Raw genomic sequence first — 113,403 nt, 5'->3', positions numbered from 1 at the left:
AAGCCCTATGTGCTGTCTGTCCGCTCCGACGTCACCGCCCGCCCCGTCGACGCGGTGCCCGAGGCACCCGCCCGCGAAGCGTGGTAATCCGGTTGCGGTCCGCCAGTTCACGTGTCGGAACTCCGAGTGCCGCGCCGCACGTTCGTCGAGCAGGTACCCGACCTGGCCCGAAGGCACGGTCAGCGGACCGAGCGGCAGCGCTCGACCCTGGCCGCGATCGGGCTCGCCCTCGCCGGTCGGGCAGGTACCCGCCTGGCCGAGATCGCCGGCGTGCCGGTCAGCCGCAGCACGGTCCTGCGGCTGGTCGACGCGCTTCCAGGGCGGGAGGCGCCCGCTCCACGGGTGGTCGGGTGTCGACGAGTACGCCACGCGTCAGGGGTGCCACGGCAATGCCCTTGTGGACGTCGAAACCCGCCGGACCGTCGACCTGCCGCCTGACCGGGAATCATCGAGTCCGGCCGCGTGGCAGGCCCAGCGCAAGGGAATCGATGTGCGGGTCGAATAGGGACCCTGATCGGGTGGCCTTCCGGCTGGGTATTCACGAAGGCAGATCCTCTTGTAGCTCGGGGGCCCATCCGAGCACTCCCAGGAGGCCCTGTTGTCGTTGCGGTACACGCTTACACCCGTCGATTTCAACCCAGTCGCCCGGTCGTCCAGTGCCGACGATCCGGCGATCAACCGGGCATTTTCCGGCATAATTGCGTACGGCACGCATGAGGAGTACAATTTATCGCCAAAGGCGCATGGTCGCACACGTCGAAAACGCTTGAATTCGGCCATTCATTTTAAGCCGGGAAAGACGAACAGTCGACACGATGCGTCGCCGCCACCCGGCCGCACCTGCCCAAGGCCGTGCGACGCATCCCATCGGTCATGGATGCGGGACGGGCGGACGTACTTTTCGGCTGTCGCAACCTGCCAAAGTCTGCAGCTCAGCACCTGCACGCTCCCAGGAATTTCAGAGATGACTGATTCGCGTTGATGTTTGGTGGTCGAATCAGTGGATATTGGCTAAACCTATAATATCGAGGGAGTTTCCCTACTGCAGTTGATGTACTGCCCTGTCGGGCAAATATCGATGGGGATCGCACGTCTTATGCAGTTGTAAATATCTGCACATACGTATCGTATGGAAGCAGCGCGGAATTTCTCGGACCGCCTCCCCGCATGCGCGGAAATCCGTTCAAGGGAAATATTTACTTTCCTGGTGCCGCACCTGGCTCGATTTCGCGCTTCGGATCGGCCCTCGCTTCACCTGACAGAGGAACCCTGTGAACAGGAAACAGAACATCGCTCTCCTCGCCCTTCCCACCCTCTTTGCCGGGGTTGCACTTTCCCTCGGCGCTCCGGCCGGTGCCTCGGCCCTGGCCTGCACCGCGGGCACCGCGGGCGTCGCGGGTGCCAACGGCACCACAGCCCACCCCGCCGGCTTCCCCGGGACCGCCGGCGGCGCCGCGACCGGAACCGGGAACTGCGCCGGCGGTGCGGGTGGTCCCGGCGGTAACGGTGTGCTGGGCGGGGTCGGTGGGGCGGGCGGCAACGGCGGGCTCGGCCTGGGCGGCGGCTCCGGCGGTGCGGGTGCTGTCGGCGGTATCGGTGGCCCCAACGGAGCGGCGGGCGGTAACGGTGGCACCGGCGCCACCGGCGGGCTCAACGGTGCGGGCGGTGCGGGCGGGGCTGGCGGTGCGGGCACCCAGGTCGCTGCGGGCGGCATAGGTGGTGCCGGCGGTAATTCCGGTGCCAGCGCCGGAGCCGGCGGTATGGGCGGTCTCGGCGGTGTTGGTGGTTCCGCCGGTGGTGGGGGCGGCAACGCCGGCAAGGGCGGTATCGGGCACGGCGGCGGCACGGGCGGGAATGGCGGCGCCGGCGGCACCAATGCCTCCGGCAACGGTGGCAAGGGCGGTAACGCCGGAAGCGGCGGCAATGGCAGCGCGGGCGGTGCTTACCCGGGCGGTGCCGCAGGTATAGGCGGTGCCGGCGGTGTGAGCTTCGGAGGCATCGCCAACTCGGGCGGAAACGGTGGCATCGGCGGCAACGGCGGCGTCAAATCCGGTGCCAGCGCTGATGGCACCTGCGGTATCGGCGGTGCCGGCGGCAACGCCACCGGAGGCGTGCTCTTCCACGGCGGGACCGGCGGCGTCGGCGGAACCTTCGGGGCAGGCAGCCCCTGCGCGAGCGGAGCCAACGGAACACCGTGACCCCCCACTCCAGGTGCTCCATGTCATCACACCGCAAGGCCACCTGGTGACCATCCCGGATGGAAGAAGCCGAACATCAACCGATCTTGGCTTGTGCGGGTCGAACGGGGGCCCTGATTCGCTGGCCTTCCGGCTGCGCACGCATGAAGGCAGGGCCTCTTGGTAGCTCGGGGGGGCAAACCCATCCGAGCACGACCAGGAGGCCCTGTCGTCGTTGTTGTACGCTCTTGCGCCCGCCGAGTTCAACCCGGCAGCCCGGTCGTGGGATTGCCTCGCGCAGGTGCACGGGAACGCGGCCAATCACCGAGAACGGGGACGCCGGTATCCGTCGGACATGACGGACGCGAAACGGGCGGCCGTACGCCGGCTGTTGCCGGAACCGGGCTGGCCCGAAGACAGGACCGGGCAGCCCGAGGGATACTCCCCCGGCAGAGGCTGGACGCGGTCCGGTTACCTGGTCGCGGACGGGATCTCCTGGCGGGCGATGCCCGCGGACTCCCCTGCCTGGAGCCGGGTCCACGCCCTTTCCGCCGCTGGCGCGCGCCCGGGCAGTGCGCCTGGTGTTCCACGACAGACCGCACGGAGTCGTCGAACGATCATGCCCAGTGCGTTTTCATGCGTCCGGAGAGGTGGAGCAGCAGGTAACTGCACCACTGCCTTCACGCGCGCAGTCTGTTCGCCGGAGCGAGCGCCTTCCCATCAGACCCCGGGGCGGGCAGGGTTTCGCCATCGTTAGCCGGGCAACAGTGGAGCATCAGCCCGCCAAGGGCCCACTGGACTGCCCACCGCTTTGGTAGCGGGGGGATCCTTTGGCCCCTAGGGTGCTTTGGGTGATGTGCAGGTCGATGCCGAGTGGGGCAGCTGAGGAGACCGAACAGCTCGGCGATGCTTCGATCGCATCCAAAGCGCTCTGACTCTGGTGCCTCCGCCCAGGCCTGCTCACTGACGCGACCTACGCCGTACCGTAGGCCGCCCACCGCCCGAGGGTGAACCCACCTGCCCCTTGCCGGACTTCCACGGCACCCGCTCCGCCGAAGTGTGCAGGGACCACCAGTTCCCTCTCAGCGGCGGCTCGTTGGAGGATCCGACGGCGGCTAGCCACTGCTTGTTCCGCATCCAGACAGAAGCAACTGTTGCAGGAGGGTGTGAGGATCTGCACCGGGCTGTGCAGAAGATCGCCGACGAAGACTGCCCGGTCGCTCCCGGATGCGAGCCGCAGTACGGATGAGCCGGGCGTGTGGCCTGGCGCGGACTCCAGGGTGAGGTGTTCATCGATGCGGTGGGTGCCGTCCCACAGGACGGTCTGCCCGGCCCGGTGGACGGGCGCGATGCTGTCCTCGTAGATCAGCCGGTCATCCTCCCGGTAGCCGTTCCCGTACGCGTTGTCGGGTCCGAAGTGGAAGTCGTCCGCGGCCGGGATGAGGTACTGGGCCTTGGGGAATGTGGGCGTCCACCCTCCGTCTACACCGATGGTGTTCCAACCGACGTGATCACCGTGAACGTGGGTGTTGACGACGACGTCGACGTCCTCCGGCTGAACTCCGGCCCGCGCCAGGCCACCCAGGAAATCGCCCTGCCAGTGGTGGAACTGCGCCGAGCCGGGCCGCTCGCGCCCGTTCCCTACCCCGGTATCGACCAGGACGGTCCGCCCGCAGCTGCGCAGTACCCAGGTCTGGAGCGCCACCACCGCCCTGTCGCTGTCCGGTTCCCAGTGGTCCGGCGCCAGCCAGCCCTCGTTGCCCTTCCACACCTCGGCGCCGGACTCCGGCACCAGGCCGCGTGCGGGCGCGAACGCCCCTTGCCACTCGACGACTCGGATGACCTCGACATCGCCGAACACGATGCTCTCCATGCTTTCGCTCTTCATGCCATCGACTCTAGGAAGGACAGGTGAGCCTCTCAATGCGTGTCTGGCTCATACAGATACGTATCCGTCTCACCACTGACGCTCTTGGTATCATCAGCCGATGGATGTGGTGAGCGACGCAGTCTCGGCAGTACGCATCGGGCGTCCTTCCTCAAACCGAGTGCGGGTAAGTGGGAACTGGTGCACGCGGCTCGCCCCGTACGACGGTGCGGGCTTCCACGTGGTGCTGGAGGGCAGCTGCTGGCTGCTGCCCGACAACGCCTCCCCAGTCTCCCTGAGCACGGGTGACGTGGTGCTGCTGCCGCACGGCACGGGACACGTGATCGCCGACGCCCCCGTCGATGCGACGACCGTAAAACAGGCGGTGCCGTTCGAGCGATGGCTCGACGAGAGGGGGGCGCGCCGGCCCCGAGCCGCCTCCGGGGAGGTGCAGATGCTGTGCGGCAAGTACCGGCTCGACCGCAGTCGCATGCACCCGCTCATGGCGGAACTGCCGAAGGTCGTCCACCTGCCGAACCGAGTGGGCACCCATCCCGAACTGCGCGCCGCCGTCGACCTGCTGGGCCACGAGCTGGGCGCACAAGGACCCGGCGCCTGCATCGCGGTGCCCAGCCTGCTCGACCTCCTCCTTGTCTACATGATCCGCTCCTGGGCAGCCCAGGGCACGAGCGGCACCTGGCCGACCGTACTGGGCGACCCAGTAGCGGCCGCCGCCCTCCGGGCACTGCACTCGGACCCGGCCGCCCCGTGGACCAACGATCGCTTGGCCGCCGAGGCAAACGTGTCCCGCGCCACCCTGGCTCGCCGCTTCACCGCGCTGGTCGGCCGCCCGCCGATGGCGTACCTCACCTGGTGGCGCCTGACCTTCGCCGCCACCCTGCTCCGCGACACCCCGGACCCTCTGGCCACCATCGCTCGCCGCGTCGGCTACGGCACCCCGTACGCCCTCTCACATGCCTTCAGCCGGGAATTCGGTACTACCCCGGGGCAGTACCGGGCAGAGACAGCGGGTCGATCGGCCTCCACGTGAGAGCCCTTGGTGGACCGCCCTCATCGCGCAGACCCGCCAAGAGACGCAGAGCACGGACACTGAAGCCCAACCAACGGGTTCCACAGTCCACTTGCGGACTGACGCCGCCCCGCACCCTGGGGAGCCACCAGGTCAGCGGTTTGCACGGCGTACAGCCGGTCGCCGTCGCGGTTGTCCAGCGCCTCACCCAGTGTCTGCCACTCATGGCGCCCGAGCCGTCGCCACATTCGCTGCCCATACCATCCGCCCACACGCTGCCCACCGCCTTATTCACCCCCTTCGCGTTCGCGGCAAGGGCCGCAAGGGCTGGTTGCCCGCCTTCCGGGGGGGCCACCTCGTTTAAGATCGCGTACGCCTACGGCCTGCGCCGCAACGAATAGCTCCGAAGCCAGCAGGCAGGCGGTGTCGACAAGGTCCTCGCACTCCCACTCCCGGAGAGTCCTGTAGAGGAAACGGCGCCCCTCCCCCACACTTACCGGCTGTGCCGGTAACAGCGCGGAGACAGCGGTCAGGGGAGCGGGAGGAACCCGGGCCAGGAGCCGCGTTACGTCGTCGGCGTAGTCCAAAGGGTCGGGTAGCAGGGCGGCGAGAATGGAATCGGCAGCCTCTTCGAGGCACGGCGTGTCGACGATGGCTTTTCCCAGGGCCATCGCAAGGGCATCGATCTGCTCTTCGATGTCGCTGGTCGGGAGGTCCTCGTCCCGCTCGTCCCGCTCTTCCCCCTCTCCTACCGGGCCATTCGCGTCCGCGTATCCGATGGCGTCGTGACGTTCGGAGCCGGCCCGCGCGACGGCGACCTCATCCCTGTCACGGCCCGTCTCGCTCGGGCGGTGGAAGGTGTGGTGGGGGTCAGGCAGGAGCCGCCGACCGTAGACGACGATCGCTGAGCGGGCAGCTCCCTGACCAGGCCGCACGAGTACCCAACGATGAACCACGACCGCGCCGGGAGTACGAGCGTGATCAGGGCCCGGTCCGGGATGTCCCCGGCCATCGGCCGAGCCGGTGGTGGTGGACGCGTTACCCGCGCTTGTCGCAGCGTGTTGCGTCGGCTCTCTGATCCAGGACCGTCGGACCGAACCAGCCTTGACCTCAACCGTACTTGATGTCCTAACTTCGTGATCATGACGAACGTGAGCACCCTTCGTAATGTCACCGCAGATACTCGGCAGAACGGCACCACAACGCCCGCCCAACGGCCCGTCGCCCTCGTCGCCTGGCACGCTGTGGAAGCGATCCTCCGGCACTCCCAGACCGCTCTGGCGCACATCGACCTCACCCAGCCGCAATGGTGGGCACTCAACAACGTCGTCCGGGCCGAGCACGGCCTGACCAGGGAAGAAATCCGTGCTCTGGACGTGCCCTACGGTATGGGTTCCGAGGTGATCGCCCAAGCCTCCGACGCACTCATGCACCGGGGCTGGCTCGTCGCCGGCACGGACGGCCGACTCACTCTCACGGACCAGGGCCGCGCAGGCTTCGCAAGAGCGCAGGGGCACATGGCCCAGGTGCGCGCGGACCTCGTCGGTGACATCACGGACGAGGAGTATGCGGTGGCGGTCTCCGTGCTCCAGCGGGTCACCGACAACCTCGCCTGAGCCGTTTGCCTTGGATCAATCGACGGAGCTTTCCTCGCCCGCCGCCCAACGGGCGAGCGTGCCGGTGACAGCGCGCAGCGCCCGCCCTCCCGGACGGGCGCTGCACCGGCTGTGGAGGCGGAGGCCGGGGGGAAATGCATCGCCACCGGCACGGCTGCACGCACAGGCCGCCAGGGCTCCAAATGCCTCCCTGCTGCTCGGTGAAGAGCGCCGTCGCCATCGCGCGGGTGCCTGACTCCTATGCCGACCTGTCGCGCTTCTACGACCTTGTCATGACCTCAGAGCTACTACGGCTACGACGTCGTCGCCCGCACCCTTCCGTCCTGCATCGGTACGCGCAAGGACGCATTGGAGCGGGGGGTGGGCAGCGGGCTGGCCGTTGAACGGCCCCTGGCCCTGGGTTCCGAGAACCTGCGACGCACCGCCATCGACCACACCGACAGCATGCCGGCTCAAGTCCGCGACAGGCTGGGCGACCGGGTACGGCTGCGGCCGTCAGTGCCTCGCGCGCGGTGGCGAGGATCTCCTCGGAGAGCGGCGAGCCCTTGGTGGCCCGGGACAGGACGAGCGCGCCGAGCATGGTGCACAGCCGGATGAGGCCGTCCTGGTTGTTCGTGTCGAGCCAGTCGGCGAAGTCGCCCACGCCCCGGGTGTAGACGCGGCGGGCCTCGCTCTCTCCGCCCTCGCGGGCCATATCGGTGGCGAGTGCCGCGACGGGACACCCCTCGGCCGCACTGTCGCGGTACTCGGCGGAGAGGTAGGTGTCGATCAGCGCCCGCTGGGCGGCGTCGCGCTGCCCGGCGTACTGATCGAGCCCGTCCTGGTGGTGCTGGGCCAGTTCGCCGCACGCGCGGGCGGTGGCTTCGTCGATGAGTGCTTCCCTGGAGGCGAACTGCTTGTGGAAGCCGCCGTGGGTCATACCGGCCGCCTTCATGATGTCGGCGACGCTGACGTGGGTCCCCTGCTCCCGGAACAGCCGGGAGGCGGTTTCCACGACGCGCCGGCGGTTCTCCTCCGCTACGGTGACCAGTCCGCGGTGCGCGCCGCCGAGATGCCCGATCCGGAGCCGGGCGCCGACGACGTGCTGGTCCAGATCCATGCGGCGAGCGTCAACCCGCTGGACTTCAAGATCCGAGACCGCGACTTCAAGCTGATCCTGCCGTACCGTTTTCCGCTCGCGCTGGGCAACGACCTCGCCGGAGTGGTGGTCCGGGTCGGCTCGGCCGTCACCCGGTCCGCGGTGGGCGACGAGGTCTACGCCCGGCCCGACAAGGACCGCATCGGCACCTTCGCCGACCTCATCGTCGTCCACCAGAACGACCTGGCTCACAAGCCGGCCACGCTCACCATGGCGGAGGCCGCCTCCCTTCCCCTGGTGGCCCTCACCTCATGGCAGGCGCTGGTCGAGAGGGCACAGGTCCAGCCGGGCCAGAAGGTGCTGATCCACGCGGGCTCCGGCGGTGTGGGCACCGTCGCCTTCCAACTTGCCCGGCACCTGGGCGCACATGTGGCGACCACCCGAGCGCGGCCAACGCCGACCTCGTCAAGGAACTGGGCGCAGACGTCGTCATCGACTACCGCGCCCAGGACTTCGAGGAGCTTCTGGACGGCTACGACGTCGTCCTGGACACCCTCGGCGGCAAGACCCTGGAGAAGTCGCTTCGGGTCCTCAAGCCAGGCGGAAAGGTCATGAGCATCGCCGGGCCGCCTGATGCGGACTTCGCCCGCGAGCTCGGTGCGAACACGGTCCTGCGGCAGGTGATGAACGCGCTGAGCATCAAGATCCGACGCCACGCCAAGCGCCGTCGCGTGACCTACTCCTTCTTGTTCATGAAGGCCGGCGGCGACCAACTGCACGAACTCACCCGGCTCGTCGACGCCGGAGCAATCCGCCCCGTCGTCGACCGTGTCTTCCCCTTCACGCAGACGCGCGAAGCCATGGAGTATGCCGAGAAGGGCCGCGCCAAGGCCGGCAAGGTCGTCATTTGCGACGGCCTGAGGGCCGGCACGGTCCACACCGCCGAAAAGCCCTACCGCGCGCGGTCGAAGAGGGCCCATCGGCGGTTGCCGGGATCGTCGCGCTCCGTCGTCATCGAGGTCACCGTCACCGACCCGTCCGAGTTCGAGGCCGGGCTGACAGTCCAAGGGGGAAGTCCTGCACGATCGCTATCGGATTCTGACCGTGGAGTCCTCCTCCGTCCCCAACGCGCTGGCCGCCCTGCTCCTCCACGCCCGTGACCTCACCGGCGTCCGCCCGCACGTCTACGTCAAGTGGGCCGAGGGCAACCCCTTCGCCAACTTCCTCCGCTTCTTCCTCCTCGGCCAGGGCGAGGTCGCGCCCGTCACCCGTGAGGTCCTGCGGGAGGCGGAGCCGGACCGCGACCGCCGCCCCCGCGTCCAGGTGGGCTACACCGGAGCCGGCCCGAGCGGGCCCCGGCAGAACGGGGGGTCGTGCGGTCGCCCCGCTCGCGCCACGACCGCGTCCCTCCGATTCCGGTGGCGGCGCACCACGGAACGAGACACAGAACCCGAGCGATGACCGCACCTGGCGTGCGACGTGTATGACGACCCTGGCCGCGTGCCCGATGCGCGGCAGCCCGCCCCTTCACGCACCACCCAAGCGGTGATCGAAGGACTGGCGACCGCAAAACGTAACTCTTCAGGTGACGGTCAGGAAGCCGACCCTCAAGCTCTCACCGCTGGGCGCGGCCAGGTGTTGCCGTCGCAGCCGGAAGGCTGAAGCCGCTGAAGAGGTCGTCCAGGGCCCGTTGTGTGACGCGGGCCGGAGTGGCGCGGACGGCGAGGTCGCGTGCGGCGACCGCGAGGGGGTGGGTGAGGGCGGCGATACGGCCGGCGCGGCGGGCGCGGATGCGGATGGCGTCGGTACGCGCGTGGCGCGCTTGGCTGTAGGCGGCCAGGGCAGCCGGTATGTCGTCGCCGTCCAGCAGGTGCGCGAGCACGACGGCGTCCTCGATGGCCTGGCAGCCTCCCTGGCCGAGGTTGGGGGTCATGGCGTGGGCTGCGTCGCCGAGCCAGACGAGTCGGCCCTGGTGGTAGCAGGGAAGCGGGACGGCCAGGTCGTACAGGTCGTGTTGGAGCACGGCCGACGGGACGATCCGCTCCAGCAGCGCCGGGATCGGGGCATGCCAGGTGCCGTAGCGGTGCAGGAGTTCGGCGCGCAGGTCGGGCGGCTTGTACCCCTCCGGTACGACAGCGGTGGCGTAGACGTAGATCCGGCCGTCCGCAAGCGGGACCACGCCGAAACGCTCGCCGCGGCCCCAGGTCTCGGCGGCGACCAGATCCGGCAGGGCGTCGGCGGGCAGTACGGTGCGCCAGGCGGTCTCCCCGCTGTAGCGCAAGCCCGGGTGGTCGGGGAAGTGCTGGCGGCGGAGGACGCTGCGGATGCCGTCGGCGGCGATCACGACGTCGGCGGTGAGGTCTCCGGCCGGGGTGTGGAGGACCGGGCTGCCGTGGGCGTGGTCGACGGCGGTGACGGCGGTGCCGTACTGGATGGTGTCTTCGGGTAGCTCGGCGGTCAGACCGGCCGCGAGAGCCGGGCGGTACACGGCGAGCGGAGGCCGTCCGTACCGGAACTCCATCGCGGCCGTATCAGCGCGGTTCAGCCAGTCTCCGCCGGGGCGCCGCAGACCCATCGCGGCCGGAACAGCGTGGCCGGCGACGCCGGCGGCATCGAAGCCGACGGCGTCGAGGGCGCGCAGCGCGTTGGGGGCGAGGACGATGCCGGCACCGGCCGCAGACGGTCCGGGCGCCCGTTCGCACACAGTGACCCGCCAGCCGTGCCGGTGCAAGGCCATCGCCGCCGTCAGTCCGCCAATCCCCGCACCTACCACGACGGCATGACGCAGACGCAGAGCTTTCGACATGGCACATCCCTCCCCCTTCATGTTCTCTACATCTGTAGAGGCATTGCCCTTACTCTACAGCTGTAGAGTGAGGGCATGTCCACCCCTGCTCGCAGAACCTTGATCGCCGACACCGCGATTGCTCTCGTGGCTGCCGCGGGCCTGCGCGGGCTGACCCACCGGGCAGTCGACACCGCGGCGCAGCTGCCCCCGGGCAGCACCTCGTACTACTTCCGTACGAGGACGGCGCTGATCGGCGCCTGCTACCAGCGGCTCGCCGCACTGGACCTCGACGACTTCGACGGCAAAGGCCCCGCACCGCTGCCGGACCGGGATGCTGTGGCGGCAGCGCTCGCCGCGCTGCTGCACCGCTGGCTGACCACAGGGCGCGCCCGGCAACTGGCCCGCTTCGAGCTGAGCCTGGAGGCGGCCCGTCACCCTGAACTGGAGACTGAGTTCCACCAGGCGGGCCTTGGCGCACGGGCCCGGGTCGCCGCGATTCTCGGCGACCTGGGAGCGGATCGACCCGAGGAGTCCGCAGAGCTCCTGGTCGCCTGGACCGACGGCCTCCTCTACGACCGCCTCGTCGGCGCCCTCGCCCGGTCCCGGCCGACCCCGGACCTGGACGAGCTGACAGCCGCCACCCGCCGCATGGTGGACGCGGCCTTGGACTGAACGGTGCAGTGGGGCAGGTTCGCTCCTCGCGTGAGGGGAGAGTCCCTGGCCGCACGCCAACCGCACGCCTGATGGCGAGGAAGTGATCGCGGGCCGGTTCGGGGTGCCGCCGGCCACGGGCGAGGCGGCGGACCGCGATGGCGGTCATCGATCCGGCCTTCTTGCCTCAGACCCCCGGCCGGTTCATGTGCACCGCCGGCGTGCCGGGTCCACGCGTGTGGTCAGTCCGCCCTGGTCCATCAGTTCCACAAGCGGCACCGCCACGCGGGGGGGTCGATCTCCTCACTCACTCAGCCAGCCGTTGCCGGCTCACGGGCGGGGGCGGCGACTCCGGTCTCAGGTCCACAAGCCTGGATGATGTCCCCACGGTGCCGACACACCTCAAGTCGCCACCTGGAGCACTGCCTCCCTCACCGACATTTTGGGGCAGCCCGCCGACGACGGCCCGGCAGCGAGGTGTGGACAGACGCTGACGGGGTCGCGCGGCGCGTGCACGTCATCGGCGGCGAGCCGACGCGTTCCTCGTCGCTGCCCTCCAGAGCTGACGACCCACCCAAGGAGGGCGGGCCGTCAGCACGAACGCGCGACTGGGTCCTACGTAATGGGGCGGGTTCTCTTCGAGCACCAGTGCCGGTTCTCGCGGGTCGGCAAGGTCACCGATGGAGGCTCCCTGCCCAGTGCACGCCGTTCAGATCTTCCAGACCTGGTCGATGTACCGGGTGTCGCAGCCGACCTGGGCCAGGGGTGCGCCCACCCCCGGGGTGCGCCACGAGACGTACATGCACTTGTTGCTCAGTGAGTTGCGGATGGAGTAGCCACCGCCGGTGACCGCCTCCAGCTTCCAGACCTGGTCGGCGAACTCGGGGTGGCAGCCGTACTGCGTGACGGGCGCGCCGTCCTCGGGCGTGCGCCAGGAGACCACGAGGCAGCGGTTGTTGTAGTGGTTGCGGATCTGGTAGCCGCCCTGCACCGGCTCCAGTTTCCAGACCTGGTCGGCGTACCGCGGGTTGCAGTCGGCCTGCTGGGCCGGGGCGCCGTTGTCGGGGGTGCGCCAGCCTACGAACGCGCAGAGGTTGCTCAGGGTGTTCTGGAGGGACGCGGTGGTGAATCGGACCTCCTGCAACCAGGTGGCGAGGTCGTCGGTGCGAGCGGAGATCGCCCCCGTACGGGTCTCGGTTCCCGGGATTCCGAGGCAGCCGCCCTGCCAGGAGCGGGAGTTGACCGCGACGATCTGGCCGGACGCATTGAGGAGCGGGCCGCCGGTGTCGCCCTTGCAGATCGCGGCGGCGCCCTTGCCGGTGACGGCGAGGGTGGTGGAGGCGGCGGAGTCGAGGGTGAAGGCACCGGTGTGGAGCTTGTCCGGGACCCACTCGCTCCTCGTCCGCCCGAAGCCGAGCGCTTGCAGCTCGGCGCCGGCTGCCGGGGCCGCGCCGGCGAGGGGCGCGGGTGCGATCCCGGTGACCGGGCCGGCGAGGCGTAGCAGGGCGGCATCCCGGTCGGTGCGCGGCGCGACCTCGCTGACCTCGACCGTTGTGCCGTCGCTGAGCGTGGCTGTGGTCGCGAGGGCGGGCCTGCCGGCCGAGACCGAGCTTCCCTGGGTGGTGGCGAGGCAGCTCGCGGCGGTCAGGACCCAGAAGCGGTCGACCAGGGTGCCGGTGCAGGCACGAGAGGTGGCCTCGTTGCCGAAGTTGAGCCGGACGGTGTAGGGGTGTGCGCCGGGGGTCGGCTCGGGGCCGGAGACGGCGGCGGCGGGGTTGGCGGTGATCAGGGCCGTCGACAGTAGGGCCGAGGTGGCCAGCAGGCCGGAGATCCGCGCGGCGCGCGGACGCAGAGCAGGCATACGAGATCCTTCGAAGGCGGGCAGGAATACGCGGGCCTGGCCTCGCGTACTCCTGAGCGTGGGTCGGCCGCTGAAGCCGACGGGTTCCAGGGGAGTTCTTTGCCGGCGCGGCTGGGAGCGCGCCGGTCTTACTTGCTGGCTCTGATTTCCATGAGCGTGAAATCGCGTCCCTGCGGGTCGCCGCTCTCGCCGACCGGGGTCCAGGTGTTCTTGTTGACCGTGAAGGACTTTTCCTCGGTGCCGGTGGTCATGTCGACCTCCGTACTGTAGGTGTTGCCCTTGATGACGAAGACGGCGGGGATTTCCAGCGTGAGGTAGCCGTTGCTGCCGGTGATGCTGAAGCAGATTTTGCTGTTGATACGGGACCAGACTTCCAGCAGGTCGGTGCCGTTCGCGCAGTCGGCGAGCAGGATGTGGCCGTTGCCGTGCTTGAGGGTGATGTGCTGCTCGGCGAGGATCTTGTCAGCGTTGGGATAGCTGAAGTCCTCGACGGCATAGCCAGGGCCTTCGTCCGCGACGGCCGTCATGGCGGTGCCGTTGTGCGTGGTACCGCCGGTGATCGCCAGCGCGGCCAGGATGCCGGAACCCATGGTCGCAGCCAGCGTACGGATGATGGTTCGACGTGCGTTCATCACGGTCCTCGTCTGTGGTCGGGGAGAGTTGCCGTAGCCGATCCGCGAGAGGACTCGCGGAGGTCGCTGTGCGGTCTTCTGCGGAGCGCTTGCGTACGGTGGAGCAGCCGTTTCCCGATGCCGGGCAGGTCCGGGACGTCGGCCGCCGCGTCTTGCGGCGCAGTGGCTAGAAGCCCAGATGGTGCAGAAGTCCGGTGATCGGCGAGACGGCCTCGTGCAGGCCGCCCGTGACCGCCGTGAAGACCTTGCCCCCGCCCAGTTTCTTGATCAGTTGGACCTGCCCGAAGGTCACGACGTGCAGGGCGGCGCTGCCCAACGCATGCTGGAACTCGCTGCTCGTCCAGCCGTAACCGATGCCGGTGAGCAGCGCGTTGAGCACGGTGAAGTCCATGGCGGCGAGATTCGCCTCCATAGCCAGCCCCTCCAGGACGAGGCCCACGCCGCCCTCCGGGAGGGTCGCCGCACCGGCGATGGTCAAACCGCTGCCGGCGAGACCGGAGAAGATACTGAGCAACTCCGCGTCGTGCGCCAGGTCCCGTGCCGACTGCTGCCACCAGGGAACGCCGCCCTGGACGCTGTCATTGCCCGGCGTGTCAGCGGGGTTGCGGCCGGCGTCCCGGGCCGCCTTGGCTTCCTCGGCCGCCTTGAGCGCCGTGGCGAGGACTTCCTCTACCCGCTTCACCTTCGCGATCTTGTGAGCCTGACTCGCGGCCTCCGCCGCCTCCTTGGCGCTGTCACCGGCGTTCAGGGCAGTGCCGTAGGCGAAGGCGGCCGATGCCTGGGCACGGGTGGCGGACGTCAGGGCAGTGCGGGCCGACTCCACGGCGCGGTTGGCGCTGTGGTTCGCGGACCGCGCGGCGGCGCGGGCCGTGGCACCGGCCTGGCTCGCCTTGGCGGCCGATGCCTGGGCGTCTCTGGCGGACTTCTCGGCCGCGTCCGCGTACGAGTTCGCCTGCCGGGCGGAGGTCGCGGCCTGCGCGGCCCAGTTCTGCGCCCTGTTCGCCCATTCGACGGCCTCGGCGGCCGCCTCACGTGCGACAGCGGCGGCCTGCTGGGCACGGGCGGCGTCTTCCTGCGCCTTGTGCGCGATCTTCGCGGCCGCGAAGATCGCGCCCTGCATCGCGGCGATGTGACTGGCCGAGTCGAAGTCGAGCTGCGCCGCCGTGTGCTGGATCGTGGCGACGAAGTTGCGGCGCACCCACGCCGGTCCCTCCATCGCCGCCTGCGCAACGGCCTTGGTGTAGGGGCCCGCGGTGCTGAGGAGGGTGGCCGTGGCGACCGCGTCGTCTTCCTGCTGCGCCTTCTGGAACGACGTGCTGAAGAACCCGTACAGTGCCGCGGCGGTCCCGCTGTCCAGCGCTTCGTTCGCCGCCTTGGTCACGGCCCGTCCGGGTTCGGCGGCCAGGATGCGGGCGATGGTGACGCGGTAGTCCATCGCTGCCGCCGCGATGGCGCCCGCGGTCAGGAACTGCGTCGTGGCCTGCGGGTCGGTGCTCGTCAGCGCCGTGCAAGCGGCCGTCGCCACGTCCGCCGAACAGGTCCGCGCGAGGTGGAGGACGGTCTCCTGGTCGTCCTGGTGCTGGGCGAGTCGGCGATCGGTGTCGATCCAGATGTGGATGTCCTCGTCCGCCCCGGCCAGGGCGAACCGTGCCGCCTCGCGTGACCAGGTGCCGCGGGAGGTGTCCATGACGGCCATGGCCGCCTTGCGACCCGCGGTGGCGGCCAGCCGCGGGTCGCCGGTGCTCAGCGCCGACTCGGCCTGGGCGACGAGGTCTTTCGTCGCCTGTTCGGCCTGCTGGGCCTGCGTGCGCTTCTCGGCGTAGGCGGCCCGGTCGCGCTGCTCGACCTGCGCGAGCAGGCGCATCTCCTCCATTGCCTGCTTGGTGTCCTGGTCCAGGCGTTCCCACTCGGCCTCGCGCGCGGCCTGCTCCACGGCGACGGCCTGGGCCACAGCACTGGTGGCGGTGTCGGCGGCCTTGCTGGCCTCGTTGGCGAATTCGGTCGACTTGTTCGCGTAGTCGACCGCCTGGCCGGCGTACTGCACGGCCCAGTCGGCCGCGGCCGCCGCCTTCTCGGCATGGGCGGCCGCACCGTAGGCGGCGTCCCGGGCGGTACGCGCAGCCTGGGAGGAGGTGTTCGCGAGCCGCTGGGCGGTGTCGGCGGCGTTGGTGGCGATCTGGGCGTTGGTGCTCGCGATCCGCGCTTCGCGCTGGGCGAGCGCCGCTTCGGACTGGGCGGCGCCCGAGGCAGTGGCTGCGTCGGCGGCGGCCTGAGCGGCGGCGGACGCCTCGCGCCCCGCACCGGCTGCGGACGCGGCCGCGGTGGCGGACTGGGCTGCCGCCCTCGCGGCGTTGTCCGCGGCATCCCCGGCGGTGCGGGCCTGTGCTGCGGCGTTACGGGCGACCACAGCGGCATCCTTGGCCGCCTGGGCTTGGGAGGCGTCCTTGGCGGCCTTGGAGGCCGCGTTGTACGCCTGTGCGGCGGCGGCCCCCGCGTTGGCAGCCGCCTGGCCGGCCGCCGCGGCCGCGTACGAGGCACGGCGCGAGGCCTGCACGGCGGCCTGGGAGGCTCTGGTGGCCACCCGGGCCGAGTCCGCGGCGCCGGATGCGGCCGTGGCCGCGTTGCGTGCCGCCCGGCCGGCCTTGGCCACATCGTCCTGAGCCGCCCGGGCCTCGGCGGCGGCGTTCTGCGCCGCCTCCTTGGCCTGCGCCGCGGCTGTCACGGCACGGGCCGAGGCGTCCTCGGCCTGCTTCGTCATCGCGTCGGCCCGGCTGCCCTCGCGCTGGACGACCGCGACGAGCTCCTGGATCCGCATGGCCTCCTGGTCGCGGGCCCGCGCGATGTGCTGACCGGTCTCCAGGAACCACTCGACGTCGTCGCCGCTGCCGGACAGTGCCCGAGACGCGTACTTCTGCACCTCCGGGCCCGCCTGGACCAGCATTTTCGACACCTCGACCCTCATATCCTCCAGACGGGAGGTGAACTGGCCATCGAGGAGGAAGGACTCCAGCTCCGCCTGGGAGCCGTCATTGAGCGCGGCGTTCCCCCTTCGGTTGACCCCTCTTCCACCGCTGGCCATGGCAACGGCAGTGGCCACGCGCAGGTCCTCCATGAGCGCCGCCTTGAAACCGCCCCCGAGGAAAGCGGCGATGGCGGAGTCCCCGCCGTTGATCGCCGCAGTGGCCTCACGCCGGGTTCCCTTGCCGGCCGCGGTCAGGGAGTTGATCAGGGAGGCACGGTTGTCCGCGGCCGAGTCGGCGGGGTATCTGACGGCCAAAAAGTTCTGTATATCGGCGTCCGTGCCGGTGAGGGCCGTCGCGGCGGATGCGCGAACGGCTTTGCCGCCCAGCAGCCATGCCTTGACGACCTTGGCCCGCTCGGTGTCCGGAAGCTGGAGCGGGTCACCCTCGTCGCCCTCCGACGCGATGGCGGCTCGGGCGGAGGGGAGAGCGAAGAGGAGGTTGGAAGTCGCGGCGGCAGCCGTGGTGGCCGCGAGGGCCCCGAGCATGCGGCGCCGGCTCCAGTAGATGGTGTCCATAGCGGCCCTTCGAGATCAGTGCCCGCCGGGGCGCCTGCGTGTGACGGCGTATCAGCGGACGCAATGATGGTTTTGGTGGCCCCTGCGTGCGGTGCGACCCGGCGCTGCGGCTCCTCGGGCGTGCCGGCCCAGGCCGTCTGCCGTCGCCACCAGCGGTCACCGGCAGGGCCGAATGCCTGTTCCGTCGTACGAGCGCCGGGGTGGAGGGTGAGCAGTACGGGAGGGACGAAAGCCACTGATGGCCCGGCGGCAACTACCCTCACGAGAGCACACATTGTCCGCAACCCGTGTGCCGAAGGCGTGCAGGCCAAGTCCCGTAACACGACGGACAACAGTGGCGTTCCGCGGTCGCGGGCCTACGTCTCAGCAGCAACACCCACCTGGCGGCGCGGCTCCTGCCCATGGTCCCGAGCCGGCCCGTTCCCACGGGTCAGTGCCTCAGCTGTCCCTCCAAGTCAGCGGACAATTGCGCATTGTCCGCTCTCCCGCACCGCTGACCTGCTCAGATACCGAACGGCCTTGCGGCCAATTCACCCGACCCGCCACGGTGACGGCAGCGACACCAACGGGCTGAGCCTGACCCCCCCGACCGCCATCCGAAAGGAGTGAGATGTCCAGAAAGAGTTCATACTTCTCGTGGGCGACCGCGATGCTCGCCACTCTGGGTACCCTGGTCCTCACCTCCCCTCCCTCCTCCGCGCTCTCGGGCGGCGAGGTCTCCACCAGCACCTACGCCTTCACGGTGAAGCTCAACATGGGTGAGAAGTCGGCCTGTTCGGGTGTACTCGTCGACCCCGCAGTGGTTGCTGACCGCCGCCAGCTGCTTCACCGTGGACGGCAAGCCCGCCGCTGCAGGCAGGCCCGCGGTCAGAACCACCGCCACCGTCGGCCGAACCGACCTGACACAAACAGGCGGGGATGTGATCGAGGTCGCCAACCTCGTTCCCCACGCGGACCGTGACCTGATGATGGCGCAGCTCACCTGGCCGGCCACCGGCGTGGACCCGGTCAAACTCGCCACCAGCGCCCCCACGCCCGGTGAGCAGCTGACATCACTGGGGTTCGGGCGGACGAAGACGGACTGGGTACCCGGCAAGCTGCACTCCGGCGCGTTCGCGGTGGCCTCAGTCGACGCCGGCACTGTTCCCCTCAATTCCTCCGGCGGAGCGGTGATATGCCGCGGTGACGCAGGCGGGCCGGCGCTCCGGGTGAAGGACGGCCGGGTGGAGCTCGCGGCCATCAACTCGCTTTCCTGGCAGGGTGGCTGTCTCGGTACCAACCCGGCCGAGACGCGCACCAGCGCGGTCGACGTCCGCATCGACAACGCAGCCCCATGGATCAGCCACATACTCCTCCAGGCGGCCACCGAACACGTGGTGGACATCGAAACGGGTCACATCCCGGGCACCTACGACGGCACCACCGGATGCAGCCACACCTTCCCCGGCGCAGACACAGGCGTCTTCTTGTGCGGCTCGACCTACACCCACGCCGTCTGGAACGACGGACGCCATGAGTACACCGGCCTGGGAACCGACCACGCAGTCTGGACATCCTGGCAAGACCAACGAGACGGGACATTCGCCCCCTGGGGCAGCATGGGCGGTCACGACCTTCAGAACGGCGTGCGGTGGATCGACAAGACCCCCACGCTCCAGTCCCTGGGCGGAGACAACCGCTCATGGTGCCGCACCTACGGTGGTCAAGGATGGGGCGACTGGTACGACTGCACCACGTAACCGCCCACCACTAGCCAGGGAGACCACGCTCTACGGCTTCGACACCCCGCTTCGAGGACCCGCCCCTCTGGCCAGGTGCAAATGGCGAACCTTGCACTGGCGGCTCGCGAACCGACCGCCACGGGTCAGGACGGGGTCCGACGTCAACGGCATGGATCCGACGGTCGACCTGGTGCCGGCAGAGGTGATCGTTTCGGGTCGGTCAGCCGAGACCATGCGCGCGGCCCCCGGCATGGCCACCTGCTCGCAACCGCCGAGGAGAGGCAACTGTCCCTCCGCGTCACCGCGCCCTGTGTACCGCACAGCTCGGCCAGGGTGGCGTGGTCGTGCAGCGCCGCGACGGTGGATTCCGCTCGACCTGGCGCGAGGGCTGGGCGCCCCCGGCAGCGCCCCTCTTCGCAGTGGCCCCGCGGCGTGGGGTGGCGGAGCGGACCTTCGCCTGGCTGGGACGGCGCCGCCGCCTGTCGAAGGACTACCAGTATTTGCAACATCCGGTGTCTGTACGCCGCGGCCCACTGTGTGGCGCCTGACGGCGCGGATGAGCGCGCGTCGCGACCAGTACGTTGGTCGCGACGCGCTCGGCCATGCCCCCGTGCGTGCCCTACGGGAGGAAAGGCCGGGCTGTGCAGTGCCGGCCAGCTGTTGGCGCCGCCCTGGCCGGCGAGGGGTTTCAGGCGGTGGTGCGGTTGCTTTGGCGTGCGGCAAGCGCTGCGTCGGCGCTGGCAAAGGTGGGCAGGAAGGTGTCCATCCCGGTGACGCTGAGCAGGCGGCTCAGCCGGTCGGGGATGGCTGCCAGGGTCAGCGAGCCGTCGGCGTCCTTGGCACAGCGCCAGATGCCGACGAGGGCGCCCAGCCCCGAGGAGTCGCAGAAGGTGACGCCTGAGAGGTCAGTGACCAGGTCAGGGTGGCCGTTCGCGATGAGTTCCAGGGCGCGGGCCCGTACGGCGGGTGCGGCGGCGATGTCGAACTCGCCGGACAGGGCGATCACGGCCAGCGCGCCGTCGGTGTGCGGGACGTCGATGTGGAATGCGTCGGTCATGGGCGTGGGTTCTCCTGCCCGACGGAGACGTCGGCGGTCGGGGCTGCGGCGCTGTGGGCGGTGGTGGTGATACCGGCGGGAGCGGCATCGGTGGTGGGGACGGACAGAGCCAGCAGGGCCACGTCGTCGCGTTCGGTGTCGGGGAGGGTGTCCAGGAGCGCGACGGTGTCGTCGATCAGGGCGCCGGCACTGATCGGCGCCGCCCGCCGGGCCAGGAAGTCGGTCAGGCCCGTGTCGGCGAGCATGCGGCCATCGGCGGTGCGGGCCTCGGTCAGCCCGTCGGTGTACAGCATCAGCCCCTCGCCGGGTGCCAGGTGCAGGGTGCGTGAGGCGAAGGCGGCTTCAGCGAACGCGCCGACCAGCATGCCGCCCTGGGCGCGGACCGCCTCCACCCGTACACCGCCTTCCTCGACGGGGCTCAGGTGGTAGGCGGGCGGATGGCCGCCGGTGGCCAGCGTGACCGTGAAACCGCCGTCCCGGGCCGGGTCGAGCAGACCGAAGACGGCGGTGCAAAAGCGCGTCCCTACCGCCGCATCCAGCAGCAGCGCCGTGTTCAGGGCTTTGAGCGCAGCCGTGGGATCCGCGTCGACGAGAGCCGCGGCCCGCAGCGTGTAGCGGGTCAGTGAGGTGATCGAGGCGGCTTCGGCGCCCTTGCCGCACACATCACCCAGGAAGAACGCCCACTGGCCCCCGCCCACGGGGAAGACGTCGTAGAAGTCACCGCCCACTTCCTGCGGGGAGGCGGTCTTGTAATGGCAGGCCAGCTCCAGCCCGGGTATCGCGGGCAACGCGGGAGGCACCAGGGTGCGCTGCAGGGTGGAGGCGAACGCGGCGATGGCCGCCTTGTCCCGCTCCGCGCGCCGGCGGGCCTCTTCCTCCGCCAGGCGCTTCTCCTGCTCGACCTTGCGGCGCTCCTGCTCGGCGCGCACCACGTGCAACGCCGACAGCCGCAGCTCCAGCTGGTCACGTACGACCGCCGCCAGGTCCGCGAGCGTGGCCGAATCCGCCTCGCTGATCTCGCGGGGGCGGGTATCGAGGACGTTGACCGTGCCCAGCCGATACCCGTCGGCGGTGATGATCGGAGCGGCCGCGTAGAACCGCACCCCCATCGGGCCGGCGACCAGCGGGTTGGAACAGGCGACCGGGTCCAGCAGGGTGTCGGGGATGACAGTGGTGTCATCCGTCAGGACCGCCGAGGCGCACAGGCCCGGATCCCGGCCGATCTCGCTGACACCCTCCAGTCCGTGCGCGGCCTTGAACCAGATCCGGTCCTCGTCCACGATCGTCACCGTCGCCACCGGCACCTCGAACAACCGTGCCGCCAGCGCCGCGACTCTGTCGTAGGCACCGTCCGGCGGGGTATCGAGAATGTCGTAGCGGCGCACCGCCGCCAACCGTGCCGCCTCGGCCGACGCGGCCACAAGCCCACGCGGTGCTATCACAGGCGGACTCGCTTGCTCCGGCATAACCCTCGTCTCGCTCATCCCCCCCAGGAAGGCACCGACCAGACAGTCAGCACCCCAGCACTGTACCGAAGTACCTCAGCGCACCCGACCCGGCAACGAGCTTCGCGAAGCAGCCACAATTCGGCGCAGTGATCACGGGAAGACGGAGCGTGACGGCCTTCGTGGTCCGGCGTTCGTCGACCGCAGCCCGCTGGCGGCCCGAGCGCGGACCCGGCCGCCGACGCTGCACCCCCGGCCAGGGCGACCAGGTCTGCCGGCGCGAGGACCTGGCAGACCTGGTCGCCGCCGACACCCCGCTCGGACCCGAGCAGGCCGCCGCCCGCTCCGGGTGCGACGTGCCGACTTCGACCACATGGTGCGGCTCGGGTGGGTCCGCTCCCCGCCCGCAGTCGATCCAGGTCCGCTGCGGCTCCAGCCGGGCCGGAGCCGTCGGCATCGCGCTCTCCATCACGGCGTCCGTCGACGCGGTGCCCGCCGAACACCTCGAGGCCGACTGGGAGCAGCTGCCCACGGTGGAGAAGGGCCGACGCTCGCCGCTCGCCGCCCTGCGCCCGGATCCGGCGCCCGTACCGGCGTAAGCATCTAGCCGAACTTCACGAACAAACGCCCCTCACCGCATGGTCCGCGCTCGGGTCGAGCGTGCCTTCGCCCGGATGAAGACCTGGAAGATCCTGCGCGACTGCCGCCTCAAAAACGATGGCGTGCACCACGCGATGCTCAGCATCGCCCATCTGCACAACGTCGGGCGCCACGACTGACTCCCTGGCGAAGCACTGTCCGTTCAGGATTCGGCGGGCAGGAGCTGGACCAGGCCGACCCAGTTCCCCCCGTTCACCTTGGTCTGCGTGGCGCGGACCCTCCAGCGGCCAGCGGGCAGTGGAACCGACGCCTCAGCGGGCATCCCCCCATCGGGGTACTCGACGCCCAGGTCGGAACCCGCTTCGGCGGAGTCCATGAGCACCGCCGGACCGTCCGAGACCCAGGTGCCGCACTCCTCCCATACCGTGGCCGGGTCTGCAAGGACAGTGTCCGCCGCGGCTCTCAGTCCAGCCTCGGAGTCAGCGGCGCGCCACCGCAGGAACGCCCGGTACTGGGGCAGATAGCAGCTGGTCGCCGGCTCGTCCGCCAGCACCAGCGCCTGCGCACACTCGTCGATGGGGATCACACCGGCCAGATCGTCCACCGCGCAGGCCCGGTCGTAGTCGTCTGGAGCGGTGGCGTTTCCTGCCATAAGCCCACTCTCCGTACACCCGCCCCAGGAAGCCAGGGCGGAGACGGGGACGACGATCAGAGGGCCGCCCATCGATTCAACCCAGGCAAGGGAGAGGTCGCAGGCATCGTCTGCGGTGGATGAAGAGGTGATCATGCACGTCAGTGTGCCCTCGCCCACTGACAACGCTCCCGCGCTCTTCGGAATTCAGTACAGGGAAAGGCGCAGCGCCTCTGGCAAGCAGCAGTTACGGGACGTTCGGTTGCGCGATTACCCCCGTCAGCCACCAAGCGACGATAAGACCGCCCGGCAGGACGAGCAGCGCTGTGGTGAACATCCACGTGACCGCCGCAGTGGCGCGGGCGGCCAGCTTGCGGCAGAGGGACAGCGCCAGCACGAAATAGAGGGCGAGGGGAACAAGGAGCAGCCCAAGACCGGCACCCACGGCGCCACGTCCCTTCCATGACGCAGGAGTTGAGGCCGGACCGGGCACTTCGATACGCCGTGGCTTCCCTGATGTCGTGCCCTGACACAACCTACCCCTGTTTTGAACGCGTTCAGTTCAGGAGTGGATCATAGCTCTGGGCTTGCAAGGCGAGGAACGTGTAGCCGCCGGAGCTATCGGCATCCCCTGCCGCTGCACCCCGCGCGGGAGATCGGGACACGGACGCGAGACTGCGCAACCCGGCGAGCAGTGCGCCAAAGCAAGCTCGACGGGCCCGGCCTCATCGCCAGCTACGCCCGGCATGGGATGCAGATTCGCGCGCAACGCACCAGAGAAACCGTGGCATCTTGAGTATGAGGACCGGCCGACCCTGAGTATGCCCGCGCAGGCAGTCCGGCACAGAAGCCGATTAGCTGTACGCATGCCCGAGACAACCCCCGCCCGCAGGACCGACAGCGCCACCGAGACCCCTGCCGTCGAGAAGGCGTTGACGTGGGCCACGACCTTGGCGGTGGCCCTCATCCCCATGGCTCTCCTCTTCGGGGGTCTGGCCCAGATGGCAGCGGAGGCACACCCTCGGACCGTGGCGCTCGTCACCGCCTGCTGGTGGGCGTCTTGGACTGCCACTCCCCTGCTCATGGTGGCCTTCCGGCTGTCCCTGCGACACCCTGCCCTGACCAGACCAGGCGCTGGGCAGGATGGGCCGCACTGGTCCCACCGACAGCCACGATCCTGCTGACCCTGGGCCTGTAGACAGCGGCCGTGCAGCGGGCGCACACCGCCGCCGCCGGTCCACCAGCAGCTCGGCGGCCCCATGGTGCTGGTCTGTTTGGGACAACTGCACCCATCATGTCGGCGTCGTGATGCGCGAGCTCATCGCCGCCCGCAACTGGCTGACCGTGTTCCGCTTCCCCTCCTACACACCCGACCTCAACCCGGCCGAGGGGTTGTGGGCGCATCTGAAGAACAGCCTGGCCAATCTGGCCCCGTGCGGCATCGACGAGCTCGCCGCGCTGTCGCGCACCCGCCCGAACGGTCCTCCTGTCTCCGTCTCCGCCTTCAGGCGCTCCGCCTCCGCGAGCGTTTGCGCGGTGCGTGCGCGCTTCACCTCCGCGGTGGCGGCCTCCTGCGACAGCAGCGTCTTCTCCCCCGCCCGGGCGGCGTGCTCGGCCTGAAGACGGCGCTGCTCCGCCAGACGCGCGGCCAAGGTCGCCTCCGACTGCGCCACCGTCGTCGAAGGCACTGGTAGCCGGGGGTAGCGTCATGCGGCCGACCCTATGGCGCCGACTTCCGGCGAGCCTGGGCAGGCCGGGGAACCCGAACGCCAGCACGACCGTTCTCCGGGGCATGACTGACAAGACATTAGGCCGACGCGGCCTCCTGCGGACGGCGGCGGCAGGGGCTGCCTTCCTCCCGGTGACAGGCGCCGTACCGGCGGTGGCCGCGGCCGCCGACAGCGTGCCGCAGCAGCAGAGCGCCGGGGCGGGAACGGTGTTCACCTGGCTGGGGAACAGCGGCTGGAGGATCGAGGGCAGCGGGAAGACCGTGCTGTTCGACCCCTACCTCACCCGGTTCCTGACCCATGGATTCGACGCGAAGACCCCGCTCACCGTGGCCACCGAGGTGGTGGACCGGCACATTGGCGAACCGGACCTGATCCTGGTCAGCCACAGCCACTGGGACCACGTCAACGACGTCCCCCACATCGCCAAAACCACCAAAGCCCCCGTCGTGGGGACGGCCACCACGTGCTATCTACTCCAGGCGATGGGTGTGGACCCCGGGCAGCTGATCATGGTCAAGGGCGGCGAAGTCCTCGACTTCGGCGGATGCACTGTCCAGGTCGTGGCGAGCCTGCACAGCCGCAACGCCAAGCACCGTTACTGGGCGCCCGGCACGCTGACCGCGCCGCCCGCGAAGGCACCGGAGACCATTGGTGAACTGCCCGAGGGCGACACCCTGGCCTTCCAGGTCCGCCTGGACGACGGCCCCTCGACCCTACTGACGGGAGCCAGCGACTTCATCGAGCACACCTTCGCCGGCCTCAGGCCCGACGTCGCGATGATCGCCACAGAGAGCACCGCCCGGGCCACCTATCGGTATGTGCCCCGAATCCTGAAGACGCTGGAACACCCGCGAACGATCATCCCCGTGCACTGGGACACCTTCGAGTCACCGTTGACGGACCCAGCCGTCCAGGACCCGTCCATGGACCTCGACGCCCTCACCGCCCAGGTCCGCGCACTCGCCCCGCGCAGCCGTTTGATCCGCCCCGAGCACCTGGTCTCCTTGCGATTGCACGCCTGACCCTGCAAAACCGAGGAACGAGTCCCCGGGCCATCGCCGACGATCGGGGCTGGGAGGTTGACCACCCACCGGTTGCCGCCGTTGCCGCGGCCGCCCGCCGAGCACAGTCCGTAGGCGTTCCCCGAGGGGGCGGTCACGGGGAAGTTGGAGAAGTTGCCCCAGTCCCGCCGTTGATCCGGTGGTTCGACGGGCGGCCGAGGTTGTCGGTCATCCGGTCGTCGACGTACACGTACAGGTCGGGCATGTAGGACTGGAAGACGATGCCGCTGGACGGCGTTGCGCCCCCGCGCTGATCCGCAGAACAGCGGCAATCTCCGCGTTCTTCTGCCCGCCCTCGAAACGCAACACGGCCTGGAGCCGTCACTGCTCCCGCACGGTCCTCTCGGAGTCGGGCAGCCCGCCGCCCTGCACATACATCACACCCAACGGCAATCGGCGCCCATTCCCGCAGCCGACTGCGGGCCTTTCGTGAGGGCGAGTACTGCACTCCACCAGCTGGAAAATCGAGTGCGTCCCGGCCCGGCTGATCCTTACGCTGCAGTGATGGACCGTGTGCAGGTTAGGCCGATGCAGGAGAACGACCTCCCCTCGGCAGAGCGGGCTTCAGCAGTGACGTTCTTCGAGGCAGAGCGAAGCACCAGACGAGTCAGCGATCCGGAGGCCGCTCCGCGGTCGGCCGCCGCCTCAAAGCAGTGGATCGAGCGGATGCGCTTCTACCTGGGCGTAGACCCAGCAGGGTGCTGGGTCGCAGTGGACGAGAAAGCAAACGGCAACAGCGTTGTCGGCTTCGCCCTCTCACAGAACCGCGGCCGTCTGTGGTATCTCGCCACGTACGGAGTGCTGCCCAGTCATCAGGGACAGGGCATCGGCAAGCGACTGCTGGACGCCGCCCTCGCCCATGCCGACGGGCGCCCAGGCATCTTCTCCTCCAGCGTCCACCCCGGCGCCACACGGCGATACCGGATGGCAGGTTTCTCACTCCACCCGCAGATGCGGATGGTCGGCACCGTGGACCGCTCCACGCTTCCTGTGGTCGACGGTCTCCGAGAGGGCCAGGCTGACGACATTGCGTGGATGGACCAGTTGGACCAGAACCTGCGTGTGGCGGGCCACGGCCCGGACCACAGCTACATGCTCGACACCTTGCGACTGATCGTATGCAGGGACAAGGCCAGGCCGGGATACGCCTATCTCGACAATAGGGGTCGAGCGTCACTGCTGGCCGCCGCACACCCGCAGACCGCACAGAAACTGTTGTGGGAGGCCCTGGCCTCGTCACGAGGAACAACCCTGGTCAACTGCATCACCGCCCCCAACGAGTGGGTAGTTGATGTCGGTTTGGCCGCACGTCTCGACATCGGCCAGGAAGGCTATATCGCCGTCCGTGGCATGCCAGTCCCCGTGCCCTACCTTCCCAGCGGCCACTTTCTCTGACCCCCGCCGACCCGTCTCCCAGTTCGACGCGCCGGTGGACGGCGTAGCCGGTGCCGACAGTGGCCGCGAGCAGCCCCAGCATCCAACCCCTGCGTCCCGGACAGCGCCTAGCAGAACGCGCCACAGGGGTGGTTCAGGTGGGGCAAGCCCCGCAACCCCATTCGGAGCTGCGCGTCGTTCTGCTGTGCTGTACCTAGGGGGTCGCATGCCTGGCCCTCCAGAAGCTCCTTCACCACCCCGACCACAGACCCGACCACGGTATGCGCACCCCTCCGGAACCCCACCCACCGCAGGCCTGCCCGCAGTTCCGTGATGAGGAAGGTCCGAGCAGCCGGATTCGCGACTGCGGCATGATGTCAGCATGGAAGATCAGGCTTTCGAATGGGTGACTCTCTTCAGCTACGAGAACGTTTCCGGTTGTCCCCGGCCGGGTCGGCTGACGGCGGTTTGACTGCGGGACCGGGGTATCGATTGGCACCCCTTCACCGACGATGAGATCCGGATCGACCTGATGTGTGGTGTCCGCTCGGACGGCCACTGGCACGGCACGATCGTTGTTCGTTTCCGCGCTGACGCTCTCCAGCGGCTCGGTCTGCATCCTGACCAGCCGACGTCAGCGCCGGCAGACCCGCTGCCGCCAAAGTGGTGGGGCCCGTGGGCTCGGTGAGCTTCAGTTACCCCGACTGAGGAACCGGGTCCTCAGGAGCCGGAACGAAGCCCTGCCGTACATGTCGTCGCGCCCAGGACTTGCAGCCTGTACCTAGGTTCGGATTTACCGTCGGAGGTGTCCCCGCCCTCGGGACGTGATGACGGGAGTGAGTGCGATGAGCGATCTGGCGTGGGTGCCGCAGTCCTGCACGCTGCCCACCGAGGAGCGGCCTCTGCAGTCGCAGAATGGGACGCGCTGTTCTCCGAGCAGCTGAGCTCGCTGTTACGGCCCGAGCCGCTCAGGCTGCGCCTGGAACTGGCCGGCGAGCCGGGCGTCGAGGAGCGGGTCCGTGATCTGGTGGAGCGCGAGAGCGGCTGCTGCTCGTTCTTCACCTTCACCATCACCCCGACCGGGGACTTGATCGCTCTGGACATCTCAGTGGACCCGGCGCACGAGGCCGTCCTGGACGCCCTCGCCACGCGGACCGCTGCCTCGCAGGGGTCGCGGTGAGCTCGGGCCTGCGCAGTGGGCAGGTCGCCAAGGCGGCCGGGGTGAACGTGCAGACGCTGCGCTACTACGAGCGGCCAGGCCTGCTGGCCGAGCCGGACCGGTGAGATCTCGCTGGCACCGCCTGGAACTGGACGCCCCCAGCGACCTGATGTCGATGGCCCTTCGCTACGGCGCCCGCCTCGAAATGCGCACCGCCACCCGTTGACCGAACGTGGCCCGGCAGACCCGCTGCCGGGCCGCCACAAGCCTCGCCACCCAGCTGCTTTGTCCCCGGGACCCAGCGGGGAGCCCGGGCTCCAATGAGCCGAGTCCAACTCGAAGTTGCAGGTCACCGGGCGCTTGCGTGTACATCCTCGCCCATCCCGGCTGGCCCTTATCAACTCGCCGCCGGTGCACCCACTACTGCGGACGAGGCCGCCGGGCTGCTGGTCCATCTGGCCGCGGTCCCCGATCCACGCCGGGCCAGGGGCCGACGACAACGCCCTGGACACGGCCGTCAGCGCCTGGCTCGCCGACAACGACCGAGACGACAACCCCGACCGCGACGCCGATCAGCTATGCCCTTCGCCTGCGGTGGACGCCAAGCGGCGAGGAGGGGGGCAGCCCCCGTTGCAATACGGGCGTCAGCTGGATGGGCGGGCGGTGCGCGGCCCGGCACGCTGAGGGCAGGACGGCACAGGCAACAGAAGGCAGGAGCAATCGGTGAAGGTACGTGCAGGGGCTGCAGGCCTGTTGGCGGGGATTTGCGCCGCGACGGTCTCAGGGATCTTCCCGGTGACCGCGGCGGAGCGGGCGTCGGTCTCGCCGCCCGCCGCCTTTCAGGAAGCCCTTGAGCAGACGGTCACGGACGGATTCCCAGGCGTCGTGGCGTATGTCAGGCGGGGAGAGCGCGCATCACGGACAGCGGCCGGGCTCGCGGATACGGCGAGCGGCGAACGAGCCCGGCCGGACCAGCGGTTCCGGATTGCCAGTAACACCAAGTCATTTGTGTCAACGGTGCTTCTGCAGCTGGAGGGCGAAGGGCGCCTCTCACTTGGCGACAGCGTGGAGAAATGGCTGCCCGGCATGGTCCAGGGCAACGGCAATGCCGGTGCGTCCATCACCATCCGGCAACTGCTCAACCACACCTCGGGCATCTACGACCCCACCACCGAGCCGGAGTTCTTCGCGCCCTACCTGGAACGACACGAATGGGATCACGTATACCGGCCACGGGAGGTGATCGCCCGCGCCGTCCGGCACAAGCCGCTGTTCATGCCGGGCACGAGCTGGTCATACTCCAACACCAACTACCTGCTCGCCGGTCTGGTGATCGAGGCAGCCACCCATCACAGCGCGCCTTTTGAGATCCATCGGCGGATTCTTGCACCGCTCGGCCTGAAGGACACGTCTTTCCCTCTGACCGACGCGTCCATTCGCGGCCCTCATCTGCACGGGTACGACCTTACGGGACGTGATGTGACGCGATTCAGCCCGTCGTACGACTGGACCGCCGGCGCCATGATCTCCACGGTCAGCAACCTGGCCCGCTTCCACCGGGCCCTTTTCACCGGCGAGCTGCTGCACCCCGCCCAGCAGCGCGAACTCCTGACCACGGTGCAGTTCCCCGACGCACCGGCGTACGGACTCGGTGTGCAGCGCATGGACGTAGCCTGCGGCTCGGAACCGGGCACCAAGCTGATCAGCGTCTGGGAGACGGACGGTGGCGGGCCCGGCTTCACCAGCGTGTCCCTCACCACCGCCGACGGTGAGCGGCAGCTCGTTCTTGCAGCCAACGTCTACGACCTCGGAGCGGACCTGAAAGGTCAACCCCCCGTCCCACGAAGCAAAGGACTCACGAAGGCGCGAAGCTCAGCTCTCTGCGACTGAGGTGACGTCATCCCGACGCACGTGACTCACGCGGTTTCTTCCTGATGATCCAGCTCAGCATCCTTCTCGGCGTCGTCAAGACCCGAGTCCTCGCCCAGCGACTGCTGGCCACCCGCACCGACACCGTCAGTGCGGAAGCGCCCGCGCCCAGCGCGGCGCCGGCTCTCGGCTAAGTCAGATCCGCACCAGTGAGCCAGATCCACACCAGCGCTCGACGACCCGGGGCCGGACACGAAAATCGTGTCCGGCCCCGGCCGTACGCGTCAGGCGTTGTCGCCCACGAGATCGGCTCGGACTTCACGGGCCGCGGCGACCAGGTTCTCCAAGGAGGCACGGGTCTCGGACCAGCCACGGGTCTTCAAGCCGCAGTCGGGGTTGACCCACAGCCGCCCGGCCGGGATGGCTTCCAGACCGGTACGCAGCAGACCGGCGGCCTCCTCAGCGCTCGGGACGCGCGGGGAGTGGATGTCCCACACGCCAGGGCCGGCCTCGCGGGGATAGCCGTGGGCGGCGAGTTCGCGGGCGACCTGCATGTGGGAGCGCGCGGCTTCCAGGCTGATGACGTCGGCGTCGAGGTCGTCAATGGCCTGCACGATGTCGCCGAACTCGGCGTAGCACATATGGGTGTGGATCTGGGTGTCCGGCCGGACCCCGCTGGTGGTCAGCCGGAAGGACTCGGTGGCCCAGGCCAGGTAGTCCGCCTGGTCGGCGGCGCGCAGCGGCAGGGTCTCGCGGAGAGCCGGTTCGTCGACCTGGATGACCGACGTACCCGCGGCCTCAAGGTCGTTGACCTCGTCCCGCAGCGCGAGCGCCACCTGCCGGGCGGTCTCGCCGAGCGACTGGTCGTCCCGTACGAAGGACCAGGCCAGCATCGTGACCGGCCCGGTGAGCATGCCCTTGACCGGCTTGGCCGTCAGGGACTGCGCGTACGAGGTCCAGCGGACGGTCATGGGCTCGGGGCGCGAGATGTCCCCTGCCAGCACCGGCGGGCGCACGTAGCGGGTGCCGTAGGACTGGACCCAGCCGTGTTGCGTCGCGAGGTAGCCGGTGAGCTGCTCGGCGAAGTACTGCACCATGTCGTTGCGTTCGGGCTCACCGTGCACCAGGACGTCTAGGCCGGTCTTCTCCTGGAAGGAGATCACTTCCTCGATCTCGTCCTTGATGCGCGCCTCGTAGCCGGCGATGTCGATCCGGCCGGCCCGAAGGGCGCCGCGGGCCGCGCGCAGCTCGTCGGTCTGCGGGAACGACCCGATGGTGGTCGTGGGGATCAGCGGCAGCCCCAGAAGGGCTTTCTGGGCAGCGGTCCGCTCCGCGTAGGGCTGGGAGCGCCGTCCATCGGCATCGGTGATCGCTGCGGTCCGGGCCCGGACCGCGGGGTCGTGGGTGAGGGCAGAGCTCGCCCGTGAGGCGAGATCGGCCCGGTTGGCCGCGAGTTGTGCCTCGATCGCGCCCGTGCCCTGGGCGAGTCCGCGTGCAAGGGTGGCGATCTCGGTGGTCTTCTGACGGGCGAAGGCCAGCCAGCGTCGGATCTGCGGGTCGATGTCGCGCTCGGCCGAAGCGTCCAAGGGAACGTGCAGGAGGGAGCAGGACGCCGCGACGTCCACCCGGCCGGCGAGGCCGAGGAGAGTACCGAGGGTGGTCAGAGACTTCTGGTAGTCGTTGATCCAGATGTTGCGGCCGTTGACCACGCCTGCCACCAGGCGCTTGCCGGGCAGTCCGCCGACGGCGGCGAGGTCGTCGAGGTTGGCCGCGCCGGTGTCGGTGAAGTCGAGTCCGAGGCCCTCGACGGGCGCGGCGGCGAGGATCTGGAGGGCCTCGCCGAGGCGGCCGAAGTAGGAGGCGATGAGCAGTTTGGGCCGGTCGGTGAGGGCGCCGAGGTCGCGGTAGGCGCGGGACGCGGCGTTCAGCTCGGCCGGGGTGCGGTCCTGCACCAGGGCGGGCTCGTCCAGCTGCACCCACTCCGCTCCGGCGGCCCGCAGTTCCGCGAACACTTCGGCGTACACCGGGAGCAGCCGGTCCAGCAGCGTCAGCGGTTCGAAGTCCACGTCCACGCCCGGAGCGGGCTTGGCCAGCAGTAGGTAGGTGATCGGACCGAGCAGGACGGGGCGGGCTGTGTGTCCGAGCGCGACCGCTTCCCCGAGTTCGGCGACCTGCTGGGCGGGGTTCGCGGCAAACACGGTGTCGGGGCCGAGTTCGGGCACCAGGTAGTGGTAGTTGGTGTCGAACCACTTGGTCATCTCCAGCGGCGCCACGTCCTGGGTACCACGCGCCATGGCGAAGTAGCCGTCGAGCGCGTCCGCGTCGACCGCCTCCCGGTGACGGGCGGGGACAGCGCCCACCATGACGCTGGTGTCCAGGACGTGGTCGTAGTACGAGAAGTCGCCGGTCGGTACTTCGTGGATGCCGGCCTCGGCGAGTTGCTGCCAGTTCGCACGGCGCAGTTCGGCGGCGGCGGCCCGGAGGGCGTCGGCGGTGACGCGGCCCTTCCAGTAGCCCTCGACGGCCTTCTTCAGTTCGCGGTTCCGCCCCTGACGGGGATAGCCGTACACGGTAGCTCGTACTGCCGCGGCTGCGGGCTTCGCTGTCACGGATCTCTCCTTCGCGAGATGTCTCCAGAAACATCCCGGCGACGGGACGCGGACGCGAAGGGAACGACAGAACGGGCGGGCCACGCCACGGGACCAGTGCCCGCACCTGCCGCTCGCTGTGTACGCCGACCCGCCCACGAGGTCACCGGGATATCCGCACACGGAACCGTCCGGGTGCGGGCAACGGGCAGGTCTTCGGACTCGCGGGCACGCCGGCCGGGTGGTGGACCCGGCGGCACCTACTGGCCGTCGCTTCCCAGGACCGTTGTCCGGTCCCAGTGCGTATGACGGCGGTCGTTCCCGCTCACCGCTGCGGGGCAGTCCCGGATTCCCACCGGGTTCCCTCTTACGACGCATCCCGCCTGGCGGACGGGGCGAACCAGCTGCACCGGCCAGACTAGGCCGAGCACCCGCTGCCCGACGACCCCCGTCCATCATTCGGACGTCCACACGAGACGTGGCCCTCGGACCGCAGCGGGTTGCCGAGCGGCTACGGCAGGCTCGACCGGTAGGCCATGCCCGGCTGATCCCCTTCCCACCGCACCCGCGTCCGGCGCCGGGCTCTTGCCCTGTGCTCGCGCACATCTCCACGCTGCGACTGCACATGTTTTCGACATATTCGAAAAGGCGATAATGCTCCCAATGTTGTACGTGTGCCCCAGACCGCCCTGGGCACGCCCAGGGCCTTGGCGGCGTCCCGCAGGATGCGTTGTCAGTGTGGGTGGCCAGTCGGATCGCCCCGCTCCCGGTATCCTGACCAGCAGTCAATTGGCTGCGGATTAATGACTGTTCGTGACTAGGTTCAGGCTGTCGCTTCCTGCCCAGACGCGTCACGCACCCCGTTCGGCGGTTCCCGTAACTGCTGGGCCGAGCCCGGTGGGTAGGTGGGACACGGCCGACGCGACCGCCTCCTCCGCCGTGGCAGCCTCGCCGATCACGACGGAGTGGGGATGCTTCATCACGCGGTACGGGCTGTCGTTGTGCGACGGCGCGATGGCCACCTCCACGTGGAACGGGAACCCGATGCAGGAACTGAAGCCGAGCGTCCAGTGACTGGAGAACACGTAGAGCTGTCGTAGCCTCGGCTCGGAATGTGCCGCTTCCACAAGTTCTCCGAACGCCGGGAAACTCGGCGCCTCGGCAGCCTGTTCCCGCATCGTGCGCCACTGCAGCTCCACAACCGCGGCCGGTCCGCGTTCGTGCGCCTCGGCGCGCTCACTGACGTGCAGAAACGGCAGCCCGACCCGCAGCTCCCGCAGGCTCCTTACCTGATCCCATGCCGCACCAGCCCTGACGACATCATCCAGGTTGGGCGTGGCTCCAGTAATGAGCTCGACACCCTGGCTCCAGCCGGAAACGCTGAACCAGCGGCCATCTGCCCCGAGGTAGACGGACAGTGGCCTGCGCTCCGCGACCGACGAGGCGATGCCCGCCGAAACGGGGGACCCCCCGTCTTGGGGAACCACAGTGAGATCGACGCCGAGTTCAGCGGCCAGTTGCTCCAGCGCGGCAGCCAGGCTGCCGGCAGCAGCCAGGTCGGGATAGAGAGCAGAGTTCACCTCCACAGTCTGCCGCCCCCACGCCGCGCGTCGCGACCTACCTACATCAACGCCGCACGCGCCCACCTCGACCCCAGTAACCGCGACAACGCACTCACCCACCCCAGCACCGCCAGGACCATCGCCCCCCAGCTCGCCCGCATCCATCCCAGGGGCCACGAACTCTTCTGGGTCCTCTCCTCACTCCACCAACCCAGCAACACCTGTCTAAGGCACCTGTCCAAACTCTCCGGAACCCCCCTGTGACCAGCCCGGAATCCCGCCCAGGCAGCTTCGGATGATTCGAAGCGCTTGAACTTGAGTTAGAACGGCGGGTCTTCGCTGTAGCCGCCTTCCGAAGAAACGCGCGCGGCTCTGAGCAGGGCGTAGTGCCCGCGGGCTGCAATGTCGGACGCGTTCTCCAGGTAGCGACGCCCAGTTTGTACTGTCCAGCAGTGTCTGAAAGGGAGGGAGCTCGGTGGGGTGAGGCTGCTCGGCCTGGCTGCGGCTGTGGGTCACAGGCCGAGGCTATGGCGTCGACGAGCCAGAGTTGTACCCGAGGCACGTGTAAAGCAGGACGCGCTTGCGGAGGAGTTCGAAGCCTGCCCTGCCGAACACCTGGCGCTTCAGCAACTTGGTCCAGTCGACACCGGATTCGACTACTACCCCCGAGTTCCACGGCTGCGAGAGTCCGGCAGTAACGGCGTCCAGGTCACGCTCCACGTGCCGGGCGAATCGCTGGAGGCTGGGCAGGTCGGAGGTGGTCTCGCTCCTTCGCCCACACGCTGACCCAGCTGCAAGGCCACCAACTGCCGGCATGGATCGGGGGCGGCCGGAGGCCGACCGGCTGGGGCTTGCGCGTAGGTTCCAGCTGACGCAGGCGCGAACATTGCCGCAGCCGTCCGAGGGTAACCCTGCTGCTTGATCTCCCCCCCCAGTTCCAGCCGTTTGTGCAGCCTTCCCGCCATCGACCCGATCGGCAGCTCATCCAGCTGCGGCCTCACCGCGTTAGCAACGCAGCACTGTCGACCTACCCCCACCCCTCTGGGGCTTTTTCCGGGCGACCTCGGCTGACATCGGACGACGATCGGCAGCCACGCTGCGTACGCGACCACAAGAAATGGACCGGAGCCACGCCAGGACAACACGGCCGCAGGACCCGGTGCGTTCGCAGCCGACGTTGCTGAGATGTGGAGTGCCCCGAACCCGCCCTCGCCGCCCGGATCTGCACGTGGTGATGTGCTGTGCGCTGTGCACCATTACCTGTACGCCGTGTTGAGCTGCACTGTTGATGGGGAGTCGAACCCCCGCGTTGCTCTTCACGCACCACAGGTGGGCCGGAAAACCGCCGGCCCTCGGTGTGTGCACGCCTCCGGAGCTGCTACCTGCTCCACATCGTCCTGGTCTGCCGGACTGGTCAGTCCAGCAGGTCGACCTCCCAGTTCGTGCGCTGGATACGCACGTCGACCTCGCGGATGTCCCTGGCGAGCGCATCGGCCTGGGCGCGCAGTTCCGCGACCGGAAGCGCGGGGAGCACCATCAGTTCGGACCGCAGCTGCCTGCCGTATCCGCGATCACCCGTCCCCGCGGCCGCGTCTGCCGCGGCAGTGACCACCGAGTGCCGCAACCGCAGGACGTCCCGCCGCGCGAGTGCATCGGTGAGGGTGCCGTCCTGGCCCATGTCCACGGTGGCATTGGTCCGGTTGATCCGCCGGATGAGCCCCTCGAGGGTCACCAGCACCTCATCGGCCTCGGCCAGAAGCTGGGTCGCGTCCTCGGCGGGCGTCTCGCCCTCCTGGTACCGCGCGTTGCTGACGACACGCGCACGCAACTGCTCTACGCGACGCGTCGCCGCCGCACGTTCTGCCAGCGCCTCGGCAAGCTTCACTGCCGTCACTCCCCCGTCTCCATTCAGTTCGCATGAGTATACGAGCGCACCCTGGCGCAGGTGCATCTGGATTTCGCGCGGCACGTCATCCGGTGGCACTCACGAGCCCGGCGGGTTTCCGACACCTGCGAGCGAGAGGCCACGGATACCGCCGTCCTGCGGACCGACCAGCACGTCGTCGGTCACGGCTTTCGTCGTTGGAGGCGGAAGTCGGGGCAGACGTCCGGGTCGAAGTCCTCGTAGAGCACTGTCCGGGAGGTGTCGATGCCGACGGTGAGTTTGTCGAGGGTGTCACCCTTGAGGAACAGGGTGGGCTTGGTGAAGTGCAGACGCAGCAGCGCGCGGTCATCGGTTCCTGTGGCCCGCTCGACCTCCCAGGTGCCGGAGCCGTTGAAGGTGTCGCCCAGCGTGGCACGGTGGTAGTCACCGGTGGGCCACTTCTCCGCGCGCATGGCACCGTCCGGGGACAGCGTGAGACGGACGCCGTCCGCCTCGTGCGCACCCTCGTAACTGCCGATGAGCTCGCCGGGGGTGGCGGAGTCGGCGGCGGCCGGGACGCAGCGCTCGAGGGCGTCGGAACCGCACGCGGTGAGTGGAGCGGCGAGGAGCACGAGGGCGGCGACGGCGCCCAGGGCGCGCCGGGAGTGTGGGGGCACGGGGTTACTTTCCTGCTGCGGGGATGCGTTCGGTCCAGGTCATGTGCTGTCCGACGGTGGAGAAGACACCGTCGTCGCGGTTCACCTTCTTCAGCCAGTCGTAGTAGCCGACGAAGTGGAGGAAGGATTCGTTGCTCGTCTTGTTCTTGAGGGTGTACTCGACGACGAGGGAGCCGTCGGGGTCCTGGCCCTTGACCGCGTAGTCGAGGGAGTACGAGCCGACGAACGCCTCACCCAGGTGGTCCTCGTCGCCGGTGGCGATCGCCGGCAGATCGGTGAGGACGAGCTTTTCCAGGGCGCCTATCTTCCCGCCCTTGGAGATGGAGTAGCTGACGGTTCCCTCGTCGTTTCCGTCCTTGCGCCAGTTGGCGAGGGTGTCCGCGCGCAGCTGCTCCATGCTGACGCTGGATTTGATCAGCTCGGTCATCCGGTCGCCGTCGTGGTACTCGCGCTCGCGCGCCCCGCTGCCGGTGACCCAGTCGAAGCCGAGGGAGTACGGGTCGTCGCCCTGTGTGCTCGGGTACGGGTTCTTGCCCTGCATCGCCAGGCCCAGGGCGTTGTAGTCGGCCTGGCTGATGGTGTTGGTCGTGTCGATGTTCTTGTGCTGCGGCGCGGTGTTGAACCAGTCACCGAGCCCGATGTCGGACATGAGGGAGAATGCCAGGTTCCGGTCGGCGACGGCCCCCCGCTTCACCAGGTCGACGATCTCCCGCTGGGCGTCCTCGATGGCCTTGGCGTCCGCCGACCCCTTCTCGACCACTGTGCAGACGCCGTTGACCACGTCGGTGGAGACTGTGCCGCTGGGATCGATGTACAGGCCCTTGTCCTGGGCGCGCCGAACGGCGTCCTTCAAGTCCTTCTGTACGGCCTTGAGCTCGCCCAGAGCGTCGTCGAGAACGCCGACGGCCGCCTCCGCGACCTTGACCGCCGCCTCGATCTGCCGCTCGATGTCATCGATCATCCGCCAGGCGTACGGAGCGGCCGCGCCCTCCCAGTAACCCTTGTCGCGCAGCGGTGTGAGCACCTCGTCGTGGACACGCTTGGGCAGCCCTGTCAGGTCCTTGTGCGTGGTGCGCCACTGGTCGGCGAGCTTCTGCAGGGGGCCGAGGTCGGTGTCCAGGATCTCCCGGTAGAACGACGGCACTACAGCCCCTCCAGCTTCGAGCGGCGCGGCGCGATGCCACGGAGTGACTCGTCCACGGCGTGATCCGTCGTGTGGTATTCCCGGGCGCCCACCCGCAGGCTCTCCGCGATCCGCGCCAGCCAGCCCGCCACGGTGCCGGCCTGTTTCTCCCACTGCGTGCCGGCCGTACGGATGGCCTTGGCCGACTCCCAGCCGTCCATCGCCGCCGACGCCTTCTGCGCGGGGTCCTCCAGCGCCGCGGCGGGCTTGGTGAAGGCCGTGTGGATCTCGTCCGCCCGGCCCGCCGCCGCGGTGAGGACGCCGGGCGCGATACGGAGCATGTCCTGCGGCGGCCCGGACGGCGACAGGGGCGGGTACGGCCCGAGCCGGAAGTCGGGAGTAGTGGCGAGCGGAGGGCCCTGGAGAGAGGGGCCCTGGAGCGGCGGCTTCAGCAGGGGCGAGCCACCGAGCGGCGGAGCCGGGCGCAGCGGGATCGGTGTGAGTGGGTCCACGTAGCTGTCGGCGGGCGGCGCCTTGACGGTGCCGGCGGCCCACTCCGAGTGGTGCCGCTTCAGCTCGTCCGGCGACAGCGGCAACTGGGACGGTTCGGGCAGCTTGTCGTCGCTCATGCAAAATCCCCCGTGTGGTACGCCTGCGCCCAGCAGCCTACCCGCTGGCCAGGGCGGAGATCGCGGCCAGCCCTGCCGGTGGTCCCGCGCCGACGGGACGGCCGGTCTCTGCCGCAACTGTGAATCACGGGCGGCCTGGGCCAGTCGTCGGCGTACCTGTCGGTCGCACGGTCGCGAATTGTCCAAAGGGGTGCCGACGGTGCCACCAGGGATGCGATCGTGGAGGTGCCTCGCACGGGATGCCCCAAGGAGGGTCCGCGATGACACGCCCGCTCCGCTGGACCGTGACGGCCGTCGCGACGATCGCGATGTTCCTGTTGGCCCTGTGGCTCGGCCACACCGTTTCGTTCGGCTGGCTGCCGCACGCCGACTCCGACCGCTGGGCCCTCGCGGCGGCCTTCGCCGCGGTCTGCGCAGGCGCCGTTGGCGCGCCGATGGGATGGAGGGCCGGGCAGCCGCAACCCGCTCGTTCGGGTCCTGGCCCGGCCGGAAGCGCGGGCTTTCTGGGTGACGCGGCTCCCGAGGCGGCCGACCGCCCAAGTTCGACAAGACCGACTACAAAGAGCGCCACGCGGTGGAGTGCGGGATCAACCGGCTGAAGCGCCACCGAGCCGTGGCCACGAGATATGACAAACTTGCCGTCCGCTATGAGGCAACAGTGCTGGTCGCAGCCATCAACGAGTGGCTATGACCAACAGCCTTCCCGCCTCCTCTCAAAGCTTGCCCAGCTGATCCTTCCGGACTCTCGTCGTGTCGGATGCCGGCCACCGATCACACGGGCTTGACCACTCGGAAGCGTTCGGCGACGACGAGAGTGTCATCGGTAATGTCGGGGGTGCGACCCAGGAACTCGCTCACGCCATCGCTCTGGAAGAACTCTTCGTGGGCTGCTCGCCACTGTGCAACGTCGGAGTAGCCGCGCCCCTCGGCTCGCGCGAAGTCATCGTCGATTTCCTTCATGGGAACGACCCGCACGTCGACGAGTTCGATCGTGACGGCCGGACGACCCTCGGAATCGAGCACTGAGAACCGCTGGCCGCTCTGCGGCACTGCCTCTCCGGCGTGCTCATAGATCTCCAGGAGGCCTGTGAGCGCGGTCTTCTGACCGCTCAGGATCGCCGCCACGCCACGGTCACGTTCTGGTCCGGGAAAAGCGAGTTCAAGAGTCGGAAGATCGTCATGTCCCATCGGGAGATGGTACGAACCCGGGTCGCGTTGATCAATGGCCGCTTGTCCCGACACCCACAGCAAGCACTTTCGCAACACGCCCTAGTTGTCGTCGAACGGGTTGTCCATCACCTCCGAGGACTGGCAGAAGGCGATGTCACCGGTGCTCGCCTTGATCTTGCAGACCTCGATGTAGGCGTTGTTGATGTAGCCGCCCGGTTCGGCGTACGTGGTCCACGTCGCCGTGTCCTGGCCCGACGGGATGGTCCGCATCCGCCACACGATGTGGCCGTTCTGGCCGTTGGTGATCAGACGGGCGCCGATGGCGTACCCGTCGACCCTGTCGTCCTCGATGCTGATCGTGACCGGGTCCAGGCGGTAAGGCTGGAGCCGCCACCCGATGCTCACGCTGCCCGCGAAGGTGTGGTCCGACCCGCTCACGGAGGCCGAGGTGGTCGGCGGGGCCGCGGCGGCGGGCGTGGCAGCGGCCGGGACGATCACGGCGGCCAGGGCCACGGCGGCAGAGGCGGCAAAAGTGTGCTTGAAACGCAAGGGTCCCCCAGAGAACAGCCTCAGTCGAACTGAGGCGCGAGATGATCACTTTACTGACAGCTGGCTGAATCCCGGCACCCTCAACTGGTCCGCTCCCGGGGCGGTTTCACTTGGACCGGGTGGCCTGGCCTGGCCTGGCCAAATCTGTCAGGCTTTCCGGCAGCCGCCGCCCTGAGCCGCCCCGGAAGGTGGCACAGGAAATCACACCACAGCCATTGCGTCGAGATGAATCTCGGTGATCAGACCGCCACGGGAGCGTCAGAGGCCCTCGTCGGCCGGTCCGCTGGCCGGGGCCCCTTTTGACGGGCCCCGGTGGCGTGCTGGAGGGCTTGGACGAGCGTGAAGTCGGTCGCGAAGACCAGTCGAGAGCGCCCTTGGCGTCGACCTGGGCGGTTGTGAGCGCCCTCCCACGACCTGAAATGTTCCGGCAGGTCCATCCCCGGTGTCCCGGTGCGGTACTTGGACGCGATCGCGTGGATCATCCAACTGGTGATTCCGCCACCCCCACCCTGCTTCGTCGTCCGGTCCGGCAGCAACGGCTCGACCCGGGCCCACTGCGCGTCAGCCAACGGCACACCCGGACCAATGCCCTGATGATCCAGACGAAAGTCCCTAACCCGTCGACCTTGTGCGGGCGGAGTACGTCACCCGCGCAAGGTGCTTGCGGCCGCAGGTATGGGCCACCGCCGAACGGGCGTCGCGGTTGTGGTGCCGGGCCTGAAGGGGGCCCTCTGTCCGGGACGGAACAGCACCAAGTGAAGTCGTACGGAGCAGTAGATCCTGGATGGCGTCCAGCACCGTGCCCCCCTCGGCACGGCGCAATCGAACTGGCCCAGCGCCTCCAACTGCAACCGGGTAAGCGGACGCGCAGATCATCGGTTGCACCTCCCGGGCTGCCGCTCAGCCCAGGAGGATCCGTACCGCAGACGTTGCAGCGGCGGAGGGGGAGCGCTGCGACAGCACCGGCCGATTGGACGCGAACTGTGAAATCAGGCGCTCGCGACAGCAGCCAGGCCTTTCCATAAGCCCCGGTTATCGGAGATTGCAGATCTTTGCGTTGATGGGGCGGAGCGGGGAGCCGCAGGATCTGTCGCGGGCCATCAGCGCCACCACACCAACGTCATCGGACACAGGAGGACCCCGCATGCCTACCCCACCCCGACACCGCTGGCCAGATCCGGTTCGGCGCCGGCGGCGACTACTGTGTCGCAACCGCCCGAGCGGCACTGTGAGCAGTGGCGGGTGGCTCCGGGCCGCATATAGCTGCAGCATCTCGCGGTCACCGCCCGCCCCGTGCAGGTGACGGCTCGCCCCGTCGACACCCTTCACAGCCGCGCCGCGTCCTGCTCCGTCACCGAAAGGATCGGCCACACCAGACGGCTAGAGGTCATCAACGACGTCAGCGCGTCGCTGTCGGCGCCTGCTCAGTTGGGTGTGCCTACTGGGCGAGTCCCAACCCCCTGACGCGGATGCACGCTGTGCAGCAGCCAACCCGGTAGTCGCCGAAGTCTCGCTCGGCGTTCGCCCTGACGACCAGGTTCCACGGCACCCACACGCGGGCGACGGCGTTGACGGCAGTGGACGGCATCGCTCCTCACGTCGGCCGCGCCGCCGCCTCAAGCGAACGAGCGGCGGACTGTTCGTCTGCCATCCCACCGTTTCTGCTCTTCCATCCGGAAAGAAGATCGATCGTGAAGGTACTCGCGCTGGGTTCCACCGCCTACATCGGATCAGTCGTGGTCCGGCAGCTCACTGCGCACGGCCACCAGGTGGCCCACTCCGTGAAGGAGGACAGTCGGCTGCCGACCGGTGAGCCGGTGCGGATCGGCGACTTGGCCGACCCGGACTCGCTGCGGGCGGTCGTCACCGAGGACATCGATGGCGTAACCAGCCTTGCCTCCGCGATCGGAGACGGTCGTGGACACCGCGGCCGTTGACGCGCCGGTCGCCCGGCTGCGCGGCTCCGGACGCACCTTCATCTACAGCAGCGGCGTCTGGGTGCTGGGAGCCTACTGATGTCGTCGCCCTGGACGAGGTCGCCCTGGCGAACGCCATCGCCATGGTCGGCTATCGCCCGTGTATCGAGCAGCGTGTGCTGGCCGACGACGACGTACGCGCGGTCGTCGTGAGGCCCGGCTTCGCGTACGGCCAAGGCGGTGGTATCTCCGGTCTGATGGTCGGCTGAGCCGGGTGAGCGCGGCATCGGCCGGTACGAAGGCCCCCCGGCGACCAGGTAGCCGATAGTGCACCTGGATGACCCATCCAACCTGTTCGTGCTAACCGTGACCAAAGCCGACACGGCCACCGCGCTGCACGGGGTGGCGCACGAGGTGATGCCGGTCGCGGCACTGGCCGCCGACGTGGCCGCCGGCGGCAGCGGGCGGGCCGAGCCCTGGCAGACGGAACACACCGCCGAGCCCTCGGAGCCCCGTTCGCCGAGGCCCTGGGCCTGAACCAGGTATCCCGGAAGCGCGCCGTCACCCACCTCGGTTGGCAGCCCACCCGTCCGTACGTCCCCACGGTCGGCCGGAGGCGATCGTGGCTGACTCCACCAACTCTCGCGATACCCGCTCCCGCCGACTCGAACAGGCGAGAACCCGCCCCCGGCAGAAAACACGTTAACCCCGCGGTCGGCCGCCCGACCCAGGGCCTGCGGACCGCCGCGCGCCCGGACGTCGGCATCACAGCGGTCCGATCATCAAGACCGGCGGCCACACCGACACCACGGGCTTCGCCCGTCCGCGCCAGGCCCCGATCCATAGACAGCACAGTCGACTTGAGGAGAGCGAGAATGCAAGCGAAGGACCACCGGTTGCCCGGTGAGCGAAACCTGATCGCCGGGATGCTGGTGGACGCGGTGGGCACCGGCATGTACGTGCCGTTCAGCCTGGTCTTCTTCCAGCGCATCACCGGACTGCCACTGGCGATGATCGGCACCGTTCTGACGGTCGCCGGACTGCTGGCGATGGGGGCCATGCCGGTCGGCGGCTGGGCCGTCGACCGGTTCGGCGCCCGGGGGGTGCGGCTGGCCCTCTACCTGATCCGCGGTCTCGGCTTCCTGGCCTTCCCGCTCGGCACTAGTCTGCCGGTCTTCGCCCTGGTCGCCACCCTCACTGCGGCCGGCGCTCAGGCGTTCCCCGCCACTCAGCAGGCCCTGATCGGCGACCTCGCCCAAGGGGAGCACCGGGACCGGCTGATGGCGCTCGCCCGCAGCGTGAACAACGCCGGTCTCGGCGCCGGTGGTCTACTTGCCGCGGGACTGGTCCAACTCGGCGGTGATGGCGGCTTCCTGGCCGTCGCCTGGCTGAACGCGGCGACCTTCTTCATCGCGGCATTGTTCGCGCTACGGATCAGGACACCGCACCCGGCCAACCTGACGAGCGGCCGACAGCGGGCCGGCTACCGCGCGGTGCTGCGCGACCGTCCATACACCGGGCTCACCGTGGCCAACTTCCTCATCGCCCTGGGGTATTCGGCGCTCAGTGTGCTGTTGCCGGTGTACGCCGTGACCCAGTTCGATCTGCCTGCCTCGGTGGCCGGTCCGCTGTTCGCCGTCAACACCGCGCTCTGCGCCTTCGCCGGCGTGCCGGTCGGCAGGCTTGGCAGGCGCTTCACCCGACGCACCCGAGTGGCCGCGGTCGGCGCCCTGATCTTCGCCGCCGCCTTCCTCGGCTACGCCCTGCTGGGCGCCATGCCCCGCGAGGGCGTGATGACCGGCCTGGTCGGGCTGCTGGTCCTCTACACGGTCGGCGAGTTGGTGCACAGCCCGAGCGCGGGCGCGCTTTCGGTGAGCGCCGCTCCCAGCGAGGCGCGCGGCCGCTACCTGGCGACCTATCAACTGTCCTGGGCCCTGTCCCAGACCCTGGCCCCATCCCTGTTCACCGGGCTGCTGACGCTCGACGGCCGGCTGCCCTGGCTGGTGCTGGCCGCGAGCTCGACGGCCGGGGCAGCCATGCTGTTCGCCCTGGAGCGGCGCCTGCCAGCCGAGGCCGTGTTCACTACGGCGGTCGATGCCCTGCCGCCCACCCGCACCGAGACCGCCGAGCCGAGGTCGCTCAGCCCAGGACGCGCCGGATAGCACCCTGGCAGTGTCCTTGTACCAATGCGGAGCAGGTTCTCTGCCGCTGCCGAAACCGACACGAACATGGTCGACTTCGGCAGGCCATGGCGTTTCGCCCCGGTGCCAGCGACGGCGGCCGCTGACATGCTGGAGGTCGCTGGTGCCGGATGGCGACGAGGAGGTCGCCGGGAGGACAGGAAGCCACAGGTGCCCTCAGCACACAAAATGAGGGCGGACGGTCGTCCGCCTGAGGCCAGGTGGACGGTGACCTGTCCGGTGGTGGTGTCCGAGTTCGATGGTGCCGAAGATGGCGGTGCAGTACCGGGGGTCGCCGCTGGTGTAGCGCTCGTGGAGCATCTTGCTGAGGGTGGCGAGTGTGTCGACGGCTTCTGGGCCATGCAGGGCGGCCGTGCTCAGTGTCTAGAGGGGCAGTGACATGACGGGCTGTTTCCTGCGGACCCTTGCCGCACACATCTCCGAGGACGAACGCGGAACGGTTTCCGCCATGGGGGACGCCGTGGGAGTCGTCACCGGCTCAAGAAACGCGCTCGCCCCACGCCAGTAGGCCCCACTCCCCCTCCACGCTTCCGCCCGTGCCTGGCATGGGAGACACGACCGCCTCCTACACAACACGGCCCCCGGACCGGCTCGCTCGTGCCGGGCATGACCCGAACGCACCGACGCGCTGCCACTCCCCTTCGGGGCGCCGGGCGAGGCGGTGCATGGCGAGCACGATGGACGTGTTTCAGCCATCGGGAAGGGGGGCCATATACTTCCCGGGCTCAACGACCATGGGGGATGTTGGGCGGGACACGGGGGCGTCATGGAGCTGCGTGACATCGAGATCTTTCTGGTGCTGTCCGAGGAGTTGCACTTCGGCCGGACGGCCGAGCGGCTGCGGGTTTCCCAGGCCCGCGTCAGTCAGGTCATTCGGAAGCAGGAACGTCGCATAGGTGCCGCGCTCTTCGAGCGCACCAGCCGCACCGTGCGCCTGACCGCGGTGGGGCGCCAACTGCGCGACGATCTGCAGCCGGTCTACGCGGGCCTGCACGCGTCCATGGAACGCGCCCGGCTGGCCGCCCGCGGGGTCACCGACCGGATCCGTATCGGCATGATGCCGTTCAACGTCGCTGACCTGCACTTCTACTGGAAGACTTTCCGGTCGCGTTATCCCCGGTGGGAACTGGAGATCCATCAGTTGACGTATCTCGACCCGTTCGGCCGACTGCGCAACGGCGAGTTCGACGTGCTGGTTGCCTGGCTGCCCGTCGAGGAACCCGATTTTACGGTCGGACCGGTCCTGATGACGGACCCCCGAATACTCGCCGTCACCGCCGACCACCCACTCGCGCAACGCACCTCGGTACGGCTGGAAATGTTCGCCGACTTCCAGCACGCCATGCCGTCCGGCATCCCCGACTACTGGGAGGACGGCTACCTTCCCTTCAACACTCCGCGGGGCCGGCTGATCGAGCGCGGCCGGCCCACGACCAACGCCGAAGACATGATCAACCAGGTAGGCATGGGCGAAACCATCCACGGCTTCCCCAGCCACGTCATCCGGCACTGGGGCATGCCGAACATCCGTTGGGTACCCGTCCCTGACCTGGCGACCCTGTCCTATGTCCTGATCTGGCGGACCGAATCAGAGAACGAGGCAATCCGCGCCCTCGCCGACACGGTCCGCGAACTCGGAGCTTTCCAGTTCTGACGCGCCACTCGGGTGCTCAGTGGTGCCTACTGCGGAATCCAAGTCTGGACGCCCACTGGGACTCCGCCGGCGGCCAGCCCCCCTCAGCCGACCAACAGCACGATCCCATCCGAAGGGCTTGTCCCAACGAGCGGGAAGGGCGCCAGGACCAGGGCGAGCGAACCGGCGACGATCGTAAGCACCCGCCGTTCATCGCGCCCCACGACCGCACCGGCGAGGAAGTTGCCCAGGGAGCCGTCGACGCCGCACACGAGTAGAAACTGCCTGACCATGCTCTGACTGATGCCGGAGATGTCCCGCAAGGCGGGGCTACGAAGGTGAACGCCGCGAAGTCTCCTCCCACCAGCAGGAATGTGGTGAGCACTCCGGTGCGGACGGCCGGCTTGCGGATCTATGCCGCCAGCGTGCGCAGTCGGACGAGGTCGCAGGCGGGCACGGACGGCATGAGGGGCAGCAAGACGACGACAACGCGCAAGCCGAGGCCGCCGACGGTGCCGAACGCGGTCCACCAACTGCCGTACTCCCCCGATCAGCGTCCCGGCCGGGAAACCCAGCACATGGCGACCCTGGCACGGCCGAAGACGAGGGCGGTGGCCCGACCGACGTAAGCGCCGGGCACCATGCTCACAGCCATGCCGGCCGCGAGCGTTCAGAACCCGCCATGCCGTTGCCGGTGAGGAACCACGAGACGAGCAGCTCGGCGAAGTCGGAGGTCAGGACGGACAGCACGTTGGCGACGGGCATCAGACCCAGCAAGGCGATCAAGACTGTGCATCGGTCGAGCCGCCGGATGAGGACGGGCAACAGCGGCGCGGTGGCGAAGGCGGGGATGACGCGGAACGATGATCAGCAGTCCGGCGTCCCCTCCGAGACGTCCACGATCCGCCTAGCGGAGAAGCCAGGCTCCGACGTCGGTGCGGAGCCAGCGGATCTTCGAGCGGATTCGGCCCTGGACAAGACGAACTCCTCGAGGGTGGGGTGGGAAAGGAGAAGGTCCGGGCAAGGGGCGTGGATAGCGCGGACCTCACGGCCGGGTCACGGCGGCGGGGCCACGCGTCCCCCACAGGTCGAGCGCCTCGTACTGGGGCCGCCACCTGCGCGCGTACACGTGGTGCGCGTGCTTCGGCAGGAGCTGATCCAGGACCGAGGCAACGGTCCGCTCGTCGGCACCGTCCAGGAGCCAGGGCAGGAACCCCGCCACGCACGGTTCGATCTTCCGGGCATGGGCACGCCCGAAGAGATCCCACTGCTGCTGACTCAAGGCCGTCTGCACCAGCGGGAGGACGGTCTCCTCCTCATGAGCGAGGTGCTTGTCGAGGCCGGTGACCAGGCCGTCGACGAGCTCTTCAAAAAGGTCCGGCCCGATGTGGACGTCGGTCAATCCGTCGTCGACTGTTTCGATGAGAAAAGCGAGAGCGGCGTGCTCGGCCTCGATCGCCTCAAGCCGCGTCAGGTCGAAGGGCCGACCGGCCAGCGCCCGCCGCAACGAAGGCCACAGCGCCTCGTCCTCAGCGGCTTGGTGGGCATGCAGGGCGCTGTGGAACATCCCCCAGCCCGGGGCTACGCGCAGCACATGCCGGAGACCGGCACGATGGACGGCGACGGCTCGGGCGACGTGTCCCAACTCCCTGCGCAGCGCGTCATGCACCGCGTAGGTCACGGTCATGTCGAGCCTCTCGCTCACGTCGTCCCACTCCCGTGTGCCAATTACTGATGGATTGTCGGGAGCCGACAGCACGACTCGTCCTGACACGAACCAGCCTCTCCCGGGGATACCAAAGGATCAACGCAGACTTCGGGAGCGATCGATAACTCAGCGGTTATCAATGCCCGTTCTCCAGCTCCCGCAAGGCACCCCGGGCAAGAGGTGCACATGGGCGAGCAGCCACTGGGTGTGTCCCCGATGGACTGGACGGTCGAGCCGCCGTCCGGGGCCGAGGCGCCGCGCGAGGAGTTCCGGGTGCAAACTGAGCGCCTGGCAGGCGAGCGCGCGCTGAGCGCACCAGCTCGGTGGCCAGGCGGTCCATCAGGAGGCTGTCCTGCCAGGTACCGTCCGGGCCACGTTCGTATCGCCACATGATGCCGGCCGGCTTGCATGTGCTGGCCCTCTGCTACTCGCCGCTACGGCGCCCAACCGCCCTCTTCCTTCGCCGAAGTGTTCCCTGGCCCGGAGGTCCGGGCTTACCTTCATGACGCGCACGATCACGCATGAGGGGCTCGCATGCCCGCCCCAGCCAACCTGCCCGGTCCTCCCCCGGAGATCCGGGCAGACACGGACGGCCCGACAACGCGTCAGCGCGCCGTTCTGCACTGCGACGGCGCATCAGTCCACAACCGCGGATACTCCCCTTCGATGCACGAGATCGCCGAGGCAGTGGGGCTCTCGCCAGCAAGAGCTCGGTATCCCTCAGGGCCACACTCCCGCACCAGGGCCTGCTGTACCAAGCTCCCCAGGGCCCCGGGCCCACGGCCTCACGTCCAGGGACCCGTCGCTGCTCCCCCGGCGGTCTGAGCCGACACCCTCCTCCCCCCCACGACTCTGGCCGCACGGGCGCACGAGGCCGAGCAGGCGGGCATCATCCACGTGCCCCCTGTCGGCCAGATCACCACCGGCATCCCTACCACCACCCAGCAGGACCTCCAGACCGTGCTGGCCATGCGACGCGCGGTGGTCGGTCACGGCGACCTCGTCGCGTTGACCGTGATCGCCCAGAGCGTGTTCGACGCGGGCATCCGTGACGTCGACATCGCCACGATCAGGCGCCAGCCCGCAGCCGGACACGGCGACATCGTGGCGCTCTCGTCGAAGGTGACGACGCCGGTGCCCGTCATCGTAGGTCTGTTCGTCAGTGGTAGAACGGGTGGAGCCCAGACACGCGAGGGGTCATCGAAGAACTGGTGGAGGAGGCGGAACGGCAAATCCGCGGCTGGCCTCGGGGATCGAGGAGATGCCGCAGTTCACGACGAACGGGTACGCCGCTGTCCGCAGCGCCGGAGGCCTCTTCGTCTTCGCCATCCAGCCCGTCTGACGGACAGGCGCACTCCGCCGCCCGCCCCCCGGCACAGGGCTCGGCGGGTCCCGGCGGGCCGTCGACCCCCGGTGGGGGGTGTCGGGGGGGAGTGAGCCAAAGCCGGGCAGCCGGTTCAACTGGCTGATCCCGTCCCGTCTGACCCCACGTTCGGACACCCCGTGATCCCCGCTGGACATACCCGGTGGCATGCACGTTCGCGTTCGCGAGCGGTGAGCCAGCTCTGAGCCAGTGTCCGCCCATCGACGTCCTGCCGACCGGGCGGCCGTGACGGTCTCTGGTGACTACAACCTGGCCAAGGCCATAGGCCCGGCCCGGCGATGCCTCACACTCTCCGGGTATGCCCAGCACCAGCATGTCGCAGAGTCCTTGATTCCCGCACCACAGGGCCCCTCGAACTGCTCGTGTATCTCGCCCGTGAGGACCGCCTCAATTAGGTCCGCCTGCGCCGCGAGCGGCCGGTCACCGTGGAGCGTCCCAGCCCTGGAGGACCGAGAGCGAGTCGTCAACTGTGAGTGCCCGAACGTGCATTGACCAGTTCCGGAGGGTCTCTGTCATGCCTGCTCACAGCGAGCGAGACAACCGTGACGAAAAATCCGAGGTCCCGTCCTCTCACGGCGCTGTCATGGCCTCGCAGTGCTTTTTGATGAGTTCGTAGGAGCGGACGCGGGCGTCGAGATCGTAAACAGGCGTGGTCAGCATGAGTTCGTCCGCTCCGGTCTCGGCAGCCAGTTGCGCGAGCCGGCGCACGACGGTCTCGGGTGTTCCGCACGCCTGCTGTGCACGGAATCCGGCGAGCGCCTGTCGTTCCTCCGGCGTGAAGGGATGGGCTGCGGCGTCCGCAGGGGTGGGGAAGGGAATGTCGCTCAGCCCCTTGATGAGCCCGGCCTTCACCACGTCCATGGGCCCGGCTCGCCAGGCCGCTTCCTGTTCCGTCTCAGCGCATATGACTTCCACGCACACCAGGACCCGGGGCCGCTCACACCAACGGGACGGCACGAACTCGGCCCGGTAGCGCTCCAGTACGGCGAAGGTGCTGTCGGGCCGGATGTGGTGGGCGACGGCGATCGGCAGGCCGAGTCGCGCGGCGAGGGCGGCACCCGCAGTACTGGAGCACAGCAGCCAGGGCTCCGGCAGGAAACCGAGTGACACTTCGTCCACCAGGAATGACAGGATCGCCGCGACGTCGTCGTGGTACTGCTCGTCCGTCGCCGGCCCGGCTCCGCGGCGCAGTGCGCGCGCGGTGGCCTCGTCAAAAGTTCCGGGGCCGCGGCCGATACCCAGGTCGATGCGGTCCTCGTGCAACGCGGCCAGTGTTCCGAACTGCTCCGCGAGCGTGATGGGCGCATGGTTGGGCGCCAGTACTCCGCCCGACCCGAGCCGGATCGATGAGGTCGAGGCCGCCGCGTGAGCAATCAGGACCACGGGCGGGAACGCACCGATCGCGGGCGAATGGTGGTGCTCGGCGTACCAGATCCTCTGGTACCCCAGGAGTTCGAGCTTACGAGCGAAGACGGCGGTATCCCGCAGGGTCTCCACGCCACGGGTCCCTGACTCGACCACCGCGACTTCCAGCACTGATATCGGCACATCGATCATCCCGCCAGCATAGGGAAGGAAGCGGCTACTGAGGTTTACGGCTCAGGGTGACGGTGATCTCGCTGGTGGGTGCATGCGCGTGTGATGCGGTATCCCGACGGGGGGTCTGACCACGAACAAGTTGGCTCAGGGCAAGAATGTGCGGTTCGAGGCCGACGAATTGTACGAGCAACGGGTGACGCCGACGCGGGTTGCACGGCGATCGCAGGTCTCCCGCAAGTCCGTCTATGCCTGGCACGCCCGCTGGCGGGGGGCCGGTGTGGAGGCGCTGCGGCCCAAAGGGCCGTCCTGGCTGCCGTCCCGAATGAAGCCCGACTGGCGCGACTGGCTGGCCGCCGGACTGGAGGGGGGCGGGCCGCGCAGGGCTGAGTGGAGGACCGGCCGTGGAAGTTGAAAGGCTCAGTGCGTCAACTGAGCGTCCTGGTGAAGTTGATCAGATTCGTTGCGGCCGATGGCTCATCGGCTCGGGGTCGATCACCAGCGTTGGCAGCACTGGCGGGTCAACTGCCTTGAACCTGCCTGACCCGCTGGTGGTCACGCCCCTGCGGCCCCACGAAACCAGCCGCTGCGGGCGGCCTTGACGCCTGCCCCGCGGTGCGGTGCCATGGCCCTATCGAAGGAGGGGCCGTGGCACCCGATGGGTACAGTGAAGCCGGGGACCATGCTGGTGAGGGGGATGGTGACCCGCCGGACAGCTCTCTGGATCCACACATTCCCGGACCTGCGGACAGTTTCTGGGTGGGCGTGCTCGTCCTGATCGTGGTGGTACTCCTCCTGACCGTCCTCGTGACCCACATCGACTGGAGCTCTGGAGACCCGACCAACAACATGCCGCCCTACAAGTGACAATTTTGCCGCCAGCCTGGACCGATGTCGCGACGGTGCCGCCGCAACTGCCGGCAGCTGCAAGCCATCCCAGCTGCGCGCCGGACTCCTCCACCGTCTCCAGCACCCCGGCCTCTAGCGCACCGCCGGATTACACATCGCGGCGCTGCGGATCTGTACCCCTGGCCCCCACCCCGGCGGCGCACCCACGGCAGGCTCTTCACTCCGCGCGATCCTGCGGCGGAGCGGCAATGCTGACACTGTTGCGATCATCGGCCAGTTCGAGGAGGCCTTCACCCTCTGTTTGCCCGTGGGGCCAGGCATCCGAAGGAACTACTGGAGGCGACAGGGAAGCCCGCCACTGCCCACGTCCTGGTCGTCGAACGCGCCCTCACCACCCGGCTGATCGACGAGTCGCGCCGAGCCGGGTGGACTGCCGCTGACGTCCCATGGCCTGTCCGGCGTGGATCGTCTCACCCGAGATCGCCCATGCCGTCACGGACGTCAACTCCGCTTCCACCTAACCGTGTTCGCTGCGGCGAAGGGCCTCCCGTATCTCGCTGAGCTTCGCGGTCGTTGCCGGGGTCCGCTCCTGTGCTTGTTCAGCAAGTCGGAAGGCATCGTCGATCTCACTGAGCTTCCTGGAGGACAGGACGGCCGCCCGCTCTATCAGGTCGTCCCGGGACACGGCGGTCAGCCACGTGCACGGGGTGAAGCCTGGACGCGGAAGCGCGAGCCGCAGCACGCCTTCGAGCGGCAGCCCTTCACCGGCGCCGACCGCCACTTCGATGCCCAGACCGCTGATGTCGAGTCCCGCCGGAGCGACCACCTGCATCACCTGGAAGCCGGACGCGTCGTCTCCTGACAGCAGTACGACCAACCTCCGCTCGTCGAACTGGACCCACCAGACTTCGCCACGTTGCACAAGCCCTCCGATACACAGGACGACAGGCAGACGCTGCGCGACCTGACGCGGTGTGGAGACGGGTGCGGCCGCCGTTAATCATCGGCGTGTGAAGACACACGATCATGCGGTGACCGCAAGTCACAGCGTAGACCCTGCCTGCTGCCAGGAGGCGTTCGAGGGCCCGTTGAGCCGGATACGGGACGCTTCACACGGCTCGAATCTCGATGCCGGCCGGAAGTTGGTACTCGGCCTGTTGTCGGTCCTGTTCGCGCAAGAACTGCTGGACCATCGCCGAGTGGGCCGGATCAAGGATGGTTTGCAGCCCTCCGCGTCATGCCTTGGGGATTCATCGTTGACTCAGGAGGACGCATGGGCAGACGAACCGTCGGCACCGGACTGTTAGAGGGGTGGTGTTCACTTCAGGGGGGCTGGGGTGTGCGGGCTGCGTACCCGTTACTCGACGGACCTGTCCCGTGCGGAATGGGAGATCTCCGTCCGTTGGTGCCAGCGGTCAAGTCCGGCGGCCGACCGGCGAAACACACGACGTGTTTGGAGACTGTTGCCGCCTGACCTCCGCCGTGGCAGACGGTCTGCCGACTGCTGGCCCGGATGGCAGCAAGAAGGCCTGACGACCGCATCGCACGACGGCCTGGCCGATGCTGCTGGTGCGTGGGCTGAGACGGATGAATCGCAGGCGTACGGGCTCACCGACGGTACCGCTTGCGAGGTGGTGGTCCTGCTGTCCAGACTGGCAGACCGTGCCAGCCTGGGCGTCGACGCCTGTACTGCTGGTGGGATCTGTAAACGAGATGAGCATGATGGGATTGAGCAGGGCAGAAGCCGTTGCTCTCGTGCAGCGGATCACGAATGCCGACTTCGACTCAGAGGCGGAGGTCGACGGCTGGCTGGAGAAGCTGGACCGAGCCTTGGCCGGATGTGGCAAGTCGTAGCCGTCCGCCCAGGCCCAGAACCGTAGGAGCCAGCCCTCGTAGGCGGCACTCGCGGGCTCGCCGCAGGCCCGGGCAGGCCTGGCTGCGAGTCAGCTGGGTGCCGCTCACGAACGATGAGGGCGGCACGTGTGGACCCCAGGTGCTCCCGCGGTTGTACCTACCTGAACTGGACCTGGACTTCGTGCGCGACGAACTCCCTTCACTGAGCTACCGGTTCGCCTTGACGGTTGTCCCGTAACTGATCTTTGGCAGCACGAGAGTGGCTGGCCGGTATCGCATCCCAGGTTCCCCTTGAGGAGGCACTGACTTCCGTTCGCCCTTGCGACCGCACGCCACAACAGCGGGTAGTAGACGCGTCCTCCCAACAACGTGTGGACCTCCCGACCTGGGGAGATGAGCAGGGCCCTGTTATCGTGCGCCGATGGCAACGATCAAGCAGTTCCAAGTGACCTTCGACTGCGCGGAGCCTGCGCGCCTCGCCGCCTTCTGGTGCGAGGTGCTGGGGTACGTCGTGCCGACGGTCCCGGAGGGCTTCGCCACGTGGGAGGAGTACCACCTCTCGCTGCCGCCCGATGACGAGATCTACTTCGCGTGCATCGATCCCTCGGGTCTGGCCCCGCGCTTGCTCTTCCAGCGAGTTCCCGAGGGCAAGGTCGTCAAGAACCGGCTGCATCTTGATGTGCGGGTCGGCACCGGGCTCGTGGGTGAGGAGCGCCTTGCCACGCTCGAGGCCGAATGCGCACGACTGATAGCACTCGGCGCGAAACACGTGCTGACGCAGCGCGCCGATGGCGTCAACGAGTCGTGCATCACGATGCAGGACATTGAGGGCAACGAGTTCTGCCTCGACTAATTCTCCTCCGAGATTGCGACGTGGGGAGCCATCTCCAACCTTGGGGAACATATGGGCTGCCGATATCGCTTGCCCGATGTTCCCCAAGGCCAGTCTCCCGTGGACCTCTCAGGTCCCGCATGCGGCGGGAGTCATCCCGTGAGAGCCAGGTTGTGTAAGCGGGCAACGCCGTGCATCGCGTGGCGCACACCGTCGCGTCTCAGGCGGCAGTCGCGCAGGACCTTCCAGGTCTTCATACGGGCGGCATCAGGCAACGTTCGCGTGGCCGTGACATTGGCGGGGACCGTCCTGCAGCCCGGAGATCTTTCGCCGGGGCACGGGGTCCGTGGTGACCTGGCAGCGGCCACAGACGGTGCTGCTCTGCGCGCAGGGCGGCCTCGCGCAAGCGGCAGTGGAGTCTTATGTGCAGCACCTATACGCACGGATCATTATCAGCTTTCCAGGGCTCGGAACACTCACCGGCGCCAGGAATGCTTGCCGGGATCGATGACGACTGACCCGGCAAAGACCTCAATACACCTGCGGACGCGTCTACGGCACCGCCTCCGTCCACGAGCACGCGTGCGTCCGGCTGTTCAATGCTTCGTCGTCCGGACCCCTCCCAGAGGTCCCGCCCGGCCGAGATCTGCGACAACTTCATCGCTCGCGTCGAAGAAGCCGAGCGTGAAGGTTGGGCCGGGGAAGTTGCTGGCCTCCAAGTCAGCCTCGCCAGGGCGGAAGCCAAGCTCTCCCAGCTCGACGGCCGCTCCGCCCTCCAGCTCGCTCACGAACGGATCTGCGCGTTCCTCACAACGGTGCCGCGGCCGAGCAGCCGGAGGCTGCATCGGGGCAGGGCGTGCCGGTCGACCTGGTCCGCCCGCAGCCGTTGCCATCGGCCGAGGGGCTGTCCGATGAGTCGTTTGAGCTGATCAGGGCCGTGGCCAAGTGGTCATCACGCAACCCGACGAGCCGGATGTCGTAGGCGTTGACCACCTGGATCGGATGCCACCACCCCGCGGTCGATGGCATCCGACTGGCCGGGTGCCGGAACCAGCTACGCGCTCCGGGTCATCAGGCCGGCGTCGATGGCCTCAGCGATAAGGGTGGCGCCGCGGCTGTTCTGATGGATGTGGTCGGTCGTGAGCACAAGACCTCGCCGCCGCGAGATCGTGTCAAGGCTACGGCGCAGCAAGGTGTGCTGGGCGAGGACGCCGACGACCGCTGCCGGCGTCACCTCCCGGTATGGAATCGGCGGCGGGTCCGCCTGGCGCAGTTCCTCGATCTGGCGTTCGTGGAGCGGAAGGTAGGCCACCTCGTTGCTGTCGGCGACCTCGGCGATCATCCGGCTGTACGCCTGCGATGCCTGTGCCGCTGCTCCGTCGAGTTGTTGGCCGAGTACCGGCAGGGACAGCAGACCGATCGTAGCGTCGGTCTCCGCTCGCAGCCGTGCGACGACGGCTCCCAGGCACTGTTGGAACCAGTCGGCCGACGGGCGTTCAGGAAGCTGTTTGCGCTTCATGGCCTGCTCGACGGGGTAGCCGGCAATGCTTGCTCGGGCGTCGTTGGTCCCGATCAACACGGTGATCACATCGGGTGGGTTCGTGACGACAGCATCGAGACGCTGCAAGAGGTTGTAGGCGAAGTCGCCGTTGGCGCCGAAACGGGCAAGCTGTACGTCACCGGAAGAGTGGCGTCGTCCGAGAAGATCCAGGTAGTCGACGCTGAACTGCGCGCGGGTGAGGCTGTCGCCGAGGCACGCGATGCGTGTCGTCACGGCGCTTCCTCCGGGCTGGGCGTGCCGACGTGTTCGGTCGGGCGGGGCGTGCCGGCGTGTTCGGTCGGGCGGGTGTCGGTCCGAGGACGGTGGTCAGTGCCGAGGGTCGCGGTGATGGCCAGGATGGACGTCGGCCCCTGCATGTCGACCGCGTGCCATACCCCGGCCGGGTTGATGGTGGCCTGGCCCGGTCCGAGCAGAACGCGGTCGAGGACCCCGTCCACGTCGCGGGTGACCGTCACGGACCCGCTGAGGCAAACGACCAGTTCGTCGCCTGCGGGGTGGCTCTCCCAATGGTCACCGAGACCGTCGCCGTCGAAGATCATCACCAACCGGCCCTCGGCGCCGTCTGCCGCGACCGCGGCGCTGTAAGCCTGGAGCACCTCCGGGTCCCAGGTGAGACCCTCGACGGTTTTCGCTGTCGATCCCAGTCCGAGATGCACGGGGGTGGTCCGCAGGTCCGCCGCATTGCTTTCGTGGTGTACGAGTCTCATGCCGATGATCGTCCACGACAGTGATCGGGCGGTCTTGAAGAAAAGGGAAGAGATGCCGATGCGCCGGGCAGACGGTTGGCGGCTACCCGGCTCCGAGGAGGACTTCGCTGCGACGCCAGGCCGTCGGTGTTCGGCCCGTGAACTCGCGCCAGTCCCGGACGAGATGGGCCTGGTCGGCGTAGCCAGAGACGCTGGCCACATCGCCCCACGGGAGCGGGTCCCGCGCCGCCGCCAGTTCGTGCGCGTGCTCGAAGCGCAAGACGCGGGCGAAGGCCTTCGGCGACAGGCCCATCTCGCCGCGAAACCGCTCGGTGAGGTACCGACGGCTCCAGCCGAGTTCCGTGGCGACCGCGCCAACCTGGACGCAACCCCGCGCTGCGACGAGGCGGCGCCACGCCTCGGCTACCTCGGGGCGCACCCGGCGGACATGATCGCCGCAGGCGCCTCGGTCGACAGCTCGGAGGAGCAATTCGTCCAGCGCGGTGAACCGTGCCGCCCATGTTGTCGCCGATCGGAGCCGGTCGACCAGCTCGACGGCAAGCGCCCCGAGAACCTCGTCAAGCGGGACCAGTCGGTGGGCGAGCTCGGCGGCGGGCATGCCGTAGATGGCCCGGGCCCCGAGCGGTGTCAGCGCTACCTGAACACCTTGCTGACGTCCGTCGTGATGAATCGCGACGGACCGGCACATCAGACCCCCGGCCACGCTGTCGAACCGGGTGACCGGTGACCCGTCGTCAACGCCCGCCGCCACCTCCAAAGGATCTGACAGGCTGATCACCGCAGTGAGCGCGCGGCTCGGCGGCCCGCAGTGCACCCCCGTCGGGAGCCCGCGGAGGTCGAAGCCGACATACGAGTCGACGTACTGCCGCAAGACGGGCGCCGGACGTGCCCCGATCCCGGTGGCCGCGTGGTCCTCCATTTTCGACAGTGTACGAGCCGCCCGACCCAGGAAGATCACCATCCAGCGACTGATCGCAGCCATGGCACGTACGCCGTCGCCGCCCGGCCCCATGAGCTCGCCGCGGCGCTGCTGCCGTCAGCGGCGGACGCCTCGCACTGCCGGTGGTGCTCAGCGCACCTTCGTGCAACTGCTCAACGTCCCTGTCCCCCAGGCGGCTGCGCCTGCGATACAGGTCGGCCTCGGCGCTACTCCCAGGGCGCCCTGCGACTGGTCCTCGCCGGATACACCGTGACGTACGCCCGCCTGCTCACCCTGCCACACGGAAGCGGGCCAACCGCCAACGAGGGGCGGCGAGGCCGTTGTGGCGGGCCCCGGGGTTGTCTGTCAGAGCAGGTCGGTCACCGCGGGGCAGGATGGCCACGGTCCCGTGGAAGGGGCGGATGTCGTCGGCGATCCAAGGGGTCGGGTTGCCATGGGTCATGTTGGTCCTGCGGCGGACACCCCCGCGTGGGTCCGGTGCAGAGTCGTCACCTCGACCTCGTCCAGCAGTGCGCGGGCGAAGTCCGCGGTGGTGATCCGGCTCCCGGCGGCAGCTGGGGCGAGCGCGTAACCGCCGGAGGGCTCGCCCTCGTGGTCAAAGTCCCCGGCCGGGCTCAGCACCACCCAGTCCAGCGAATCCGGCGCGGCCGCGCGCAGCGCCTCGGTCCCGGCGCCGTGGCCGACGTAGAACTCCCGCCATTCCTGCGGGTATCCGGGGGTGTCCATCAACAGGTCGCCGGTCGCGGTGGGCAGCACGGATGCCAGCCCGACGGACACCAGTCGCGTCACCCCGGCAGTCGGGAGCCCTTGAGCGAGGGCACGGGCGACTGCGGGGAAGAACTCGCCGGGGCTTGTCGCGGGGTCGTACACGGCGACGATCGCCGCATCGTGCCCGGCGGCGAGCCGGGCCACATCTGCTGGGTCCGTCACCTGCCCGTCGGCCCGCCCGACTGCTGTGACTTCGTGGCCCCGCCGCCGGGCCTCCGCCTCGGCCGCCCGGCCGACCCGGCCGCCAGCCCCAAAGATGATGATCTTGCTGCTGTTCCTTTCCATGAAAGAGAGCGTAGGCCGAGAGCTGGTTTCCGATCGGATACCGCCTGCGGTGTGGATCATGAAAGCCGCGGGCCGACCGGACGTCCCTGGATCCTGAGATGCTCGACACCGTCTGCCCGTCCCCGCTGGTGCCGTTCCGGGCAGGCTGGGCACGCCGATCCTGCGGTGCCTCCAGGACGACTCGCCGAGGCGTGAGGCCGGCTTGGCCTCGGTCTCGGTCTCCGACTCGTCTGGCGCGGTGATCCGTTCAACAGCCTGTCGCGGGAGCTCGGAAGGGGTCCCTCGTGGGCGTGGAACTGCCGTGCCGTGCCAGCCTCTTACGCATATCCCGGCTCGTCTCTACATTTGACCTATGGCCATACGCAACACGGATCCGTTGGCGGGAGTTGTGTCGGCGACGGCAGAGGGCGGGCGGCTGGTGTTCGTGCCAAGCCGTGTCCGGGAGTTCAGTGTCGCGATCGGCGGGAGCGTCTTGGTCCCGCTGTGGATCGCGTCCCCCCTCCTGCTGCCGGCTCTGGTGATCGCCGTACTCACAGAGTCCGGACTGGTCTGGGCCATGCTCTGGGTTGGTCTCGGGCTAACAGCCCTGGCCATCATCGGTCTCGCCCTGGGGTTGATACTCACGGTGTCAACCACCATGGTGCGGTGGGTCGAGTTTCGCCCCCAGGGGAATGCGAAACAACTCGTGATCGGGTCCTTACTGCGTTCGTCGACCGCTTCTGTGGCTGAACTGCAGCGCGTCGTCATTGTCGAGCGGCTCAGGCTGGGCCAACGAAAGTCACTCAAAGTGGTGTTGCACACGCGTGCAGGAATGAAAGAGTGTGAGGCGGGCTTTCAGGCCCCAATATCCCGGGTCGACCCAAAGGCATTGCTCGACTGGTTGACCAGCCAGCTCGGCTCGACTCACGTAGCGGTGGAGTACCAGACGGAGGTTGATCGGAACTTCGTTTGCCCGGACGAGTGGTGGACTCCATCGTCCCTGGCAGCCCTGTGGCAGGTGCCAGTCGGCTCGGTCGACGCGCTGGCTGTCAGCCACGGCGTCCGCAGCTATCAGTACACGCCCCGGGCCGCCGCGATGTATTCACCGGACAAGACGATCACGGTCTACGACCCGGCTCGGGCCCACGAAGTCGCGGAGAAACTCCTCAAGAAGCGCACCAGGCGGCTGAAGTCCGGCGGCTCGAAAGAGGTTCCGCGACCGTAGCCGACGTCGGCGACCACGACCGGTATCTTGCGGCCGGTTGGTGGTTTCAGTAACCGCAGGACGGATTCTTACGCGTACCTGTACTTCAGCGAGTCCGCCTCTGCCTGCTCAATGTCAGCGATCGTCAACTCCGGCATCCGCAACTGAGCCAGTGTCACCTCAGCTGAGGTCGGCTGCGCATCAGTCAGCAACCACTGCTCCGGCTTCCAGGCCCCGCTGCGCATAAGCGACTTGGGGCAGTGCGGGTAGACCTCCTCGATCCCCACCACCAGCGCACTGGCCGGCGGCTTGCCCACGGCGGTCAACTGCGACAGCAGCTCGGGACGGGTGGAGACGCAGGCCCGGCCGTTCACCCTGAGCGTCGTGGTGCGACCCGGGATGACGAAGAGTAGTCCCGCCCGTTCGGTCGCGATGACGTTCTGCAGGGTGTCCAGGCGTTTGTTCCCGGTCGCGTCCGGTATCGCAACCGTTCGCGCGTCCAGGACGGAGACGAACCCGGCGGGGCCGCCGCGCGGGGATACGTCACAGTTGCCCTCGGCGTCCGCGCTGGCGACCAGCACCAGCGATGAGCAGCCGATCAGCCGCCGGGTCTGGTCGGTGAGTTCGGGCATCTGCTTGCGCAAAGCCGCATCCTTGGGCAATCCGTAGGCCCGGCGCAGCGCCTCGTGGTCGCGCACGGCGTCGAGGCGGAGTGAATCGAATGCACTACTGGCAGGGGATGTTGTCATGGCCCGACCCTAGTGGGCTGACCTGCGATCGAGCGCAGCTGGTGGAGTACGGGGCATGGTGCGCGCTGTCAAGGCCGCCTGGCGCCACCGGCATGTAGCTGGTCCACGTGCGCACCTTGGTCTGCTGAACCACCGGCCAGCCGAACCCGCAGGCCGCCTGGGGTCCCTCACGGGTCGGCCTGCAAGCGGTAGCCTCGGCAGTATCCGGTCGCGGTGTCCGTTGACTCAACTACGAGCAGCGGCGCCACCTCCGGACGTTTGAAGATTTCGGACGAGAGAGCGCCCGGCTGAAGTCTTACAGCCGGGCGCTCTGTCGTGAATCGTTCACCACATCTCAGGTGTCTCGTACCGCGCACGTGACACCTGAGTGTGTCCTTGTTCTTCTGTCACGGTCGGCTGGTACCCCGGTCCTGACAGCAGCTGGATCACAGGTGTGTTGCTTGCCCGAGGGTCCGTTCAGCAGGGGAGGGTGGTCTTGCCGGCTGCTCCTGTGGCACCGGTGGTGCCGTCGGCTGTGAGAGTGGCCGCGGTGCCGTTACCGCCCGGCTGGCCGGGGCACACCGGGCTGGCCGCGCCGCCGGCGCCGCCCTTGCCACCGGTGTGGCCGCCACCGACGATGGACGCGCCGCCGTTGCCGCCCTTGCCGCCTGCGATACCGGCACCGGCATCGCCTACGCCGCCCACTCCGCCCTTGCCGCCTGTACCGCCGAGCTTGGCCGCTCCACCGAAGCCGCCCGCGCCGCCGTTGCCATTGGCGCCACCGGCCCCGCCGGTGCCCCCTGCGCCTCCGGTGCTCGCGCTGCCGTCGCCGTTGCCGCCAGCGCCTCCGGTACCGCCGTTGCCGTTGGCGCCGGCCGCGCCCCCGGTGCCGCCAAGACCGCCGACACCGCCGTTGCTGCCTACGCCGTTGGCGCCGTTGGCGCCGGGGAACCCTAGGATGCCGAAGCCGGTGGCTGTGCTGGTGCTGCTCGTCTCGGCCCGGGCCGTCGCGGAGGCGAGGGTGGGGGTGAAGGCCAGGCCGGCCACGGCGATCGCAGCGATCAAGACCGTACGGGGAACGAGGGTGGTGCGCGTGGAGCGCATGATGTACGCCTTCCCTTTGCTCAGTCAGAGAAATTCTCCGGCTGGCATTCATCAACCTAGCCGAGAAGACACCCGCTTCGTCATATTGAATGATCCAATGACTTAAATGGCCTGATTGCTCAAATTCTGGCCTGAAGTTCTTCTTGTGCAAGTATGGAACTTCCAAGCACAGTCGTAGGTCTTGTCGCACGGAGCGGCAGCCATATCACTGGTACACGGCCACCACGCGCCGCCGACAACGCCCCACCGGTCATGCCTGACCTGTAGCCGTACGTACGACACTCGTCCCCTGCTTCACCGCCTGGTGGACGGCGTCCGGCAGGAGCCTGGTCACACGCGGGGAGCCGGAGTCGGACATGGCACTCGCCTGTCTGCGAGGAATACGGAGTGCCTCGTTTCTCGGTACTGCGCGACCCGCAGCAGTCGGAAAGCTCGCTGGTCACACGGGCCGGAGTAGGGTGAAGATCCAGTCCACGGATCCATGCCCATGCGCGAACAACGAGGTCGTCATGCAGCCCAAGGAAACGCCCCCCGACGGACACGCCGACGTACGTATCGTCTCTGCCTCCCCCGAGGTCGCCCGTCGGGTCGCGGAGGTTCTCCGTCACTGCTTCGCCACCACTGAACAGCGCAGCTATCCAGCGGACGCCGAGGGAGGGACCCGCCTCGAGCTCACTGTGGACGCCACCAGCGCGGCAGAACCGGCGCGGTCCTGGTTGGAGACCAGCCGTTCCTCGGGCAAGGACGGTCGCCGGTAGTGAGAGGACCTCCGGGTGCGGCCCGTTCGTCCTCTTCGGGGAGTAGCGTGAACCTATTGGGAGCACTTCGCGCACCGGCGCCGATACCGGTGTCGTTCCTGGTGAGCAACGACACCGGACAACTGCTCACGCGCAGGGGTTCGGAGACGGGTTCCCACGATGTCGATCACCGACTGTCCCTCGCCGCGCGCCTTGCCCTCCCACCCGTGGTCCCCTCCCCGGGACAGGTCGAGCTGGTCGGCAACCGGTGGCCCCGCTCCCGTGACCTGAGCCACGAGCTGACCGCGCCGGCCGACGTACTGGATCCGTTGCGGGGGCGCATCATCTGTTGCGGGATGATCAGCCGGTAGCGGGGGTTGACGCTAACCGCGTCGATGCGGCCATATGCGCCTCCACCTCGGCCGTAACAAGGCGGCCCTGATCGCGAGCCGCCGCGTGACACGGACCATCGGCGGAGGCTGAAAGGCCCTATGACGCCGAGCCATGCAACTCCGGCACACGCGGCGAAGCCCTCCGCCATACCGCCTCGCCCGGTCAATGGGCGACTGCAAGGCCGAGGCAGCAACGACCTCGTCTCCGAAAACCTGCAACAGGCCGCGGAGAAGACCAAGAACGCCTTTAACCGGAACGGAAGTGTCCCCCGATGATGTACGACCAAGCACGCGCCCAGCAGTCCGCCGGCCAGACTCCGAGCACGGCCGGACGCCGCAGCCCGAGCCCGGAGCCGCTGCTCCGGCCGGACGAACAGGGCAAGATCATCCAGCGTCTCCGGCACGCCCTCAACACCTTCGCCGACACCCCGCTCGATGCACTGGCAGAGGCGGAGAGCGCCTACGACGAAGCCACCGCGCAGCTCGTGAACGCCTTCGCGGAACGACGGCGTCTCCTGCGCGCCGGCTGGCAGGGACAGAACCCCGACGCACAACCCGATGAACTTCGGCACGCGCTGAGGCAGTACCGGGAGATCACCCAGCGACTGGTCCACATCTAGGCGACCACTGCTCCGCATCACGGCCGGGCGCGGAGGAGTGTCGACAGCACCGAGGGCATTTCGCACACCGGTCAGCGTCGGGTGTGCGAAATGCCCGTCTGATTCGCCTGGGTGACGTGGTCGGCCCGAACGGGCCGGAACCCATCCCAGGGCGCCGGCGTCCAGCCCGATGCGACGCGTGATGGGGCCGAGGTGCCCGGTCACCACGTGGACGACGTCGGGCAGCTCGACGCCGAATCGGCGGGAACGCGGCCACCACGCACCGGCGAGACGGTCTTCCCCGGTTTGAGTCGTATCCAGCCGCAGAAGGACCGTCCAGGGTTTCGCGGCCCGGTGAAAGGCCTCCGGCGGAAACCCCGCAGCGCGAGGGGTGTCGGACTCCTTCATCGTGTGTCCGCCATCTGCGGGCAACGATACCGCCGCCGAACGCGCGCCCTCCCACGACAAGTCGTGCCCCCGCCGCACCAGCTGCGCCGACGGTTCCGGGCCTCGTTTCCCGCCGATGAAATACCTGCTCACGCCTACGTCCGGTGGCGCCATCCGGGAGTCGACCTGCATCCCGACCCTGTCGAGAGCACCGGAAACCACGACGGCGCGACGCTCGGCCAAGGCTGTCCACCTCGGCACGATCACCGCCCACGCGGCCCCCGGGAGCGTATGCACGCATCCGCGTGAACGCACCGGATAATCGGAAATATGGATTCCTCAATAATTATCCCGCATCCGAGGGATAAATTCCCGGAAACCATAAATCCCCGTCACTTTCCGTGAACTCACGAATATTCCTCCGTAATATGCTTCAGCAGATCAAGGCTCTCCGGGCGTTCGGTTACAGCCCGGCACGCCACGGCCCCCACAGGAAATGGCCTCTTGATGAAGCTGAAAATCCCTGAGATGGCTCGCCGGCGCACCCTGCCGAGCTTGCTGGCCTCGACCCTCGCCGCCGCGGTCGCCACCGCGATGGTCGTCCTGTCCCCCACCCAGGCAGTCGCCATCGCCACACCGGTGCCACTGGCCACGGCGGCGAGTTTCTCCGTGCTGGCGGGCGCGGGAGTCACCAACACAGGCCCCACGGTGATCAGTCACGACCTCGGGACGCACCCGAACCCGTCCATCACCGGTTTCCCGCCCGGCGAGGTGCTCGGCGCCGTGCACGCCGCCGACGCCGTGGCACTTCAGGCCAAGTCCGACCTGGTCACGGCGTACAACAACGCAGCGGGCCAGGCGAAGGACTTCGCACTCGCGGCCGGCATCGGCAACGGCACCACGCTGCTCCCGGGCGTCTACACCGCGTCCTCGGGTGTCGGTCTCACCGGCGATCTGATCCTGGACGCCGGAGGAAACCCGAACTCCGTGTGGGTGTTCCAGATTCCGGAGGCCCTGACGACAGCCTCCTCCAGCCGCGTGCTGCTGACGAACGGCGCTTCGCCGTGCAACGTGTACTGGCAAATCGGGAGTTCGGCCACCCTCGGCACAAACTCCACGTTCGTGGGCACCATCATGGCTCTGACGGACATCCATGTCACCACGGGGACCAACATCGAGGGCCGGGCGCTGGCTCGCAATGGCGCCGTGACGCTCGACACCAACCGGATCTTCCTCAACCCCTGCTCGACCGGAACAACCAGCGGCACGACGAGTGGCACCACCAGCGGAACAACGACCGGAACCACGCCAAGCACCACGCCAAGCACCACGCCAGGCACCACGATCGGATCGACGACCGGCAGCACCGCCGGTCTGATCGGGGGAGGCTTGGTCAACGGCGGCCTCCTCGGTGGGCCGCTCGTCAACGTGACGGGCGGCGCGGCTGCCGGGAACACCTCGGGCAACACCGCCGGCAACAACGTCACCACAGGAAACACATCGGGCAACACGGCCGGAAACACCGCAGGTCAGCACGGCGGCGACCAACCCGGTGACCACCATGGCAAGCCGAGCGATCACGCCGGACCGGACCACAGCGGCAGGCATGACCACAACGGCAAACCGGGCGAGGACCACCAGGGCGCGCCGGGCAAGTCGAACCACGGTTATGGCGACCGGCCCCATAGCAACCACGGTTATGGCGACCGGCCCAACAACAACCACGGTTATGGCTACGGCAACTACGGCTACGGCAATGCACCGAAGTCCGAGAGCCAAGAAGGCCACGAAAGCTAGTCGGCAGATGGTGAGTCCGTACACCGGATGACCGCGTGCGGCGGGATCCCTCGATCCCGCCGCGCGCCGCCAATGCCGGTCCACGGAAAACCTTTGAGGCCGGGCAGCGAACAGGAGAAAGCAAGGTGGGCGGTGTCGAGCGGAACTGATTCAGCAGTCGTAAGGGAACACCGACAGACCGACGGCGGCTCACTGCCGGGGGAACGGCGAAAGGACGCCGACCCGCCCCCCACGCGGTTCCGGGGTGCCAGGGCGCCGAGAGCGGCGCTGCGCGGTGCCGTCCTCCTGTGCGTGGTGACGACCCTGGTTCATCTCGGTGCCATCTTTCTCCACGTGGCGCCTGCCAACCCCGTCTCACAGCGATACAGCCGACACGTCGATGCGTGGGTGTACCCCTTTTTCGAACAGAACTGGCGGCTTTTCGCCCCCAATCCCGATTCCCTCAACCGCAGGGTGTGGGCAAGGACCGCACACAGCGGACCCGACGGCTCGACGCGGGTCAGCCCCTGGACCGACCTGACCGCTCTGGACCGTGCCGCCGTCGAACACGACCCGTTTCCCAGCCACACCGCCCAGAACCTCCTGCGCCGTGCCTGGACCTCCTATGTCGACACACACGGCGTGGACGACACGGCACGCTCACCGCGGGCCGTGATGATGCAGAAATACCTGAGCAACATCGCCGCGGACCGCGTCGCCGGCCACCGCGGAGGCACATTCGAGTTCATCCAACTTCGGGTCGTCACAGTACCCGTCGCCGCGACCGGCACGGCGGCCGGGCGCCGGCCGCCCACGCCGGTGGAGAATCGGCTCCTGCCGTGGTGGAAGGTGACCCCTCATGGAAAGTGAGAAAGTCCGCGAAATCCCGGCCACTACGGCCGTACCCGGCGGGTCCGTGGGCGGGGCGTGGACCGCCGCCACAGTCCACCATCTGCTCCTCGCACGGACCGAGGGCGTCTGGGACCTTCTCACCGGGCGACCGGTGTCCCTGTACGCCACGTCGGTTCTGCGGATCGGTTACGGGCTGCTCTACCTGGTCTTTCTCCTGCGGGAGTTTCCCCACCGGTACGAAATCTGGAGTCCCGGCTCCCCGTGGACACCCTCACTGGCGGCACAGCTCTTCGACCAGACAGGCTGGTGGAGCTTCCTGCTCCTGTCGGACCGCCGTGCCTACTTCGAGCTCTGCTATGTGCTGGCCCTTTTGGTGTCCGCGCTCTTCATGCTGGGCTGGCGGACCCGGGCCACGTCCATGCTGTTCGCCGCCGTGGTGGTCTCCTTTCATGCCAGGGCGATCTTCATGACGGACGGGGGCGACAATCTCCTGCTCCTGATGGCCCTCTACCTCACGCTCACCGCGTGCGGTCGGCGCTGGTCACTGGACGCACGCCGAGAGCGGATCAAGGCGGCGCGTACGGACGTTGCGCGGTCGCGGAGCCTTGTGGCGCAGGACCTGCGTGCGGCCCGCCGGACGTTGGTCACCGTGGTGCACAACTGCGGGGTCCTCGTGATCGCGGCGCAGGTCTGCTTCCTGTACGGATCGGCCGGTCTGTACAAGGTTCAGGGCTCACTCTGGGACGACGGCACTGCCCTGCACTATGTGCTGAACCTGGAGCTCTTCCAGCCGTGGCCCGCGCTCTCCCACGCCATGGACCAGTATCCACTTGCCATGGCGATCCTCGGTTACCTGACCGTTCTCACCCAGGTCGCCTTTCCGTTCGTGCTCTTCGGCAGGCTCAAGTACCCCGTCCTGGCCGTGCTGCTGGGCATGCACGTCGCCATCGCCGTGGTCCTCGGACTGCCGCTCTTCTCGGGCACGATGATCGTTGCGGACGCGGTGTTCCTTCCCGACCGCTTCTACACGTTCCTGCCTCACCTCCTTCGCCGCGGTACGGGTCGACGCAACGTGCCGGCACCGGGGCAGGGAACGGGGCTCGGATCCGTCCCCCAGCAGGGTGGCCACGCGGACATCCGGGAGGAGTACGGGCCGGTGTCCCGCCCGGCGAGCGGTCACGCCGGTCCGCCACCGTCCGGCCCGTCGGTGGCGCAGTGAAAGCCGCGCGGACTCGTGGATGTCCGAACGGACAGCCGTTCCTTGCCTACGGATCGGGGCACCACCGAGGACCCGCCGCTCAGGAGTTGAGCCGTCGAAATACCTCTCGCAACGGCACAGGAGCCTCGTGCATCGTCGGAGGCCACCCCCCTCACCCGACCGGTGGCCGGCCTGAGTGCGGCGTGTACCGGGGGGTGCCTGGTGCACCGGGGCGCGTGTTCTCAACTCGGTCCGACCGGTGGGTTTCTGGATGAGACAGGAGCTCTTGCCAAGAAGTCGGCCCATTACCGTTCGCCGGTTGCCGCAGAAGCGGCGTTTCCGGCGCATCACTTCGCTGTGCGCCAGAGTCGGTTGCCAAAATTCACCATGCACTATCCGATACCAGCATCAAACACACTGAGCGTTTTCAGCTTCGCCACTCCAAGGTGACGTCATGGTCCTCGCTTGAGTCCTGGAAGCTCCTCGGCTGGGCCCGTCGGCACGGTGGGTTTTCTGTGAAAAGTCGCGGGCGGTCACTTCGCTGAGGGGCTGGCTCCGTATGTCGGGGCGGAAGGCGATCGCGCGAGAGATAGAACGTATGCTCGAAGTATCATCCCTGCAAGGTTCTCCGGCCGGTACTTCCCGACCTCCGCAGTGGCTTAGTCGGACGGAGGCATCCCTGTGGAGAGGACAGAGGGCGATGAGTGTGGCTGAGAGTTGGTCGCGTGTGATGAGTCTGCTTCGGGAGCACGCGCCGGCCGATCACGCGGATCTGCCCGGGCCCGCTACGGAGCAGATGCTTGCCGCAGCCGAGGAACGGATGGGGATCTCCCTGCACGGGGACCTGCGGACGTGGCTGTTGCAGAACAGTCTGGATCTGCCGGAGGCAGATTTCGACGACGAAGTGCAATGTTGCGGTTTCGACGGGTTCCCCGACGAGGGAAGCTTCTTTCTGGGCATCCGGGCGATGGAGAGGCTCTACGCGAACCGCTCCACGTCCTGCGGATTCGACCCGCCCGACCAGCCGGACTACCCGTTCTGGCGTAACGAGTGGATCCCGTTCCTGTCGGACCAGGACGGCTGGATGGGAAAGTTCATCGACGCGAGGGACGGACGTATCGGCAGATGGTTCGTGGGTGAGCCCACGGTCACCGGCGCGTACGAATCGATGGCTCACTACTTCGACTCAGTGGCGGAGATGCTGACGAGGATCGGCGCGGGGGACTATCCGGTCTGTTCCGTTGCCGAAGGGCGACTTGTCTGGTCATGAGACGTTCCCAACTGGACGACGGCCATGGCCCATCCGTGCTCCCCCCTGGAACGGCAATGAGATTCACCAGCGTTGACGTTCCAGGGTGAGGATGGCTGCAGCGATGACGGTCATGCGGTTGGGGCTGCAGCGGGCCCGGCGGAAGATCTGCCAGGACCTCAGCCTTGAGATGCATCGTTCGACCGGTGCCCGTGCTGCCGACAGGGCCCGGTTGATCGTTCGTTGGGTCGTGGTGATGTCCCGGGTCGGGAGCCCTCTGATCGGTGTGGTCACCCAGGGGCCGGCGCCGATGTAGGCGCGGTCTGCGAGCACGGGGACGCCCTGGCCCTGCCGGTAGACGGGGAAATCCAGAGGAGCGGACGGCCGCGCGCTGTTACGGTCGGGCGCTATGAGCTGGCTCCCCGATAACTTCGTCCATCCCGTCCTGGTACCGCTGCCAGGCAGTGGTCATCACCTGCGGCCGATCCGGGAGGCGGACACCCCGCTCGACTATCCGGCTGTGATGGGTTCGCGCGAGCGGCTGTGGACCATCTACGGCTCAGCCTGGGGCTGGCCCGCGGCCACCATGACCTACGAGGCCGACCAGGCCGACCTGTTGCGGCACGAGAGAGAGATCGCCGCACACCAGTCTTTCAACTACGCGCTGTTCGACGCGACGGAGACAGCGCTACTCGGCTGCGTCTACATCGACCCACCGGAGAGGGTAGGAGCGGACGGCGAAATCTCCTGGTGGGTGGTGGACGAGCTGGTGGGCAGCAGGGTTGAGCAGGCTCTCGACGAGCTGGTGCCGCAGTGGATCGCCACCGACTGGCCGTTCGAGCAGCCGCGTTTCCTCGGCCGAGAGATCTCCTGGTCGGACTGGCTCGCCCTGCCGGAGCACTCCGGCGCGTAAGTAGTTTTTATCGCAATGCTCGGGGGCTGGTGTTCGAAAAGCAGGCTCGGTCGGGTGGTCGTCGGGTGCATGACGCATGCGAGGACGGCCTCCTGGGGTACGAGCCCGCGGCCAGCGCGGGCGGTCGTGATGCGGGTCCGCATCGGCAGGTCACCGGGCCGTGGGCACACTCGCCGTAGGTCCGTACCCATACCCGGCTCTACTCCCCCGGCTTTGAGGTTGCGGTCCCCTCCTTCGAAACTTCGGTACGGGGTGACTGTCTTGGTCTGCCACGTCGTTGCGGACGATGTCGCCGCGCTTCAGCGTGCAGCGCGGCTGTCACGCGTCTTCGAGGCGATGGAGGATTTGCGTGAACTCGCCGTTCTCGATCAGGCCGACGAGTACCTGCGTCATGTTGCTGATGCCGGGATCGCGGACGATGAGCCCGTCCGAACACCAGAAGTAGCGCCCTCCCTGGGCCTCTTCGGTCGTGGCCCACCGGTTCATCAGGATCTCGACCTGCGCGAGGGTAATGACGGTCGCGCTCCACCGGGAGCCGTCCTTGAGGTCCACGAAGACGTCGACATTGTCCACCGCCTCCAGATCCTCGTCCACACTCGGCAGGAACGCGGCCTCGAACTGTTCCGTATGGACGCGGTACCAGGGACCGTCCCAGTTGCCCAGCTCTGTGCTGTTACTCATCGGGCGAGTGTGCAGGGGCTGAACCACTCACCTCAACCGCGTTGTTCTGGGACGCCTCCGCGCGCGAACACTGATCTTGCGCCCGATGGGGAATCGTCACGCGCGCGACCCTTGCGCAGGCCATCTCGGCAAGCACCGCGGCCAGGTCTGCGCGGAGTGATCCGAGGTCGGGCGGCATGGCCAGGAACTGTCCTGACGTAAGGACGTCAGAGATCCTTTCCTGTTTCGTGGCGCGGCGCCGGTAGATCGCCGCCTTGCCTACGGCGGCGCGTGCGGCCACGCCGTCCATCGTGCGCCGCGCGTAACCCACCTCAGTCAGCAACTCCACCACGGCGAAGACGATGGCGTCATCGACACGGCTGTCCCGGAGACGGCCCCCCTGATTCAGGGCTTGCTTCAAGGAATGACCGATGCGAATCCCGAAAGCCAGCCACACTGCCCGACCGTGGCAGATCCACGCGTTCAGCCGCGACTTCCGGATCGAGGACGTGTGGTCCTTCCGTGCCCCCGGCGCCGGGCCCGACGACTTCCCGGTGATGCTCGACGCGCTGAAGGCGGCCTACGACACCAGCAAGGAACCTCCCGTGATCCGGTTCCTCCTCGCGGTGCGGTGGTCGACGGCCGGAGCGCCGAAACCAGACCCTCCGTACTCCGCCGCCCGACGCGTGCTCGCCCGGCACACCCGGGCCGTATCCCCGCCGCCACCGCCGCTTTCCCTCACGCGCGGAGAAATCGCGCCCGTGGCCGACCTGTGAGCCCACCTGGAGCGCCGGGACATCGCCGAGTGACCACCGGACCGTTGACGTGACGGAGGGGCTGTACAAGGAGTTCGCGCACCGCGGGCGCCGGCCAACGCGTCCGGGCACGGGGGCCTCGGCGACCGCGCTATACGAAGGCCGGCGCCCCGATCCCCTCGCTGCCCGCGCACCTCCCCGTCCCCGCCCCTGGCCACTGCCGCCAGGCAGTGCGCCTGCCCGGTATCAGTTCTCCATGGGCAATGGATCGGCGAGCTGGCACTGGTACAGACGAAAGTCCAGCCACTGGCCGTGCTGGTAGGCCATGCTGCGCAGCAGTCCGCATTCCTTGAACCCGTACCGGCGAGCGTAAGCGTCCGTACGCGGTGCCGCGGTGGTCTGAGCCACGGCTCCGATGAGCTGACGCAGGCCGGCTTTCCGGCTGGCTTCGATCAATGGCCGCATCAGCTCATCCCCCAGCCGGCGGCCGGTGTGACCAGGGGCCAGGTAGGCCGAGACCTCACCGGCGTACCTGTAGGACGGCCCGGGCTTCCACGGATACACGCATGCGTAGCCCACCACCTCAGCTTCCAGCGCTACGAAAAACGGCAGACCCCGCGTGCGCAGATCGTCAGCGAACTCCTCCCACTGCGCCATAGTGCGCTCCGTCTCGGGTACGCAGACGAGGGTGTTCTCGATGTAGTGGCGGTGGATGGCGGCCACAGCCGCCAGGTCCTCGTCATCGACGGGACGCACACGTACCTGGCTATCCCTCACAGAGACCATGATCTCCCTCACGGCGCTCCCGCAGCCCGACACCCACCGTGATTCACCCGTTTACTACAAGGGCTCCCAGCGCGTGTTTCCGTGGCCGTGAGCCAGGTGTCCTTCAGCGGCGGCCCAGTGCTCGGGTCAACCAGCCGACTTCGCGCCCCCGGGCCGGTGTTGATCGTGCCGCAGGCGTCGTTGACCTTGGGACTGTTACGGTCGGTGGTAAGCCACGTCTGTATGACGACCTGGCAAATAGGGCCCGTGGCCCCATCACCGATACCTGGTGGGACGCCCTCGCACCCAGCACGACGGGACCGGTTGGCGAGACGACTATGCGATGCGCCCCCTCGTGAGGCGAAGGCACGTCGTGGGAGCCTACTGCCTCCCCCCCCCCCCATGGTGGGAGGCGTAGTGCCCGGGACGGGCGTGCGGGAACAAAGACCTCACGTCCTTGTTCCCGCACGCCCGAGGCGCTCACGGCATGCTTGGTCACGTCACCGGTCGGACGGCCCACACGGGTCAGAGGACACACCTGAGGCGGAAGGCCCTCGGAGAGGTCCGTCCGCGCGCCGCCGTCCTCGGGGGCCGTCGTGCGCGGACCGCCCCGCGGCTGCTGTGGTACCGGGGGGTGAACTCCTGGAAGGGATATGCACGGCGGCCGTACATCAGGCGGCGCGGCCATCACCGCCCCGGTGACACCCGGCATCCTGGGGATGACCTCGACCGTCCACGAGTCGATGCCGACGAGACAGCGTCTGCCTCGTAGTCCTCAGAAGCCGAGCGAAGTCCGGTGAGTCGGCGAGTCGGCGAGTCGGTGAGTCGGCGATGTACAGCAACGTACGATCCGCGGCTGAGGGAAGACCGGGCGTCTGACCGACGGCGTACCCGGCACGGGCACGCCGTCGACAACCCGGCGCCGGTTCAGAGCACCGCGTGCGGATACCGCTCGGCGCGGTGCTGGAAGGCCAGGACCGCGGGATTCTGGACGGTGCCGCCGCGAATCTCGATCGCTCGCTGGATCGTGCGATCACCGTCCCAGCCGGCCGGGCCTTCCAGGACCGGCCGCAGGAACGGGATCAGCGCCTCACTGTTCTCCCAGGTGGCCGCGTCCCACAGATAGGAGGGGCTGTGGTCCACCGCGTAATAGTGGACCTGGTCCCCGACGGTGAACATCGGCTCGTTGAAGGTGGTGGGCCGGGCCCAGGCGAATCCCATGCCCTCGTCACAGGAGACGTCGATGACGAGGGTGCCGGGTGCGAGCTTCGGCAGGTCCTCCTCTATCAGGAACATAAGCGGCGCCGCGGTGTCCTGGAGCACGCAGTTGACGATGATGTCGTGCCCGGCGAGGAACTGCGACAGCGGCTCCGGGCCGTCCTTCGTGAGTACGACGCTGCGCCGCGGGTCGAGGGTGTCGTCTGCCTCGTCGTGGTCGAAGTGCACAATCCGTGCCGAGTGGATCGGGGAGCTGACGGCGGCGACTCCGCGGGCGGTCAGCACGTCCACGTCGTGAACGCCCAGCGCGCTGAGCGCGGTCACCGCGCCGCGGGCGGTGGCACCGAAGCCGATCACTACCGCACGCCGCCGACGCCCGTAGTCACCTGTCGCGCCCGTCAGCTGCATGGCATGGAGAACCGACGAGTAGCCGGCCAGCTCGTTGTTCTTGTGGAAGACGTGCAGGCTGAAGCCGCCCTCCCGGGTCCAGTGGTTCATCGCCTCGAACGCGATCACCGTGAGCCTGCGGTCGATGGCGGCCTGCGTGACCTTCTCGTCCTGCACGCAGTGCGGCCAGCCCCACAGGACCTGCCCGTCGCGCAGTTCCGCCAGATCCTCGTGCAACGGTTTGGCCAGCAGGATGACGTCACACTCCGCGATCAGCTCCTCGCGCGAGCGGAAACCCGCGACCCACGGGGCGAGCTGACGGTCCGACACACCGAAGTGCTCGCCGTAACCGGTCTGCAGGTAGATGCTGGATTGAAGATCGACGTCGATGCGTTCGAAGTGCGCTGGGTGGATCGGCAGACGGTGCTCGTTCTCTTTGCGGGTCTGCGACATGATTCCGAGCTTGAGCTGCGGCAAAGTACCCCTTTGATTGCTACCTGTCTAACACACATCGGACCGGAGCGGACACCACCGGCGTACTGGGCACTGCCTTCTACCTTGATCAGGTGACGGGGCGATGGCGGTTCCGTTGCAGGCGTTGCGCCAGTCCGGCGCCGCGCCGGGTGTTACGTCATACCTGCCGGTAAATAGTAGCCATGGACATAGTAGCCATGTACTCTATTTGGCATGAGCAAGAACCCCCCGGGCCCCACGCCCGGATTCCTGGTGTGGCGGCTCGCCAACAAGTGGCGCGTCGCAGTCGACCGCGCGGTGGCCCCGCTGGGTCTCACCCACGCGCAGTACTCCCTGGTCGCATCGCTGCACGGCATGCAGCGCGCCGGCGAACGGCCCAGTCAGCGCCGCCTCGCCGACCACACCGGCCTGGAGGCGCTGTATGTCTCGAAACTGGCACGCGCCCTGGAGTCGGCCGGCCTGATCGAGCGCACCCGCGATCCCCGCGACCCGCGCGCCGTACAGCTCGCCCTCACCGAGCAGGGCCGGGCCGTCACCCGGCGGGCCATCGACGTGGTCCAGGAACTGCACCAGCAGTTGCTTGAGCCGCTCGGCGGCCCCGACGCCTCGCGGACGCGCGCCTTCACCGACGAACTGGCGGCCCTGCTCGACGCGCCTCTCACTCCGCCCTTGCCGAACGACCAGAGGAGAACACCATGACGGCCAACGCGTCCACCACCGCACCCCTCGCCGGCTCTCGCGCCCTCGGGCTGGCTCACTACGCCGCCCGCGGCGTACTGGAACGCGTCCTGGCCCGGCACGGCGCCACGTTCCACCAGCAGGTCGCCCTGCGCGCCGCGATCACCACCGACGCCCCACGGACACCGGATGATCTCATCGCCCAGGTCCAGGACTCCCTCAAAGCGGAACCGGCCGACATTCGTGCCACCCTCGACGAGTTGCTGGCCGAACACCTGCTCATCATGGACGGCGCGCACTTTCGCCCCACGGACGCGGGGCGCGAGCTGTTCGCCGCCGTCGGCGCGGAGACCGCCTCCATCACCGCCCGGGTCTGGGGCGGGATACCTGCCGAGGACCTGGCCGCCACCGGTCGCGTCCTCGCCCTGGTCACCGAGCGCGCCAACGCGGAGCTTGCGGCGCTGACCGCCTGACCTCCCGGCCGGCCCCTTGCGCGGGCCGAGGCGGCGGCCTCCTGAGTGCCGACGGCGGAGCTCGAATGCGCAGCGCGCCTGCCGAGTCCTCCCCCCTTCCCCCTTCCCCGAGACGATCTCCCCCCGTACGGACCGGGCTTCATCGCGTTGTTGGGGCCGCGGCTGCCGCTAAGTAGCTGTCACCTCCCGCTTACCGCAGGTACTTTGACCTTCGGCTGCGGACCTACGAAAGGGACGGGGAGCTTGGGGACGAAGCGATCAGCGCCGGTCGACGGTTTCTCATCGGCGACCGCCGCACGCGCGCGACAGACAGTTGTGAACGTTCTTGGCATTCGCGTCGATCTACGCGCAAGCTCCAAGCCGGCCGACCCGAAGGGGCGGGAACCGAAGGCGCTGAGCGGTCACTGCTCGCGGGTGCCCCCACACACAGCGGCAGGTTCAGCGCGGGAGGCACAGCTCTCTCCGGCCTCCTCCAGCACCCGAGGGACGGACACAGGGGGCTGCGTCCGGCAGGCATGTGTCAGCGAGTTCGGCGGTTCCCGGCACAAGAGGTAGCAAGAATCCGCCGGGCAAGCCTCGGCGACGAGTCCGAAGAGGAGCCAGTACATGACCGAAGCAGCGAAGGGGATGCCGCGTCAATTGGTGCCCGGCTCCCTGCCCCGCGAGGTGAGCGAGGCCGTCACCGAACTCGGTCTTGGTCGGGTCATCGCCTACGCCAGGGGTGGCGGCCGCCCCAAACGCGGACGGCTGGCCCTCTACGCCTTCGACGACGGCGCGGTCTTCACCGACCACCGCGACCGTGTCGTCGCCGCACCCTACTGGGACGATGTGCACTCGCTGCGGTTCGACGTCCATGTTCTCATCAAGCCTCAGCTGGACATCGGCAGTGTCCTCCACCAGTTCGTCCGCTTCCTGACATTCGACATCGAGGGCAGTGTCACTCTCAGTCTGGAACTGTGGGACCCAGCCGACCGCACGCTGGCCTCCGACTACGCCGCATACGGCATGCGCGAGGATCTACGCCACGAGTTCGCACCCTTCGTCAGCGCCGTACGAGACAGAGTCGCCGCCGCCCAGCTGCCCCGCCTGTGCCGGCAGATCTCGGAGGGCGCCCAGGCCCGGTTCGGACCCTTCACGGTTTCCCGCAACGGGCTGCGCGGCGACGGCGAACTCATACCGTGGTCCGCCAAGCCGCTCGTCTTCTACGGCTACGAATGGAACGATACGCCGCCCACGGGCAACCGCGGCCTGGTGACTGTTCGCTGCGGCCCCGCGGACGGCGGTCCGCTCACCCACGGTCCGGAACTGATGCGAGCCTGGTCGGCCCAGGTGCCGAATCTGCGCACACTGGAGCGTCTGTGTGACGGGATGCAGGCCGACCCGCCTCTTATTCCGAGCGAGCGGTGATCCAGGGAAGGCTTTGGCCTCTCACCTTTCCAAGGTGAAGCGGACCCGGCCGGTGACGATGTCCTCGGCTTCCGCCGTCACCGCCGCAGGACCCTCACCGTCTGTGACAGGGGCCTGCTCCCCCGCGGTGCGATCGCTGTGCGATGTCTGGACGGCGCGGGTGAGGGGCCGGTAGCCGGTGCAGCGGCACAGGTTTCCCTTGAGGGCTTCGCCAAGATCAGCGGCTGGGAGGCGTCCAGGGCAGCGGCGGTCATGACGAAGCCCGGGGTGCAAACGCCGCGCTGGAAGGCCCGGGCGGCGGCGAAAGCCTGCTGCACGGGGTGCAAGACGCTGGTGCCGGACAGGCCCTCCCCGGTTGTCACCGCTCGTCCCTGGGCACGGATGGCGGGGTAGAGGCAGCTGTGCACGGGCAGGCCGTCCACATGCACAGTGCAGGCGCCGCAGTCACCGCTGTCGCACCCCTTCTTCACTCCGAAGCAGCCCCGCTCCCGCACATACGTGCGCAAGCACTGCCTACTCGTACGCCTCCGCCGGCCGCCGCACCGATGACTCCCCGCACCTGCGCCTGAGCCCACGCCCGGCCCACCCTCAGCGTCACGGCGCGTGCGGGTGAGGACCCGGCGAGGTGTACACGGACACCGCGTCGTACTGCGCGCTCTCAGTGCGGCGCACCGGTTCGCTGTCACGCGCTTTCCCGCATCGAAGACGCTGATGCGGTGGCAGTAACCGTTCCGTGACGTGGAGGGGACGGGTCCGCTGTGTGTGTCCCTCTAGATTCACTTATACACCGCTTCTTCCCCTGCTTTCCCTCGGCACCGGCCGGGACAGAAGGCGGCCGCTGCCCCGTGTGGCGCACGCGGTGTGCCAAGTGTTGTCTCTATCGGTACTTCCACGCACAGGAGTTGTCTTGCGTTACGCCCTTCGTGCCGGCCTCGCTGTCACCGCACTCGCCGGTTCCGCTCTCCTTCCGACGGCGGCGTTCGCGGCCACGTCCCACGGCACCCGCACCGCCTCCGCTGCCCCGTCCGCCGCCCAGTGCTCCGTGACGACGACCGACTCGATCGGCGCGGGCACGAACGTCCGGCTGACGATGAGTCCGCAGGGCCCCTCGGTCACCTTCCACGACGCGGGCGACGGCACGCAGATCACCCGGTTCGGCACCCTCAACCGGGCCCGTCCCGCGCTCCCGCAGTCAGCGGGAATCGAGGAGGAGATACTTAACCCCTACGGCTCGACGCCCCAGCTGCTCACCAAGACCCAGGGCGGCAGGGACGGCGATTACGGGCTGCTGAGCTTCCCCAGGCTCCCCAAGGGCTGTTCCCTCGACGAGGCCCTCGTCGTCAAGCAGTGCACCGTCTTGCAGCACGAGGACATCGGCGCGGGCACCGAGGCGCGGATGACGATGAGCCCCAAGGGCCCCTCGGTCACCTTCCACGACGCGGGCGACGGCACGCAGATCACCCGGTTCGGCACCCTGAACCGTGCCCGTCCCGCGCTGCCGCAGTCGGCCGGTATTTACGCCGAGATCCTCCAGCCGTCCGACTGGGCTCCCCAGCTCAAGACCAAGACGCAGGGCGGCGACACGGGGTACGCGTTCACCGACTTCGCCAAGATGCCGAAGGGCTGCCCGCTGTACTGACCCACCCCCACGGCCAGACAAGGGCCGTTCCGCTCCAGCCGCACTATTGCGACAACCAACTCCGACCCGCCCCGCAACCCTCGGGGCCACTCGGATACCGCCACACGGCCCGGCACCGCGGCAGCAGACGCGGCCGGCGGTGGGGGCGTGTGCCCGGTCCGGCAAATGCCCGGCCGGGCACACGCCTTGAACACAGCGGATAAATGAATTTGCGGGTGGAGTACCCGCCGAAGTGGCAGGTACTCCACCGGGCCCACCGCTCAAAGGCGCCCAGGACTTCCGGGGCGCCTGTGAACCCAGAGGACCTACTGGGTGATTCCGTACTTCCTCAGGATGCCTTCCGCGATTGCCACGAGCTCGCTGAGGCCGGGTCCGACGGGGCCGTCAGCACGAGCGACCGAGCTGACCGGGCCGCCCTGGGGGGACATGGGTGCGGCGTGGGCGGCCGGGGTGGTCAGGGCGATTGCGGCGGCGGCGAGCGCGGCGGCCGGAATGATCTTCTTCATGTTCTGCAAACGAGCCCTGCGGGTGCAGGGCACGGGTGATAGCGCCCATCGGCCTTCAGAGGTGGTTCTCTCGCGATGTTGACGAAGTGCAGGCGCCGACCGCCGACCACCCGGATTCTGCGGGCCACGATCTTCTCGCCTCAGCCGGTGCGGCGGCGGCTCCGCCTGGTGATCCGAGGCTGCGGGTCCAGGTACGCACCGGCGGCGGGGCTTGCCGCGCCCTCGCCGGACTGCCCCTTGGCCTGCGCCCCCCATTTTGCAACTACTAGCGGGTAGTTCTGCGTTGCGCGCTCGCACCTGCTGGGCGGTGCCTTACGGACGACCGTGGAGTCGACCGACACGACCGCGTCGATGTTCCCGGCCGCGGCCCCCTTGGCCTCGGCGGCCCGGTTCCTGCGCATCGCCCACGCTCGTCCCGTGCCGCCCTGCTGGTTGCCTCACTAAGAACATGGGCAACCCATACAACCCCTGTGCCAGGTCACAGGTCTGATCGAACGGCACGTGCCGTGTGCGTGCCAGTCGACTGATCAGAGGGGACCCCCTTGTCTTCCGTACGTACCACCCGGCGCCGTCTCGGCGCGTGTGCTGCCACCGTTCTCGCTGTGACGGTCGGCGCGGGCGTTCTTGCCTCCCCCGGGGCCGCGGCCGCTCCCACCGCTGCGGCCGGAGAAGTGGCCGCTTCACCGGCCGACGAGAGGAAACTCCCGGTCGACGCGGAGATCGTCAGCACAGGTGACACCGGGTACCTCACCTCCCGCAAGGACGACCTCGGCAACACGGTCCTCGAATGGCACAAATACGCCGACAGCTCGGTGATGCCGATCAACACCGGCACCGTGGGTCACGACAGCAACTCCGACATCGTCGTGACCAGCGACGGCGGCAGCTCGGTCTTCCTGCGGGACATGAAGAGCGGGAACAGTTGGTCCACCTCCTTCGAGCTCGGAGCGGTCTTCAAGCCCGGCTCCAAGCTCGTCGGTGTGGTCGGCGAAAACCTCTTCGTGAGCGTTCCGAGCACCGGGGACTACCGCGAGCTGTGGCAGCTCGCGAAGGTCAACGGCGTCGACCAGAAGACGAAACTCACCTCCGGTGCCTACGGCGTGGACTACAAGGTCGTCGCCTCCACCGGTCACGACCTGCTCATCCTGGGCAGCCGCCGGGTGTTCTCGGGACCGACCTACCGGACCGAGTACTGGAAGGCACTCACGAACGTCAACAACCACGCGGTCGTCGACTGGGGCGGCAGCGAGAGCGTCGGTCCCTGGAGCCAGGACTCCACCGGCGCCTACACCGCCGACTACAAGGCGTGGACCGAATACCCCTCCAGGGGCACCGAGCTCGTCGTGGCCGGAAAGGGGTCGCGCAGGACATTCACCCTGGACAGCTCCCTCAGCCGCGCGGTCATCGCGGGCGTGGCCGGGAACACGCTGCTCTACGGGGTGCCGGGCAAGGCCGCCGACGAGTCGACGAGCCCCCTGTACGCGCGCGGCGTCACCACTGACGAGGCTCCGTACAAGCTGCTGGAGCACTTCTCCAGTGTCGCCCACGCGCCGGACGGCAGCCTGCTCGTCCGCGGCTCAACGGCCGAGGCGGACGGACTCTTCCGGATCGCGGACGGAGGCAGCGGTCGTCCCGCCGTCACCCTCGTCACGGACACCGGCCGCTCCCGCGCCCTGACGGTGACCGCCTCCAACGTGCCGACGGCGGTGAACCTGGAGCAAGTGGGCCGTACGGTGGCGATGGAGTGGACGCTGTCACGCGCGAACGCCACCGTGGACCTCACTCTCACGCACGTGAGCACGGGCGAGAAGCTCACCGCGCGGCTTGCGCAGCCTGCCGGCGACAACCGCTTCACCTTCGTCTGGGACGGAATACTCAACGGCATCAGCGCCCCGAACGGCGGCTACGACTGGCGGATCACGGCCACCCCCGCGGACGGCGCCGGCGGCACGGCGACCGCTTCCGGAAGCCTGCGGGTCTCCCGCGAGGCCAACCCGCACGACTACAACGACAACGGCTCGACCGACGTCCTGGCACGGGACGCCTCGGGTGTGCTGTGGCGCGACGATCTGTTCGACTGGCCGTCGGGCGGCCAGGTCACCACCGCGAAGCGGACGAAGATCGGCGGAGGTTGGCAGGTCTTCAACCAGATCGAGGCTGCGGGAAACCTCGCAGGATCTCCGACGGGCGATCTCGTCGCCCGTGACGCCTCGGGTGTCCTCTGGCTCTACCTGGGCAACGGCGACGGCAACTTCTTGTCCCGTACCAAGGTGGGTGCCGGCTGGCAGGTCTACAACAAGATCACCGGCGGCAGCGACCTCACGGGCGACGGCCGCCCGGACCTGCTGGCCACCGACACCTCCGGCGTCCTGTGGCTGTACAAGGGCACCGGCACTGCTTCCGCCCCGTTCGCCACGCGTACCAAGGTCGGCGGAGGCTGGCAGATCTACAACCACATCACGGCGGTCGGCAACATCGCCGGCGGCGCCGCGGGCGACCTCGTCGCCCGGGACGCCTCCGGCGTGCTGTGGCTCTACCAGGGCGACGGCAACGGCAACTTCGCCTCCCGCGTGCGCATCGGCGGCGGCTGGAACGCCTTCTCCCACATCGTCGGCTCGGGCGACGTCACCGGCGACGGCCGCCCGGACATGGTCGCGTACGGCCCCAACGGCACGTATGTCTACCAGTCGACGGGCTCGGCGACGGCCCCGTTCACCCGGCAGACGACCACGCTGTACGCCGGAGAGGGCGGCAAGTTCACCAACGTGATCTGACGGACCGGACCACCTGACGCAACCGTCCCGGCACGGGCGCGGCCGTGCCGCGTCAGTAACCGCGTCTCGCCGGCGAGACGCGGTACGGCGATGCCGGTTCCGGTGCCGGGCAGCGCAAGAGGAAAGGGCAGCGGGACAGCGAGCGGCAAATGGCTGCCGCTCGCTTCGCGGCCGGGGGGCGAGGCACCGGGAGGTGGCTTCTCCATCCCGGACGCGACCGCGTGGCGGTCCCGCCTCGACCTTCTGCGGGCTTCGCACCCACCAGCTGACCTGCCCACGTGCGAGTGGGCCTGTTGTGCGAAAACGGCCGTGGGCCAGGGACGGGTGCAAGGCCTGGCTGGGCTTGGGCCCGTCTCTCCAGGCGGCTTGCTGACACGCCACGCCCGCAGGCCACGGACCACGCCGCCGCATGCCCGACGTCCGGCCGGGCGAGTGCCTCCCCTACCTCGCCCTATAGCGTTGCCCCGGCCTCGCGATGAGGCCATAGAGCAGCCGAAGGGTACGAAGTGAGACGAAACTCGGTGCGGCGGCAGGGCATACGCCGGCTCATGTCCGGCGGGGCGGTCGCCCTCGCCACCGCGCTCCTCGGGACGGTGCCAGTGGTCACCGCAGCCGCTGACACGCCCCCGCAGACATCCGACAGCGGGTCCACCGGGGCCGCGACCACCGCAACCACCGCAACCACCCCGAACGAAACCACTGCGCAGGACAACTACACCGTCACGCCCGCGGTCTCGCCCGTGGTGCAGAGCGGGCCGCGCAACATCATCAAGCGGGTGCAGGACACCTACGTCAGCAGTACCGACGCCCGCGACCACTCCACGGGCAGCGTTCTGCACATCGGCTCGCCCGACAATGGGACGACCCGCTACCGCAGTTATGTACAGTTCGACGTCGCGCGGCTCAAGGGCGCGGCCATCAAGAGCGCCAAGCTGCGCCTGTACAACTCGTACACCGGCTCCTGCGACGGCTGGTGGATGTACGCCGACCCGGTCGCCGCCGCGTGGAACGAGAAGACCGTCACCTGGGCCACCCGGCCCGCCGTCACCCCCGGCTACCAGGCCTCCGCCAGCTTCGGCCTGGGCAGCTCCGGCTGCCCCGACGTGACACGCCCGTACGACCCGGAGTCCTCCAACGGCATCCACCGCCTGGACGTCACCGCGATGGTGCGCGCCTGGACCAGTGCCACCGCCCCGTTGCCCAACTACGGCATCCAGCTCTCGGCGGGAGAGCTCGACAGCAAGGCGTACAAGGACTTCTGCTCCATGAACCCGAGCGCGTCCGTCTACGCCTGCGACGCCGCGTACAACGCCCCCACCCTGGAAGTCGAGTTCGACGAGGGCTCGCCGGTCGTGAGCGCGGGCAACAGCAAGGCGGTGCCCAACGGCGGCTATCCGGCCGACGTTCCGGCGATCGAGCTGTTCGGCTCGGGCAAAGTCTCCGACGGGCCGTACCAGCGCTGGGTCCCCGACGCCTACCACTCCGTCCCCGACCCGGACAAGAAGCTCTTCCCCACCGTCCGCGCCTGGGGCGGCGGCACGGACCACCGGCTGCGGCCCGCAGGCGCGTATGCCGAGGGCGACCCGGCGAAGCAGGTCATGGTGGTCGCGGACGGCAACAGCGGCTTCGTCGGGGTGATCCCCTACCCGTCGCTGTCGGGCTACAAGTGGGCCTACAACGTGGGCAACGCCGACGTCACCAACGTGCACGGCGCAGAGCTGCTGCCCGACGGGAACATCGCCACCGCGTCCAGCGGGTCGGACACCGTCCAGGTGTACGCGCGGGCCACGGGCGACCCCACCAGCCCGGCCCCCGGCCCCGCGAAGGCCCTCTCCACCAAACCCCTCGAAGAGGCCCACGAGGTGCTGTACGACCCCGCCACCCAGTCGCTCTGGGCGGTGGGAGGCCGCGCGCTGGTCCGCTATGGCTACGACACGGCGACCGGCACGCTCGACGACGGCGAGTCCTTCCCGCTGCCCCAGCAGATCTCCCAGGGCAAGCCCGCCGAGGCCTGGGGCCACGACCTGGAGCCCGTGTACGGCAACCCCGACCGCCTGTGGGTGGGAGCGAACGCCGGGATCGTGCAGTTCTCCAAGTCGGGCCTGACAGAGTGCTACAAGGGCTCCAACCGCTGGCCTCTGGAGGCACAGGTGAGCGACAAGAACCGCTGGTGCACGGACTACGCCGCCGAAGCGGCCCTCAACGTACAGCCGCTGGTGAAGAGCATCGGCAACGACCCGGTCTCCGGGGAACGGTTGACGACCTGCGCGGACGGCTGCGAGGGGTCGAACACCAACCCGAGCTACACCACGTCCTGGCTGCGGTTCGTCACCACCGACGGCATCACGCGGAAGGCACGCTGGTGGGACCAGAGCCAGCACTACCGCGCCCGCTGGATGGTACCGAGCTACCAGTGACCGGCCCCCGCCGACCGGTCCTCAAAAGGACCGGTGTGACCGTGATCGCGGGCGGCGGGAGGCCGGAGGCACGATGTCATGCGTGTTGCGAGGCGGTCATGAACCGCTCTCTGTCGGCAGTGCCTGTTCGAAGCGCAGGTAGCGCTCGATGGACCGGGCCAGGACCTCGTTGCCCTCGGCGGCCACGACGCGGTCCCACCAGGCACCGTAGATCCGGTCGAAGCGGTAACCGGCGAGCAGTTTGCCGGCGGCGCGGACGGCGTCGGGGCGCTCGGGAACGTGGTTGGCGTAGCTGTACATGATGCTGACCCAGCGCGGATCGGGGCCGACGTTGACGATGTCGCCGGTGAAAAGGGCGCCCTGGTCGGTGTTCAGATGCATGACGGTGCTGCCCGGGAAGTGGACGCCCGGGTTGATCAGCGTCAGTTCCTCGGTCAGCCGGTGGGTCTGTCCACTCCAGAAGCGCAGGGCGGGATCGGGGCGGCCGACCCAGTCGCGGTCCGCCTCGTGCAGGTAGACGGGGGCGTCGAAGGCGTGCGCCCAGTCGACCATGGCGGAGTAGAAGTGGGGGTGGCTGATGGCGATCGCGCTGATGCCGCCGAGCTTCCGCACCTCCTGGATCATCGCGTCGTCGAGGTAGGGCACGCAGTCCCACAGAACGTTGCCCGCGGCCGTGCGCAGCAGCAGGGCCCGCTGGCCGATGGCGAACTCCGGCGTGCAGCCGATGCCGACGATGTCCGGGCCCTGCTCCTCGAAACGGCCCTGGTGACCTTCGGCGCGCAACTCGGCGAGGCTGGTCCACTGCTGGCCGTCGCGTCCCACGTACTGGCGCTCGTCCAGGCAGACCGGGCAGTCGGGGCGCGGGGCGGCGTACTGCGTGCCACAGGTGCGGCAGATGGGCAGCGTCGAACCGGTGAGGTCAGCCACGGTCGCCCCCGGCCAGCTCGGTCAGGACGTACGGGCGGCTGGGCTGCCAGCCGAGTTCGGTGACGGCACGCTGCCCGGACACCACCTGGTTCAGGCCCAGCGCCTCGGCGAACGGAGCGCCCACGGCCTCGGCCGCCTGCTCCAGCGGCCAGGGCTCGGCCCGGCCGGTACCTCCCGCGGCGGCATCGGCGGCCGCGGCCAGCGCCGCGACCGGCACCGCCTCGTGTGCCACGCCGTGCAGCACGCTGCCCGAAGCGGCCTTGGTCACCGCCAGCACGAACAGGTCGGCGAGGTCGTCCACGTGCACCATCGGCCAGCGGGTCGCGGCCGGCCCCACGTACCGGCCGGTGCCGTGCTCACGCGCCCAGCCGGTCATCAGCCCGGGAATGCCGCCGCCCCGGCCGTACACGATGCCGGGCCGCACAACGACGGCTCGTAGGTCGTCCCCGCCCGCGGCCAGTACCCGCTGCTCGATCCGCGGGCGGTAGCCGACGATGGCGATGGCGTTCGTGGGCGCGTCCTCGTCGACGGGCGCGTCGCCGGTGGCGCCGAGCACCCACACGCCGCTGGTGTAGACGAGGGCTCGTCCGGAGCCGCGCAGCCGCTCGGTCAGCGCGTCCACGGCCGCCGCGTCCACTGCCTCGTCGCCTGTCGGCGTGGCAAGGTTGATGACGGCGTCGATGTCATCGGTGACGGCGGCCCGCAGCGAGGCCGGGTCGCTCAGGTCGCCCACCACCACCGGGGCGTCGGCCGGCGGCCGGCTGGCGTCCTTCGCGAAGTGGACCACCTGGTGGCCCTCCGCCGCGAGCCGCCGCACCACGGCCGACCCGATGTATCCGGTGGAACCCAGGACGAGTACCTTCACGTCCAATCCCCTTTGTTCGTTGTCCAGTGCACGTGGTGCTCTCCGCCTCACCTGCGGAAACAGAATCTAGGCGCGCTCAAGGAGCGATGGTCGACGCAGCGTGCAGAATCGTTCGACTACGCGTGCAGAGCCGGAGCCGAGCGCAAGGCGGCGGTACTCGCCGGGGGTCAGGCCGTAGGCCTGGCGGAAGGCGCGGCCGAAGACGGTGGCGTTGGAAAGACCCCAGCGAGCGGCGATCGCCTGGATGGGCAGCGCGCGCAGCTCCGGCCGGGCGAGATCGGCGCGGCAGCGCTCGAGGCGGCGGGTCCGGATGAGGGCGGCGACGCCCTCGGGCTCGTCCCCGAACAGCGCGTAGAGGCCGCGCAAGGAGATGTGGTGGTGGTCGGCGACCGCCTGGGGGGTGAGGTCGGGGTCATCCAGGTTGCGTTCGATGAAGACCTTGGCCCGCTCCAGGAGAGCACGGGCACGGACCTCGGGCCCAGTCCCCTCAAGGACGCCGAGCTGCTCGGCCAGGTAGGCCGTGGCCATGTCGAGGGCTGCCCGCCCGAGAGCCGGCAGCTCCTCGCTCCGGCAGTCCGGACCGTTGTCGCACAGGCTCGTCAGGAAGTCGGCCATCACCGCGCCGAGACCGGTGCGGGGAAGCCGACGGGCGACGAGGTGGTCGGCGCGCTCAGCGCGCAGGGGAAGCTCCGATCGCGGGATATGAAGGACGATCGCGCGGACCGGTCCACCGGTGCGGTCGGTGTCACACGCCAACGGGGCCGAGGTATGGGTGACGAGGAAGCCGTCGACGACCGGACCGGAGTCCCGGCCGAGCTGGCAGGCCTTCATCGCATTGCCCCGAACCAGTGCGAGTTGGTACTGCTCGGGGTCACCCTGTCTGATGTGCGCCGGAGTACGGCGCGACCACACGGGCGAGAACTCCAGCGTCGACACCGTGAGCGCGCCCAGCTCGACCGACCCGATCTCGGCGTGGAAGTCCCTCGCCCGATCGGTTCTGATCTCCACGGGCAACAGGTCCGTGGACACCGTCTCGGTGAACCAGTCGAACCTCTCGGCCGCCGGTACCTCACGGCCGGACGCCCGTGTCCACATCCGATGTGCCGCCTCCACAGGCATTGACGTCTCCCCCGATGTGATCTGCGTGAACATTGATGTGACGGATCCGTACGTCTGCGGCCTGCCAGAGATCCGTCCCTGCTTCGTCCTTGGTGTGGGCGCGCCTGGACGCCCGCTTCGCCGGGGGCAGTGAGTTGCCCCGCGCGGCACCGCAAAAACGCGCGTGACGCAGGCCCCGTTGTCCCGGTCCAGGCGCCATCCGGTCGTGCCACGGCCGTATCCGCCGTTCCGAAGCCCCGGCGCCTCCGGCACCACCTGCGATGCCCGGCGCGGCGGACCTTCTCGGGTGGACGCCCCTGTGCGTTTCATGCCGCCACGAGAGGTCTTCCTCGGCCGACGATCTCGCGTAGCAACCTCCCGGCCACCGTCGCCCCGTCCGTACGGATCGCGACCGCCATGGCGTCCGCTCGCGCCCGGGTCCCGGGGTTCAGGACGGTCCTCAGCGCGACCGACAAGGACGCGTACGTCAGCCTCGGTCCGTCGTGCGCTGCGCCGATGCCCAGGTCGGCCACCCGGCTCGCCCAATACGCCTGGTCCGCCGTCTGCGGTACCACCACCTGCGGCACCCCGGCCAGGGCTGCCGTCGTCGTGGTGCCCGCGGCCCCTTGGTGCACGACGACGGCGGACCGCGTGAAAAGTGCCTGCAAGTTGGCTTCGTCGACAGCGAAGCAGTCGCCCTGGCCGTCGGTCACCGCCAGGTCGGGCCAGCCGTGGCCGATGACGACGCGCCGACCCTGCGCGCGGATCGCCTGGACAGCGGCCCGAGCAGTGCCCCGGGCGTCACCGTCACGGGTCGGCATGGTCCCGAAGTCCACGTACACCGGTGGTGTGCCGGCCTTCAAGAACGCGTCCACGCCGGCCGGGAGCGGGCGGTTGTCCGGCCGAATCCACGCACCGGTCTGCACCACGTCGAGACCGGCCGGCCGCGGCCCCGGACTCAGGGTCGCATCCGCCGCCAGCAACGGGCGCCCGCTGAGGACGTGGTCGCGGACGTCGTCCACCGGCGACAGGCCGATCGCCGCCCGCTGGGTGTTGATCCCCTCACCGAACAAGGCGTTCACCTGCTCACCGTTCAGGTCCCACAGCACCCGGTCGTCCGTCGCCTCCGGAGGGAGCGGCCACCCCGGCCACGCGAGGGGCCGATGGCGCGGCCACGGCAGGTGGGCCGGGGAGTAGGTGACGAACACATACGGGACGCCGAGTTTTTCGGCGACCGCCCGCGCGGCGGCTGCCACCGGGATCGGCCCGGCCGCCACCACGACGTCGCATCCGTCCATCGCCGTCGCGACCGCGACCGAGTCGTATGTCGCGGCGACCATCCCGGCCACGCACCCGGACAGCTCCTGCGCCTGCCGGTCCCCCGCCGTCCGCGTCACCACGTCGGCCGCCATCGCGCGCAACGACTGGCCGAACGCCACCACGGGGGTGCCACCCCCCTCCCGCGGCTCCACGAACTCCGGCGGGGCGCACACCTGCACCTGCACACCGCACGCGCGCAGAGCCGCCCCCAGCGCGAGCATCGGCTCCACATCTCCGCGCGAACCGTACGCGACCAGCAACACGCGCATGTCAGGACGTCCTTTGCTCTTCGTTGATTCCGGTCCCGGCCAGTGGGATGTCGCCGGTGGTCTTGCCGTAACCGAGGGACTCGACGATCAGCCCGTCGCGTACGAGCACGAGAGTGACGCCCCGGACCGAGTCGGCCGGTCCGTCACCGAAGCGGTACCGCCAGCGGACGGTAGCCCGTTCACCGGTGACGATCACGGCCTCCGGGTCGAACCGGCCCGTGCGGTCCTCGGCGAGTGCCCGGCAGAACTCCAGGCACGCGGCGCGGCCTTCGTAGCGGGCCCCCTCCGGGGCCGGCTCCTTCGCCTCCATCACACAGTCGTCGGCGATCAGGTCCGCGAGTGAGGAAGCGTCATGGTCGATGAAGGCACGGTTGAAGCGGTGGACGACCTCCGCCGTGGTACGGAACGACGACATGCCGCGAGCCCCTCGGAAGTGGAGTGATCCGTCTGCTGCGCTCGGTGCGGGCCCCGCCGCGCAGCCGGCCTACCCACCGGTGCACGTGCCGTCCTGATGCCGGCACCCGACAGTTCCGACGGCCGGCAGGACCTGGCTCGGCCCGGGCCCAGGGGCAGCCGGTTCCTCGTGTTCTCGCTGCGAGCCGGGCCCGGCATCCGCGACGGCGGGCGCGGGAATCGCGTGTTCGGCGGCGCGGCTGACGTGCTCCCATGCCGCCCAGGTGTCCATGCGGGCGCGGGCGATGTCGAACGCCAGGTCGTAGACCATGCTCCCCAGCAACAGACGCAGCGGCGGATCATCGCTGTCGACCAGCTTGAGCAGCGCTTCCGCCGCGAGCTGCGGATCGCTGTCGACCGATCCCCCGGCGAACTGCCGGGCCAGCTCCTCCCGCAGCGGCGCGTACGCCTCCATAGGGCTGGTGCTGCGCATGGCGGTGTAGAGGTCCGTCCAGTAGCCGCCGGGCTGGATGATGCTCACCTTCACTCCGAAGCGGGCCGCCTCCGCGGCGAGGGCTTCGCTGAGACCTTCCAGGGCGAACTTGCTGGCGCTGTACAGGCCTGTACTGGGAAAGCCGCCCAGCGCGGCGATGCTGGAAACCTGCACGAGGTGGCCGGAGCCCTGCTTGCGCAGGACCGGCATGACGGCCTGGGCAACCCACAGCGCGCCGAAGAAGTTGAGGTCCAGTTGGGCCCGGGCCTCCGCTTCGGTGAACTCCTCGACCATGCCCATCGCCAGCATTCCGGCGTTGTTGACGACGATGTCGAGCCGACCGAAGTGGTCGACCGCCTCGGCGACGGCGGCGAACACCGCTTCGCGATCGGTCACGTCCACCCCGAGAGTCAGGACCTGCCCGGGGTGGGCGGCCGCAAGCGCCTCCAACGGGGCTGTGGTGCGGGCCGCGACCGCGACGCGGTCGCCGCTCATCAGCGCTGCTTCGGCGAAGGCGTGGCCGAGGCCCCGGCTGGCGCCGGTGATGAACCAGACGCGGCCCGCGGTGTCGGCTGGGGTGTGCATGTGCGCTACTCCTGTCTGGGAGCTGGGGTGCCCTGATCTGAGAGGTGAGGCCGGATCTGAGAGGTGAGGTGCCCGGGCGCAATCCGCCGGGCGTGGTGTGTCGATCCTTCAACGTCTCGCCCCACTCATCAACGTCGAAGATCAGTAAGATCCGATAACTCAGGCTTATGACGGGGGTCGGCTACACGTGGAAGTACGTGACATCGAGATATTCCTGACGCTGGCGGAGGAACTGCACTTCGGCCGTGCGGCCGCACGGCTGCACCTCACGCAGGCACGCGTCAGTCAGGCGATCGGCCGTCAGGAACGCAAACTCGGTGGCCTGTTGTTCGACCGGTCCAACCGCCGTCACATCCACCTGACCGCGCTCGGCCGCCAGCTGCGTACTGACCTGTTGCCGGTCTACGCCAATCTGCGCGACAGTCTCGAACGCGCCCGGATGACCGCCCGCGGCAAGACCGAGCGTCTGCGCGTCGGCATGATGCCCTTCAACGTGCCCGATCTGCACCACTTCTGGAAGACGTTCCAGGCTCGTCACTCTCAGTGGGAGCTGCAGATCCGCAGGGCCCCCTACGTCGACCCGTTCGGGCGGCTCCGCGACGGCGACATGGACGTGTTCATCACCTGGCTACCGGTGGACGACCCCGATATCACCGTCGGCCCGGTGCTCTTCCACGACCGTCGTGTCCTGGCCGTCTCCGCGGTCCACGAACTCGCCGACAGAACCGTCGTGCCGGTCGAGGCCCTGGCCGACTTCGCCCATACCATGCCCCCCGAGATGCCCGACTACTGGGAGGACGGCTACCTGCCGTTCTACACGCCCCGGGGCCAGACGCTGGAGCGTGTCGAGCAGGTCACCAATGCCGACGAACTGATCCACCTGGTGATCACCGGCGAGATCGTCCACCCCTTCCCCTCACACGTCACCCGCTACTGGTCCGCGCTGTCCCACGTGCGCTTCGTACCCGTCCCCGACATGGGAACCATCCCCTACGCACTGGTGTGGCGCAGGGACGCCGAAAACGAAGCCATCCGTGCCCTGGCCCAGACCGTCCGCGATATCGGCGCCGTGCGGTTCTGACGACGCCGGCGGGTAACCCCCGTGCCCGGCTTGCGAACGGCGACGGCACCGCCGACGAGGACCGTGAGCGGGCCGCTCCAATCCCCCGGCTTCCACTCCCCCACCGCGAGGCCCACACCAACACCACGGCCCCTGAGCCGGATTCCACGAACGGCATACGAGCTTGCACGAACGGCATACGAGCCGTGGCCCTGGATGCCCTGCCAGGCGGAACCCGTCCGCCCTCATGGGTCCCACCGGCCCAGCGGGCAGGGCCGCACATGGGCGGGGCCCGTATGCAGCCAGGCGGCCCTGTTCTGGGCTGGGGGCTCACCGCCTCGTCAGGAAGCTGCGCCGACCGGGCGGCACCCGACCACGGGTCAGTGGTCGCAGGGCGCGTAGGGATCGGAATCGGGAGACCCGCACCAGATCCATTGCCCATAGGGCCGCACGGTCATCCCGAAGTCGTACACCGAGGGCTCGCCGTGCCGTGCCCACAGGTGGAGGGCGCGCATGGCTTCCTCGGCCAGGCGGCGCGGACCTTGCTGAGCAGCGTCGGCCACGCCGGATCCCGCCTGGCTGAGGGTGGCCCACGAGGAGCGGCCGTCGTAGAGATATCCGTCGACGGTGCCGTCGTCGCGGGGCGTTGAGCCCCTAGCCGGTACCGAGTTTCAAGGACGCGCTGGCCAGGCTCCAGCATGAGGGAGTCGAGCATGTCCGCGATGATCGCCGGACACGACAGGCTGGAACTGGGCACGCCGCCGTCGATCTGTGTCATGCTCGGCGCGTCCACACTCGCGTACACCTCGGACAGCCACCTCTGCGGCTCGCTCTCCCGGTCGATGGGGAGGTAGGCGTAGCCGTCCCAGTGCCACAGCCGGTCCGGCGCGAACTCATGCCGCGGCCGCGCCGCAAAGGCGTCGCGGATCCACGGTGAGTCCGCGCGCCAGGCCCCAGCGCTTCTCCATCGCGACCGCCATCAGGTGGGCGCCCCGTTCCTCACCAGTCACAGGTCTACTTCCTGCGGGTCCCGGACGGAGGGGACGGCGGTTTGCCTGGATGCCGGATCTGTATCAGGCGGCCGGGTCGCGGTGGCGGGTCACGGCCATGCGCGACAGGGCCAGCGTGGCGGCAGTGATCCCGGGCCACAGCGCTCCCATGACGACGTGGAGGAGACCGAGCCAGGCAACCTCCGCACGGCTGTACAGGGCGGCCTGCGCACCCAGACTCGCCAGGCACACCAGACCGATGCACACCGTCATCCACCGATAGAAACGGTGCAGGGACGGTTGCGACCGCCAGCTCGGTGGGCCCCCCACGACCCGGTTCGCGACCAAGCCGGCCAGGGGACGCCCTGCCAGCACCGACAGCAGGCAGGCCGCCGAGGATACCGCAGGCAACAGCATGGGCAACAGGAAGAAACCCCGTGCCTGCCCGGTACCGGCCGCCACGACCGCACAGACCACCGCCAGCAGAGCACCCACCGCCGCATGCCGGAGGTACCGACGGGACCACAGACCACAGGCAAGGACCAGTACACCGGTCACTGTGGCCGCCACGAGCGCGGTCCGCGGCCCCTCGGTACCGTAGGCGACCACGAACGCCAGGGCCGGCGCCGCCGTAGCCGCGAACTCAGGAACGCGGTCGTTCATCGTGCCCCCAAGCCGCATAGCCAGGCGACCCCGTGCACGGGCCCGAACAGCGCGGCGATCTCCCGAGCGTTCCCGGTTGCGATGTTGGCCAACAGAACGGCGAAGCTGACCAGTTCGATGGTTGCCGAGGCGCGCAGCGGCCTGCGTACGCCCCGTGACGCGGGCACGGATCCTGAGTTGGCGGTCATGGGTCACACTTCCGTGGTGGGGCGACGATCGCCGCGAGCACGTACGGCATGAGCAGGAGCTTGGGTCAGCGCGGCTACCGCGCGCCGACAGCGGGGAACATCGGCGCAATCCCCTGGTCGCGCCAGACGACACCGCGACGCTCGTAGGCGAACAGGTGCTCCACCGCGAGCGCGACTTTCGGGCCGACCTCCCGTTCCAGCAGGTACAGGCCCAGATCGAGGCCGGAGGTGACGCCGCCGGCGGTGACCAGGTCGCCGTCGTCGACGACCCGGCCCGGGACCACGTGCACACCGCCCGCGCCCAGCAGGTCCAGACCCTGGTGGTGGGTGGTGGCGTGGCGGCCGTGCACAAGCCCTGCCATCGACAGCACCAGCGACCCGCCGCAGACCGTGGCCACCGTGGTGCCCTGTGCGGCCAGCGCGTCAGCCAGCAGTGTCGGGAGCTTGGTGGTCAGCGCGTGGCCGAGGGTCACGGGAATCTGATCCTCGGCAGAGTCGTCCGCGCCCTGCCCCGGGAGCCTGCCGGCCGCGCCCGGCACCACGACCAGGTCCGCGCGATCCGGGGCCAGAGGAGCGGCGGCCGTCAGCGCGACGCCGGGTATGCCACTCGGTACCTGCCTGGCCCCTTCCGCACAGGCCAGTTCGACGGTCACCCGATCGGTGAAGGCCTGGGCGGCGCTGAAGACCTCGAACGGAGCGATGACATCCAACGGGTCGAACCCGTCGAAGAGGACGAACTGTGCCAGCATCAGCGACTCTCTTTTCCCTCGGTTCCTGACTGCCCGGCTCACGCTAGGCGGCACGACACACCCCGACCATGGGCTCGAATGACACACCTCAACGAGTTCTCGCCACTTCGCCGACCAGCGCCTTCCTGACCCTCAACTTCATGACCTGCAGGGTGTGTTACGGCGGCAAGCGGGCGTAGCCTGCAGGGATGCACACCGTGGCGATTCTTGCGCTGGACCAGACGGTGGCCTTCGACATGGCCATCCCGGTCGAGGTGTTCGGACGCGTACGCCTGCCGGACGGGCGTCGCCCCTACCGGGTGCGCGTCTGCGGAACCGGTGCGGAGGTGCCGACCGAGACGTTCACCATCCGCGCGCCCTGGGGGCTGGACGGCCTGGCCGGTGCCGACACCATCATCGTGCCCGGCCGGGAACAGCACGCGGAGCCGCCCCCGGCCGAGGCTCTCCAGGCACTGCGTGACGCCGCCGCCGACGGCGCGCGCATCGCGTCGATCTGCGGCGGCGCCTTCACCCTGGCCGCCACCGGCCTGCTGGACGGCCTGGCGGCGACCACCCACTGGATCGCCGCCGACCAACTCACCCAGCAGTACCCGAACATCGACGTGCGCCCGGACGTCCTCTACGTCGACAACGGCCAACTGCTCACCTCCGCGGGGGCCTCCGCCGGCATGGACCTGTGCCTGCACCTGGTCCGCCGCGACCTGGGCTCGGCCGTCGCGGCGGACGCCGCCCGACTGGCCGTCACCCCCCTCGAACGAGAAGGCGGCCAGGCCCAGTACATCGTCCACGAACCCCCGCCGCTGCCTCGCGGCTCACTTCTGGAACCGACGCTGACCTGGATCCAGGACCACCTCGGCGAGGATCTCACTCTGGAGGCCATGGCCGCGCACTGCGCCATGAGCACCCGCACCTTCAGCCGCCGCTTCCGTGAACAGACCGGTACGACCCCCCTGCAGTGGCTGCTCCGTGCACGCGTCCGACACGCCCAGTACCTCCTGGAGCACAGCGACCATCCCGTCGAACGCATCGCCGTGCAGGCAGGTTTTGGATCCGCGACCGCCTTCCGCGAACGGTTCAAACGCGTCACCGGCACCACACCGCAGACCTACCGGACCGCCTTCCGCCGCCCTCGCTGAAACCCGGGGCACGCGCACCAGGGTGGTTTCGCCAACGGCCGGTCCCTCAATGGTGTCGGCAACCGTGCGGTCCAACGTCCACGCCGTACGTGCCCCAGCCTAGGGCGCGGCGGGCGGTGCCGGGGTAGGGCGGTTCCACTCGCGGGTGACCCAGGCGTCCACCCGCGACCACTGGTCGGTCAGCCACCACTGACGGGCCTGCGCTCCGGCCGGTATCGCACGGGCGGGCACGCTCCACCAAGTGGCGCGGACCGCCCGCCGCAGGGGGATCGACTGCCACAGTCGGGCCGGCGAGTCGATCCGATCGAGACCGGTGTGCGCGACGAAGGCGACCACCGCTCCGGCATCGCCCGCCCCCGACAGGGCCGCGAGCGATCCCTCCATCCTGGGCGGCAGGACGTGCTGCTCATGGCGGGCGCGAGCCGCTCGCCGGAGCTGGCCGGTGCGGTTGAGCCAGCCGATGGCCCGCCGCCTGCGACGCTCTGTGAAGTTGCCGCCCTCAGGGAACATCACCAGCGCCTCCCCCGGGCGCAGTCCGGCCGCCAACAAGCTGATGGCCGCCGAGGTCCCGGCTTCGGTCCGGTGGGGGACGAAGCAGTGCGGCAGGCGGCTGAGCACGATGTCCAGACACGGGTCCCAGCGGAGGAACTGCTTGAGGACGACCTGGGGGCGCAGGCCCGCGCGGCAGAGGAGGCCGTGTACCAGCAGGATGGAGTCTCCGGGGCCGGCATGGCGGGCAAAGACCACTATGCCCTCGCCCGGTCGTTCCGTACTCGACGGGATCGGCGGGATCGGCGGGTCGACCTCGACTCGTAGCGAGAAGATCCATCCCGAGCACGTGACCAGGAAGTCCAGCAGCCGCGCCAGCACTTGGTAGTTGAGCGTCACCAGACGCTCTTCGCGGTCTCGGCCGCCGCCCAGGCAGCGCAGTCGCACGCCACCTGCCGCGAGCACCCCGCACAGGTCGGCGATGAGGTATACGAGGACGTAGAGAGCCAGCCGTTGGGGCTGCCAGGCCCGCCCGGACCGTCCGGCGAACAACGACAGCGGCGCCAGCACCAGCGTCACGAGCAGCAGAGCCCCGGCGACGGGGATCAGGACGACGAGTGCGGGCACGCTGACGCATCGCCTGGCCACATCACGAGCGCCGACCGCGCGACTCATGACGCTTCGTCCCTGCGGGGTTTACCTGCGGCCGCCAGGTAGGCGGCCGACGCCTCGTACGCCAAGTCCATCCGCCGCGCGGAGAGGCCGAAGTCGCGGTGGCGGAACTTCCGGCCCGCGAGGTCTTCTCCCTTGCCGGACGCCGCACCCGTGGGCAGCAGGTGTACCTCGACTTCCGGAGGCAGATCGGTCATGTCCCGGGTGAAGCGATGGCGACGGGCGATCTCGAAGGCCACGGCAGCCACCTCCCAGGGCGCCCGGGGAACTTGCAGTGGCCGCTCAACGCGTCCGACTTGGAGTACGTAGACGGTGCGGGCTCCGGCAGCGACCGCGCGGCCCACCGGGATGCTGTTGATCAGGCCTCCGTCGACGAAGTGCTCGCCGTCGATTTCGAGCGGCGGCAGGAGCCCCGGGACCGCGCACGAGGCCATGACCGCCGGGACGAGGGGCCCCTGGGTGAACCAGTGCTCGGCGGCACTTTCGATGCTCGCCGCGACGCACTGGAAGGGCACCGCGAGATCTTCGATGTGCCGTGCGGGGAGCCAGGTTTCGAGTAGTTCGCGCAGCGGTGCGGAGGAATAGACGTGGGTCCGGTTTCGGGCGGCGAGCCGAAGGCTCTGGAGAACCGAGCCGGAGAACACGCCCGAGCGGCCCAGGCTCCCCCACAGCTCACCCAGTTGCGCCACGGCCTTCGCCGTCGGCTCGGCCGCGATCGCCGCGCCGTTGATCGCGCCCACGGATGTTCCGACCACCAGGTCCGGGCGGATTCCGTTCTCGATCAGGGCTCTCAGCATCCCGACCTCGTAGGCGCCCAGTGCCCCGCCTCCGCCCAGCACGAACGCACAGCGGTAATCCGTGCTCTTCCCCTCGGGTTGCCTTGTCATGGCATCGTCGCCCATACCCTGCGCTTGCCCCGCCCCGGCCGTCCCATCCACTCCCTCGGGTGGGCCCGCCGCCGTGGGCTGCTTCGCTGGGTCCCGCGCGCTCGGCGCCGGTCGGGCTTCGGGTGGGGCGCCTGCGGTGTTCGAGGTCGTCGTACGGGGTCAGTCGGGCGTCGAGGCCGGCGCAGCCTGCCGTGTCGAGGCCGACAAGGTCGACGGTGGTCAGCTGCGCCACTCCCCCGCCGCACACGCGAACTTCTGGGCCCCGTGCATCAACCAGCGCTCCGCGAGGGCAGTCTGGACCACCACCGCGACCAGCCGCGCCCCGTCGGCGGTGGACGGCCTGTGGTCGCTCACTCCGCGCCGACCTGGAGCAGCCCGCAGGGCGCGCGGATCGTCCCGGCCGTTCCCGTCCCCCACCCGGTCAGGGCCCGGCCAGGGCCCGGTCAGGGCCCGGTCAGGGCCCGGCCAGGGCCCGAGCCAGGCGCCGGACTCCTGGGTCGCGGCTGCCTCCTCGATCATCACCCCGTCTGCTTCCCTCACTTGTCCCGAGCGCGTCTTGCTAGACTTCCATACCAAACCTTTTGGTATGGCGCGAGGAGAGTCAGAGTGAGCGCAGGGAGTTCGGCATGGCTGGAGCAGGGCCTGGTGGTGCTGGCGGAGCAGGGCGCGCCGGCGGTGACGCTGGAGCGACTGTGTGAGCGCATGAGCATGTCGAAGGGCGCCTTCTACCACCACTTCGGATCGATGCCGAAGTATCGGACCCGGCTGCTCGACCACTTCGAGGCCAGTTTCACCACATCGATCATCGACCGGCTGGAAGCGATCGAATCCCTCCCGGCGCGGGAGAGGTTGAGCAGGCTCCTGGCAGAAGCGACCAAGGACGCCGGCCTGCCACTGGGGGTAGCGATGCGGGCCTGGGCGAAACAGGATCCGGAAGCGGCGCGGGTGCAGGAGCGGGTGGACGCCACACGTATCGGATACCTGCGGGGGCTGTGCGACCAGGCCGGCTACAGCAAGCCGGATCAGACGGCCAGGATGCTCTACCTGATGCTGGTCGGCGCGGAGCACCTGACGCCCCCGCTACCGAAAGCAGAGCTGCGTGACATGTACGAGCTTCTGCTTCCGCTGCTGGAGCAGTCGGCGTCCTGACTCCCCCGCTCTCCCCGTATCAAGGAGGACACACCTTATGAACATCATCGACGCCACTCCCGAACTGGCCTCCATACTCTCCGGCGCGGACCACGTGGACGTGAAGAGGGCCGAATCCGAAGCGACCCTGCGGGAGTTCGTCGCGGGAGCCTTGAGCTGGCAGCCCGGCTGGATGAAGGTGTTGTTCCGCGCCAGGACGGTCCTGGCCAGACTCCTGCGGCTGCGCGATCCCCACGTCCCGGTCGGCCGGCCGCTACGGCCCGAGGAGATCTCCTTCATCCCCGGCGCCAAAGTCGCCTTCTTCACCGTCACTGACGCCGCTGTCGACCGGTACATCGTCCTGGAAGCAGCCGACACCCATCTGACCGCCTCTCTCGCGATCGTCACCGCACCCTCGGCAGACGGTCGCGCCAGGTTCGAGGTGGCCACCATCGTGAAATACCACCGGTGGACCGGTCCGCTCTACTTCAACGTCATCCGGCCCTTCCACCACCTGATGATCCGCGGCATGACACGCGCAGGCACACACTCATCAGCCAGTGCGGCGCAAACGAACCCCGCACCGTGAACTTGCAAACGCAAGCCCGGAATCCCGTCGGTCGAACGCCTCGACCAGCTCAATGACCCCGACAGGATTCTCGCGGGGTAGGTGCTCCGCCTCCCCTTCAGTTCCGGGCAGGCCGAGAAGGCGCCCCGTCCAGCCGAGAAGTTGTCCCCTCCATCAGCAGGCGTTCCGGCCCCGGCACTGCCGTGCGGTGCGGTGCGCGAAGGCATACGTACGGGACCCGCCACCGCCAGGGGCGCGGAGGCGGGCCCATACAGGTATGACGACACGGTCGCTCAGCGCCGGTCCGTGCACCCGCAGGTGACGTCTCCGCGCCCCGCCGGACGGAGCCGGAGCGCCGGTCGCGGTCAGCGCGAACGCTGCCCGGTGATGAGGCGGTACAGCAGGAGCACGATCACCGAGCCGACGATCGCGGCGATCCACGTCGAGAGGTGGAAGAAGCCATTGATGGAGTGCACACCGAAGATCACCTTGCCGAGCCAGCCGCCGAGCAGACCGCCGACGATGCCGAGGAGCATCGTCACAAGGCAGCCGCCCGGGTCCTTGCCGGGCGTGAGTGCCTTGGCGATGGCGCCCGCGATGAGGCCGATGAGAATCCAGGCGATGATGCCCACGGTGTGCGTCCTTTGCTGTAGGTGGTTCTGTGGAGAGCCCGACGGGGGTACCCCAGGGCTGTCCGCCGGTCGCTCCGACGCGGACGACCGGCGACATACGCATATCCGTTCGTGATCGCTCCACACGGGACCAAAGTCCTATTCCCTCCGACTGGCCCACCCGGCACCCACCCTGTCGACCGATCCGGTCGACGGCCGATTCGGTGACTGCTCCACCGGCGATGGCCATCGGGCAACGGAGCAACCGGGCAACCGGGCAACCGGGCAACCGGGCAACCGGGCAACCGGGCAACCGGGCAACCGGGCAACCGGGCAACCGGTCCAGGCTCGCAGACACAGGTCAGCCTCGATCCCCCCTTGGCGGCCGCCGCTGTGATTGACACAGTCGGCGGGTGAGGCTAGCCCCCGGGCCGATCGGGGGGTGCAGCGGATGGTAGGGAGCGGACCCGCGCGGCGAGAGTTGGGCCCATGAAAACGCCCAAGGCCTTACTCGCTGCCCTGCTCATCCCGCTCGGTGCCATCCTGGCCGTCACCCCGGCCGCCTCCGCCGCCATACCACCCGCCCCGGCCGCCGCATCGGCCGCCGCCGACGCCGCCGCGCCCGCCGGCCCCAAGGAGGTCGCGGCCGCCGTATCCCGCTCCCCCGAGGCGGCCCTCGGCCGGGTGGCCCACCCGCTGCGCACTGCCCAGCCCCTCGGCGGCCTGGCCGACCTCCGCCCGTTCGGTCGGATGGTGGGGGACGCCCGGGTGGTGGGCCTGGGCGAGGCCACCCACGGCTCCCACGAGTTCTTCACCCTCAAGCACCGGGTCTTCCGGTACCTGGTCGAGGAGAAGGGCTTCCGGGCTTTCGCCCTCGAAGCCCCCTGGAGCACCGGGCTGCGGCTCGACGCCTACCTCCTGCGGGGCGAGGGCGACTTGCAGCAGATCATGGACGAGGAGTTCCAGGGCACCTACCGGTGGTGGAACCAGACCGAGTACCGCGATCTGCTCCAGTGGATGCGCGCGTACAACGTCAAGCACCCGAAGGACCCGGTCCGCTTCGTCGGCGATGACGGCGGGTTCGCCGGTGCCGAGCTGTACGACAAGGTGAACGCCTACGCGGCCGCGGCCCGCCCCGAACTCGTACCGCAGCTCACCGAGCTGTACCGGGGCCTGCGGCCCACCACCGACGCCGAGACGTACGTCAACGACTACCTGTCGAAGCCGATGGCCGAACGGAAGGAACTCGCCGAGCGGACCGGCCGGACGGTGGACCTGCTCAAGCAGCGGCCCGGCACGGGCGCCGACGCCGACGCGCATGCCTGGGCCGTCCAGCACGCCACGGCGATCCACCAGATGACCACGCTGTTCGCCTTCGACCTTGACGACCCGCAGGGCGTCACCGGCGCCATGCTCCACCGCGACCGGATCATGGCGGAGAACATCGCCTGGTGGCAGCACCGAACCGGAGACAAGATCCTGCTCGCCGCCCACAACGGCCACGTCGCCCTCCGGTCGTACACCCCCGCCACCTATCCGCGGGTCCAGGGCGAATTCCTTCGCGAGCAGCTGGGCGGCGGCTACCTGAGTGTCGGCCTCACCTTCGGCCAGGGCTCCTTCAACGCCTTCGGCCAGGACGGCGGCGTCCACCGCTTCACCGTCGGCCCGGCCGCGCCCGGCACCGCCGAGCACACCCTGGACCGGGTTCGGTACCGCGACTTCGTGGTGGACCTGCGCAACGCCCCGGCGGCGGCCCGCACCTGGCTCGCCGCGCCGCACCCCGTCAAGAACATCGGCGCCGCCTACCCCGGGACCGCGGACGCCCCGCAGATCCGGCTCGCGCAAGCGCACGACGTCGTGATCCACCTCCAGCGGGTGGAGGCGGCCCGGACGCGCAAGTAACCTGCGATCCGTGGCCACCCTGGGGCCCAGTACTTTCACGACCGGCCGGGCCGTCCATCGCAATCGGCGGCCCGGCGGATGACGACCACGAGGACCAAAACCACGACGAGGCAGAGAGCGGAGAGGAGACATGCACGTTCCATCCGCCCGGCCGGGGCGGGCAGCTTCGTCCTCCCATGACTCGCTCGTGACCCGGCGGACAGTACCCAGCCACTGAGTGGTCGCGGGGATGTCAGAGCACGAAGACGCTCCTGCTGCAAGTGCTTCGGGAGAGCAGCGTATGGGCAGGCCCCCGCTTCGGCCGGGAAGGGGGGTGGGAGACTGGCCGGTATGGATATCCGCAGCAGGAACAACGTCACCGTCACTGGCCGTACGGACGGGCGGGTGCTCTTGCTGGCGCACGGGTTCGGCTGCGACCAGAACATGTGGCGTCTGGTGCTCCCCGCTCTGGCCGCGGAGTACCGGGTGGTGCTCTTCGACTATGTGGGCTCGGGCCGGGCGGACGCCTCGGCCTGGGATGAGCGGCGCTACAGCTCGCTGGAGGGCTACGCACGGGATGTACTGGAGGTCTGCGAGGAGCTGGACCTGCGGGATGTGACCTTTGTGGGGCATTCGGTCAGTGCGATGGTCGGAGTCCTCGCGGCGGCGAAGGCACCGCAGCGGTTCTCCCATCTGGTGATGGTGGCACCCTCTCCCTGCTATATCGACGACGACGGATACCGGGGCGGCTTCAGCGCGGACGATATCGACGAACTGCTGGAGTCTCTGGAGTCGAATTACCTGGGTTGGTCGGCGGCCATGGCCCCGGTCATCATGGGGAACGCGGACCGGCCGGAACTCGGCGAGGAGCTGACCACCTCGTTCTGCGCTACGGATCCGGACATGGCGCAGGTCTTCGCCCGCACCACTTTCCTGTCCGACAGCCGTGAGGATTTGAAGACGGTAACGGTGCCGACGCTGGTCCTGGAGTGCACGCAGGACATGATCGCTCCCCGTGAAGTGGGCGCCTTCGTCCACGCCGCAATCCCCGGAAGCCGACTGGTGACGCTGGAGGCGACCGGGCACTGTCCGCAGCTGAGCGCACCCGAGGCTACCGCCGCTGCGATCACCAGCTTCCTCGGATCGACTCGATGATGTGCCCCACCCATCAGGACCCGGACGGGGAGCCCGGCGTGGATGCCACCGACGCGGTATTCACCTCCCTGCTGGAGGACAGCGCTGAGGAGCTGTACGAACAGGCTCCCTGCGGCTACCTGTCGACGTTGATGGACGGCACCATCGCGAAGATCAACACCACGTTGCTCGAGTGGCTGGGCCTGGAGCGGCGGCAGGTGGTGGGCCGGATGCGGTTCACCGATCTCCTCACGGTGGGAGGCAAGCTCTACCACGAAACGCACTTCGCCCCGACCCTGCAGATGGAAGGCGAGATCAGCGGCATCGCCTTGGAGATCAAAGGCGCCGGCAGACAGCGGATGCCCGTGCTGGTCACCTCGAAGGTGAAGACCAGCGAAGGGGGCGAGCCGATGCTGATCCGCACCACTGTCTTCGACGCACGCGACCGCCGCGCCTACGAGAAGGAACTGCTGCGCAGCCGCAAGGCCGCCGAACAAGCACGCCAGCAGGCCGAGGCCGACCGCGACCGGCTCCAGGAAGCCCTCGCCGTCCTTCAGCAAAGCCTGCTGCCCGCCCAACTGCCCGCCATCCCGGGCCTGGAGGCCGCCTCCTACTACCACACGGCCTCCCCGGACCTGCTCGGTGGAGACTTCTACGATCTTTTCCCCCTCGGCGCCGGCCGATGGGCGTTCTTCCTCGGCGACGTGTGCGGCAAGGGCCCCCAGGCCGCGGCGGTCACCTCGCTGACCCGCTACACCCTGCGCGCAGCTGCCCTGCACGACCCCGACCCCGTCACGGTACTGACCACGCTCAACACCGTGCTGCACGAGCGGTACACCAGCGGCGACACCCGCTACTGCACCGCCATATTCGGCACCTTGCACCCCGGCGACGGCCAGGTCGAGGTGAACCTTGCCTCCGGCGGACACCCCTCCACGCTGATCCAGCGCGCGGACGGCAGCGCCCACTACCTGCCCACACCCGGCGGGATGCTCATCGGCGTCCTGCCCAAGGTCCAGTTCACCGCCGCCCGCACGCAGCTGTACGCCGGCGACACCCTGCTCGTCTACACCGACGGACTCACCGAGGCCCGCACCGGGCCCGAACGCGAACTGTACGGCGACGACGCCTTGCGCAACTTCGCCGCGGGCCGGCCACCCGCAGGCCCCCAAGCTCTGGTCAGCGCCCTGAGGGGCCTGATCAACGGTTTCGGCGCGGGCCTCGACGATGACACCGCGCTCCTCGCCTTCGGTATGACCGCCTCCCCTCCCATTCCCGCGAGCGAAGAACTGAAATGAGCCCGCTGACCATCACCAGCCGCGACGCGGCCACCGGTCCCGTACTGGAGATCACCGGTGACCTCGACCACGCGACGGCACCCCAACTCCGCTCAGCCGTAGATCAGCTCACCGTTACCAGCGGGCAGGTCCTGGTCATGGACCTCGGCGGCCTGGAATTCTGCGACTCCAGCGGCATCACCGCCCTGCTGGCCGCCCGAAACCTGGCCATCGAACAGGGCGGCGACATCGCCCTGGCCGCCGTCCCGGCCAACACCGCCCGCATCCTGACCCTCGTGGGTCTGGACCGGGTCTTCACCATCCACCCCGACACCGCTGCGGCCACAGTCCCCCGCTCCGCAGCCCGCTGATCCGCCCCAGACTCCCCTACACCGTTTGCAGGGAGCAGCCGTCCGAAGGGGTCGGTGAGGACCCGGACGTTCATGCCATGGCGCTGGTGTCAGCGCGGCCGACCTCGAAGAGGCTCGGAGCCCGTGCACAGCACCCGGGCCCGCGCTGCGAGCAAGCCAATTACGCCGTCATCACCCATAGCGGTCCCATCGGCCGTTCCGGCCTGCCACCCTGGTGTGATGGCCAGTGAACTGCCAACGGGGCATCCGCCGCACGTCCTCAACCCCCTATGGATCATCGCGCTGTTCCTGGGGCTCTCAGAAACGACGGTAGGTATCGCTGCTGCTCAATCAAGCGGCTGGGTTCAAGGGCTGCTCGCAGTGTTCGCCGTATCGTTTCCCGTCCTGGTCTCCACCGTGTTCTTCATCATCCTGTGGCAGCGGCCGGAAGTGCTCTACGCGCCCGGGGACTTCCCCGAACACGTACCGATCAACACCTATGTGGACGGCATGCGCCGAAGGTCTGTGCATGATCCCGAGACCATCCAGGCGGTAGTCAACGACACCCTGCGGACCGTGTTGCCGACTGCTTTGGCCAATCCTTCAGAGATCTCCGACGTGCTGGAGGAGGCGATGGCCACTGCCGAACAGACACTCGCCGAGCGCACGCTGAGCGTCGACATCAGCCCCATCACCGGGGCTCCAGGAGATGTGTTCCGCTGCACACTCTTCAGCACACAGACGGTGAGTGATTTCCTCGACGCACTGTGGGCCGACGCCCTCCACGGCTTCGTCCCACCTCTCCGGTACGGCAGGGACTGGGTTCTGATCGACCAGCGCAGCAATCAGCAACTCAGGCGCCTGGGATCCGCATGGGCGCGAGGAAACAGTACGGAGAGCGACGAAAGGCCGCTCAGTGACGTGGGTATCACCCCCGCATCACAACTGGTCGCCGTGCGCTTGGACAGCAATGCCCGCGGTCGTTTTCCCCACCCTTACGAAGCTGATGCGGTTGTTCCCCGTTGAGGACGGCCCCCGGAGGCAGGTCCGCGATCACTCCAACGACCGCATGGTCAGGACTCCTTGGGCCAGTCCCTCACCGAGGCGACTTGGGTTCCTCCCCTCGCGAGTGAAGTACGTTCGCCTTCCGTGCCAACAGCCTGCGACAAGATCACCGCCAAGAGCCGGAAAATGAGTCGGAACGCTAGCCCGGGCGCGCAGTAGCGGACTACCCTGCGATGATGACGGCGTGCCAGAGCCAGGGACCACTGCCGTCGTGATTGTCTTGCCGGATGCCACCCCGCTCCTCGACGCGGCGTGGCGTACCGACCCGGCTCTGGTGCGTCGTGGGGTGCCGGCCCACGTCTCGCTTCTCTACCCGTTTGTGCCGGAATCGGCGCTGACAGGTCAGGACGAGAAGGGCGTGCGCTGTCTGGCGGCGAGTTTCCCGGCAGCCGATCTGCTCTTGGAGGAGGTCGTGACAGAGTCCGGCTTCGTCGCCGTCCCCGTTCCGGGACTGCAGCCTATTGTCGATGCGTTCCGCGCCCAGTGGCCCGGGTTGCGCCCGTACGGGGGCCGCTTCGGGACGCAGCCCGCCGCCCATGTCACGGTCGCTATGGGTGCGGACGACCCGACAGCTGCCGCCCATGTCCGCACTGCGATCGGCAGCCTGCTGCCGCTGCGCACCCGTGCGACGGCGGTCCAGCTGGTGGTGCTGACGGAGGACGGCTGGCAGCCGCGGTTCGCCGTGCCGCTCGGCGTCCCGGACGGTCCGTAGACGCCGCCCGCCAGTCCCTCGCCACAGCCCGAGACAGGCACCCCCATTCTCGGCCGCCCCCTGCCCTGCGCGACTTCCTGAAGTTCCTGCGGCGGGCAGGACCGGACCCGGAAAACCTCCGCCTGGACGGCCCCTGGACGACCCGCTGCTCATCGAGTGGCGTGGGCGTCGTCGGCCGTCCTCGGCTGAGGGGGTGATCCCCGATCAGCGGCGGCCGGTGGCCAGGCTGACGAGGAACTGGCTGCCGCCTGCCTCGATGCCGGCGGTCACCTGCAGCCCCGGCAGCAGTCGGGAGAACCGGTCCACCAGCCAATCCGCCGCCTCTTGGGCATCCTTCCTCGTCGGACAGCGGCCCACCACCTCGCGGCCCCCCTTGCGCTCCAGCCTGTCGCCAACGGCGATCAGCGGCGCGGGTTCGACTACGTACAGGTGATCCGGCCAGGCGATGACCACCTTGACCGCGCCCTTGCGGCTGTTGCACCCGCGGTGCGCGAGCCGCTCGGCGACCTTGGCCTTACGGTCGACGGTGCGGCTGTCGACGCTGGGGCCCCGCGGGTCGTTCACTGACTTGTCGGGGTCGACCGCTTCGTCGCACACCCAGCAGCGCCAGCCGTCGCGCTCACCCACATCATCAAGAAGACTCATCCGAGCAAACTAACCTGTCCGGCCGCCACGCACGCACCAGGGCTCCGGTCAGCCAGCAGCTGCCCGCGCTCGGGTGCGGGTGGGCCTGCTCGCTCCTCACCGGTCTCATGCTTCGGACGATCCATGGGCGGCAGTTGGTCGTACGTGATCACGACCGTCGCGTTTGCCTTTGCCCGTGCACGGTCCGACCCCGACGCGGTCTCCTCGCGGATCCATGGAAACTTTGATTGTCATTCGCCTACTCGTAAACTACAGTTGTCGCATGATGGTCTCTGAGATCACACCGGAAGAGCAGGCAGAACTCGACAAGGCGCTGTACGAGGCCTTGAATCCGCTGGCCTCGGCGATTCGCTCCCGGCAGACCGGGTTGCCCGCGGACCGTATGTGGGACGCGGATCCCATCGAAGTGGCGCTGTCCGTCCTGGCCGCTTGGAAGGTGATCGATGCCGAGGTCAGGCGGTTGACCGCGTACGCGGCAGCAACCGCGGGCTCCTACGGTGCCAGTTACGAGCAGATGGGGGCTGTCTGGGGCATCACCCGGCAGGGCGCCCGTAAGAAATGGCCCGACGCCGTCAGCCGCTCGGCGCCCGTGACAGCGGGCAGGAGCGCGCTCGCGCTCTTCGGGGGGACTGCCGAACTGGTGCAGACGCCTTCCGGCGACTGGAGTTGGACAGGCAGGGGCGCTGATGGGGCACCCGCCGCGGCGCCCGACGGGACGCGTTATGCGACTGCGGAAGAAGCAGCAGCCCATGCGGGTGTTTTCCTCAAAGAACACGCCCTCGACGCCGTCGATCGTTCCTAGCGTCAGGCAACGTTCGCCCTGTTCGCGACCGCGCGCTGGCGTTCGTCGGGGGCGTGATTGTTCCGCCAGATGATGTAGCGGCCGATCATGCTGCCTGGGTGCTTGCGGCTGGCTTCGTCGGTGCCGGTGCCGTCGAGGGGGCAGTGACAGAACTCCAGGAACTTCGAACGGTTCTCGGTCCTCTTCATGGGGCCGGTCACGTTGGACCGCCTACGTGATGACCTCGGCGGTGCGCCGTGTGCGTGCAGGCTGGCGCCTGCCGTCTTGTAGAGGCTGACGAGGTCCGGGGCCTGGGCCCATATTTTGGTCAGGTTGATCGCCGGAGCGGCGTCGTGTGCTTCGGTCATGGTCGCCGTTTCTGTAGCGGGTGCGGTCGTTGTAGTGTGCGGTTCCTGTCGCGATCCGGGGCTTGCCGCGGGGACGTACACGCCGCAAGCCCCAACGTCTGTCGCCCGGCCGGGGCTACGATCTCGACAAGTACCGCCGCGCCGCCTGTACATCGCGTTCAACACTTCGCCGCCGGGCACCGCGCTCGGTGGCCGGCCGGTCGCTCACCCCGCCGGTTCGGCACTGAGCAAGGCAGGCTGCTCATGCAGGCGGGACGCTGCCAGACATTCATGATTTCTGCTGCCCCTCGTCGTGGGAGGCGAAGCGTACGGGTAGCCGGTCCAGGCAGATGTGGCGTCCGTTCTCGAAGTAGCGGGTCGGCTGCTCGGTGAGGGTGAACGCGGGGTGCCGGAAGAGTTCGTGCAGGACCTGGGCGAATTCGGCGCGGGCGAGGTGGGCCCCCAGGCAGAAGTGGATGCCGTGCCCGAAGGTGAGGTGCCGGTTGTTGCCGCGGTCGAGGCGGAAGGTGTCCGGAGCCGGGAACACCTCGGGGTCGCGGTTGGCCGCGCCGGTCAGCAGTACCACTCTGGCACCGGCCGGGATCTCGTGGCCGCCCAGGACGGTCGGCCGGGTGGTGAGACGGGTGCCGTGGTCAACGGGTGTCCACAACCGCAGCGTCTCCTCGACAGCGGCCGGAATGAGGCTCGGGTCCCCTCTGAGCGCCGACTGGAGATCTGGCCGGGACCCCAACTGCCACAGGAGGTGCGCCAGGGTGTTCATGGAGGTCTCGTGGCCGGCGATGGCATACGCGACAAGCATGACGTGCAGTTCCTCGTCGCCGGCGGGCCGCCGCCCGTCGAAGGATGAGCGGACGAGGAGGCTGAGGTGGTCGTCGCCGGGTTGTTCGCGTGCCCTGCGGATCTCGCTGTCGAACAGCGCGGTGAACGCCGGCCAGAAGCCCCCGGGTCCGTCGTCCTTGGGCATACGGGCCCAGGTATTACTGGTCAGCTCCCGGATGCTGCGCTGGGCGTGCTCGGTGAAGCCCACCGCGAGTCCCACCACGGCCAGCGGCAGCGGCACAGCCAGCTCGGCGATCAGGTCTCCGTGGCCGCGTGCGGCGATCGGGGTGACGTGCGCGCGGACCAGGTCCGCCAGGGCATCGTGCAGATCACGGACCCGGGGCAGCAGGAACGGCGGCTTCATCGCGGTGCGGAAGCGGGTCTGCTCGGGCGGGTCGTATTCCAGCGGGGCGAATCGGGGCGTGCCCGCGGCGCGCGGATAGAAGACGCCGGAGGCCGAACTGAACGTCTCGTGGTCGGCCAGCGCGGCGCGGACGTCGTGGTAACGGGAGACGATCCAGGTGCCGCCGTGTGCTCGGGAGTAGCTGACGGGTGCGGAGGTACGGATCGCGCGGTGTACGTCGACGGCGAGGTCCGGGCTCAGGTACGGGTCGTGGGCGTCGAAGTCGGCGGTGAGGCGGGCCAGGTGGGGGCAGCCGGGCAGGGAACCGGTGGGGGTGGTGTCCTCGGTGGCCGGTGCCGTGTGCCTCATCGTTGCCCTCCGGTCGGTTCGGTCGGTTCGGTCGGTCCGGTCAGTCCGGTCGGTCCGGTCAGTCCGGTCGGTCCGGTCAGTCCGGTCGGTCCGGTTGGCTCGGTCGGGTCGTACCCCTCGTCTGTGATCCAGCGGACCATGCGCCGCAGCGGTTCGGTCGCGTCCTGTGGAAGGTCGGGCCGGTAGTCGGTGGCCCGGCCGAGCGGCACAAGGCGTTGCACGCCGTGGAAGGGTGCCACGTCGCGCAGTCGCTCTTTGAGGGTGTCGGGGTAGACGCCGAGGGTCTGGGTGGAGGAGTCCATGACGGACAGCGCTTGCTCGACGGTGTCGACCGGGACCACGTTGGCGACGCGCCCGGACAGTGCGCTGTGGAAGGAGACGGTGTCCGCGGTGCGGGAGAGGATCACGGCGCCTTCGTCGGCTCGGCCGCCAATCACCCGGTACCAGTGGCCTCCCGTGGCGCGCAGGGCGCGCAGCTGCTCGCGCAGTGCCGGGTCGAAGTGACGGGCCGCGGTGCTGCGGTGGGCGGGCAGGGCCTGGATCTCCTCATGCAGCAGTTCCGCCCACTCCTCGGCGCGTCTGAGTCCCGCCGCGTCGGTCCCGGTCACCACATGCACGACCCGGGCGTTGAAACAGGCCAGCTGGTTCAACTCGCCGACGTCGGCGGCGGTGAGCTTGGCGGTACGGGCCATGGCCGCGCGGTGGGCGAACCCCTCCGGGCCGATCACCGTGCCACTGGACTTGGGGTCGAGGGCGACGACTTCGAGGCCGGGACGGATGTAGCGGCTGATGTGCCGCATCGCGGCCATACCGCCCCAAGCGATGATCTTGTCGAGCGCACGGGGCTGGTAGAGGGCCCCCTCGACGCTTTCGGTGCCGCCCTTCCAGTAGGCCACCGCCAGGTGTCGGGCCAGAGGGTGGGAGGGTGCGACTTCGGCCAGCGTGCGGGCGATCGCGACTGCTGTGAGCGGGTCGTTGGACGGTGTCTTGATGATGGCGTCGGACCGGGTGAGCGCGTTGCGGATGACGGTGAGCGCGGCGATCATCGGGTGATTGCCGGCGATGACGTGGAGCGTCCGTGCCCCGACGGCGCGGACCGCCGCACGGCGTCCGTCGCGTCCGGGCACAGGCGTCCAGCCGTCGAGGAACCGCGTGCCGATGGTGTGCTCCGCCACGTCGTGCAGTGCCTCACGGGTGAAGAGGGCGGGCAGGCCTTCGTAGGCGGCACGCAGGACCGGTTCGGTCATGTCGGACCAGGCGGCGGCAGTGCACAACGCCTCACGCAGCAACGGGTTGGCGTCCAGCGCCAGCAGCGGGCCGAGTGCCGCGAGTTGATCGATGATCTCGGCGGTGCTCAGACGGTGCAGCTCTTGCAGACTGCCCGGGTCACGCAGGACCAGATGCGGCAACAGAGCGACCGGGTCGGGAGCGTGGAAGGCGGGGCGACCGGGCCGGCCGCCGAAGGGGACGAGTCGGTCGGTGACCGTGGTGCCCCGTACGTACGCCGGAACGGTCAGCGTCCCGGTGGCGGTGTCAGGGGGAACCGGGGGTGCGGCCATGAGGGCGGATCCTTGGGGTCGACGGGGTCACAGGGTGGCGTCCGCGAGGTATTCCAGGGCGTCGTCGAGAGCCTCCGGCGTGGCCGCGCACGTGATCTTGTCGTCGTCCTCGAACCGGGAGATGCCGGGTTCCACGCGGGCTGTGGTGCGCCCGCAGGGACAGGTCCCGTAGTCCACCGCGACGTGGTCGCCGGTGACGAAACCGCCCCAGTAGACGTCCGCGGTGAGATCGAAGAAGGCCGCCCTGCCGCGCACGGTGCCGTGACGGGGAAGGGGCCTGCCGGTGCCCGGGTCCAGTACATAGGGGACGATCCACGGTTCGACGTGGTAGGCGCCCGCCGGACAGACCAGGCTCAGCATGATCAGTTCCACCATGGCGTAACACAGCCGTACGGACGGCACTCCGGCGAACCGGGCCACGTCCGCTGCCCAGTCCCGTGGCAGCGCCGAGCCCTTGGTGCCCCCGCCGGGCATGAGGACGGAGTCGGGGGCGAAGGCACCGTCGATGCCCTGGTCCAGCCCCGCGCGGGCCCACTGGTAGTAGGTCTCCCACAGGCTGAGCGAGACGATGCGCTCGCCCCGCAGCCGTTCGGCGAGATCGGCGGTGAAGCGGCGCATGTCCTGGGGCGCCGACCGGCGGCGAGCCAGGTAGTGGTCGCGCTGTTGCCGCAGCGCCACGGGGATCTCCACCTGGCCCGGGCGTCCGCTCGCCGCCTTGACGCGGGCGGCGAGCAGCATCAGGTCGGCACTGAGGTGGCCGGGGTCGAGGGTGTGGAAGTGGTCGGCGCTGTGGCGTGCGAGTTGCTCGAACATCGCGGTGGCGTGCCGGGCGATGCCGCTGCGCCCGCTGCGGTAGGAGGGCCACACGACGTGCACCGGCTCGTCCGGCGGCGTGCCCGGCGGGACGGTGTCCTGCCGCACGATCTCGTACAGCAGGGAGTACTGCTCCGCCGTGTGCGGTACGAAGGACATGGTGCCCGAGGTTCCGGAGGAGTGGGCCAGGCGCAGCCGGGTGCGGTCGTCGATCAGGGCCAGCCAGGCGTCGACGCTGTCGCAGCCGTCCGTGTCGAGGCCACCGAGGTCGACGGTGGTGAGCTGCGAGATCCAGCGGGTGAGCTGGTCGAACCGGCCCTGGGACAGCAGTGACGCGGGGTAGGACTTGTAGACGGTGTGGGGCAGGAGCAGCGGGGCCGCGTCGTCGAGCGCGCTGATGCCGTCGATGTGCTGCTCGTGGGCGAGCGCGCCGACCACCGGCAGCCGGTCCGCCAGTTCGGTGAAGCGCAGACGCAGCGCCGCGAGCTGGAGGGCGGCCAGCTCGGGCGCCGGCAGCCGGTGCATGCCCTCGCGGTCACCGCCGAACCAGCGCAGCGGGTCGTCGGCGAACTGCCGCACGTCCTGGCCTGGGTGGCGAGGGGGCCGGGCGCGCACGGGGGTGGTCGTCATCGGCGGATCACTCCTTCATACGGGCGGGAACGTGGCGGACGGGTCGGCCTGCTCCGCGAGTTCCGTCAGGTACGTCGCGATGTCGGCGGCGGTGGGACGGTTCCACAGCAGGGTGGGCGGCAGTGGGACTGCCAGACGGTGTGCGAGGTCGGTACGGAAGGCAACGGCGCGCAGGGAGTCCAGCCCCAGGTCGGACAGGGCGTGATGGGCGGCGACGCCGGCGGCCCCGCTGCCCAGGACGCGGGCGGCCGATGCCCTGATCTCCTCAAGCAGAGCGTCGTAGCGGCGTTCAGCGGGAAGCTGCCGCCAGGCCGGGCTGGACGCGGGTGCCTCCGCAGGGGCTGCCCCGGGCCGGGTGCGGGCCCGCAGCTCGCGCAGGAGCGGGGGCGTGGTCGGGCCGGCCGGGCCCTGTCCGGGGCCCGGTTCGGCCAGGCGGAACACCGCCAGCTCGCCGTGTCGGCCGGCATCCGCGCCCGCCCATGCTTCCAGGGCCTCTTCGCCGTCGAGGGCGTCCGTGCCCCGGGCCCGCAGCTCGGCGGTCACGGTTTCCGCTTCCGTGCCGGCGGCCATGCCGAGACCGCGCCAGCTCGTCCACGCCAGCGACAGGGTGTCGTGGTGCCCGGCGGCCCTGCGATGGCGGGCGAGCCCGTCGAGGAAGGCGTTGGCCCCGGCGTAGGGGCCCTGTCCCGGCAGGTGCAGCAGTTGCCCGGCGGACGAGTACAGGACGAAGAAGTCCACACTCCCGGGAGGGAAGAGGCGGTGCAGGGCGAGCGTGCCGGTTGTCTTGGCGCGCATCACGGTGTCCCACACGGGCGCGTCGGCGTCCGGCAGTAGCCCGCCGGCGGTGGCTCCTGCCGCGTGGACGACCCCGCGGATGGGCGGCAGGCCGAGCGCGTCGGGGTCCAGGGCCCGGCGCAGGCCCGTCTCGTCGCACACGTCGGCGGCCACGACTCGTACGGTGGCGCCGGTCTGCTCCAGCGCCCGTACAGCGGTGACGCGGTCGGCGTGTGCGCCGCGCGGCAGATCGCCCCAGTCCCGCCGGGCCGGCAGCCCGGTGCGGCCGAGGAGGACCAGTCGGCGCGCGCCGCGTGCGGCGAGCCAGGCGGCGGTACGCAGGCCCAACGCGCCGAGGCCGCCGGTGATGAGGTAGGTGCCGTCCGGGCGGCAGCGCGGCCCGCCGTCCGGGACGGGCGGGACCGGCACAAGCCGGTCGGCCCAGGCGGTGCCCGCCTCGATGGAGATGACGTCCTCGACGCCGGTCCGGCCGATGAGCCCGGTGAGGGCTGCCAGGTCGTCCGGGCCCGGGCGGGAGGGCAGGTCGATCACGCCGCGCCACAGGTGCGGCAGTTCACCGGCCAGCGTGCGGCCCAGGCCCCACAGGGCGCTCTGGGCCACCGCGTGCACGTCACGGGGTATCCGCGCCCCGCGCGTCACCGCCCACAGGGCCGCCGGGGTGCCGTGCTCGGCGACCGTAGCGGCGGTGCGCGCCAGGAGCCGTACCTGCTCAAGGGCGGCCCGGTCGGGACGGAGGGGGCTACGGGGCGGCGGCGCGACCAGAAGCACGTCGCCGGGCCTGATGCGGAGCCCTTCGGGACCGGGCAGGTGGTCGGCGCCCAGGGCCCGGGCGAAGCCGGGTTCGGACCCCACCGCCAGCACGCGCCCCGGAGGCCGCGCCGTGGGCTGGGACGGGAGGGGGCGGCGCTCGGTGGCGAACAGGGTGCCGCCGGTGCCGGCCCGGCCGGGTGTCGGGGAGGCGTAACGCAGGCCGCGCGTGCGGATACGGATCCGTCCGTCGGGGCCCACGAGGTCGAGATCGACGGTGTCGTCCACCTCGGACCGCAACCGGATCACGAGCACGGCCTCCTCCGGCACCTCACCGCACTCCCCCAGACAGGCAGTTGCCAACGCCGTCGGCATCCGCAGGCGCGGCGGGTCCGGCAGACACACCGAGGCAGTGGAGAAGGCCGCGTCCAGCAGCGCAGCCCACGTGCGCGGCCGTCCGGTGGGCGCGGTGACCACGGCGTACGCCGCGCCCTGCGCACGGACCAGTTCCTTGACCGTCCAGGCGAATCCCA

At 69.0% G+C, this 113,403-nt stretch carries 104 protein-coding genes, 14 pseudogenes and 1 riboswitch (1 of these 119 only partly in view); of the genes and pseudogenes, 55 read left to right on the top strand and 63 right to left on the bottom strand.

The genetic code is table 11. From position 1 onward, the window contains the following. Positions 1–1,271 precede the first annotated feature (1,271 nt). Complete coding sequence (locus AC069K_RS04295) at positions 1,272–2,198, top strand: hypothetical protein (protein ID WP_478611969.1); 927 nt, start codon at positions 1,272–1,274, stop codon at positions 2,196–2,198. A gap of 952 nt (positions 2,199–3,150) precedes the next feature. Here AC069K_RS04295 and AC069K_RS04290 read toward each other — a convergent pair. Further along, the gene (locus AC069K_RS04290) at positions 3,151–4,065 is read right to left on the bottom strand and encodes an MBL fold metallo-hydrolase (RefSeq protein WP_478611967.1); all 915 of its coding nucleotides are present in this window, start codon (positions 4,063–4,065) and stop codon (positions 3,151–3,153) included. 100 nt (positions 4,066–4,165) lie between these two features. Between AC069K_RS04290 and AC069K_RS04285 the strand changes: the two genes are divergently transcribed. After that, on the top strand, positions 4,166–5,095 hold the full coding sequence (locus AC069K_RS04285; RefSeq protein WP_478611965.1) for an AraC family transcriptional regulator: 930 nt from the start codon (positions 4,166–4,168) through the stop codon (positions 5,093–5,095). A gap of 266 nt (positions 5,096–5,361) precedes the next feature. On the opposite strand, the gene AC069K_RS04280 is transcribed toward AC069K_RS04285, so the two are convergent. Beyond that, the gene (locus tag AC069K_RS04280) at positions 5,362–6,009 is read right to left on the bottom strand and encodes a hypothetical protein (protein ID WP_478611963.1); all 648 of its coding nucleotides are present in this window, start codon (positions 6,007–6,009) and stop codon (positions 5,362–5,364) included. Positions 6,010–6,216: 207 nt separating this feature from the next. Here AC069K_RS04280 and AC069K_RS04275 point away from each other — a divergent pair, with 207 nt between their 5' ends. Next, positions 6,217–6,690: a MarR family winged helix-turn-helix transcriptional regulator gene (locus AC069K_RS04275; protein ID WP_478611961.1), complete on the top strand. Its 474-nt coding sequence runs from the start codon at positions 6,217–6,219 to the stop codon at positions 6,688–6,690. A 487-nt stretch (positions 6,691–7,177) separates the two neighbouring features. Here the strand turns inward: AC069K_RS04275 and AC069K_RS04270 are convergent. Then, positions 7,178–7,720: pseudogene (locus AC069K_RS04270) on the bottom strand (TetR/AcrR family transcriptional regulator); the annotation flags it as partial. Positions 7,721–7,741: 21 nt separating this feature from the next. Between AC069K_RS04270 and AC069K_RS04265 the strand changes: the two are divergent. Further along, positions 7,742–8,676 (top strand): annotated as a pseudogene (locus AC069K_RS04265) (NADP-dependent oxidoreductase); the annotation flags it as partial. 99 nt (positions 8,677–8,775) lie between these two features. Then, positions 8,776–9,097, top strand: a pseudogene (locus AC069K_RS04260) (amino acid transporter); the annotation flags it as partial. 286 nt (positions 9,098–9,383) lie between these two features. On the opposite strand, the gene AC069K_RS04255 reads toward AC069K_RS04260, so the two are convergent. Further along, a complete protein-coding gene (locus AC069K_RS04255) occupies positions 9,384–10,574 on the bottom strand; it encodes an FAD-dependent oxidoreductase (protein ID WP_478611959.1) in 1,191 nt (396 codons plus the stop codon). Positions 10,575–10,649: 75 nt separating this feature from the next. Here AC069K_RS04255 and AC069K_RS04250 point away from each other — a divergent pair, with 75 nt between their 5' ends. Beyond that, positions 10,650–11,228 carry a TetR/AcrR family transcriptional regulator gene (locus AC069K_RS04250; protein ID WP_478611957.1) on the top strand — a complete coding sequence of 193 codons (579 nt, stop codon included), beginning with the start codon at positions 10,650–10,652 and terminating at the stop codon, positions 11,226–11,228. A 688-nt stretch (positions 11,229–11,916) separates the two neighbouring features. On the opposite strand, the gene AC069K_RS04245 is transcribed toward AC069K_RS04250, so the two are convergent. The 3 genes from AC069K_RS04245 to AC069K_RS04235 form a co-directional block, all read right to left on the bottom strand. Continuing rightward, a complete protein-coding gene (locus tag AC069K_RS04245; RefSeq protein ID WP_478611955.1) occupies positions 11,917–13,068 on the bottom strand; it encodes a trypsin-like serine protease in 1,152 nt (383 codons plus the stop codon). A 128-nt stretch (positions 13,069–13,196) separates the two neighbouring features. Further along, the gene (locus tag AC069K_RS04240) at positions 13,197–13,700 is read right to left on the bottom strand and encodes a hypothetical protein (protein WP_365104866.1); all 504 of its coding nucleotides are present in this window, start codon (positions 13,698–13,700) and stop codon (positions 13,197–13,199) included. Positions 13,701–13,866: 166 nt separating this feature from the next. Further along, on the bottom strand, positions 13,867–17,238 hold the full coding sequence (locus AC069K_RS04235; RefSeq protein WP_478611953.1) for an ALF repeat-containing protein: 3,372 nt from the start codon (positions 17,236–17,238) through the stop codon (positions 13,867–13,869). Between the two features lie 758 nt (positions 17,239–17,996). Between AC069K_RS04235 and AC069K_RS04230 the strand changes: the two genes are divergently transcribed. Further along, positions 17,997–18,977 carry a trypsin-like serine protease gene (locus tag AC069K_RS04230; protein ID WP_478611951.1) on the top strand — a complete coding sequence of 327 codons (981 nt, stop codon included), beginning with the start codon at positions 17,997–17,999 and terminating at the stop codon, positions 18,975–18,977. Positions 18,978–19,372: 395 nt separating this feature from the next. Beyond that, positions 19,373–19,456, top strand: a pseudogene (locus AC069K_RS04225) (IS5/IS1182 family transposase); the annotation flags it as partial. A gap of 191 nt (positions 19,457–19,647) precedes the next feature. On the opposite strand, the gene AC069K_RS04220 reads toward AC069K_RS04225, so the two are convergent. Both AC069K_RS04220 and AC069K_RS04215 read right to left on the bottom strand, forming a co-directional pair. Next, on the bottom strand, positions 19,648–20,016 hold the full coding sequence (locus tag AC069K_RS04220; RefSeq protein WP_365104874.1) for an STAS domain-containing protein: 369 nt from the start codon (positions 20,014–20,016) through the stop codon (positions 19,648–19,650). Then, positions 20,013–21,458, bottom strand: coding sequence for a PP2C family protein-serine/threonine phosphatase (locus AC069K_RS04215; protein ID WP_478611948.1), 1,446 nt, complete (start codon positions 21,456–21,458; stop codon positions 20,013–20,015). The genes AC069K_RS04220 and AC069K_RS04215 overlap by 4 nt, the downstream gene beginning before the upstream one ends. 173 nt (positions 21,459–21,631) lie before the next feature. On the opposite strand from AC069K_RS04215, the gene AC069K_RS04210 reads away from it, so the two are divergent. Further along, the gene (locus tag AC069K_RS04210) at positions 21,632–22,060 is read left to right on the top strand and encodes a hypothetical protein (RefSeq protein WP_478611946.1); all 429 of its coding nucleotides are present in this window, start codon (positions 21,632–21,634) and stop codon (positions 22,058–22,060) included. 24 nt (positions 22,061–22,084) lie between these two features. Further along, positions 22,085–22,240 (top strand): annotated as a pseudogene (locus AC069K_RS04205) (transposase); the annotation flags it as partial. Between the two features lie 23 nt (positions 22,241–22,263). On the opposite strand, the gene AC069K_RS04200 reads toward AC069K_RS04205, so the two are convergent. Both AC069K_RS04200 and AC069K_RS04195 read right to left on the bottom strand, forming a co-directional pair. Continuing rightward, on the bottom strand, positions 22,264–22,785 hold the full coding sequence (locus tag AC069K_RS04200; RefSeq protein ID WP_478612027.1) for an Imm21 family immunity protein: 522 nt from the start codon (positions 22,783–22,785) through the stop codon (positions 22,264–22,266). 154 nt (positions 22,786–22,939) lie between these two features. Beyond that, complete coding sequence (locus AC069K_RS04195; protein WP_478611944.1) at positions 22,940–23,137, bottom strand: hypothetical protein; 198 nt, start codon at positions 23,135–23,137, stop codon at positions 22,940–22,942. A 793-nt stretch (positions 23,138–23,930) separates the two neighbouring features. On the opposite strand from AC069K_RS04195, the pseudogene AC069K_RS04190 reads away from it, so the two are divergent. The 8 genes and pseudogenes from AC069K_RS04190 to AC069K_RS04155 form a co-directional block, all read left to right on the top strand. Further along, a pseudogene (locus tag AC069K_RS04190) lies at positions 23,931–24,165 on the top strand (transposase); the annotation flags it as partial. A 388-nt stretch (positions 24,166–24,553) separates the two neighbouring features. Beyond that, on the top strand, positions 24,554–25,444 hold the full coding sequence (locus AC069K_RS04185) for an MBL fold metallo-hydrolase (protein ID WP_478611942.1): 891 nt from the start codon (positions 24,554–24,556) through the stop codon (positions 25,442–25,444). 543 nt (positions 25,445–25,987) lie between these two features. Then, positions 25,988–26,878 carry a GNAT family N-acetyltransferase gene (locus tag AC069K_RS04180; protein WP_478611940.1) on the top strand — a complete coding sequence of 297 codons (891 nt, stop codon included), beginning with the start codon at positions 25,988–25,990 and terminating at the stop codon, positions 26,876–26,878. Positions 26,879–27,716: 838 nt separating this feature from the next. Continuing rightward, positions 27,717–28,037 carry a hypothetical protein gene (locus AC069K_RS04175; RefSeq protein WP_478611938.1) on the top strand — a complete coding sequence of 107 codons (321 nt, stop codon included), beginning with the start codon at positions 27,717–27,719 and terminating at the stop codon, positions 28,035–28,037. After that, complete coding sequence (locus AC069K_RS04170) at positions 28,034–28,141, top strand: MerR family DNA-binding transcriptional regulator (protein WP_478611936.1); 108 nt, start codon at positions 28,034–28,036, stop codon at positions 28,139–28,141. The genes AC069K_RS04175 and AC069K_RS04170 overlap by 4 nt, the downstream gene beginning before the upstream one ends. Beyond that, positions 28,141–28,242, top strand: a pseudogene (locus AC069K_RS04165) (cupin); the annotation flags it as partial. The gene AC069K_RS04170 and the pseudogene AC069K_RS04165, both read left to right, overlap by 1 nt. Positions 28,243–28,739: 497 nt before the next feature. Further along, entirely contained in the window at positions 28,740–29,906 is a 1,167-nt protein-coding gene (locus tag AC069K_RS04160; protein ID WP_478611934.1) for a serine hydrolase domain-containing protein, read from the top strand. Between the two features lie 44 nt (positions 29,907–29,950). Then, positions 29,951–30,079 (top strand): hypothetical protein, encoded by a 129-nt coding sequence (locus AC069K_RS04155; protein WP_478611932.1) that lies wholly within the window; start codon positions 29,951–29,953, stop codon positions 30,077–30,079. A gap of 90 nt (positions 30,080–30,169) precedes the next feature. Here AC069K_RS04155 and metE read toward each other — a convergent pair whose 3' ends face one another. The 7 genes and pseudogenes from metE to AC069K_RS04120 all read right to left on the bottom strand — a co-directional run bounded on the left by metE (position 30,170) and on the right by AC069K_RS04120 (position 38,328). Next, positions 30,170–32,494, bottom strand: coding sequence for a 5-methyltetrahydropteroyltriglutamate--homocysteine S-methyltransferase (metE, locus tag AC069K_RS04150; RefSeq protein ID WP_478611930.1), 2,325 nt, complete (start codon positions 32,492–32,494; stop codon positions 30,170–30,172). A 169-nt stretch (positions 32,495–32,663) separates the two neighbouring features. Then, a riboswitch (cobalamin riboswitch) is annotated at positions 32,664–32,893 on the bottom strand. Between the two features lie 431 nt (positions 32,894–33,324). Then, a complete protein-coding gene (locus tag AC069K_RS04145) occupies positions 33,325–34,053 on the bottom strand; it encodes a DUF6193 family natural product biosynthesis protein (RefSeq protein ID WP_478611928.1) in 729 nt (242 codons plus the stop codon). Between the two features lie 507 nt (positions 34,054–34,560). Continuing rightward, a pseudogene (locus AC069K_RS04140) lies at positions 34,561–34,788 on the bottom strand (hypothetical protein); the annotation flags it as partial. Between the two features lie 661 nt (positions 34,789–35,449). Further along, entirely contained in the window at positions 35,450–35,920 is a 471-nt protein-coding gene (locus AC069K_RS04135) for a DIP1984 family protein (RefSeq protein ID WP_358835347.1), read from the bottom strand. A gap of 182 nt (positions 35,921–36,102) precedes the next feature. After that, on the bottom strand, positions 36,103–36,576 hold the full coding sequence (locus AC069K_RS04130) for a hypothetical protein (protein ID WP_478611926.1): 474 nt from the start codon (positions 36,574–36,576) through the stop codon (positions 36,103–36,105). 4 nt (positions 36,577–36,580) lie between these two features. Continuing rightward, a complete protein-coding gene (locus AC069K_RS04125) occupies positions 36,581–37,720 on the bottom strand; it encodes a hypothetical protein (RefSeq protein WP_358835336.1) in 1,140 nt (379 codons plus the stop codon). After that, complete coding sequence (locus AC069K_RS04120) at positions 37,720–38,328, bottom strand: WXG100 family type VII secretion target (RefSeq protein WP_365104900.1); 609 nt, start codon at positions 38,326–38,328, stop codon at positions 37,720–37,722. Before AC069K_RS04120 ends, AC069K_RS04125 begins: the two co-directional genes overlap by 1 nt. Positions 38,329–38,839: 511 nt before the next feature. Here AC069K_RS04120 and AC069K_RS04115 point away from each other — a divergent pair. Further along, positions 38,840–39,019, top strand: a pseudogene (locus AC069K_RS04115) (IS5 family transposase); the annotation flags it as partial. 80 nt (positions 39,020–39,099) lie between these two features. Here AC069K_RS04115 and AC069K_RS04110 read toward each other — a convergent pair. The 4 genes from AC069K_RS04110 to AC069K_RS04095 form a co-directional block, all read right to left on the bottom strand. Continuing rightward, positions 39,100–39,516 carry an ASCH domain-containing protein gene (locus tag AC069K_RS04110; RefSeq protein ID WP_307530672.1) on the bottom strand — a complete coding sequence of 139 codons (417 nt, stop codon included), beginning with the start codon at positions 39,514–39,516 and terminating at the stop codon, positions 39,100–39,102. 81 nt (positions 39,517–39,597) lie between these two features. Continuing rightward, a complete protein-coding gene (locus tag AC069K_RS04105) occupies positions 39,598–40,047 on the bottom strand; it encodes a hypothetical protein (protein WP_478611922.1) in 450 nt (149 codons plus the stop codon). A gap of 239 nt (positions 40,048–40,286) precedes the next feature. Then, on the bottom strand, positions 40,287–40,622 hold the full coding sequence (locus tag AC069K_RS04100; RefSeq protein WP_478611920.1) for a transposase: 336 nt from the start codon (positions 40,620–40,622) through the stop codon (positions 40,287–40,289). A gap of 863 nt (positions 40,623–41,485) precedes the next feature. Further along, positions 41,486–41,635 (bottom strand): hypothetical protein, encoded by a 150-nt coding sequence (locus AC069K_RS04095; protein ID WP_478611918.1) that lies wholly within the window; start codon positions 41,633–41,635, stop codon positions 41,486–41,488. Positions 41,636–41,738: 103 nt separating this feature from the next. Between AC069K_RS04095 and AC069K_RS04090 the strand changes: the two genes are divergently transcribed. The 4 genes from AC069K_RS04090 to AC069K_RS04075 all read left to right on the top strand — a co-directional run bounded on the left by AC069K_RS04090 (position 41,739) and on the right by AC069K_RS04075 (position 45,818). Beyond that, positions 41,739–41,984, top strand: a complete 246-nt coding sequence (locus AC069K_RS04090; RefSeq protein ID WP_478611916.1) for an NAD-dependent epimerase/dehydratase family protein — start codon at positions 41,739–41,741, stop codon at positions 41,982–41,984. Between the two features lie 345 nt (positions 41,985–42,329). Next, entirely contained in the window at positions 42,330–42,500 is a 171-nt protein-coding gene (locus tag AC069K_RS04085; protein WP_478611914.1) for a hypothetical protein, read from the top strand. Between the two features lie 338 nt (positions 42,501–42,838). Further along, the gene (locus AC069K_RS04080; RefSeq protein WP_478611912.1) at positions 42,839–44,125 is read left to right on the top strand and encodes an MFS transporter; all 1,287 of its coding nucleotides are present in this window, start codon (positions 42,839–42,841) and stop codon (positions 44,123–44,125) included. 805 nt (positions 44,126–44,930) lie between these two features. Beyond that, positions 44,931–45,818 carry a LysR family transcriptional regulator gene (locus AC069K_RS04075; protein WP_478611910.1) on the top strand — a complete coding sequence of 296 codons (888 nt, stop codon included), beginning with the start codon at positions 44,931–44,933 and terminating at the stop codon, positions 45,816–45,818. 83 nt (positions 45,819–45,901) lie between these two features. Here the strand turns inward: AC069K_RS04075 and AC069K_RS04070 are convergent, their stop codons facing one another. The 3 genes from AC069K_RS04070 to AC069K_RS04060 form a co-directional block, all read right to left on the bottom strand. Next, complete coding sequence (locus tag AC069K_RS04070; protein WP_478611908.1) at positions 45,902–46,120, bottom strand: hypothetical protein; 219 nt, start codon at positions 46,118–46,120, stop codon at positions 45,902–45,904. Positions 46,121–46,442: 322 nt separating this feature from the next. After that, entirely contained in the window at positions 46,443–46,583 is a 141-nt protein-coding gene (locus AC069K_RS04065; RefSeq protein WP_365104921.1) for a hypothetical protein, read from the bottom strand. A 259-nt stretch (positions 46,584–46,842) separates the two neighbouring features. Then, complete coding sequence (locus AC069K_RS04060) at positions 46,843–47,502, bottom strand: hemerythrin domain-containing protein (RefSeq protein ID WP_478611906.1); 660 nt, start codon at positions 47,500–47,502, stop codon at positions 46,843–46,845. A gap of 537 nt (positions 47,503–48,039) precedes the next feature. Between AC069K_RS04060 and AC069K_RS04055 the strand changes: the two genes are divergently transcribed. Continuing rightward, positions 48,040–48,330 (top strand): LexA family protein, encoded by a 291-nt coding sequence (locus tag AC069K_RS04055; RefSeq protein ID WP_478611904.1) that lies wholly within the window; start codon positions 48,040–48,042, stop codon positions 48,328–48,330. Between the two features lie 72 nt (positions 48,331–48,402). Beyond that, positions 48,403–48,942 carry a LexA family protein gene (locus AC069K_RS04050; RefSeq protein WP_478611902.1) on the top strand — a complete coding sequence of 180 codons (540 nt, stop codon included), beginning with the start codon at positions 48,403–48,405 and terminating at the stop codon, positions 48,940–48,942. A 517-nt stretch (positions 48,943–49,459) separates the two neighbouring features. Here AC069K_RS04050 and AC069K_RS04045 read toward each other — a convergent pair. Further along, positions 49,460–50,446: an LLM class flavin-dependent oxidoreductase gene (locus AC069K_RS04045; protein WP_478611900.1), complete on the bottom strand. Its 987-nt coding sequence runs from the start codon at positions 50,444–50,446 to the stop codon at positions 49,460–49,462. 139 nt (positions 50,447–50,585) lie between these two features. Here AC069K_RS04045 and AC069K_RS04040 point away from each other — a divergent pair, with 139 nt between their 5' ends. After that, positions 50,586–50,840 carry a helix-turn-helix domain-containing protein gene (locus tag AC069K_RS04040; protein WP_478612025.1) on the top strand — a complete coding sequence of 85 codons (255 nt, stop codon included), beginning with the start codon at positions 50,586–50,588 and terminating at the stop codon, positions 50,838–50,840. Between the two features lie 951 nt (positions 50,841–51,791). Here AC069K_RS04040 and AC069K_RS04035 read toward each other — a convergent pair. Continuing rightward, positions 51,792–52,196: a type II toxin-antitoxin system PemK/MazF family toxin gene (locus AC069K_RS04035; protein WP_478611898.1), complete on the bottom strand. Its 405-nt coding sequence runs from the start codon at positions 52,194–52,196 to the stop codon at positions 51,792–51,794. A gap of 109 nt (positions 52,197–52,305) precedes the next feature. Between AC069K_RS04035 and AC069K_RS04030 the strand changes: the two are divergent. Together AC069K_RS04030 and AC069K_RS04025 are read left to right on the top strand one after the other, a co-directional pair. Beyond that, positions 52,306–52,489: pseudogene (locus AC069K_RS04030) on the top strand (IS701 family transposase); the annotation flags it as partial. Between the two features lie 1,060 nt (positions 52,490–53,549). Next, entirely contained in the window at positions 53,550–53,981 is a 432-nt protein-coding gene (locus AC069K_RS04025; RefSeq protein ID WP_478611896.1) for a VOC family protein, read from the top strand. Between the two features lie 131 nt (positions 53,982–54,112). Here the strand turns inward: AC069K_RS04025 and AC069K_RS04020 are convergent. The 6 genes and pseudogenes from AC069K_RS04020 to AC069K_RS03995 form a co-directional block, all read right to left on the bottom strand. Further along, positions 54,113–54,223 (bottom strand): annotated as a pseudogene (locus tag AC069K_RS04020) (IS5/IS1182 family transposase); the annotation flags it as partial. Between the two features lie 333 nt (positions 54,224–54,556). Beyond that, on the bottom strand, positions 54,557–54,748 hold the full coding sequence (locus tag AC069K_RS04015) for a hypothetical protein (RefSeq protein WP_478611894.1): 192 nt from the start codon (positions 54,746–54,748) through the stop codon (positions 54,557–54,559). Positions 54,749–55,014: 266 nt separating this feature from the next. Then, entirely contained in the window at positions 55,015–55,734 is a 720-nt protein-coding gene (locus AC069K_RS04010; protein ID WP_478611892.1) for an SGNH/GDSL hydrolase family protein, read from the bottom strand. Then, the gene (locus tag AC069K_RS04005; protein WP_478611890.1) at positions 55,731–56,228 is read right to left on the bottom strand and encodes a cupin domain-containing protein; all 498 of its coding nucleotides are present in this window, start codon (positions 56,226–56,228) and stop codon (positions 55,731–55,733) included. The genes AC069K_RS04010 and AC069K_RS04005 overlap by 4 nt, the downstream gene beginning before the upstream one ends. 82 nt (positions 56,229–56,310) lie before the next feature. After that, entirely contained in the window at positions 56,311–57,147 is an 837-nt protein-coding gene (locus AC069K_RS04000; protein WP_478611888.1) for a helix-turn-helix domain-containing protein, read from the bottom strand. Between the two features lie 459 nt (positions 57,148–57,606). Next, a complete protein-coding gene (locus tag AC069K_RS03995) occupies positions 57,607–58,221 on the bottom strand; it encodes an NAD(P)-dependent oxidoreductase (protein WP_478611886.1) in 615 nt (204 codons plus the stop codon). Between the two features lie 352 nt (positions 58,222–58,573). Here AC069K_RS03995 and AC069K_RS03990 point away from each other — a divergent pair, with 352 nt between their 5' ends. Beyond that, positions 58,574–59,425: a hypothetical protein gene (locus AC069K_RS03990; RefSeq protein ID WP_478611884.1), complete on the top strand. Its 852-nt coding sequence runs from the start codon at positions 58,574–58,576 to the stop codon at positions 59,423–59,425. Between the two features lie 68 nt (positions 59,426–59,493). On the opposite strand, the gene AC069K_RS03985 is transcribed toward AC069K_RS03990, so the two are convergent. Next, a complete protein-coding gene (locus AC069K_RS03985; RefSeq protein ID WP_478611882.1) occupies positions 59,494–60,153 on the bottom strand; it encodes an MSMEG_1061 family FMN-dependent PPOX-type flavoprotein in 660 nt (219 codons plus the stop codon). A 456-nt stretch (positions 60,154–60,609) separates the two neighbouring features. Continuing rightward, entirely contained in the window at positions 60,610–61,236 is a 627-nt protein-coding gene (locus tag AC069K_RS03980) for a hypothetical protein (RefSeq protein ID WP_365104965.1), read from the bottom strand. A gap of 509 nt (positions 61,237–61,745) precedes the next feature. Between AC069K_RS03980 and AC069K_RS03975 the strand changes: the two genes are divergently transcribed. Continuing rightward, positions 61,746–61,994, top strand: a complete 249-nt coding sequence (locus AC069K_RS03975; protein ID WP_478611880.1) for a hypothetical protein — start codon at positions 61,746–61,748, stop codon at positions 61,992–61,994. A gap of 643 nt (positions 61,995–62,637) precedes the next feature. Then, the gene (locus AC069K_RS03970) at positions 62,638–62,985 is read left to right on the top strand and encodes a hypothetical protein (protein WP_478611878.1); all 348 of its coding nucleotides are present in this window, start codon (positions 62,638–62,640) and stop codon (positions 62,983–62,985) included. Positions 62,986–63,126: 141 nt separating this feature from the next. On the opposite strand, the pseudogene AC069K_RS03965 reads toward AC069K_RS03970, so the two are convergent. Then, positions 63,127–63,372: pseudogene (locus AC069K_RS03965) on the bottom strand (DUF5994 family protein); the annotation flags it as partial. Between the two features lie 486 nt (positions 63,373–63,858). On the opposite strand from AC069K_RS03965, the gene AC069K_RS03960 reads away from it, so the two are divergent. From AC069K_RS03960 to AC069K_RS03945, 4 genes are all read left to right on the top strand, one after another. Next, positions 63,859–65,148 carry an ice-binding family protein gene (locus AC069K_RS03960; RefSeq protein ID WP_478611876.1) on the top strand — a complete coding sequence of 430 codons (1,290 nt, stop codon included), beginning with the start codon at positions 63,859–63,861 and terminating at the stop codon, positions 65,146–65,148. Positions 65,149–65,439: 291 nt separating this feature from the next. After that, positions 65,440–65,997: a DUF5819 family protein gene (locus AC069K_RS03955; RefSeq protein WP_478611874.1), complete on the top strand. Its 558-nt coding sequence runs from the start codon at positions 65,440–65,442 to the stop codon at positions 65,995–65,997. After that, positions 65,987–67,198, top strand: coding sequence for an HTTM domain-containing protein (locus AC069K_RS03950; protein WP_478611872.1), 1,212 nt, complete (start codon positions 65,987–65,989; stop codon positions 67,196–67,198). The genes AC069K_RS03955 and AC069K_RS03950 overlap by 11 nt, the downstream gene beginning before the upstream one ends. Before the next feature lie 679 nt (positions 67,199–67,877). Beyond that, complete coding sequence (locus tag AC069K_RS03945; RefSeq protein WP_478611870.1) at positions 67,878–68,447, top strand: SMI1/KNR4 family protein; 570 nt, start codon at positions 67,878–67,880, stop codon at positions 68,445–68,447. A gap of 63 nt (positions 68,448–68,510) precedes the next feature. Here AC069K_RS03945 and AC069K_RS03940 read toward each other — a convergent pair. Next, a pseudogene (locus tag AC069K_RS03940) lies at positions 68,511–68,771 on the bottom strand (transposase family protein); the annotation flags it as partial. Positions 68,772–68,835: 64 nt separating this feature from the next. Between AC069K_RS03940 and AC069K_RS03935 the strand changes: the two are divergent. Further along, a complete protein-coding gene (locus AC069K_RS03935; protein WP_478611868.1) occupies positions 68,836–69,339 on the top strand; it encodes a GNAT family N-acetyltransferase in 504 nt (167 codons plus the stop codon). A gap of 318 nt (positions 69,340–69,657) precedes the next feature. On the opposite strand, the gene AC069K_RS03930 is transcribed toward AC069K_RS03935, so the two are convergent. Together AC069K_RS03930 and AC069K_RS03925 are read right to left on the bottom strand one after the other, a co-directional pair. Beyond that, on the bottom strand, positions 69,658–70,020 hold the full coding sequence (locus AC069K_RS03930; RefSeq protein ID WP_478611866.1) for a hypothetical protein: 363 nt from the start codon (positions 70,018–70,020) through the stop codon (positions 69,658–69,660). Further along, entirely contained in the window at positions 70,013–70,420 is a 408-nt protein-coding gene (locus tag AC069K_RS03925; protein WP_478611864.1) for a TetR family transcriptional regulator, read from the bottom strand. Before AC069K_RS03925 ends, AC069K_RS03930 begins: the two co-directional genes overlap by 8 nt. Positions 70,421–70,430: 10 nt before the next feature. On the opposite strand from AC069K_RS03925, the gene AC069K_RS03920 reads away from it, so the two are divergent. Continuing rightward, the gene (locus AC069K_RS03920; RefSeq protein ID WP_478611862.1) at positions 70,431–70,775 is read left to right on the top strand and encodes a hypothetical protein; all 345 of its coding nucleotides are present in this window, start codon (positions 70,431–70,433) and stop codon (positions 70,773–70,775) included. A 225-nt stretch (positions 70,776–71,000) separates the two neighbouring features. On the opposite strand, the gene AC069K_RS03915 is transcribed toward AC069K_RS03920, so the two are convergent. Then, the gene (locus AC069K_RS03915) at positions 71,001–71,552 is read right to left on the bottom strand and encodes an N-acetyltransferase family protein (protein ID WP_478611860.1); all 552 of its coding nucleotides are present in this window, start codon (positions 71,550–71,552) and stop codon (positions 71,001–71,003) included. Between the two features lie 894 nt (positions 71,553–72,446). Then, entirely contained in the window at positions 72,447–73,601 is a 1,155-nt protein-coding gene (locus AC069K_RS03910; protein ID WP_478611858.1) for a N(5)-(carboxyethyl)ornithine synthase, read from the bottom strand. A gap of 210 nt (positions 73,602–73,811) precedes the next feature. Here AC069K_RS03910 and AC069K_RS03905 point away from each other — a divergent pair, with 210 nt between their 5' ends. From AC069K_RS03905 to AC069K_RS03895, 3 genes are all read left to right on the top strand, one after another. Further along, a complete protein-coding gene (locus AC069K_RS03905; RefSeq protein ID WP_478611856.1) occupies positions 73,812–74,297 on the top strand; it encodes a MarR family winged helix-turn-helix transcriptional regulator in 486 nt (161 codons plus the stop codon). Next, positions 74,294–74,749 carry a MarR family transcriptional regulator gene (locus tag AC069K_RS03900; RefSeq protein ID WP_478611854.1) on the top strand — a complete coding sequence of 152 codons (456 nt, stop codon included), beginning with the start codon at positions 74,294–74,296 and terminating at the stop codon, positions 74,747–74,749. Before AC069K_RS03905 ends, AC069K_RS03900 begins: the two co-directional genes overlap by 4 nt. Before the next feature lie 606 nt (positions 74,750–75,355). Further along, the gene (locus AC069K_RS03895) at positions 75,356–76,156 is read left to right on the top strand and encodes a hypothetical protein (protein WP_478611852.1); all 801 of its coding nucleotides are present in this window, start codon (positions 75,356–75,358) and stop codon (positions 76,154–76,156) included. 77 nt (positions 76,157–76,233) lie between these two features. Here the strand turns inward: AC069K_RS03895 and AC069K_RS03890 are convergent, their stop codons facing one another. Next, the gene (locus AC069K_RS03890) at positions 76,234–76,473 is read right to left on the bottom strand and encodes a 2Fe-2S iron-sulfur cluster-binding protein (protein WP_478612023.1); all 240 of its coding nucleotides are present in this window, start codon (positions 76,471–76,473) and stop codon (positions 76,234–76,236) included. 590 nt (positions 76,474–77,063) lie between these two features. On the opposite strand from AC069K_RS03890, the gene AC069K_RS03885 reads away from it, so the two are divergent. Then, on the top strand, positions 77,064–77,795 hold the full coding sequence (locus AC069K_RS03885) for a hypothetical protein (protein ID WP_365105008.1): 732 nt from the start codon (positions 77,064–77,066) through the stop codon (positions 77,793–77,795). A gap of 305 nt (positions 77,796–78,100) precedes the next feature. On the opposite strand, the gene AC069K_RS03880 is transcribed toward AC069K_RS03885, so the two are convergent. Further along, entirely contained in the window at positions 78,101–78,301 is a 201-nt protein-coding gene (locus AC069K_RS03880) for a hypothetical protein (RefSeq protein WP_365105011.1), read from the bottom strand. A gap of 140 nt (positions 78,302–78,441) precedes the next feature. Beyond that, the gene (locus AC069K_RS03875) at positions 78,442–78,702 is read right to left on the bottom strand and encodes a hypothetical protein (RefSeq protein ID WP_478611850.1); all 261 of its coding nucleotides are present in this window, start codon (positions 78,700–78,702) and stop codon (positions 78,442–78,444) included. A gap of 141 nt (positions 78,703–78,843) precedes the next feature. Here AC069K_RS03875 and AC069K_RS03870 point away from each other — a divergent pair, with 141 nt between their 5' ends. Next, positions 78,844–81,075: an FG-GAP repeat domain-containing protein gene (locus AC069K_RS03870; RefSeq protein ID WP_478611848.1), complete on the top strand. Its 2,232-nt coding sequence runs from the start codon at positions 78,844–78,846 to the stop codon at positions 81,073–81,075. A 506-nt stretch (positions 81,076–81,581) separates the two neighbouring features. Next, positions 81,582–83,492 carry a DUF6528 family protein gene (locus AC069K_RS03865; RefSeq protein ID WP_478611846.1) on the top strand — a complete coding sequence of 637 codons (1,911 nt, stop codon included), beginning with the start codon at positions 81,582–81,584 and terminating at the stop codon, positions 83,490–83,492. A 96-nt stretch (positions 83,493–83,588) separates the two neighbouring features. Here AC069K_RS03865 and AC069K_RS03860 read toward each other — a convergent pair whose 3' ends face one another. The 6 genes from AC069K_RS03860 to AC069K_RS03835 all read right to left on the bottom strand — a co-directional run bounded on the left by AC069K_RS03860 (position 83,589) and on the right by AC069K_RS03835 (position 89,442). Continuing rightward, positions 83,589–84,419, bottom strand: coding sequence for an MBL fold metallo-hydrolase (locus tag AC069K_RS03860; protein ID WP_478611844.1), 831 nt, complete (start codon positions 84,417–84,419; stop codon positions 83,589–83,591). Further along, entirely contained in the window at positions 84,412–85,284 is an 873-nt protein-coding gene (locus AC069K_RS03855; RefSeq protein WP_478611842.1) for an NAD-dependent epimerase/dehydratase family protein, read from the bottom strand. The genes AC069K_RS03860 and AC069K_RS03855 overlap by 8 nt, the downstream gene beginning before the upstream one ends. A gap of 66 nt (positions 85,285–85,350) precedes the next feature. After that, positions 85,351–86,403: an AraC-like ligand-binding domain-containing protein gene (locus tag AC069K_RS03850; protein ID WP_478611840.1), complete on the bottom strand. Its 1,053-nt coding sequence runs from the start codon at positions 86,401–86,403 to the stop codon at positions 85,351–85,353. 305 nt (positions 86,404–86,708) lie between these two features. Then, positions 86,709–87,971: a glycosyltransferase gene (locus AC069K_RS03845; protein ID WP_478611838.1), complete on the bottom strand. Its 1,263-nt coding sequence runs from the start codon at positions 87,969–87,971 to the stop codon at positions 86,709–86,711. Between the two features lies 1 nt (position 87,972). Beyond that, positions 87,973–88,386 carry a nuclear transport factor 2 family protein gene (locus AC069K_RS03840; protein ID WP_478611836.1) on the bottom strand — a complete coding sequence of 138 codons (414 nt, stop codon included), beginning with the start codon at positions 88,384–88,386 and terminating at the stop codon, positions 87,973–87,975. Between the two features lie 69 nt (positions 88,387–88,455). After that, positions 88,456–89,442 carry an SDR family NAD(P)-dependent oxidoreductase gene (locus AC069K_RS03835; protein WP_478611834.1) on the bottom strand — a complete coding sequence of 329 codons (987 nt, stop codon included), beginning with the start codon at positions 89,440–89,442 and terminating at the stop codon, positions 88,456–88,458. A gap of 187 nt (positions 89,443–89,629) precedes the next feature. Here AC069K_RS03835 and AC069K_RS03830 point away from each other — a divergent pair, with 187 nt between their 5' ends. Beyond that, positions 89,630–90,523, top strand: a complete 894-nt coding sequence (locus AC069K_RS03830; protein ID WP_478611832.1) for a LysR family transcriptional regulator — start codon at positions 89,630–89,632, stop codon at positions 90,521–90,523. Between the two features lie 359 nt (positions 90,524–90,882). Here AC069K_RS03830 and AC069K_RS03825 read toward each other — a convergent pair whose 3' ends face one another. Then, positions 90,883–91,065, bottom strand: coding sequence for a hypothetical protein (locus AC069K_RS03825; RefSeq protein ID WP_478611830.1), 183 nt, complete (start codon positions 91,063–91,065; stop codon positions 90,883–90,885). Between the two features lie 150 nt (positions 91,066–91,215). On the opposite strand from AC069K_RS03825, the gene AC069K_RS03820 reads away from it, so the two are divergent. After that, positions 91,216–91,356 carry a hypothetical protein gene (locus AC069K_RS03820; RefSeq protein ID WP_478611828.1) on the top strand — a complete coding sequence of 47 codons (141 nt, stop codon included), beginning with the start codon at positions 91,216–91,218 and terminating at the stop codon, positions 91,354–91,356. 219 nt (positions 91,357–91,575) lie between these two features. On the opposite strand, the gene AC069K_RS03815 is transcribed toward AC069K_RS03820, so the two are convergent. Both AC069K_RS03815 and AC069K_RS03810 read right to left on the bottom strand, forming a co-directional pair. Continuing rightward, the gene (locus AC069K_RS03815; protein ID WP_478611826.1) at positions 91,576–92,154 is read right to left on the bottom strand and encodes a DUF3159 domain-containing protein; all 579 of its coding nucleotides are present in this window, start codon (positions 92,152–92,154) and stop codon (positions 91,576–91,578) included. A gap of 262 nt (positions 92,155–92,416) precedes the next feature. Further along, the gene (locus AC069K_RS03810) at positions 92,417–93,091 is read right to left on the bottom strand and encodes a DJ-1/PfpI family protein (protein ID WP_478611824.1); all 675 of its coding nucleotides are present in this window, start codon (positions 93,089–93,091) and stop codon (positions 92,417–92,419) included. Between the two features lie 188 nt (positions 93,092–93,279). Between AC069K_RS03810 and AC069K_RS03805 the strand changes: the two genes are divergently transcribed. Beyond that, positions 93,280–94,227, top strand: coding sequence for a GlxA family transcriptional regulator (locus AC069K_RS03805; protein ID WP_478611822.1), 948 nt, complete (start codon positions 93,280–93,282; stop codon positions 94,225–94,227). 99 nt (positions 94,228–94,326) lie between these two features. On the opposite strand, the gene AC069K_RS03800 is transcribed toward AC069K_RS03805, so the two are convergent. From AC069K_RS03800 to AC069K_RS03790, 3 genes are all read right to left on the bottom strand, one after another. Continuing rightward, the gene (locus AC069K_RS03800) at positions 94,327–95,343 is read right to left on the bottom strand and encodes a 1-acyl-sn-glycerol-3-phosphate acyltransferase (protein ID WP_478611820.1); all 1,017 of its coding nucleotides are present in this window, start codon (positions 95,341–95,343) and stop codon (positions 94,327–94,329) included. Between the two features lie 44 nt (positions 95,344–95,387). After that, the gene (locus tag AC069K_RS03795; RefSeq protein ID WP_478611818.1) at positions 95,388–96,290 is read right to left on the bottom strand and encodes a patatin-like phospholipase family protein; all 903 of its coding nucleotides are present in this window, start codon (positions 96,288–96,290) and stop codon (positions 95,388–95,390) included. Positions 96,291–96,494: 204 nt separating this feature from the next. Then, positions 96,495–96,794 (bottom strand): hypothetical protein, encoded by a 300-nt coding sequence (locus AC069K_RS03790; RefSeq protein ID WP_478611816.1) that lies wholly within the window; start codon positions 96,792–96,794, stop codon positions 96,495–96,497. An 87-nt stretch (positions 96,795–96,881) separates the two neighbouring features. Between AC069K_RS03790 and AC069K_RS03785 the strand changes: the two genes are divergently transcribed. Further along, positions 96,882–97,424 carry a TetR/AcrR family transcriptional regulator gene (locus tag AC069K_RS03785; protein WP_478611814.1) on the top strand — a complete coding sequence of 181 codons (543 nt, stop codon included), beginning with the start codon at positions 96,882–96,884 and terminating at the stop codon, positions 97,422–97,424. Between the two features lie 37 nt (positions 97,425–97,461). After that, complete coding sequence (locus AC069K_RS03780; protein ID WP_478611812.1) at positions 97,462–97,992, top strand: DUF2867 domain-containing protein; 531 nt, start codon at positions 97,462–97,464, stop codon at positions 97,990–97,992. Positions 97,993–98,336: 344 nt separating this feature from the next. On the opposite strand, the gene AC069K_RS03775 is transcribed toward AC069K_RS03780, so the two are convergent. Continuing rightward, entirely contained in the window at positions 98,337–98,603 is a 267-nt protein-coding gene (locus AC069K_RS03775) for a GlsB/YeaQ/YmgE family stress response membrane protein (RefSeq protein WP_365105068.1), read from the bottom strand. A 468-nt stretch (positions 98,604–99,071) separates the two neighbouring features. Between AC069K_RS03775 and AC069K_RS03770 the strand changes: the two genes are divergently transcribed. From AC069K_RS03770 to AC069K_RS03745, 6 genes are all read left to right on the top strand, one after another. Then, the gene (locus tag AC069K_RS03770) at positions 99,072–100,484 is read left to right on the top strand and encodes an erythromycin esterase family protein (RefSeq protein ID WP_478611809.1); all 1,413 of its coding nucleotides are present in this window, start codon (positions 99,072–99,074) and stop codon (positions 100,482–100,484) included. Positions 100,485–100,814: 330 nt separating this feature from the next. Then, entirely contained in the window at positions 100,815–101,618 is an 804-nt protein-coding gene (locus AC069K_RS03765) for an alpha/beta fold hydrolase (protein WP_478611807.1), read from the top strand. Then, positions 101,618–102,895, top strand: a complete 1,278-nt coding sequence (locus tag AC069K_RS03760; RefSeq protein ID WP_478612021.1) for a PP2C family protein-serine/threonine phosphatase — start codon at positions 101,618–101,620, stop codon at positions 102,893–102,895. Before AC069K_RS03765 ends, AC069K_RS03760 begins: the two co-directional genes overlap by 1 nt. Further along, positions 102,892–103,245, top strand: coding sequence for an STAS domain-containing protein (locus AC069K_RS03755; protein WP_478611805.1), 354 nt, complete (start codon positions 102,892–102,894; stop codon positions 103,243–103,245). Before AC069K_RS03760 ends, AC069K_RS03755 begins: the two co-directional genes overlap by 4 nt. Before the next feature lie 219 nt (positions 103,246–103,464). Then, the gene (locus AC069K_RS03750) at positions 103,465–104,250 is read left to right on the top strand and encodes a hypothetical protein (RefSeq protein WP_478611803.1); all 786 of its coding nucleotides are present in this window, start codon (positions 103,465–103,467) and stop codon (positions 104,248–104,250) included. A 250-nt stretch (positions 104,251–104,500) separates the two neighbouring features. Further along, a complete protein-coding gene (locus AC069K_RS03745) occupies positions 104,501–105,001 on the top strand; it encodes a 2'-5' RNA ligase family protein (RefSeq protein WP_478611801.1) in 501 nt (166 codons plus the stop codon). A 204-nt stretch (positions 105,002–105,205) separates the two neighbouring features. Here AC069K_RS03745 and AC069K_RS03740 read toward each other — a convergent pair whose 3' ends face one another. After that, positions 105,206–105,646: a hypothetical protein gene (locus AC069K_RS03740; RefSeq protein ID WP_478611799.1), complete on the bottom strand. Its 441-nt coding sequence runs from the start codon at positions 105,644–105,646 to the stop codon at positions 105,206–105,208. 262 nt (positions 105,647–105,908) lie between these two features. On the opposite strand from AC069K_RS03740, the gene AC069K_RS03735 reads away from it, so the two are divergent. Then, positions 105,909–106,448: a hypothetical protein gene (locus tag AC069K_RS03735; RefSeq protein ID WP_478611797.1), complete on the top strand. Its 540-nt coding sequence runs from the start codon at positions 105,909–105,911 to the stop codon at positions 106,446–106,448. A 2-nt stretch (positions 106,449–106,450) separates the two neighbouring features. Here AC069K_RS03735 and AC069K_RS03730 read toward each other — a convergent pair. The 5 genes and pseudogenes from AC069K_RS03730 to AC069K_RS03710 form a co-directional block, all read right to left on the bottom strand. Further along, a pseudogene (locus tag AC069K_RS03730) lies at positions 106,451–106,573 on the bottom strand (transposase); the annotation flags it as partial. A gap of 490 nt (positions 106,574–107,063) precedes the next feature. Then, positions 107,064–108,326 carry a cytochrome P450 gene (locus AC069K_RS03725; protein ID WP_478611795.1) on the bottom strand — a complete coding sequence of 421 codons (1,263 nt, stop codon included), beginning with the start codon at positions 108,324–108,326 and terminating at the stop codon, positions 107,064–107,066. After that, positions 108,323–109,885, bottom strand: a complete 1,563-nt coding sequence (locus AC069K_RS03720; RefSeq protein ID WP_478611794.1) for an acyl-CoA reductase — start codon at positions 109,883–109,885, stop codon at positions 108,323–108,325. The genes AC069K_RS03725 and AC069K_RS03720 overlap by 4 nt, the downstream gene beginning before the upstream one ends. Positions 109,886–109,912: 27 nt before the next feature. Then, positions 109,913–111,328: a hypothetical protein gene (locus AC069K_RS03715; RefSeq protein WP_478611792.1), complete on the bottom strand. Its 1,416-nt coding sequence runs from the start codon at positions 111,326–111,328 to the stop codon at positions 109,913–109,915. A gap of 15 nt (positions 111,329–111,343) precedes the next feature. Next, positions 111,344–113,403, bottom strand: the final stretch of a protein-coding gene (locus tag AC069K_RS03710; RefSeq protein WP_478611790.1) for a type I polyketide synthase. It continues 3,172 nt past the right edge of the window; only the last 2,060 of its 5,232 coding nucleotides appear in the window; the start codon falls outside the window, past its right edge — the gene reads right to left on this strand; its stop codon occupies positions 111,344–111,346.

The organism is Streptomyces sp. NPDC043908 (assembly GCF_056435525.1).
The sequence above is the reverse complement of the archived record's forward strand: the minus strand, read 5'-3'. Positions and strand labels throughout refer to the sequence as shown.

What these genes read in the sequence shown, in the direction of transcription:
- AC069K_RS03880 (WP_365105011.1), bottom strand. Translation starts at nt 78,301, where the DNA reads ATGAAGAAGATCATTCCGGCCGCCGCGCTCGCCGCCGCCGCAATCGCC.
- AC069K_RS04200 (WP_478612027.1), bottom strand. Translation starts at nt 22,785, where the DNA reads ATGGGCGGCCCTCTGATCGTCGTCCCCGTCTCCGCCCTGGCTTCCTGG.
- AC069K_RS04045 (WP_478611900.1), bottom strand. Translation starts at nt 50,446, where the DNA reads ATGATCGATGTGCCGATATCAGTGCTGGAAGTCGCGGTGGTCGAGTCA.
- AC069K_RS03945 (WP_478611870.1), top strand. Translation starts at nt 67,878, where the DNA reads ATGAGTGTGGCTGAGAGTTGGTCGCGTGTGATGAGTCTGCTTCGGGAG.
- AC069K_RS03845 (WP_478611838.1), bottom strand. Translation starts at nt 87,971, where the DNA reads ATGCGCGTGTTGCTGGTCGCGTACGGTTCGCGCGGAGATGTGGAGCCG.
- AC069K_RS03815 (WP_478611826.1), bottom strand. Translation starts at nt 92,154, where the DNA reads ATGAACGACCGCGTTCCTGAGTTCGCGGCTACGGCGGCGCCGGCCCTG.
- AC069K_RS04250 (WP_478611957.1), top strand. Translation starts at nt 10,650, where the DNA reads ATGTCCACCCCTGCTCGCAGAACCTTGATCGCCGACACCGCGATTGCT.
- AC069K_RS03720 (WP_478611794.1), bottom strand. Translation starts at nt 109,885, where the DNA reads ATGGCCGCACCCCCGGTTCCCCCTGACACCGCCACCGGGACGCTGACC.
- AC069K_RS04080 (WP_478611912.1), top strand. Translation starts at nt 42,839, where the DNA reads ATGCAAGCGAAGGACCACCGGTTGCCCGGTGAGCGAAACCTGATCGCC.
- AC069K_RS04000 (WP_478611888.1), bottom strand. Translation starts at nt 57,147, where the DNA reads ATGGAGGACCACGCGGCCACCGGGATCGGGGCACGTCCGGCGCCCGTC.
- AC069K_RS03715 (WP_478611792.1), bottom strand. Translation starts at nt 111,328, where the DNA reads ATGACGACCACCCCCGTGCGCGCCCGGCCCCCTCGCCACCCAGGCCAG.
- AC069K_RS03935 (WP_478611868.1), top strand. Translation starts at nt 68,836, where the DNA reads ATGAGCTGGCTCCCCGATAACTTCGTCCATCCCGTCCTGGTACCGCTG.
- AC069K_RS03810 (WP_478611824.1), bottom strand. Translation starts at nt 93,091, where the DNA reads ATGCTGGCACAGTTCGTCCTCTTCGACGGGTTCGACCCGTTGGATGTC.
- AC069K_RS04285 (WP_478611965.1), top strand. Translation starts at nt 4,166, where the DNA reads ATGGATGTGGTGAGCGACGCAGTCTCGGCAGTACGCATCGGGCGTCCT.
- AC069K_RS03820 (WP_478611828.1), top strand. Translation starts at nt 91,216, where the DNA reads ATGTCCGCGATGATCGCCGGACACGACAGGCTGGAACTGGGCACGCCG.
- AC069K_RS03950 (WP_478611872.1), top strand. Translation starts at nt 65,987, where the DNA reads ATGGAAAGTGAGAAAGTCCGCGAAATCCCGGCCACTACGGCCGTACCC.
- AC069K_RS04055 (WP_478611904.1), top strand. Translation starts at nt 48,040, where the DNA reads ATGCCCGCCCCAGCCAACCTGCCCGGTCCTCCCCCGGAGATCCGGGCA.
- AC069K_RS04110 (WP_307530672.1), bottom strand. Translation starts at nt 39,516, where the DNA reads ATGGGACATGACGATCTTCCGACTCTTGAACTCGCTTTTCCCGGACCA.
- AC069K_RS04075 (WP_478611910.1), top strand. Translation starts at nt 44,931, where the DNA reads ATGGAGCTGCGTGACATCGAGATCTTTCTGGTGCTGTCCGAGGAGTTG.
- AC069K_RS03740 (WP_478611799.1), bottom strand. Translation starts at nt 105,646, where the DNA reads ATGAGTCTTCTTGATGATGTGGGTGAGCGCGACGGCTGGCGCTGCTGG.
- AC069K_RS03755 (WP_478611805.1), top strand. Translation starts at nt 102,892, where the DNA reads ATGAGCCCGCTGACCATCACCAGCCGCGACGCGGCCACCGGTCCCGTA.
- AC069K_RS04025 (WP_478611896.1), top strand. Translation starts at nt 53,550, where the DNA reads ATGGCAACGATCAAGCAGTTCCAAGTGACCTTCGACTGCGCGGAGCCT.
- AC069K_RS03980 (WP_365104965.1), bottom strand. Translation starts at nt 61,236, where the DNA reads ATGCGCTCCACGCGCACCACCCTCGTTCCCCGTACGGTCTTGATCGCT.
- AC069K_RS03835 (WP_478611834.1), bottom strand. Translation starts at nt 89,442, where the DNA reads ATGCACACCCCAGCCGACACCGCGGGCCGCGTCTGGTTCATCACCGGC.
- AC069K_RS03895 (WP_478611852.1), top strand. Translation starts at nt 75,356, where the DNA reads ATGACCGAAGCAGCGAAGGGGATGCCGCGTCAATTGGTGCCCGGCTCC.
- AC069K_RS03780 (WP_478611812.1), top strand. Translation starts at nt 97,462, where the DNA reads ATGAACATCATCGACGCCACTCCCGAACTGGCCTCCATACTCTCCGGC.
- AC069K_RS04235 (WP_478611953.1), bottom strand. Translation starts at nt 17,238, where the DNA reads ATGGACACCATCTACTGGAGCCGGCGCCGCATGCTCGGGGCCCTCGCG.
- AC069K_RS03975 (WP_478611880.1), top strand. Translation starts at nt 61,746, where the DNA reads ATGCAGCCCAAGGAAACGCCCCCCGACGGACACGCCGACGTACGTATC.
- AC069K_RS03850 (WP_478611840.1), bottom strand. Translation starts at nt 86,403, where the DNA reads ATGCCTGTGGAGGCGGCACATCGGATGTGGACACGGGCGTCCGGCCGT.
- AC069K_RS04275 (WP_478611961.1), top strand. Translation starts at nt 6,217, where the DNA reads ATGACGAACGTGAGCACCCTTCGTAATGTCACCGCAGATACTCGGCAG.
- AC069K_RS03840 (WP_478611836.1), bottom strand. Translation starts at nt 88,386, where the DNA reads ATGTCGTCGTTCCGTACCACGGCGGAGGTCGTCCACCGCTTCAACCGT.
- AC069K_RS03765 (WP_478611807.1), top strand. Translation starts at nt 100,815, where the DNA reads ATGGATATCCGCAGCAGGAACAACGTCACCGTCACTGGCCGTACGGAC.
- AC069K_RS04005 (WP_478611890.1), bottom strand. Translation starts at nt 56,228, where the DNA reads ATGAGACTCGTACACCACGAAAGCAATGCGGCGGACCTGCGGACCACC.
- AC069K_RS03960 (WP_478611876.1), top strand. Translation starts at nt 63,859, where the DNA reads ATGAAGCTGAAAATCCCTGAGATGGCTCGCCGGCGCACCCTGCCGAGC.
- AC069K_RS03770 (WP_478611809.1), top strand. Translation starts at nt 99,072, where the DNA reads ATGAAAACGCCCAAGGCCTTACTCGCTGCCCTGCTCATCCCGCTCGGT.
- AC069K_RS03920 (WP_478611862.1), top strand. Translation starts at nt 70,431, where the DNA reads ATGCGAATCCCGAAAGCCAGCCACACTGCCCGACCGTGGCAGATCCAC.
- AC069K_RS03990 (WP_478611884.1), top strand. Translation starts at nt 58,574, where the DNA reads ATGGCCATACGCAACACGGATCCGTTGGCGGGAGTTGTGTCGGCGACG.
- AC069K_RS03930 (WP_478611866.1), bottom strand. Translation starts at nt 70,020, where the DNA reads ATGAGTAACAGCACAGAGCTGGGCAACTGGGACGGTCCCTGGTACCGC.
- AC069K_RS04180 (WP_478611940.1), top strand. Translation starts at nt 25,988, where the DNA reads ATGGACCGTGTGCAGGTTAGGCCGATGCAGGAGAACGACCTCCCCTCG.
- AC069K_RS04155 (WP_478611932.1), top strand. Translation starts at nt 29,951, where the DNA reads ATGATCCAGCTCAGCATCCTTCTCGGCGTCGTCAAGACCCGAGTCCTC.
- AC069K_RS03795 (WP_478611818.1), bottom strand. Translation starts at nt 96,290, where the DNA reads ATGGGCGACGATGCCATGACAAGGCAACCCGAGGGGAAGAGCACGGAT.
- AC069K_RS03750 (WP_478611803.1), top strand. Translation starts at nt 103,465, where the DNA reads ATGGCCAGTGAACTGCCAACGGGGCATCCGCCGCACGTCCTCAACCCC.
- AC069K_RS03760 (WP_478612021.1), top strand. Translation starts at nt 101,618, where the DNA reads ATGTGCCCCACCCATCAGGACCCGGACGGGGAGCCCGGCGTGGATGCC.
- AC069K_RS03995 (WP_478611886.1), bottom strand. Translation starts at nt 58,221, where the DNA reads ATGGAAAGGAACAGCAGCAAGATCATCATCTTTGGGGCTGGCGGCCGG.
- AC069K_RS03905 (WP_478611856.1), top strand. Translation starts at nt 73,812, where the DNA reads ATGAGCAAGAACCCCCCGGGCCCCACGCCCGGATTCCTGGTGTGGCGG.
- AC069K_RS03970 (WP_478611878.1), top strand. Translation starts at nt 62,638, where the DNA reads ATGATGTACGACCAAGCACGCGCCCAGCAGTCCGCCGGCCAGACTCCG.
- AC069K_RS04255 (WP_478611959.1), bottom strand. Translation starts at nt 10,574, where the DNA reads ATGTCGAAAGCTCTGCGTCTGCGTCATGCCGTCGTGGTAGGTGCGGGG.
- AC069K_RS04120 (WP_365104900.1), bottom strand. Translation starts at nt 38,328, where the DNA reads ATGAGCGACGACAAGCTGCCCGAACCGTCCCAGTTGCCGCTGTCGCCG.
- AC069K_RS03735 (WP_478611797.1), top strand. Translation starts at nt 105,909, where the DNA reads ATGATGGTCTCTGAGATCACACCGGAAGAGCAGGCAGAACTCGACAAG.
- AC069K_RS03900 (WP_478611854.1), top strand. Translation starts at nt 74,294, where the DNA reads ATGACGGCCAACGCGTCCACCACCGCACCCCTCGCCGGCTCTCGCGCC.
- AC069K_RS03985 (WP_478611882.1), bottom strand. Translation starts at nt 60,153, where the DNA reads ATGACAACATCCCCTGCCAGTAGTGCATTCGATTCACTCCGCCTCGAC.
- AC069K_RS04290 (WP_478611967.1), bottom strand. Translation starts at nt 4,065, where the DNA reads ATGAAGAGCGAAAGCATGGAGAGCATCGTGTTCGGCGATGTCGAGGTC.
- AC069K_RS04220 (WP_365104874.1), bottom strand. Translation starts at nt 20,016, where the DNA reads ATGACCGACGCATTCCACATCGACGTCCCGCACACCGACGGCGCGCTG.
- AC069K_RS04095 (WP_478611918.1), bottom strand. Translation starts at nt 41,635, where the DNA reads ATGCCGTCCACTGCCGTCAACGCCGTCGCCCGCGTGTGGGTGCCGTGG.
- AC069K_RS03790 (WP_478611816.1), bottom strand. Translation starts at nt 96,794, where the DNA reads ATGATCGAGGAGGCAGCCGCGACCCAGGAGTCCGGCGCCTGGCTCGGG.
- AC069K_RS03725 (WP_478611795.1), bottom strand. Translation starts at nt 108,326, where the DNA reads ATGAGGCACACGGCACCGGCCACCGAGGACACCACCCCCACCGGTTCC.
- AC069K_RS03805 (WP_478611822.1), top strand. Translation starts at nt 93,280, where the DNA reads ATGCACACCGTGGCGATTCTTGCGCTGGACCAGACGGTGGCCTTCGAC.
- AC069K_RS04245 (WP_478611955.1), bottom strand. Translation starts at nt 13,068, where the DNA reads ATGCCTGCTCTGCGTCCGCGCGCCGCGCGGATCTCCGGCCTGCTGGCC.
- AC069K_RS03875 (WP_478611850.1), bottom strand. Translation starts at nt 78,702, where the DNA reads ATGCGCAGGAACCGGGCCGCCGAGGCCAAGGGGGCCGCGGCCGGGAAC.
- AC069K_RS04240 (WP_365104866.1), bottom strand. Translation starts at nt 13,700, where the DNA reads ATGAACGCACGTCGAACCATCATCCGTACGCTGGCTGCGACCATGGGT.